This is a genomic window from Marinobacter sp. SS13-12, from assembly GCF_030227115.1.
GTDB lineage: Bacteria > Pseudomonadota > Gammaproteobacteria > Pseudomonadales > Oleiphilaceae > Marinobacter.
Window position 1 is genome coordinate 1 of sequence record NZ_JASSUA010000004.1, and the last position, 115343, is coordinate 115343.

The window sequence follows — 115343 nt, forward strand, 5'->3', positions numbered from 1 at the left end:
TCGAATCGCTGCCTTGTCAACCGCTTTCTGAAGAATTTAAAAACTTGAAATCTTCAGGTAATTCAAACGGTTGCCTTTCAATTTCTGACCCGCCCCAGGGGCGTGTCCCTCGAAAGAGATGCGTATTCTACAGAGCTCACTCGAGGTGTCAACGCGCTTTTGGATATTTTCTCAGAAACCCCGGATTCCGATCAATCCTTGACCAGAACACGGGCAATCTTCTTCTTACCTGCCTGGACAACACAGTCATCACCAGCGGCAAACAACCGTTCGTCCGTTACCTGCTCACCATTAATGTAGACAGCGCCGCGACCGAACACGTCCTTCGCAGCCTTGCCATTGCTCGCCAGGTTGGCCTCCTTGAGCAATGACACAATATGCAATTCACCGCGCCCGGCCAGGGAAACCTCCACTACTGGTACATTCTCAGGGATCTCGCCAAGGCCCACCCGATTACCGGCCGACTTGTGAGCCGTCGCAGCCGCTTCGGCGTCGTGGAAACGGGTAATGATCTCTTCCGCCAGGAGCTTCTTGTACTCCTGCGGGTTGGCGCCATTGTCTACGGCAGCGTGAAACTCCTCCACTTCGGCCAGCGGCCGGAAGCTCAACAATTCAAAGTAACGCCAAAGCAGATCGTCCGGCATGGACAGCAATTTGGTGTACATCTCACCGGGCGAGTCGTTGACTCCTACATAGTTGCCAAGGGACTTCGACATTTTCTGGACGCCGTCGAGCCCTTCGAGTATCGGCATGGTGAGAACGACCTGAGGCGACTGCCCATAATGTCTCTGCAGAATGCGCCCCATCAGAAGGTTGAATTTCTGGTCAGTTCCTCCCAGCTCGACATCGGCCTCGAGTGCCACTGAATCGTAGCCCTGAACAAGAGGATAAAGGAACTCGTGGATGGCAATGGGCTGTTCGGCGCGATAGCGCTTGGTGAAGTCGTCTCGCTCCAACATCCGTGCGACGGTGTACTGGCCGGCCAGGCGGATCATGTCTGCAGCGGAGAGCTTGCTCATCCAGTCGGAATTGAAAACGACCCGGGTCTTCCCGGGATCCAGGATTTTGAACACCTGCTCTTTATAGCTAATGGCATTTTCGGCCACCTGCGCCTCGGTGAGTGGAGGACGGGTAGCGCTCTTACCGGTTGGATCGCCAATCATTCCGGTAAAGTCACCAATAAGAAAAATAACCTCGTGCCCCAGATCCTGAAACTGGCGAAGCTTGTTGATCAGCACGGTATGCCCCAGGTGCAGATCAGGCGCCGTCGGATCAAACCCTGCCTTGATCCTGAGAGGGCGCCCCTCTCGAAGTTTTTCAACCAGCGCCTCTTCGGAAATCAACTCATCCATGCCGCGCTTGACTACGGCCAAGGCCTCATCAATAGATGCCATAAACCACACATCCTCAATTCTGATGGTTTGGGCGGAAGGACGGTTACAGACCACTACAAAAGAAATCTGTGCGTTACCGGCCTCCCTGCTACAGTATTCCTGCTCAGTTTTTAAACAGGGCCGCGTATTTAAGGCGGGGGATTATAGCAACCCTTACCCAGGAAATCCGGTCCGCGTACCACCAACGGTAATGTTTGAAGCTGTCCTGAGCGCATTTTATACGGTAATCTGTTGGTCTATACTTGAACAACAGCTTTAATTAGGTAGTACAACCTACCGGAATGCCGATCAAAACGGATGCGACACGTGCTGAAAATGTTTCCAAAAACACATATTACCATCGCCGCCGCGACCAGCGTGGTCATCGCCGCCGCGATTCTCATGAGCCCAAGTGCCAACGTTGAAGCCAACAGAATGGCCTACGCACTCGATCTCGATGAAGGCACCGTCAGCGAGTCAGGCAGTCGGCCCGCCAAACAGGCGAAGAGCAACGATAAACCGGCTCCTGATTCTGAAGTATCCACAGCCACAAAAGAACCCGAGCTGCCTGAGGCACTTGATACTGCAGCTGCCATCGCGGAGGCCAGCGAGCCTGAGCTGCAATGGCAAGAGTACAAGATCAAGTCCGGCGACACCCTGTCGTCCCTCTTCGGTAAAGCCGGATTCAACGACGGCATCATGCTGTCTGTTATTCATGGCGACGGCGAAGCGGACAAATTACAGCGGCTTTATGCCGGTGAAACCATCTCGTTCGCAACCGATGACGCCGGCGAACTGACAGCGGTTGACCTTCAGCGCAACCTTCTGGAAAGCCTTCGTGTCGAGAAAACCGAAGATGGCTTTAAAGGCGAAACGGTGGTTCGTGAACCCGATGTAAAACCCGCCTTTGCCTCCGGCATTATTGACGGTTCGCTTTATGTAGCCGCCCGGGAAGCCGGTATGTCAGACAGGCTGGCGATGGAAATGGCAGGCATCTTCGGCTGGAACATCGACTTCGTCTATGACGTGCGCAAGGGCGACCGGTTTGAAGTGGTTTATGAAGAGTTGTACCTGGATGGTGAAAAGTTCGACACCGGCAACATTATCTCCGCCCGCTTCGTTAACCAGGGCAAGGACGTCATCGCACTGCAGTACACCGACAGCAGCGGCGATACCGACTACTACAGCCCCGATGGCAGCAGCATGCGCAAGGCGTTCCTGAGAACACCGATCAGTGCGCGGGTTTCTTCATCCTTTAACCTGCAGCGTCGCCATCCGGTGCTGGATGTGGTTCGTCCTCACGAAGGCACAGACTACGCAGCACCTCCGGGAACACCGATCAAGGCAGCCGGTCACGGCCGGGTTCAGTTTGCAGGCTGGAAAGGGGGTTATGGGCGCACCGTTATTCTCAAGCACGGTGACAACATCACTACCCTTTATGCCCACATGAGCCGCCTCGGCAAAGGCATAAAGACTGGCACGCGCGTCAAACAGGGCGACACCATCGGCCACGTGGGTTCATCCGGCATGGTAACCGGCCCTCACCTTCATTATGAGTTCCGGGTGAATGGATCCCCGAGAAATTCCCGGACCGTGAAACTGCCGGATGCCAAGCCGGTACCACAGTCTGAAATGGCCCGCTTCAAAAAGCACGCCAATCAGCAGGTGGCCAAGTTTGAGCTGTTCCGTCAGGATTACCAGCAACTGGCCCTGGCCGCAGACGAATAAAACATGAAAGCCTGGATTGGATTGATGTCCGGCACCAGTATGGATGGCATCGACGCCATACTGGTGTCTTTCCGGGACCGAAACATTCAGATTCACGCCACTCACACCACCGATTATCCTGACGACATCCGCCAGCGACTTGCCAACCTCAGCCAGAACCGCGGCACCCCGGATGACCTTGGAGAGCTGGACCACGCAACCGGCTCCCTGTTTGCCCTTGCCGCAAGCAGTGTCATTGAAAAGTCCGGCTTCCCGTCGACGTCGATTGCAGCCATTGGCAGCCATGGGCAGACGATTCGACACCAGCCAGACGGTTCAGCACCCTTTTCCATTCAGGTTGGCGACCCTACCCTCATTGCAGAACGCACCGGCATAACAACCGTTGCCGACTTCCGACGTCGCGACCTGGCAGCCGGAGGGCAAGGCGCGCCACTGGTCCCGGCGTTCCACAAAGCGTTCTTCAGCGATGCCGCAGAGGACCGCTGCATTCTTAACCTTGGCGGCATTGCCAATATCACCCACCTGCCTGCCAGCGACAAAGCGCCTGTCACCGGCTTTGACACCGGACCATCGAATGCACTGATGGATGCATGGTGCCTGGATCAGACTGGCCGCGCCTATGACAAGGATGGCGCCTGGGCAGATGAAGGCATCGTGGACCAGAGCCTGCTGGGCGATATGCTTTCCGAGGCCTACTTCTCGCGACAGCCGCCCAAAAGCACCGGTACTGAAAAGTTCAACCTGGAATGGCTGAAGGTTCTGTTGAACCGGCACCCGGACCTTCCCGGGGCCGATGTCCAGAGGACTCTGCTGGAACTGACGGCCGTCACCGTGGCACAGCAGATACCCCCCTCACCGGGAATGACCATTTTTGTATGCGGCGGGGGAGCCAGAAACAAGGTGCTTATGCGGGAACTGAAACGAACCTGCAGCCCTTTACGAATTGCTTCTACAGCAGAGTTGGGCCTGGATCCACAATGGGTTGAGCCAGCAGCGTTTGCCTGGCTGGCCAGCCAGACACTGTCAGGAAAATCGGGAAACCTGCCGGAAGTGACAGGCGCAAGCGGGGAGAGAATTCTGGGCGCTGTCTATTACGCCTGAGCTGGTGCGCCAGACAGCGTCGCGTCAGATGGAAAAGGAACTGCCGCAACCACACGTGGAGCTCGCGTTGGGATTCTGCACCACAAACTGTGAACCCTGCAGCCCTTCCTGGTAATCCACGGTTGCCCCCACCAGGTACTGATAGCTCATGGGATCCACCAGTAACATCACACCATCCTTCTCAATAACGGTGTCTTCTTCGTCCTGAGCCTCGTCAAACGAGAACCCGTACTGGAAACCAGAGCAACCACCACCGGTCACAAACACGCGAAGCTTGAGGTCAGAGTTGCCCTCTTCCTCAACAAGATCACGCACTTTGGACACCGCACTGTCACTGAAAAATACCGGTGTCATTGCCTGTTGCTGAACTACACTCAAGTCCGCCTCCGGTTTGCCTGGATAAAATCTGACCTGATTATCGTATTCCTGACTAAAACAATCAACTATTCCTTGTCAGGTACCGCTGTATCACCGTGGTCTTCGGCTTTGGCTTCGTCGGCCACCCGGGCACTGGCCTGGTGCTTGTCGCGGCCAAGCAGCCCGACCGGTTCGTTCTGGTGAACCAGGCTGCCATTCACCGAGGCACCCATGGCCATTTCAATCAGGTTGTAATAGACATTGCCGTGAATCGACGCCTTTTCCGCCAGCTCAAGGTGCGTGGATGCATAGACGTCCCCATGCACTGTGCCATTGACGATCACGTGGGGTGCAACAATGTCCCCTTCCACAGAGCCGACTTCAGACACTCTGAGCACCGCGTCGCCGCCTTCTTCCGCGACCACCCGGCCGCGAATCGTGCCGTCAACGTGAAGCCCACCGGAGAAATGCACGTCCCCCTCCACCGTTGTGCGGGACGAGACGAGGGTATCAAAATGCCCACTGGGGCGGCGGGGTTTCTGTTTCTTCTTGCCAAGCATGTCAGTTCTCCGTTAATTCATCCCAGTCAAATGTACGCTCAGCCTGGGACGATTTATTACCTTCGGCACGTGCCACCACCTGAACCTCAAGGGGTTCAAAACCATCCGGTAGCCGCAACAGGCCCTCAATATCCTGGAAGTATCGATAGCGGAACCTGACGCCGAGGTCATCAATATCGTCGGACAGATCCCGCAGTGCGATTACTTCCTTTTCGTCGTTACGCATGCCGATTACGTTTACCGCAACCACGCCTGCGATATAGCTTTTGTTGTCGCCTACCTGAGTCAGTACCAGTTTGAAGTTGTAAGCTCCGTCCTGACGCGCACGTTGCATAGCCAGTCGGTCAACCTGCAAGCCTTTGCTGGTTTCCGAGGGTGCCATAATGTTTTTATAGAAAGTCAGATCCGCTTTCAGTGATGCGATCTGCGTTTCCAGAGCTACGATGGTTCTGCGGGCCTGATTCAGGGCCTGGGCATCGATGGTTCGCCCCCGCTCGAGATTAACCAGTTGCTGACTCGTTTCCCGGTTCTGCTCCCGCAGCTGTTCAACCTGCTCCTCAAGGCGATCGCGGGACTCCTCCGCGGTGGAAAACCGGAATCCGCCCTGGGCCATGCCCGTCGCGTACCCGAGCACCGCGGCGGTAATGGAGAATGTCAGCAGTATCAGGGTACGGCGAAGCCGGTAGCCCGGGCGATGGCGGATGACAACGTATTCTTCAGCGGGCTTTCTGGATTCACTCACCGGGAGAACCTATGGCAGCAACGCGGGCGCTTCCAGCCCCATGGTTTCCTGCAGGCCGAACATGATGTTCATGTTCTGGATGGCCTGTCCTGCCGCACCTTTCACCAGGTTATCAATAACCGATGAAATGATAACGATGTTGCTCTGTTCCTGCCGATGGAGCGCCATGCGGCACTGGTTGGCACCACGGACGCTGCGGGTTTCCGGGTGGCTGCCAAAGGGCATCACATCCACAAAAGGCTCGTCCCGGAATCGCTCTTCGTACAATGACTGCAAACGATCAAAGTCAGCAGGGTTACGCAGCTCCGCATAAAGCGTGGCTTCGATACCGCGCACCATCGGGATCAGGTGCGGCACGAAGGTGACACCCACTTCGCTGCCAGCGGCCAGGGTCAGCCCCTGGCGGATTTCGGGAAGATGCCGGTGACCGGAGGCACCATAAGCCTTGAAGCTCTCACCGACCTCGCCGTGCAGCATGCCGATCTTGCCCTGCCGCCCGGCGCCACTGGCACCAGACTTGGCATCGGCAATCAGTCGCGATGGATCAACCAGCCCGTTCTCCAGCAAGGGCAGAAAGCCCAGTTGAACTGCTGTCGGGTAACAACCCGGATTGGCCACCAGTTGCGCGGTGCGAATCTCGCCCCTGACCACTTCCGGCAGGCCATAAATGGCCTTTTCTGCCCACTCGGGGCTTTCGTGGGGCATGCCATACCACTTGGCCCAGACATCAAGGTCTTTCAGGCGGAAGTCTGCAGACAGGTCCACAACACGGGCACCCGCAGCCATCAGTTCCGGCATCATGCGCATTGCCACGCCATGGGGGGTTGCGAAAAAGACCAGGTCACAGGCTGCCAGGGTTTCCACATCAGGCTCTGAAAAAGCGAGGTCGTAATGGCCACGCAGGTTCGGATACATGTCGGCAACCGGCATGCCCGCCTCCGAGCGCGATGTAATACAACTCACCGTTACTTCAGGATGAACCGCCAGGATTCTCAGAAGCTCAACACCGGTATAACCGGTTCCACCTACAATGCCTACTTTTATCACCAGTTACTCCAGCTACAAATCAGGTTCCCGAAAGCCCTATAGTCTAACATGATAAACCAATGACTTATTGCAGCCCCATCAGCGCTGGTTACAATATCGTCAGGAAATCACTCACCACCGGAAACCCGGCGTTCATGCGTAGATTCTGGCATAAGATTACCGAGAACCTGATCCCTGTTTTCCGCCGCCGGCTATCCGGTGTGGATGCATTGCCCCAACTGGCGGTTCTCGGGCTGCTGTCCGGGTTGTTTACCGGTGGCGTTATCCTGGTTTTCCGCCTGGCCATAGAGTGGCCGCTGGAATATTTCCTACCCGGTGAAGGCTCTGAATCTTTTGAAGAACTGGACATTCTCACCCGGGCAATCCTTCCTCTGGCCGGCGCTGTCGGCCTCGGCCTGCTGATGCACAATCTCGCCACCCATGACCGCAAGGTGGGTATCGTGCACGTGATGGAACGCCTGAACTACCATCAGGGCTATATTTCAATTCGCAGCGCCCTGGTTCAGTTCGTGACAGGGGTCAGTACAGTGGTCACCGGCCAATCCGCCGGACGGGAGGGGCCCGCGGTGCATCTTGGTGCCGCTTTTTCAAGCCTCATGGGCCAGTGGATGCGACTGCCCAACAACAGCATTCGCACACTGGTTGCCTGCGGGTGCGCCGCTGCCATTTCCGCGTCATTCAACACCCCGATATCCGGCGTTATCTTCGCCATGGAAGTGGTGATGATGGAATACACCATTGCCGGCTTTACGCCTATCATCCTGGCGTCAGTGACCGCTGCTGTGGTGAGCCAGGCCATGTACGGTTCTGAGGTTGCCTTCAGCGTACCTCCGCTGACCATGAACTCATTGCTGGAAATCCCCTGGATTATCGCAATAGCGATCATTATCGGGGTTGCCGCGGCGGCGTTCATACAATTGGTGGACACAACCGGCCGCCACCACCACCGCCCGGTACTGCTACGGCTTACTATTGCGGGGCTTCTCATGGTGCCGTTTGCCATAGTGGTGCCAGAAGTCATGGGCATCGGCTACGATACGGTCCAGTTTACTCTCGACAACCAACTGCCATTCTGGCTTCTGCTCGGTGCCGGCGTTGCCAAACTGATCATCACTTCGGTCACGATCGGCCTTGGCATGCCCAGCGGGGTAATTGGACCCACGCTATTTATGGGGGCGACACTGGGTGGCGCCATGGGCCTGATTGCCGCTCAGGTTTTTCCGGATACCGCTTCCTCCGTCGGCTTCTATGCCATGCTGGGGATGGGCGCAATGATGGGTGCTGTGCTACAGGCTCCACTTGCAGCACTGATGGCTCTGATGGAACTTACCAGAAACCCGAACATCATCCTGCCGGGCATGCTGGTGATTACCACCGCCAGCCTGGTGACCAGTGAAGCCTTCGGCAAGAAGTCACTTTTCCTGACCATTCTCAAGAGCCAGGGGCTGAGTTATCAGAATTCTCCCGTGATCCAGGCGCTGAGGCGGGTGTCGGTGGGGGCCATCATGGACAGGAGCATTCTTCGCACCGAGCGCTTCCTGTCCCGGGAGGAGGCTGGCAAGATTCTGAAGTCCGAGCCCAAATGGCTGGTGGTTGAAGGCAGCAGCGGGCCCACCGCCCTCTTACCCGCCGTGGATCTGGCGCGTTATCTGGAAGACACCAAGCCATCAGCCAACAGCGAGCAGGAAGCGGAAGAAGAAACCCCTGAGCAGATCGACCTTATGGACATTCCCGCCAATCGCCGGGACATTGCCCCGGTCCAATACCAGGCCACACTGGAAGAGGCACTGAATGAGTTTGAGCACACCAGCGTAGAAGCCCTGTATGTTCAACGCCACGTTGCGCCGATGATTCAGCGGGTCTACGGCGTGGTACTGAAAACCGATATCGAAAGCTACTACCAATACCGACGGAGTTAACCAATGCTTTGGGTCAAAGCCCTGCATATTATTGCCATGGTGTGCTGGTTCGCCGGCATTTTTTACCTGCCCCGACTGTTTGTCTATCACGCTGCCTGCGAGGACAAAGCCGGACGGGAGCGCTTCAAGATCATGGAGCGCAAACTCTACCGGGGCATCACTACGCCATCGATGATTGCAACCGTCGTTTTTGGACTCTGGCTCATCAGTTACAATGTGCAGGGGTACATGAGCCAGGGCTGGCTGCATGCCAAGCTGTTGCTGGTGGTTCTGCTGATTGGCTACCACTTCTACTGCGGCCACCTGGTAAAAGTATTCCGTGACGACAGAAACACCCGCAGCCACGTATTCTATCGCTGGTTCAACGAAGTGCCAGTGCTGGTTCTGGTTGCCGTTGTCATCCTTGCTTCCGTTAAACCATTCTGAGGAGCCTGACCATCAAACTGCATAGCCGCCCTCACGTTCTGATTGTTTCCGGCCTTGATCCGTCGGGGGGCGCCGGTATCCAGGCCGACATCCAGGCCATTACCTCACTGGGTTGCCACCCCATGCCGGTGCTCTCATGCCTGACAGTCCAGGACACCCGGAATGTCTACAATGCCACCGCCACGGACCCGGAGATTATCCGCCAGCAACTGGAGTGCCTGGCGGCCGACTCCCCCATTCATGCGATAAAAACCGGTGCCCTGGGCAGTGCCGATGTAGTGGATGTGTTGGTGGATTTTCTGGCCGGGCATCCCGACATTCCGCTGATTACCGATCCGGTGATCAAGGCGGCGGGTGGCGGCGATCTGGCTGACGAGGCCCTGATTACCCGCATGAAGGAGCACCTGTTCCGGCATGCGGAGATCATTACGCCCAACGGTGTTGAGTTGGCCTTGCTCGGCGGCGATGAAGACGAGGCCCGTGCGGCCCACAACCTGCTGGAAGCCGGCTGTCAGTCAGTGCTGGCAACGGGAGGCCACGGTGAAGGCGAGAAAATCATCAACACGCTTTATTCTCACGATCAGGAGCCGTTGTACTTCTACATTGAGCGCATTGGCGGTGAATACCACGGCACCGGATGTACCCTGGCCGCTTCCATTGCTGCCGGCAGGGCGTCCGGGCTTTCGGCCCGGGCCTCCATAGCCCAGGCACAGAATTATGTGCTGCGCGCTATCCGGCACGCACTGAAAGTCGGCAACGGGCAACCGGTACCGGACCGGGGCATCCCATGGGAGAGCTAGACTCACCGGGCACTTTCAGTGCCAGCGCCACGGCCAAGGGGCTGCGACCAGGCCTTTATGCCATCACCGACAGCCAGCTTTTACCGGCAGACAAACTTCTGGCGGCCGTGGAAGCCGCCCTTCGTGGTGGCGCCGTGCTGGTCCAGTATCGGGAGAAGAATGCCCCGCAACCCGAACGTCTCCGGCAGGCCAGGGACCTGGCCGCGATTTGCAACAATGCCCGGGTACCACTGATCATCAACGATGATCCGGAGCTGGCCAAACGTTGCGGCGCCGCCGGCGTTCATCTGGGACAATCCGACGGTTCCCTCGTTGCCGCCAGACAGCAGCTCGGCGAACATGCGATCATAGGGGCAACGTGCCATGCCGATCTGGCCCTGGCGACCAGCGCCGACCGTGATAGCGCCGACTACCTGGCGTTCGGTCGGTTTTTCAATTCGAACACAAAGCCCGATGCACCCGCCGCCGACACCTCGGTACTGGCCCGGGCCCGACAATTCGGCAAGCCGGTTACGGCGATTGGCGGCATTACCACCGACAACGGCGAAGCCCTGATCCGTGCCGGCACCGACCTGCTGGCGGTGGTTGGCGGCCTTTTCGACGGTGACCCGGCATCCATTGAAGAGCGCGCACGCTGGTTTACCCGGCTTTTTGCTGACCATCACCCACTGTTTTCATTTTCCGACCATCAGGAGTCCTGAACCATGACCCAGTCCGAAACCCTATTCGCCGAGGCTCAGAAATACATTCCCGGAGGGGTCAACTCCCCGGTCAGGGCCTTCAAGGGAGTCGGCGGTACACCGCTGTTTTTCAAGCACGCTGAAGGCGCCTATCTTTACGACGAAGACGACCGCCGCTACATCGATTACATCGGATCCTGGGGGCCGATGATCCTTGGCCACGGCAACCAGACCATCAAGGATGCCCTGCACGCCCAGGTGGACCAGGGCATCGGCTATGGCGCCCCTACCGCGCTGGAAACGGAAATGGCGAAGAAGGTCTGTGAGCTGGTGCCGTCCATCGACCTGGTGCGAATGGTGAACTCCGGCACCGAAGCCACCATGAGCGCGGTACGCCTGGCGCGGGGTTATACCAGCCGCGACAAGATCGTGAAATTCGAAGGCTGCTACCACGGCCACGTGGATTCGCTGCTGGTGAAAGCCGGCTCTGGCGCCCTCACTCTGGGAGTACCCAATTCCCCGGGTATTCCCGCCAGCCTTGCGGAACACACGCTGACCCTGACCTTCAACGATATCGACAGCGTTCGGGAAACCTTCGCCAAAATGGGCGATGAAATTGCTGCCATCATCGTCGAACCAGTTGCTGGCAACATGAACTGTATCCCTCCGGTACCGGGTTTCCTGGAAGGCCTGCGGGAAGTATGTGACGAGCATGGCACCGTGCTCATTTTTGACGAAGTCATGACCGGGTTCCGGGTGTCCCTCGGTGGCGCCCAGGGCTTTTATGGCGTAACCCCGGACCTGACGGCACTGGGCAAGGTGATCGGTGGCGGCCTGCCGGTCGGTGCCTTCGGAGGCAAGCGGGAAATCATGGAACACATCTCGCCTCTGGGCCCGGTATACCAGGCTGGCACACTCAGTGGCAACCCGCTGGCGATGTGCGCCGGGCTGGCCACACTGAATGCCATTTCCGAACCGGGCTTTCACGATCGGCTGACAGAGAAAACCAATGCCGTGCGTGACGGGCTTAAAGAGGCCGCGGACAGCACCGGCATTCCCCTGGCCGTGCAAAGCGCTGGCGCCATGTTCGGGTTCTTCTTCACCGATGCGCCCAGCATTACACGCTTCGACCAGGTAATGGCCTGCGACGTGGAACGGTTCAAAAAATTCTTCCAGGGCATGCTGAAGGAAGGCGTCTACCTGGCGCCGTCTGCCTTTGAGGCAGGCTTCACCAGTGCAGCGCTGACTGACGACGACATCCACCAGACCATCGAAGCGGCACGCAGGGTCATGGCCACACTCTGACTCGCAAAGAAATACGACAAACCTCCGCCCCCAACCGCGGAGGTTTGTCGGCCCGAAAGACATGTCTTTCCGGGCCACTTGAGTGAAGCAGGTCACACTTCACCGGTAACAAACCCACCTCGGCCCTTCCTGCCGTTGACTTAGCCCTCCTCATGATCAAATTATGTGCATATCTCATGCAATGAGATGCACTGACTGCGACCATCTAACAATCAATAAAAGAAGTCAGCGCAGGGAAGCACCACACAATTGCCCCGGATCGCCTGCAAGACGGGTATCGGCAAAACCTGTTAGGTCGAGCCGCAGTTTGACAACAAATACAACAGCAAACTGTAGGTGCAACAATGAAACAATGGATCAAGGCATTCACCATGCTGCTTGTGCTGGCATGGTCAGCGCCAACAATGGCCTGGTGGTGGGATTCCACTCCTTCCAACTACACCGACACCCGCTATCCCGTGGTGCTGGTTCACGGCATGTTCGGCTTCGATTCGATCGCTGGCGTGGATTACTGGTATGGCATCGCCGAAGATCTGCGCAAATACGGCGCTGATGTTTACACCACCCAGGTCCCCGCCCTGGACAGCACCATTGCCAGAGGCGAGGCACTCCTTCCTCAGATTGCGTCAATCGCGGCCATTCACGGCAAGGTAAACCTGATTGGCCACAGCCATGGCGGGCCAACGGCACGTTATATCGCCAGGGTGCGGCCTGACCTGGTGGCCTCGGTCACATCGGTGGGCTCACCCCATAAGGGCTCGCCGGTTGCAGACCTGATCTACGGTTCCCCCGCCGAAAGTCTGGCGGCATCGCTGGGTAACGCGCTTGGCAATCTGATTGACCTGCTGTCTGGCGGTGGTTACAACCAGGACCTGAGCTCCAGCCTTTACTCACTAACCACCCACGGCAGCGCCGAATTCAATAATTTTGCGCCGGCGGGTGTTCCCAACACCTCTTGTGGTGAAGGATCCTATGCGGCCAACGGCGTGCGTTTCTATTCCTGGGGAGGTACCGGCGTTCTGACCAACGTGCTTGATCCGTCAGATGCGCTGCTGGGCACCACCAGCCTGGCGTTCGGCTTCAGTGCCAATGATGGCCTGGTCGGGCGTTGCAGCAACCATTTTGGCAAGGTCATCCGCGACAACTATTTCATGAACCATCTGGACGAGGTGAACCAGGCGCTGGGCCTGCATAGCCTGTTCGAGACAGACCCGAAAACAGTGTACCTGCAGCAGGCCAACCGGCTCAGAAACGCCGGCCTCTGAGTAAGATCTGGCCGGGAATGGACGCCCGGCCCTGCATCAGAACCCCATTTCCACACCGATCATCACTTCGCGACGGCTGTAATCGTATCGCTCAATGGTGCTGCGGTTATTGAGCATGCTCCACTCCGCCAGCACCAGCCACGGGCCAGTCAGCCGGTACTCTGCCAGCAGAACACCCCGAAGGCGGTTGTCTGTTCGACGCTCAGAGACCACAGCGTTACCGGAAACCAACTGGTGATTATCCCGGTAGCGGGAATGGCGGATATCGCCTCTGGCACCCAGAGACAGACGGCCTGATACATAATAACGGGCCTCCGCCGACACCAGATTGCGTAACGGCGATACACTGAAGAATTCCTGCCCGGTTGTCAGATCCTTGCGATCGTTGACCTCAAGCTGATACCGGCCACTGAACAGCCAGCTTCCTGCACTTTTCCAGGCACTGACGTCTACCCGCAACATTTCCCCATCGTAGGCGCTGAAACCACTCCCGCCCCGGATAGTGGAAAGCGACCCGCTTGCGCTGCAGTCAACCCCGGACAGGATGGACATGAAAAAACATTGATCGGGCCGATAAACAGCCGCCAAGCGGACTTCCCGCTCAAGAACCTCTCCTCCGAACCACGAGCCCGCGACACTGAGGGTGGACTTGAGCTCACCTGCACCGACACCTTTGAGCAAGGAGGCGCCGGTGCTGAGGTAAGTGTTGTCGAATTCTGTGTTACCGGGATACTGACGTGAGTAGGCGACACCATGCAGGCCAAAGCCGTCATCACCTATGCGAGCGTTGCCTGCCGCCAGGAGATCCGCAAAAACGCCCGCTTGATTACTTGAGGCGTCATCCGGTGTTCCGGCGATGTTGTCGTCATAGCCACCGGCAGCCCAGAGATACCCGCTGCCACTGATATCGCCGAATCGGTCAGCTTCAGGCTCATCAAGCTGACGAAGGGCCAGCACCCGGACCTTTTCCGGCGACTCGGCGCCAGAAGCTTGCTCAAACCATCGACGGGCAGCCTCTGGACGCCCACTCTCCTGCATAACAAGCCCGAGGTTATAGCGGGCCAGAGGCGCATGGGGCGTGTCCAGTAACTCGAGGAAAACGGCTTCGGCCGACTCATACTGCCCGAGACGGAAATAGACCACACCAAGATTGTAAAGCAGTGACGGGGTGCTCAGGCCCGCGTTCCTGGCCCGCTCGAAATGCGCCCTGGCAGCGGTCAGCTCACCCGCGCCAAATGCCGCCACGCCGGCTTCAAAGTCCGGGTTGCCGGCACCTTCTTCTGCCATTGAGAAAGGTGCCAGAATCATCAGGGCAATAAACAGAATGGCTAATGTTATGGGCCGCAAGCCTTACTCCGGAGATAGCGGTGTGATAACCGATACCCTGCACCCGAGAAGTCAGGTGCGAGGACAGCAAAACCGGGAGTATAGCAAGGGACGAAGTGCTTCGTCGCAGGGGAGGAACATTACGATTACGATGGGAATAGAAGCCCGGGTCAGGGTAACTCGGGCTTTTCAGGGCGCCTGGACGCACCTGGTGGCTCTGGCCGATCGGGGCGCTCGCGCTGTTCATTACGTTCGCGGACTTCCTTTGCCCTCTCTGTCGCGGTCCGTGCCGCTTCACGACCCCTGTCCCGAGCTTCACGTGCTTTTTCGACGCCTCGTGCCGCACCGGTTGTATCAGCGGGTTTGCCCGCGTCGCCATTACGGCGTTCAAGGGCAACCGGCTCGCGCAGTTCAATCTCACGGACAACAGACTCCGTCAGATCGTCATTGTCTCTGACCATTCGCATGGTTACATCCAGGTCGTCGTCGGCGACCACGACTACGGGGGTTGCCAGCAATAACCCGAGGCAACCGCGAACAGCCAGCCTGCGCCAAAAACCGGGTGTCATGATGAAGGCTCCTGATCGCCATTCCCTGAAGCGCCGTTCAGGCTGGTGCGGAATGTCTTTGTTCTGCGGCCATCGTCAAGGTGGGCAACCAGTTCGCCCTCACCTGAAAACAGTATGTTGAGTGGCAGATTCACAACATTTTCGCCTTTATCCAGATCCACTTTCCAACTCAGCTTTTGATGGCCGGGGTAACTGGCAACTTCAACGTGAGGGGGCAGTTCCACTGTCAGGGTAACCCCTTCCAGCGCCTCCCTGGAGCTGAATGCCAGCCGTACATTGCGGGCAACTGGGCGGGCAACTGGCTCAGCGGCCAGGGTCTTGTCACCGCCAGCCTGTTCTGCCCCGGAGATCGCCTGTTCGGCGCCAGGCTCCGGGTCAGCCTTCCAGCCAAACCCCAATGCAATACCGATGACCAGGGCCGCCGCGACGGCGCCACTGGCCACAGGCGTGCTCCAGCCATGGCCATGAGAACCTTTCCCGGCTTCTCCGCCTTTTCCAGTGGCCGCCCCCAGAACCCGCGCCTCAAAACCGAACGAAGGAGCTGGCACGGCCTGGCTGTCCTGCAGCGAGTCAAATATTGCCTGTTCGTTGTGCGCGGCGATGGAACAACCCTTACAATCGGCAATATGCTGCTCAATGCGGCTGGCATGCGCCGCAGAAAGCTCGTTCCTGACCCAGGAACGCAGATTGTTTTTGCACTCGTTACACAACATATCCATCACCTCATTGTTCCACACGCCCGACCTGCGGAAAAAGTTCCGGTCGCCCAAGTAATTTTTCCCTGAGCGATGCTCGGCAACGATGAACCCGAGACTTCACCGTACCCACCGGTATTTCCAGCACCCGTGCGATATCCTCCTGACTCCAGCCGTCCACGTCGTGCAACAGCATCAACGTGCGCATATCCGGCGACAGTTCCTGGATCACAGAGTCCATGATGGGCTTCAGGCGACCTGCACTGATCTGTTCGGTCAGCTCCGGCATATCCGCTGCGTAGGAGTCGAGAAACGTAGCCTGCTGCTCCGGCTCCGCCACATCGCTTACCGGCCTGTCCGCGCGGCGGCCCTTGCGCCGCACCTGGTCAATGAAATGCCGATACAGCACCCGGTTAAGCCATGGCCGCAGTTGCTCAATTGACTCCAGTTCTTCAAGACGGGGGTAGAGTTTGACCACCACATCCTGAACCAGGTCTTCGGCATCCTGCTGTTGCCCCGCCAACCGGAAGGCAAAACGGTACATCGCCTCCAGGTGGGGCTGGACCAGTCTTTCAAATCGTTTGGACCGGGAAAGTTTAAAGGGAAGTAGTGACAAATCCGGTACTCATCTGATTAGTCGCCAAAAAGGAGTGGCAGTTTATAACACAACCAACGGCGAAGTATTGATTCATCACGTCGCAAATCCGGACAGCCTTAAACATGAGTAAAGGTTAACAGAAGGAATGGAACTTTTGTTGAAACCCGAACGTTTGGCGGTTACGGCCATTAAACATTCTTTGACCCGGCCAGTATTTTACACATTGGAGGTTTTAATGAATCAGTCGCTGAAATACCTGACAGTCGTTGGTTTTACCGGTGCTCTAGCCGCCTGTGGCGGCGGTGGCAGTAGTAGCAGTACCGGGGAAACGGGCAGCGTAAGCGTTGGTCTCACGGATGCGCCGGTGGACAGCGCGCGGGAAGTAAACATCGAGGTAACGGCACTGGTGCTCCAGCCCTCCGATGGCGAACGCAGCAGGTTCGAACTGGAATTCCCGGAACCTATCAACCTTCTGGACCTTCAGGGTGGCGCGTTTGAAAGCCTGATTTCCGATGAGGAAGTTCCCGCAGGCGCCTATAACTGGATGCGACTGGAGCTCGGCGACGACAACACTGTAGTCATCGATAACGAGACCGGGACCGGTACATACCCGCTGACCACGCCGTCTGCCAGAGGTGTGCAGACGTCAGGATTTACCGTTCCCGCCGGGGGTGAAGTCAGCCTTACCATCGACTTCGATGTGCGCAAGTCGCTGGTTAAAGCTGTCGGGCAGGATGGCTATAAGCTCAAGCCGGTGCTCAGGTTGGTTGATAACGCCCAGGTAGGTACTATCAAGGGCACCATTGGGCAGACTCTATTGGCAACCTGCACAGACGCTAACGCTTATGCTGGGGGTGTTTATATCTTCGAGGAACTCGATGTGACGCCGAATGATCTTGGCAGCGAAAATGAGCCGTTGGTCGTTGCACCGGTAGACACCGAAACTGGCGAATATGATTATACCGCCGCCTTCCTTCCGGCAGGTGATTACACGGTTGCCTATACCTGCGACATGGATGAACGCCAGGATGCTGAAGGCAATATGATTGACGAGGAGCTTGATTTCACTCCCGGGGTCAACGCTGAAGTCATTGAAGGCGAAGTGACTACCGTCGACTTGACTGCCGCCGAATCATAAACAGATGTAATTTCAAGTCGATACCAAGCCCCCGCCATTGGCGGGGGCTTTTTTTAAAGGGCCCCGGCCCGCGCCTCAGCCTGATCCGCCCCCGCCACATTTCCCCTGGCACGACGAATGTCCGCCAGCAGCAACCAGCCTGCCCGCTGCAATGAAGAATCACTGCCCGCCAGCGACAGCCCTTTGAGGGTGAACTGCTCCGCCGAACCCAGCTGATCCAGCGCCACATAGGCCTCCGACAGCTTGAAGTAGACTTGTGCCGAACGCGGCGCAATGCGCTGGGCCCGCTCCAGTTGCGCGACCGCGACCTGGGTATCACCAGCGGCCATCAGGCTGTCTGCGCGCTGGATCAGGCTCCTTGCGGCAGGTGAGAGTGCATCGCCTTCGTCCTGATAGCTCGGCGAGCTGTACTCCGGCTCGCGCACCGGTTCCTCGGGCTGCTCACTCTTGCGCTCCACCCTTGGCTCCTCGCCCCTGTCACTGGTCTGCGGTGGCTCGGGGGCCTCATCACGGGAGGAGGAACCTCCCGCAGGGACATAAATGGAGCCACCACCTGGACCGGAGGCACAGCCGGCCATCGCAAGCGCCAAGGTCATTACACCCGCATATCTCAATGTATTCGCTTTCATTGGAAGAGTCCTTCAAACCAGCCCCGTATACGCCGTTCTATATTACCGCCGCAGGAAACCTCCACATCGGGTTCGCTGCCGGTTATGAACGGCACAAGGCGTGCATTTTCACAGTGTTCGTCAGTCAGGGCACCTTCCGCCGGGTTGACCCAGTGGTACTCCACCCCATCCGGCACAACCGGCGAGAATCCGTGCTGGGGTACCTGGCTCATAAACCGGGACCAGACCGGCAAGGCCCCGGTGGCACCGGTCAACGATGTGGGCCCGTTGTCGTCACGGCCGACCCAGCTAACCGCCAGCAGGTCGCCGCTGAAACCGGCAAACCAGGAATCGCGGCCATCATCGGTGGTTCCGGTCTTGCCTGCAAGGGAGAGCTCCCTGGGCACGGTGCGGTAGGCGGAACGCCCGGTGCCCTCCTGCATGGTTTCCTGCATCACGTACTGCACAAGGTGCACGGCTGCGGGGTCGGCCACCTGATCCACCTTCAGGCTGTAGCGGGACAACGCCTTACCTTCAGCGTCCGTAACCTGGCGAATGGTTCTCAGTGGCGTGTTGAAGCCGGACGTCGCCAAACCCTGGTAGATCTGGGCCACGGTGACCGGTGTCATGGCCACGGAACCCAGCAACATGGAAGGGTACTCGGATATACCACTGGTAACACCAAAGCTCTGGAGCGTGGACTTCACCGCATCGATTCCCACGTCGAGCCCCACCCGGACGGCCGGGAAGTTGTAAGAACGTGACAAGGCTTCGTGCAGGGGCACCAGCCCTCGCTCTTCACCGTCATAGTTCTTTGGCTCCCAGCGTCGGCCATCGTCGAACACCAGGGAAAAGCCCTTGTCTTCCACGGGGCTAATCAGGGTGTAGCGCTCTGGTTGCTGAAGTGCTGTCAGGTAGGTGAACGGCTTGATCAGCGAACCAATCGGGCGGCGGGCGTCCAGCGCGCGGTTAAAGCCAGCATATTGCGGGTCGCGGCCGCCGACAAGCGCCAGTACCTCACCGCTGTCACGGGAAGTAACAACCAGTGCAGACTCCAGCACCGTGTCGGAGCCTCCCTCCATGCGAGAAAGCATGTCCTTGACGGAAAACTCCGCCGCATGCTGAATGGCCGGGTCCAGGGTGGTGAAGATACGCAGGCCTTCACTTTGCAGGTCTTCCTGCTTGTAGTCCCTGGCCAGGTGGCGGCGCACCAGGTCGATGTAGGCCGGGTAACGGTTTTCTGAATAGGAGGCCTTGTCGGTGACGCCAAGTGGCTGGGCGCGTGCCCGTGCCGCCTGTTCTTCACCAATGAGGCCGGTTTCGGCCATAACGTCGATGACCAGATTGCGACGGGACAGCGCTCTCTTCGGGTGACGCCGGGGATTGTAGTAACTCGGCCCTTTGACCATGCCTACCAGTAACGCGACCTGGTGGGCGTCAATTTCACGGATGGACTCACCGAAGTAAAACTGGCTTGCCAGACCAAAACCGTGAATGGCACGGGTGCCTGCCTGCCCCAGATAAACCTCGTTGAGGTAGGTTTCCAGAATGTCGCCTTTCTCGTAATGCAGCTCCAGCAGAACCGACATCAATGCTTCGTTGCCCTTGCGCAGCAGCGTCTGGTCACGGGTCAGGAAGAAGTTTTTCACCAGTTGCTGGGTCAGTGTGCTGCCGCCCTGCACAATCCGGCCGGCGCGGATATTTGCCAGCATCGCCCGGCCAATGGACAGCGGAGCAATGCCGTAGTGATCCCGGAAGTTGCGGTCTTCCACCGCCAATAAGGTATCGGTGAAAAGTACCGGAACGTCTTCAAGCTGAACCAGTACCCGGTCCTCTTTGTGGGCCGGATAGATGCCTCCGATCTGTGCGGGCTCCAGGCGGACAATGGGTGAACTGTCACCCGACAGCACCCTGAAGTCCTGTACCCTGTCTCCGTAGATCGTCAGTGACAGTCGCCGGCGCGGCTCCAGTCCGTCCGTGAACAGAAAGCCACGGGTACTGATCACAAAGTGCCCGCCACTGCGACGATAAGTGCCCGCGTTACTGCCATCACCGGCGCGGTAGCCCGACAGCTCAAGTTCCCGCTGAAGGGCTCCGGAGCTGACACTGGCCCCATCGTAGAGTTCAAGCGGCCTGGCATAGACCCGGGACGGCACCTCAAAGCGGCGGCCCTCAAAACGGGAGGTCACTACGGCATCGAGATAGACCATCCAGCCAGCGAGTAACACCACGCCGATAAAAAAAACACGGAGAAACAGCCGCCAGAACCAGGGCTTGCGGGTGCTTTTGCCTTTGCGACTGTTCTTTTTCGGGGATTTTCTGGGGGGGGCAGATTTTTTCATGGCGGGATTATAACGAATCGGGGCATCGGTGAGGCAGGCCCTCCGTGTGTTATTTCTGTAATCTGCCCGTTATGATAGGCGCATTAAAAATCAACGAGTTCAAGGAACCCAAGGAGAGAGCCGTGAGCGATGCAACATCCGACAACCTGATTCTGGCACTGCAGGATCCGGCGCTGTATGACCACCCGGTGAAAGAGTTTCAGGTTCTCGAGACGCATATCTCCTGGGTAATCCTGACGGGCGACTTCGCCTACAAGATCAAGAAACCCATGGATTTCGGATTTCTGGATTTCTCGACCCTGGAACGTCGCAAACGCTTCTGCGAAGAAGAGCTTCGCCTGAACCGCCGCCTTGCCCAGAACCTTTACCTGGACGTTCTGCCCATTACCGGCTCGGCAGAAGCACCGGAACTGGGCGGCCAGGGCGAGGCGTTCGAGTACGCCATTCGCATGCGCCAGTTCGACCAGAACGACCTGTTCGACGTGCGGCAGGAAAACAGCAAACTCTCGGCCGACCTGCTCACCGGCCTGGCCCGTCAGGTGGCGGACTTCCACGACAAGCAGCCACCGGTCAGCCCCGGCAAGCCACTGGGTACGCCGGACGCGGTCTATGCCGGCATGCAGGAAAACTTTGACCAGATCCGTCCGATGATTGACGACGAAGCGCTGCTACGGCAACTGGACAATCTGGAGCAATGGACCCGTACTACCTTCGAACGCCAGTCTGCCCTGATTGCCCAGCGCTACGATGGTGGTTTTGTCCGCGAATGCCATGGCGACCTGCACCTGGCGAATATCACCGTGTACGAGGGTGAAGTCACGGTATTCGACTGCATCGAGTTCAGCGAGCCTTTTCGCTGGATCGACGTCATCAACGATCTGGCCTTCCTGTTGATGGACCTGGAATCCCGCCGCGAGCCGGAGCTGGCCAACCTGGTATTGAACACCTACCTGGAATATCGGGGCGATTTCGATGCCTTGCCCCTGTTACCACTGTACAAGGCCTATCGCGCCATGGTGCGGGCCAAGATTGCACTGTTTACCATGGGCAATCCGTCGCTGACCGAGGCTGACAAAGAAGGCCTGATGCAGAAGTACCGCGATTACGCCCAACTGGCGGAAGATTACAGCACCATTCCCAACCCTTACCTGCTGGCCACCACGGGGCTGTCCGCCAGCGGCAAATCCCTGGTCAGCAGCTCCATGGCTGCCGAACTGGGTTTGATCCGGTTGCGCTCCGATGTCGAGCGTAAGCGGCTTTTCGGGCTGGGGCCGCTGGATCAGAGCAAGTCGCCCACGGGGGAAAACCTGTATACCGAAGAGGCTAACCATCGCACCTACCAGCGCCTGGCGGAACTTGCCGGCGACCTGCTGGCAGGTGGCATGCCGGTCATCGTGGACGCAGCCTGCCTGAAACAGGCCGAACGGGAAATGCTGGCTGACGTCGCCGAAAGCCGGGGCATGCCATTCGCGCTGATTCACTGTGAGGCGCCACTGGAAAGCCGCCGGGAATGGATCCGCAACCGCGCCGGCGACGCGTCCGAGGCCACCGAAGAGCTGCTTGAGGTGCAGGAAACCTGGTTTGAGCCACTGACCACCGAAGAAAAGACTCACACCATCCACCTGCACACCGACCAGGAACACGTGGCCGAAGCCGTTGCAGACCGAATCCGACAGCATTTCGGCCTGCCCGGAGCATGAACACGAACCACCGGCAGACAGTCTGTCAACGCGGTGACCTTGCCGGAGGTCAGTTCGTAGAATTTTCCCTGAGTGATGGCACCGGCGGGCAGGATGAACAAACCGGCTTTGTCTTCGAGCGGGAAGGCCGGCTCTACGCCTACCTGAACCGCTGCCCTCACCTGGGCATCGGGCTGAACTGGATGCCCGGCCGGTTCATGGACCCGGACAATTGCTTTATCCAGTGCGCCAATCACGCAGCACTGTTCATTCCCGAGAATGGCCAGTGCATTGCCGGTCCCTGCCAGGGCGATACCCTGACCTCGCTGGCGGTAACGGAAGACAACGGCGCAGTTCTGGTCAGGCTTCCAGGATGACCGGCACTGATTCGACCAGCGATACGTCCCCGTCCGGCCCTTCCGGACCCGACAATGCTGCCCTATAGGCCAACAGTTCAACGCCCGCCGCATCTGCTTCACGCAACAGCTCACCGTAGGCCCGGTCGATATGATCCGCCGGCCGTACGCTGCTTATACCGGTATGGTTGACCACAAAAAACAGCACCGCCCTTTCTCCGGCACGGGCCTGAGCCATCAGTTCCCGTAAATGTTTCTGACCCCGCGTCGTTACAGCATCCGGAAAATAACCCCGGCCTTCCTCGCACAGGGTCACGTTCTTCACCTCCACCCAGGCGTCGGCAAGGCTCGGGTGGCCGGACAGGTGCAGATCAATCCGGCTTTTCTCGGCACCGTACCGCACCTCTGCCCGGCAATGCCCGTAACCCGACAATTCCGGCACCGTGCCCTGCTCGATCGCTTCCCGGGCCTGGTTATTGGGCCGTGCGGTATTGATACAGGCCACCTGGTCTGGTGAGGTTTCAACCAGCTCCCAGGTGTATTTCAGCTTGCGCTTCGGGTTGTCACTGGTGCTCAGCCAGACCCTCGCATCCGCCGGCTGACAACCCAGCATGGAGCCGGTGTTGGGACAGTGAGCGATTACTTCATTGCCATCCGGCAACAATACGTCGGCAAGGAAACGTTTATAGCGGCGAATCAGCCTGCCTTCGACCAGCGGAGCGGGTAACTTCATTGATGACTCCATGCTAAAGTTGTTGTTACAAGGCTGGCGCCCCTGAGACTAATCTGCTATTTTCCGCAAATTCCCGTTTCAGGGCGAGTGCTTTTCAGGATTATAAGAGGCCGTATTCAATGGCAAATACTGCAGCACAACCACGCGAACGTATTACCAACTTCACCCCCTATGAAACAAAAAAGGGTGAAGAGTACATGAGTGCTGACATGCTCGAGCACTTCAAGCAACTGCTTCTGCAATGGAAGCAGGAGCTGATGGAAGAAGTGGATCGCACAATGCACCATATGCAGGAAGACGCCGCAAATTACGCGGATCCCAGCGACCGCGCAACCCAGGAAGAGGAATTCAGCCTGGAGCTGCGCACCCGTGATCGCGAACGCAAACTGATCAAGAAGATTGACCAGACCATCGATCGCATCGACAAGGACGACTACGGCTTCTGCGACCAGTGTGGCGTTGAAATCGGTATCCGCCGCCTTGAGGCACGTCCCACGGCGACACTGTGCATCGACTGCAAGACCCTGGCCGAAATCCGCGAGCGCCAGACTGGCATCTAATGCCCGTGTCCTGAGTACGCTGGCCCCCGAACCGGGGCCAGTCGTCACCTATCATGACTGAATCCCGTTACCGGGGCCGCTTTGCGCCCTCTCCTACCGGCCCACTTCATTTCGGCTCGCTGGTTACCGCCGTGGCCAGTTTCCTGGAAGCCCGCAGTCGTGGTGGCACCTGGCTGGTCAGGATTGAGGACCTCGACCCCCTGCGGGAATCCCCGGAAGCCACACAGCAGATCCTGGCGAGCCTGGAGGCCCACGGCCTGCATTCCAATGAGCCAGTACGTTTTCAGTCTGAACGCCATCCTCACTACCAAAAACTGGTCGACCAGCTGCTGGCACAGAGGCTGGCCTACCGCTGCGCCTGTTCCCGCAAGCAACTCAGGGAGCATGGCGGCCGGCACCCCGAGCGCTGCCGTGAAGGCCATGCCGACCCTGGCGAACGTCCCTTTGCGGTGCGCTTTGCGCTTCACGACGAACACAGCGAGTGGCACGATCAATTGCTTGGCCCACAGACTCAACAGGTACAAGCCGAACTGGATGACCCGGTTATCCTCCGCAAGGAAGGATTTTATGCCTACCAACTGGCCGTGGTTGCCGACGATATTGACCAGGGCATCACCCATGTGGTCAGAGGGTCCGATTTGCTGGAGATGACGGCTCAGCAACAGCAGATTTATCATGCCCTGGGCGCTCGCCCACCCCACTGGATGCACATTCCGGTCATTCTCAATGCCGAGGGGCAGAAGCTCAGCAAACAGAACCACGCACCGGCACTGAATGACCGGATAGCGAAACAAAACCTTGAACAGGCCCTCGCTGCCCTGGGTCAGGACCTCAGTTCGTTGTCGGGAGCAGCAGACATCGATACCCTGCTTGACCGGGCTGCAGCCAACTGGGCTCCGGAGCGGATTCACCTGACAGTCCGGTGAACGACATGTTATAAAGCTTCTCACAAACGACAGTGCGGATATCATGCCTGATGTATATCTACCGTCTGGTCTTCCTTCTGGTTCTGGCCATCTACATATTCTCGCCCAACATTCTTGACTGGTGGACATCACCAGAGAATGCCTGGTACAGCCCATACGTCATCTGGGCTGGCCTGATTGCCATTGGCTTCTGGCTGGAATGGCGCCGGGATCCCAATGAGTTTTAGCGCTCCGGGCCTGTTACTGGCCAGCCTTCTGTATCTGATACTGCTGTTCGGTATCGCATGGATTACCGAAAAGGGCGTGCTGCCTCGCAGCTGGGTCCGGCATCCCCTGGTCTACACACTGAGCCTCGGGGTCTATGCCGGCATCTGGGCGGTCTACGCCGCAGTGGGCATGGCCGCGGAATCCGGCTTTGGTTTCCTGGCCTATTACCTGGGCATCAGCGGCGCCTTCCTGCTGGCACCGGTGCTGCTCAACCCGGTCATGAGGATTGGCCGCGCCTATCAGCTTACGTCCCTTGCCGACCTGTTTGCCTACCGCTATCGCAGCCAGTGGGCCGGCACCCTGGTCACCATCTGTTCCGGCGCTGCCATACTCTCCCTGCTGAGCATGCAGATTCAGGCGGTATCCACCTCCGCCAGCCTGTTGGCACCAGACACCTCACCCCGGCTGATCAGCATTCTGTTCAGCATTACCGTGGTGTTGTTCGCCATGCTGTTCGGCACACGGCGCAGCCAGGGTTCGGAAAACCACCAGGGCCTGGTGCTGGCGATCGCTTTCGACTCCCTGGTCAAACTGTTTGCCCTGCTGACCCTGGGCGGCGTAATCCTGTTTGGTGTATTTGGCGGCATGGGCGGGCTGGAGACCTGGCTGGCAGACCAGAGCACACCGGTCAGCTCGATGACCATGAGCATTGATGACGGCAGCTGGCGGGCATTGATGCTGATGTCCTTTGCCGGCGCCCTGGTACTTCCTCACATGTACCATATGACCTTCAGCGAGAACCCGTCGCCCAAGGCACTGGCCAAGGCAAGCTGGGGCCTCCCGCTTTACTTGTTGATGCTGGGCCTGCCGGTGCCACTGATCCTCTGGGGCGGCCAGGCTCTGGCTGCCACCACCGGCCCTGACTTCTACGCCATTGGCATCGCCCAGGCGCTCGGTAGCCCGGCACTGACACTGCTGATGTACATTGCAGGGCTGTCTGCCGCCAGTGGGCTGATGATTGTCAGCACCCTGGCACTGGCGGGCATGGTGCTGAACCATGCCGTACTGCCTCTTCGCACGCCGAAAGACCAGGGCGATATCTACCACTGGCTGAGATGGGTAAAACGCCTGCTGATTGCCGCCATCATCTTTGCGGCATTGCTGTTTCACGAAACCCTGGGCAAGAACCTGGACCTGTCCATTCTGGGCGCTATTTCATTATCGGGCATGCTACAGCTGTTACCGGGGGCCCTTGGCGTCATCTACTGGCCGGAAGGCAACCGCCGCGGGCTGATCGCCGGCCTGGTGTGCGGCCTGTTTATCTGGGTTGTCACCCTGGTGCTGCCGTTTTCCCACACGGCCAACCTGCTGGAATTTCTTGGCGCACCACTGGTTCCGGATTACAGCAACTGGCATATATTCACGTTTGTCAGCCTGACGGTAAACGTTGTCGTGTTTACTCTGATCTCGGTGTTGAGCACCAGCACCGCTGAGGAAGCCGGTGCTGCAGAAGCCTGCTCACTCGGGGCACTTTCCCGCCCCCAACGCCGGGAGTTGCTGGCCACATCCTCGGCCGATTTCGTGCGGCAACTGGCGGTTCCCCTGGGACTAGGCGTTGCCGGACGAGAAGTGGAACGGGCGCTGACCCAGCTCAAGCTGCCCAATGTCGAGTACCGCCCCTACCAGCTCAGGCGCCTTCGCGACCGGGTAGAGGTGAACCTTTCGGGCCTGCTGGGCCCTGCTGTTGCAAGGGATCTGGTCAAGCGGCACCTTGGTTACAAACCCATGGCGAGTGGCGGTACGGCCCAGGATATCCGCTACGTGGAGCGGGCTCTCGGCGACTACCAGAACCGCCTGACGGGGCTGGCGGGCGAACTGGACAACCTGCGCAGACATTACCGGCAAACCCTTCAAAACCTGCCTATCCCTGCCTGTTCCGTGGGTGAAGACGGTGAAATCCTGATGTGGAACAACGCCATGGAATCCCTCACCGGCATTACCGCTGACGACGTCGTGGGTGCACGCCTGATGGCATTGCCGGAGCACTGGCACCTGTTGCTGGACGATTTCAACAGTGGCGAGGACCTGCATCGATACAAGCACAGGCTGGACCTTAAAGGCCGGCCCCACTGGCTGAACCTTCACAAGGCCGCATTGAGCGGCCCTGACCACACCGAGGGCGGCAGCATCATCCTGGTGGAAGACCAGACCGAAACCCGCCTGCTGGAAGACGAGTTGATGCACAGCGAACGGCTGGCATCCGTGGGCCGGTTGGCGGCAGGTGTCGCCCATGAGATCGGCAACCCGGTCACTGGTATCTCGTCACTGGCCCAGAACCTGAAGCTGGAAACGGATGACCCCGACATCCTTTCCACCGCCGACCAGATTCAGCAACAGACCCGTCGCATTTCCACCATTCTCCAGTCGCTGATGAATTTTGCCCGCACCGGCAACCATGCCCATGCCAACCGCTATGAGCCGGTGGCCATTCGCCGCTGCGTGGACGAATCCATCAACCTGCTCTCACTCAGCGACAAGAGCATGGGAGTTCACTATGTGAACGACTGCCCCGAAAACCTGTTGATTCTTGGCGACGAGCAGAGACTGGTTCAGGTCTTTATCAACCTGCTGGCCAATGCCCGTGACGCCTCACCGGTCGGTGGAACGGTCCGCATCAGTGGAAACCTCGACGGCTACTCCGCTATTATCGAAGTCACCGATGAAGGGTCTGGCATCCCGACAGAACAGCTGGACCATATCTTCGAGCCTTTTTACACCACCAAGGCACCCAACAAGGGCACCGGCCTTGGGTTATCACTGGTGTACAGCATCATTGAAGAACACTACGGCAACATACAGGTGGACAGTCCGGTAAATACTGACCTGGGCAGGGGAACCCGTGTGCGCATGAGGTTACCCGCCTACGAACCGGACGCCGGAAACACCATCAGCCAGAACCAGGGGTCGTAAAACAGTTATGTCTCGTATTCTTATCGTAGAAGATGAAGAGATTATCCGTTCGGCGGTTCGCAAGCTGCTCACACACGCAGGCTACGAGGTCGCAGACGCGGGATCAGTAGAAGAAGCAGAAGACAACCACGACCTCACCCAGTTTGATCTGATCATTTCCGACCTGCGCCTGCCCGGCGCCCCGGGGACCGAACTGATCAGGCGCGCGCCGGACACTCCGGTACTGATCATGACCAGCTATGCCAGCCTGCGCTCCGCCGTGGACTCCATGAAAATGGGGGCCGTGGAATACATCGCCAAACCGTTCGACCACGACGAGATGCTGGAAGCGGTGGAAGGCATTCTTGCCAGGCAGCCACAAGCCGCCAGCACTGTTGATGAAAAACCCGGCCGCGGCACCGCCAGTGATCCTGACAGCGACCCGGCAAGCATCATGTTTGGCCATTGCGATGCCATGCAGAGGGTTTTCACCCTGATTCGCAAGGTGGCACCCACTGAAACCACAGTGCTGATTCAGGGTGAATCAGGCACTGGCAAAGAACTCGCGGCCAGGGCACTGCACCTGATGAGCCCCCGCGCATCCAACCCACTGATTTCCGTGAATTGCGCCGCTATCCCGGAAAGCCTTATCGAGTCAGAGTTGTTCGGCCATGAAAAAGGGTCGTTCACCGGTGCTGTTTCTGCCCGCACCGGTCTGATCGAAGCCGCAGACGGCGGCAGCCTTTTCCTCGATGAAATCGGCGAGTTGCCCGCTGAAGCCCAGGCCCGTCTGCTGCGGGTGCTTCAGGAAGGAGAGATACGCAAGGTAGGTTCCACCCAGAGCCGCCAGGTAGATGTACGCATGATTGCCGCCACCCACCGCAACCTCAAGGCCATGACCCGCACCGGCGAATTCCGGGAGGACCTGTTTTATCGGCTGAACGTCATGCAGGTTCGCATTCCGCCCCTGCGGGAACGCCAGGCAGACATCCTGGGCCTTGCCCAGCGCTTCCTGAAACGTCAGGGCGAGAAAATGGGGAAACCCGACCTGAACCTGACGCCAGAGGCCATGCGGGCACTGGAAAGGCATCGCTGGCCCGGAAATGTCAGGGAGCTGGAGAATGCCATCGAGCGTGCCACCATCCTCTGCGACAACGACCTGATCACCCCCTCGCTGCTGGACCTGGATGGCGAAGGTGGTGATGTAAACATCCCGGAATCCCTGGTGGACGGTAACAATGAACAAACTCTCTCGCGGGAGGCCGAATCAACCAGTGACCTGTCGCTTGAGGACTATTTCCAGCACTTTGTGCTGGAAAATCAGGACCGCATGAGTGAAACCGAACTGGCACAAAAGCTCGGCATCAGCCGAAAGTCCTTGTGGGAACGGCGGCAGCGCCTTGGCATTCCCCGCAAAAAGAGCTCAGGCAATTGATCGGAGAGCGCCGAAACTGTCATGTGTTACCGGAAAAGTGTGAACTGGCGCTCAGTTGTTACCCCGTGTTCCTCACGGTAACACCCGCGATCTAAAAAACGAGCGTTCAGTAACACTTCGGACTTATACGTACCCCTCTTGAAAGATTGCAAAATACTAACTCGCTGTTAATAAACAGTTTTCAAAAACTGGCACACGGACTGCACTCTATAGGGCGCACAACAACAAAAACAACAGTGACAACGCAGCGCCAACAACAAGAACAAAAAGCTGTAGAAGACGTTCGGTAACAAAAACAAAAACAGAACGTGAGCGAACTGAGTGTTTTGGGTACTTTGCTTTTTAGTGGTCCCACGGCACGTGCGGGTTGTAGATGTGGAGAAGAATCGTCGCTCAGACGGCACTGCATTTACCTTATAACCTGCCCGGTGTCTCTGACTGCTCTGTGTATTCAAAGCTTTCCGTTTGCACTACTGATGTCCCTGAACTTGGGGATTGACAGTGGGGTAGAAAAACGAAGAAAAATCCCGGTAAAAACAAAAACAATGCAGATCGTCAACGCTTTCAGGGCGGGTTCGTGAAAACGGACCCGCCTTTTGATTATCTGGCCCAGTGGTTTTCCAACCCGGCCAGATCTGCCCCCGACCAACCAGTTTTTGCCGGCTTATGGCGCCAGACATGTGCAAATCCCGCCCAAACCGTTAAACTCTCGCTTTTGCTCACCGCAATAACGGAATTCAATGCTTAAACGACTATTGTCATACGTATCAGGAAACGGGAAGAAAAAGCCCCGCACCTATCAGCGCCAGGAAATTCCCCGGGATCAGCACAACGTGTCCCGCTCGGCCATCAGCGAGCCGGCCAAGAAGGTGCTCAGCCGCCTGAACAACGCCGGCTATGAAGCCTACCTGGTGGGCGGCGGCGTTCGTGACATACTTCTAGGAGGCAAGCCCAAGGACTTCGACATCGCCACCAATGCCACCCCGGAAGAGGTGCACGAGCTGTTCCGCAATTCCAGGTTGATTGGCCGGCGCTTCCGCATCGTCCACGTACTGTTCGGGCGGGAAGTCATTGAAGTCACCACCTTCCGCGGTAACGCCGCGGACGCGGAAGAAGACAGTGACGAAGACGATGACCGCAGAACCAGCGAACACGGCCTGCTGCTGCGGGATAACGTCTACGGCAACCAGGAAGAAGATGCCCTGCGCCGGGACTTCACCGTCAACGCGCTTTATTACTGCATCCGGGACTTCACCGTGGTGGACTTCGCCAACGGCCTGGAAGACCTGAAGAACCGCCAGATGCGACTGATCGGTGACCCGGAAACCCGCTACCGGGAAGACCCTGTTCGCATGCTTCGCGCCATACGCTTCGCCGCCAAGCTGGGTTTCGATATCGAACCGGAAACCGAGGCCCCGATCCGGGAACTGGCGCCGCTGCTGACGCACATCCCGCCGGCGCGGTTGTTTGAAGAAGTACTCAAACTGTTCTCCGCGGGCTACGGTGAGGCCACCTACGACCTGCTCAGCGAGTACAACCTGCTGGCCCCGCTATTCCCGGAAACCGTTCAGGCCATCAACAACGGCCAACCGGACGAACTGATCCGCAAGGCGCTTCGCAATACCGATGCCCGCATTGCCCAGGGCAAGTCCGTTACCCCCTACTTCCTGTTTGCCGCCATGCTCTGGCCCGCCCTGCAGGCAGAGTGGCACAAACGCCAGGATAACGGCGAGCCGGTCCAGCCGGCCCTGCACCAGTCCATTGCCAAGGTTATTGGCCGCCAGGTTCAGGCGACCTCCATCCCTAAACGTTTCTCAGGCCCCATGAAGGAAATCTGGGAACTGCAGATGCGCCTGCCCCGGCGCCAGGGAAAACGGGCCTTTGTGACCATGTCTCACCCGCGCTTCCGGGCGGCCTATGACTTCCTGCTGGTGCGGGAAGAATCCGGTGAAATCGAGCCCGGACTGGGCGAGTGGTGGACCGAGTTCCAGGAATTGGACGAGCGCGGCCAGGAACGCATGCTGACTCAACTGGGCAGCGACAGCCCCAAGAAGCGTCGCCGCAAGAAGCCTGCAAAGAAGGCCTGACCATGGCAGCCACAGACGCCTTTATCGGGCTTGGCAGCAATATGGCGGATCCTTCCGCACAACTGGCCGGCGCTGTCGCCCGGCTGGCAGCGCTGCCAGACACCGAGCTGGTGGCGCAGTCGGCTTTCTATAGCAGCCGGCCGGTTGGCCCCCAGGACCAACCCGATTTCGTGAACGGCGCCGCCTGGCTGCGCACGGAGCTCACGCCGCTGGAACTGCTGGACCAGCTTCAGGCCATCGAGCGGGCCCATGGCCGCAAACGGATCCGGCACTGGGGTCCGCGAACGCTGGACCTGGACCTGCTCCTGTACGGCAACGAGACCATCAACAGCGAACGCCTGACAGTGCCCCATGCCGAGCTGGCGAACCGGGACTTTGTGCTCCAGCCGTTGCTGGACCTGGACCCCGAGCGGGTCCTGCCGGACGGCCGCAGCCTCGCGGACCTGAGACAACAATGCCCGGACAACAACCTGCAGAAACTCAATCCGGTGGCGCGGGCACCCTTCCCGTCCGGCTGATACCAATGGCTCGGTGTGCGGCTATTGCCTCAGACACACCCCCGGATTACCCTTAAGACCTGATTGCCGGCATACCCCGGCCCGGTTTTAGCCCATCCACCCACAAGGCAAGGATTCTATGGCTGTTACCATCAATACCCTGCGAGACTGCAAGCAGAAGGGCGAAGCCTTCTCCGTTCTGACATCCTACGACGCCACCTTTGCACAGATCGTCAGTGAAGCGGGCGTTGACGTTATCCTGATCGGCGATTCCCTCGGCATGGTGCTGCAGGGGCACGACAGCACGCTGCCGGTCACCATGGATCAGATGGTGTATCACGTAACATCCGTCGCCAAGGGCAACCGTGGCTCACTGATCATGGCAGACATGCCCTTCATGACCTATGGCACTGTCGAGGCTGCCCTGGAGAACGCCGCGGATCTGATGCGCGCGGGGGCACACATGGTCAAACTGGAAGGCACCGACTGGATGAAAGACACCATCCACGCCCTCAGCGAACGGGGAGTTCCGGTCTGTGCCCACCTGGGTCTGACCCCGCAATTCGTCAACAAGTTTGGCGGCTACAAGGTCCAGGGCCGGGATGAAAAGCACGCCGAGCTGATGATCGAACACGCCTGCGAACTGGTTGCAGCCGGTGCGGATGTGATCCTGCTGGAATGTGTTCCTGCGCCACTGGCCGCCCGCATTACCCAGGCAGTGCAGGCACCGGTGATCGGTATCGGTGCTGGCTCGGACACTGACGGCCAGGTGCTGGTTGTCCACGACATGCTGGGCATGACCACTGGCCGCAAGCCGCGCTTTGTGAAAGACTTTCTGGCAGAGTCCGGATCCGTAAAAGGCGCCATCGAAGCTTACGTGGCCGCTGTTCGCGACCGCTCATTCCCCGCCGAGGAGCATACGTTCAAGGCATGAGAACCGTACATACTCTGAAAGAACTCCGGGCCATGCTTCGCGGTTATCGCCAGCAGGGCAAACGCATCGGGCTGGTGCCCACCATGGGCAACCTGCATGAAGGCCATATCTCGCTGGTCAGAAAAGCACGGGAAGCCGCCGATATCGTGGTCACCACCATCTTCGTGAATCCCATGCAGTTTGGCGTCAGCGAAGATCTGGACACCTACCCACGCACATTGATTGAGGATCAGGAGCGGCTGGATGCCGCTGGCAGCACCCTGGTGTTCACCCCCTCCATTGAGGAAATCTACCCGGAGGGGCTGGCAAGGCACACTCGCGTTATCGTGCCGGAAGTCAGTGAAGGCCATTGCGGCGCCAGCAGGCCCGGTCATTTTGAAGGCGTGGCAACGGTGGTCACCATGCTGTTCAACATGGTCCAGCCGGACATCGCCGTTTTCGGAGAGAAGGATTACCAGCAGCTGGCCGTTATCCGCAAACTCACCCGGGACCTGATGATACCGGTAGAAGTCATTGGCAGCCCGACCATCCGCGATGACGACGGCCTGGCAAAGAGTTCCCGCAACGGCTTCCTGACGGAGGATGAACGTGCGATTGCACCCATCGTGTATCGAACCCTGAAAAACACAGCGGAACAGATCCACAACGGTCGCAGCGATTTTGTAGCACTGGAGCAGGAAGCCAGCGACGCGCTCAGCGAGGCCGGCCTGCGCCCGGATTACTTCAATATCGCCAACAGCCTGACCCTCAAACCGGCCAGCGCAGACGATACCGAACTGACACTGCTGGTGGCAGCGTTCCTTGGCACGACACGGCTTATCGACAACCTGTCTATCACCCGTTAACCACCCAGACTGACGAAAGGATTCCACTATGTCCCAGGGCTCTGCTCCACTCACCAGCCGGCCCGAGTGGCAGGCACTGACAAAGCATCAGGCGGAACTGGAAAACACCCACATGCGGGACATGTTCTATGACGACCCTGACCGGGCCAGCCGCTTCTTCATCCGCGGTGGCGGTCTGTCACTGGACTATTCCCGCAATCGCATGACCGATGACACCATGACACAGCTGATGGCTCTGGCCAGAAGCTGTGGTGTGCCGGAGCGCACCGAGGCGATGTTTCGCGGCGACCACATCAATGTGACGGAGAAACGCCCGGCATTACATGTTGCCCTGAGGGACAACAGCGGCGACCCCATTTATGTGGACGGCACCAACATCACGCCGGAAGTGGAAACCACACTGAACCGCATGGAACAGTTCGTGGACGATGTGCTCAGCAAGCGCTGGCAGGGCCACACCGGCAAGCCTTTCACTGACGTGGTCAGTATTGGTATTGGCGGCTCCTTCCTGGGCCCCAAACTGGTGTCTGAGGCCCTGCGTCCCTACTGGCACGGCCAGTTGCAGTGTCACTACGTGGCCAATATAGACGGCACCCAGATTGCCGAGGTACTGCGCCGGGTAAATCCGGAAACCACCCTGTTCCTGATCCAGTCCAAGTCCTTCCGCACCCAGGAAACCCTCGAGAACAGCAAGGTAGCCAGGGCCTGGTTCCTGGACAACGGCGGCAGCGAGAACCAGATCGCCAAGCACTTCGTGGCAGTCACCGCGAACACGCCGGAAGCGGTCAGCTTTGGCATGTCCGAAGACAATATCTTCCCCATGTGGGACTGGGTTGGCGGGCGCTACTCGCTGTGGTCCGCCATCGGCCTGCCGGTCGCGCTGACCATTGGCATGAAGAATTTCCGCGCGCTGCTGTCCGGTGCCAACGCCATGGACCAGCACTTCCGCACAACGCCGCTGGAGCAGAACCTGCCCGTGGTGATGGCCATGCTGGGGCTCTGGTACAACAACTTCTGGGGCGCTGAAACCTACTCCATCCTGCCCTACGACCACTATCTGCGCAGCCTGCCGGCGCACCTGCAGCAGCTGGACATGGAAAGCAACGGCAAGAGCGTTACCCAAAGCGGCGAGCCGCTGAACTATCAGAGCGGGCCGGTGATCTGGGGCGGGGTCGGCGCCAATGGTCAACATGCTTTCCACCAGTTGCTGCACCAGGGCACCCGGCTGATTCCGGCGGACTTCATTATCCCCCTGGAAACCCACAACCGGGTGGCGAGCCATCACGTCACCCTGTTCGCCAATTGCCTGAGCCAGTCACGGGCGCTGATGTCCGGCAAGAACCTGGACGAGGCGAAAGCGGAACTGCAAGCCGAAGGCATGAGTGCTGACGAGATCGACAAGCTGGCCCCCCACAAGGTGATCCCCGGCAACAAGCCCAGCAATACCCTGCTGATGGACAAATCAACTCCGCAAACCGTGGGTGCCCTGATTGCACTCTACGAGCATCGCACCTTTGTGCAGGGCATCATCTGGGATGTGGATTCATTCGATCAGTGGGGGGTGGAACTGGGCAAACAGATGGGCAAAGGCATTCTGGACCGTCTCACCGGGAACACTGCGGAAAGCTCCGCGCCCAGCGACAGCTCGACGGACAATCTGATCCGAATGTTCCGCTCACACCACTCGTCCTGAGGCAGGACAGCGGACTTACCTGGCAGTGGCCCGCGAAATCAACCGGCCCTGCCAGGCAAAATCTACCGGCCAGAGTTTCTGGTCACGATCGTAAGCCTGCCACAGCGCGTCGTAACGCTTGCCACAAACCGGATGAATATCGGCCGGCGCAATTTCCGCCAGTGGCATCAGCACAAACGCGTTCTTCAGAATTTCGCCACGGGGCAGCTCCACGCCATCGATCCGGCCCACCTCGTCGTCGTAGGTGAGGATGTCCAGGTCCAGGGTTCGGGCACTGAATTTGGGCACATCACGCCGCCGGCCATTATCCGCTTCCAGTTGCTTGAAACGGGCCGACAGTTCCGCCACGGTAAGCCCCGTATCGACACCCACCACCAGGTTGTAGAAGGGCGAGCCGTCAAAGCCGACGGATTCGCTTTCGTAAACCGAGGAGATCAGCAGTTGGTCAAACCAGCTATCCAGCGCATTCAGGGCCGCGGTGATATAGCGCTCGCGGTCGATGTTGCTGCCGATACTGATATACACCCGTGGCATCAGCAGCTACCCCGTTCGATCTTCACACCAACGGCCGCTGCCGCCGGCACCGCACCGGGTTTGCGCAGCGCCAGCTTTAACCAGCGCACGCCGAACTCGCTCTGCAATAAGTCAGCGATGCCTTCGGCGGCGGTTTCCAGCAAGCGCGGGCGGGCCTGGACCAGGTAGTCTGAAACCCGCTCACTGACCAGCGCATAGTCGAGCGCATCGCTGACGTTATCGGAGGCTGCAGGCACCCGGTTGTCCCAGGCCATCTCCAGATCCACCAGCAGCCGCTGGCTGACTTCCCGCTCCCAGTCGTAAACGCCGATGATTGCCTCAACGGCCAGACCTTCGATCAGTACACTATCGGTCAAGGATGGCGCTCCCGGGCTTACACTCTTTGCTGATTGAATAACAGGCAGGCAGCGGATACTGTGTAATTTCTGACCTGCACCGTCGTGGGGCCGGCATTTTCTCACAAATGACCAGCACGCGTCTTTGCGTCTTTACCACTTTGCCAGTGAACACCGCTGATGAGTTATCTGAGTGACCCGGTACTGACAGTTCTGCTCTGCGCCCTCGCCTATCTGGCGGGCTCAGTGCTGTTTGCGCTGCCGGTCTGCCGGGCATGGCACCTGCCTGACCCACGAGCCCTGGGCTCGGGTAACCCCGGCGCCACCAACGTCTACCGTGCTGGCGGCTGGCCACCGGCGGCAATGACACTGGTGCTGGACGCGGCCAAGGGATGGCTGCCGGTATGGCTGGCCCACCAGGCAGACCTGACCATTCTCTCCCAGGCCATAGTGGCGCTGTGCGCGGTAACCGGGCACATGATTCCGCTGTTCTATCGCTTCAAAGGCGGGAAAGGCGTGGCCACGGCGCTGGGGGCGGGCCTGGCACTGGCGCCGGTCACCACACTGATGCTGGCCGCCATCTGGGCGCTGGTGATGTGGCGCTGGAGAATTTCCGCGCTGGCTTCCATCATTGCCATTGTCAGCGGCCCGATTATCAGTGCGCTGATCGAGCCGGACACCCTGCCGTTGTTTGGCCTGCTGGCGATACTGATCGTGGTGCGCCACCGCAACAACCTGATTCGTATGGCCCAGGGCCGGGAACCGGGGTTCTAGTCCACGAGCCCGTTCGCCCGCGGCTCACCCACCGGCGGCAGGGTGTTCATGGGCCAGCGCGGCACCGCCACGATCCGGTCACCATCCTGCTGCCCCGCTTTCATGCGCTGACAACCGGCATAGGCAATCATGGCGCCGTTATCGGTGCAGAACTCGGGGCGGGCGTAGAATACACCGGCGCGAAGTTTGTCCGTCATTTTCTCCAGCCCTGCCCGCAGCCGCTTGTTGGCGCTTACACCACCGGCAATCACCAGGCGTTTGCTGCCGGTCTGTTCCAGGGCGCGGCGGCACTTGATGGTGAGGGTGTCCACCACTGCTGCCTCGAAAGCCAGAGCGATGTCTGCACGGGTCTGCTCATCCAGGCCACCGGCCTTTTCTGCGGCTGTCACGGTATTGAGAGTGAAGGTCTTCAGCCCGCTGAAACTGAAATCCAGCCCCGGCCGGTCGGTCATCGGGCGCGGGAAACGATAGCGCCCTGGCGTGCCCTTCTCTGCCAGCGCCGCCACCCTTGGCCCGCCAGGATAGTCCAGCCCCAGCATCTTGGCGGTTTTGTCGAACGCTTCACCAGCCGCGTCATCCACGGACTCACCCAGCATTTCGTACTCGCCAATGCCATTGACCAGAACCAACTGCGTATGCCCACCGGAAACCAGCAAGGCGACAAAGGGAAACGCCGGGGGATTCTCCTCCAGCATTGGCGCCAGCAGGTGGCCTTCCATATGATGAACTCCCAGCACCGGCACCCCGAGCGCAAACCCCAGGGCATGGGCCACGGACCCGCCTACCATTAGCGCACCCACCAGACCCGGGCCCGCCGTATAGGTAATGCCCTCGATATCGCTGCGAACCTTGCCGGCGTCTGCCAGCACCTGGTCGCACAACGGCAACAACTTGCGAACGTGGTCGCGGGACGCCAGTTCCGGCACCACACCGCCGTAGTCCGCATGCATGGCAATCTGACTGAACAGGGCATGTGCCAGCAGGCCCTGTTCACTGTCATACAGGGCAACACCGGTTTCATCACAGGAGGTTTCAATACCGAGAATCAGCATAAATAAGGGCCACAACTCCAGGCTGGTAGAATACAGCGAAGCATTTTAGCAGAAACCCGAAAGCCCCCGTCAGTTTCATCGAACAAACATTGACCTTGGCCATGGGCAAGCGCTATCATTGCCGGCCTTAAATAAGCACTGGTCGAGTTTTAGCCAATCTGGCCAGGTATCGAGTCGATTTGACAGACCGGTCGATCAGACAAAACAGAAACCGAATCAATCAGGTAGGTGATTTTCGAATGCCAGCTGTTAAAGTGAAAGAGAATGAACCGTTTGACGTAGCCCTTCGTCGCTTCAAGCGCTCCTGCGAAAAAGCAGGCGTGTTGTCGGAAGTACGTCGCCGTGAGCACTACGAGAAGCCGACAGCCGTGCGTAAGCGCAAGGCAGCTGCAGCCGTCAAGCGTCATCTCAAGAAGCTTCAGCGGGAACAGCGCAAGTTCGAGCGTCTGTACTAAGCTTTACCCGGACGCCGCTTGACTGCAAGCCTATAATCGCCTGTATAGCCGCAGGTTGCACAGAGCGATACCCAAATGCCGCCGAGGCCTGGCTTCGGCGGCATTTTTGGCTGTACTTGCAGGCCCGGCATTTTCCGCGCGACCGGAGACATCATGAGTGGACTGATCCCACAACGCTTTGTTGAAGACCTGCTCGACAGGATAGACCTGGCCGAGCTGATCGGATCACGTATCACCCTGAAAAAGGCCGGCGGCAACTACAAGGCCCGCTGCCCCTTCCATGATGAAAAAACGCCGTCTTTCAACGTTCGGCCGGACAAGGGCTTTTACCACTGCTTTGGCTGTGGCGCCCATGGTGATGCCATCAGCTTTGTTCGCGAGTTCGACGGCCTGGGGTTCACCGACGCGGTCGAGGAACTGGCCCGGCGAGCCGGCATGGAAGTGCCCTACGACCAGAGCGCGCGCCAGGAAATGCAACAGGCGCGAACACTGACAGATGCCCTGGATTATGCCAGCCGCTTCTACCAGGCCGCGCTCCGGGGCCAGCAAGGTGAATTCGCCCGGGACTACCTGAAACAACGGGGCCTGGACGACACCATTATCGAACAGTACATGCTGGGCTATGCCCCCGGCACCGGCACAGCACTTTTTGACAGCGCCAGCAAAGACCTTCAGGGGCCACTGATTGAAACCGGTACCGTCTCCGACCGTTACGGCCGGCCACGGGATTTGTTCCGCAACCGGGTGATGTTCCCGATCCGCAACAGCCGCGGCCGGACCATTGCCTTTGGCGGACGCACCCTGGGTGACGACAAGGCCAAGTACATCAACTCTCCGGAGTCTGATGTCTTTCATAAAAGCCGCGAGATTTACGGCCTTTACGAAGCCAAGCAGTCGATCCGCCAGCTGGACAAGCTGCTGGTGGTGGAAGGGTATATGGATGTCATTGCCCTGGCGCAGAACGGCATCCACTTCGCAGTGGCGACACTGGGCACGGCGACAAACCAGGACAGCCTGTCAGCCCTGCTGAAACAGGTGCGCCATCTGGTGTTCTGTTTCGACGGCGACCAGGCCGGTTACCGCGCGGCAGACAAGGCGATGGAAAACGCCCTGGAATTGCTGACCGACGGGCTGCATCTGCAGTTCCTGATGATGCCTGACGGTGAAGACCCGGACACGTTGGTACGCAAAGAAGGCGCGGACGCGTTCCAGAAGCGCATCGACGGTGCCACGCCCCTGTCGCGCTACCTGTTTAACCGGCAGAGCGAGGGGCTGGACCTGACGCTGCCGGAAGACCGGGGTGAGTTGAAGGCGCGGGTAGAGCCGCTGCTCAAGAAAATGCCCCGCAGCACCCTCAGGGATGCCATGTGGCATGAGATGCTGAGACTGTGCGGGACCAACCGCGGTGACTGGCAGAACCGCCGCCAACAGAACGGCAAGGGTGGATACGGCGAACGCCGGGTACAGGAACAACGGATTGACGTAAAACTCAGCAAGGATACCCAGCTTTGCCTGGCCCTGCTGGAAGCACCGGACATGGCCAGCGAAATTGCCGAACTGAGCAGGAGCAGCCGCCAGTACCGGCAGGCGGGCCAGTTTGCCGGCTGGATTCTGGAGAACGCCATCGCAAACCGGCGCTCCCTGACTCGCCAACTGGCCACGGACAAGCGGGCCAGGGAACAGTTCTACGGTCTGTTCGACGGCATTGAACACGTGCCGGCACGGGAGCAGACCCTGGCAGGTGCCCGGGAGATGCTGAATCCGAATCAGGAGGTGGCACGCAAGCAACGGCTGGCGTCCCTGCTGTCGGAAAAACGCAGCCTTGCCGACCTCACCGCCGAGGAGCGGCAGGAACTGAAAGCACTCAGCGGCCAGAACGACGACTGAGCTGCACCAGAAACAGGGCCGGCGGGCCGGAAAACGCAAAAACTGCAGCCGGAGACGGCACTGCACTTGAAACTTGCAGTGTTGATCACCATCTAACCATCCGGTGGCAGAGCAATAGCGTGACAGCTATAATGGCTGTTTAACTTTTTTACTTTTACCAGCGAGTCCACAGGGTGTCTATGTCAGGCAATTCGCAGAAATCACGTTTAAAAGATCTCATTGCACGAGGCAAAGAGCAAGGTTACCTGACTTACGCCGAGGTAAATGACCACCTCCCGGAAGACATAGCTGACCCGGACCAGGTCGAAGACATCATTCGCATGATCAACGACATGGGCATTCAGGTGTCGGAAGTTGCACCGGACGCAGACACGCTTCTGATGACCGACGGCGATTCCACCGCCGACGAAGCCGCTGCCGCAGAAGCCGCTGCCGCACTCGCTGCCGTAGAATCCGACGCCGGCCGCACCACCGACCCCGTCCGCATGTACATGCGGGAAATGGGCACCGTGGAACTGCTGACCCGTGAAGGCGAAATCGTCATTGCCAAGCGCATCGAGGAAGGTATCCGCGATGTGATGGCCGCCGTTGCACACTTCCCCGGCATCACCGGCACCGTTATCCAGGCCTACGACCGCATCATCGAGAACGAAGGCCGCCTCAGCGACATCGTATCCGGCTTCCTCGACCCGGACGGCGCCGAGCCGTTCATGGACGAAGACAACACCCCGGACACGTCCAGCAGCTCTGACGATTCATCCGACGACGATGACGATGACGACAGCGAAGAAGAAACCGAGAGCGGTCCGGATCCGGAAGAAACCCGCCTGCGCTTCGAGCTGCTGAAAGAAAAGCTCGACGCCGCCGACGAGTGCCTGGTCAAATACGGCCGTGGCCACAAGAAAACCCAGGAAGCCCTGAACGAGCTTGGTCAGGTATTCGCACCGTTCAAGTTGGGTAACAAGGCGTTTGATGAGCTGGTGAACGTGGTCCGCTCCACCAACGACCTGGTCCGTGAAAACGAGCGTGCGATCATGAAAATCTGCGTACGCGAGTGCAAGATGCCACGCAAGGATTTCATCAAGACGTTCCCGGGCAACGAAACCAGCCTTGACTGGGCCGAGAAGATTTCCAAGAGCAAGAAGCCCTACGCTCCGCTGATTGCCGAGCGCATCGACGAAATCGTCCGCCTGCAGAAGCGCATCGCCAACATCCAGACCGAAGTGGATCTGGACGTTTCCGATATCAAGGAAATCAACCGCCGCGTTTCCATCGGTGAAGCCAAGGCCCGCCGTGCCAAGAAAGAAATGGTGGAAGCCAACCTGCGTCTGGTTATTTCCATTGCCAAGAAGTACACCAACCGCGGCCTGCAGTTCCTGGACCTGATCCAGGAAGGCAACATCGGCCTGATGAAGGCCGTCGACAAGTTCGAGTACCGCCGTGGCTACAAGTTCTCCACTTACGCCACCTGGTGGATTCGTCAGGCCATCACCCGCTCTATTGCGGACCAGGCCCGCACCATCCGTATTCCGGTGCACATGATCGAAACCATCAACAAGCTCAACCGCATCTCCCGCCAGATGCTGCAGGAGATGGGCCGTGAGCCCACCCCGGAAGAGCTGGGCGAGCGCATGGAAATGCCCGAGGACAAGATCCGCAAGGTATTGAAGATCGCCAAAGAACCGATCTCCATGGAAACCCCGATCGGTGATGACGAAGACAGCCACCTGGGCGACTTCATCGAAGACATTCAGGCCCTGTCACCCGTCGACTCGGCTACCGCCGAAGGCCTGCGCGAAGCCACCCGCTCCGTGCTCTCCGGCCTGACCGCCCGCGAGTCCAAGGTGCTGCGCATGCGCTTCGGTATTGAAATGAATACCGACCACACCCTGGAAGAAGTGGGCAAACAGTTCGACGTGACCCGTGAGCGAATCCGCCAGATCGAAGCCAAGGCCCTGCGCAAACTGCGCCACCCTTCCCGCTCCGACCACCTGCGCGGCTTCATCGACGACCAGGGCAACGGATAACACCACAACAGTAGCGGGCGCCACCCCTCACCGGTATAATGGCGCCCGCTTTGTTGCTCCCGCCCGGGAGAAACACCCCGAAAAGCAAACCTTTAAGCAGCATTCGCTGACAAAAGGGCCTATAGCTCAGTTGGTTAGAGCAGAGGACTCATAATCCTTTGGTCCCTGGTTCGAGTCCAGGTGGGCCCACCATTTTTCAATGACTTACACCCCTCAAAACCGTCAACACCAGCTCAGATGTCAACGAAACGTCAACACCCGCCGTATTATTCGTAATGCTTTGACAAGACTTGCTCACGCTTTCGATCGTACCGATCATTCTCTTTGCGCAGCTTTTCCTCAAATTTCCTATACGCCTTGTCGACTTTCTTTTCTAGCTTCCTGCGCTTATCTGTGACTTTCCCTGGTTTATCTTCTTTCTCCGCCTCCCGGCGAAATTCTCACTCTGCCTTATCCAAGTCGCGCTCTAGCTCCCCTTCAAGCTTCGCAACTTTGCGATCATATTCATTATCCAAGCACCGGACTTCACCGATTGATTCATCTCGAAAATCAGAGGGTGCCGGGCGGTAGTTGTCCCTGTCTCCATAGCCACGATCTAGCGGGTCAATTCCCGTTTTACGGCGAACTTCTTCTCTCGCCGTTTCAGCAGTTCGATTGATGACATCGTAGATTATGTCCTCAATGAGACGCTCTCCCGCTGACTAAGCAAATGAGCCAAGTGATAACGAAAGCCCCAAGGTCAGCGAAATAACGAAAACAGACTTCTTCATTGGCTTTGAACTCCCACTACTTAGTTTTGAACACGGATAATTATGATCTCATGAACAGCACGAAATTTGGTTCGAACTTTCTAAAGGAAATCTGGAGCTAAATGAGCATACCGCATAGTGAGCTTGAGATCAGAGTGCCCCAAACTTTCTGCAAAGTCAGAATATGGCCACCGTTCATCACGAAGTAACTAGCGGAAGTGTGACGGATCACTGCGCACCCGAAGACAGCCCGAGCATTACCATGGAATAACCGATGGATTAGAGAATGCTTTGCATTCATCGAGTAGCCGGTTGATTTGTTATTGGTCTAGGAATGCCCGTTCTGCCTGGTCGATTTCCAAGCCGACTGAAAAAAACCACAGCCTGATAGTAGGTTGAGTCTGTATTGGCCGGATCGTGCCCGACAAAAAATCGGACTACTCCTATTTATCAGATTCTTGATCATCAAGTCGTCGCCCTAGAGCCAGAGAAAGCAACCGCATTTTCTTCTGCGCGTACCACAAGAGGTTCTGAGGTAATAACGGTTCCCAATAACCATATGGACTGAAGTGCACTATCCACGCTTTTCTTATCTCACCAGAGTGGTTGGGCAAGCTACTGTGAAGGGTCTGCGGAAGGTGGATGATTACATCGCCCAGACTAGCTGTAACCTGCACAGCGTCCTCACAGGCTCGGCCGTCTAATTTTGCAAAAAGAGTATGTGCTGTAGCTGACCGTTGATGCCTTAAATTACCAAGTCGATGTGAACCGGGCACGTATTGCATACATCCCATTGAAGGGACAGTATCTTGAAGCGGGATCCAGACATGCACACTCTGCATCTTTTTTACTTTATCTTTGTACGCTTGATCCTGATGCCAATGTACAGATCCGCTCATAGGCTGCTTGTAGATTGCATGATCAAAAGATGGCATTGTGCGCCGACTCAGAATTCGATTTACGAGATCATTACACTCGGCAAGTAATGGCGACCGCTTCAACGCCGGTAGGATCTTGAGTAGGTGATTCATTTCCTGTATCGCACCTAGGTGATCACCGGCTTCCCCATGCTCGAGAAGCGAATTGGTTCGGCCAGAACTAGCGTCAGAAAATGCATAATCCAGGGCGTGCCGAACCTCAATTAAAGCAGCCGTGCTCAGCACTTTTTTGAGATGAATAAATCCATAGCAAGCCAACTGTGTGTATTCCTGCGTGAAAGACTCTTCTGAATTCAATCGCATTAAGTTCATTTGTTTGAAGGCTTCCAAATCCGATACTGCTTACCTGTAAAAAGAGCGAAAACGGCGCCAAGGACGGCAGTTAGAGAAGCAGTTAAAAATCCTATACTACTCAACTTAGTTGTCCTCCTCGTCAGTAGGAATAAACCTAACACCAACACGACGGTAGCTACAGGATAAGAAGCCATAATAACTGCTTCAATGCCAACGTATATCGTGAGCCAAACCACACAAATTGCAGTGAACCAGCGAAGGATTTTATGGCTAAATAACTGCCACGAAAACCAGCCATGCTTGGACATAGCGAGCAGATCGAAGCTTGAAGATATGGTAGACATACCATGCACAATGGTCCGTTGTTTCCGTTCAAACTCATCAACGAACGTCTTTCCCGGAGAGTAGTACCCTTTAACTCTCTCATCGGTCAATGCTCGATACCCGCTTCTGACTGCAATCATCGCAATATCAAGGTCAGAACAGCCTCGCCCCTTAAGCTTCTTGCATAAGTGTTTTCTAGCCGCGAAGTAAGAGCCACTGACTCCTACGCACGAAGAAAGCTTACTCTCGTATCTTCGCAACATCATTTCGAATCGGATGAAAAATGCGCCCAAGGAATACCTGTCTCCCGCGACACAATCCACTGAGCCGACAACACCGACCTTCTTTTCCGAGAAGTTATTCAGGAGTGTGGAAACTGACCCTGGTTTGATTTTTGTGCCAAGGTCAGAAAATATAATGATCTCGCCAGCAGCTTCTTTAACCCCTGCGATAAGTGCAGCCTCTTTTCCTACACGATGCGGCAACTCTATCAATCTCACTCGCGTATCAGCAGCCACAAGCATAGCTGTATTATCAGTGCAACCGTCAGTAACAATGATTAGTTCATAAAATGCAATCGACGGCGCGGTCGCTAAAATATCTTCAATTTTTTCACTGACAGATTTGGCGCCATTAAACACAGCAACGATATGACTGACAGTATATGCACAACGCTCACAGTCAAAAGCTTCGCGGTTGGGCCTTCCAAAGCATTTGCCAAATAAAACCAAAAGCAAAGGGTAAACAAGACACGAATAGATAATGACGCAAAATGCAAAGAAATTAAGCTGGGCCATGGTCAACCTCTTGTTAGTTTTTTCCGAACTCAGCCATGCCTGGACAATCTCGGTCGCCTAACATGCGCCCAATCACGAAACCAATAACTGCTTATAATTTCGGGCAGCACACAATAACGTAGACACTTACAACATGTATTATCGTAGCACATGTTAATTCGATGGATAGCTCAAACAGAGCAGACGTACTTCAAGACTGACAACGCTTCGGAGGTCGCCGGCAAAGTCACCTACCGCTGGGCGCATGAGGGGAAGATTGAAATTGCTTTCTTACAACCGGGCAAGCCCACTGACAATGCGACGGTGGAATCCTTCAATGGGCGACTACGACAGGAGTGTCTGAACGCAAACTGTTTGTTGTCACTGGCGGCCGCCCGGGAGAAAGTCGAAGCGTGGCGGACGCCCTATTACCATGCCAGCCCCCTTTCCTCATTGGAGTGCTCCACGCCCTCTGACTACGCCAGGGAACATGAGGTTTATCCACGGAAACAGCAACCATCGGAGCCGGGTTTTTCCAACTCTGGCTCGACCTAACACAGGGTCAGTAGGCCAAAGCAAAAAAAATTGACGTAGCACGAGGGCAGAAGCTATTTATTTTGGGTATAAGCGCGGATATATTCACAACCACTAACTGCATACCTTGAATTTTCTTTATCTAACTGGGTTATATGGGTGAAAGGTTGGCCCACCACCTCCCATATTCAAATAAGCCGCTGTCCGTTGCTCACCTTGTGGTCGGTACTCACCAGCGTTATCGCACCTTCATCCGTCTTGATCCCCGTCACCAGGCATTCTGAAATAAAAGGCCCAATCTGTTTGGGCGGAAAGTTGGTCACAGCGAGTACCTGCTTACTCAGCAACTTTTCAGGATCGTAGAGATTCGTGATCTGGGCACTGGATTTGCGAATGCCTACCTCCGGGCCGAAATCGACTTTCAGCTTGTACGCTGGCTTGCGAGCTTCCGGGAACTCGCTCACTTCAATGATAGTGCCGATTCGCAGCTCTACGTTCTCAAAGTCTTCCCAACTGATCATGCCTGGGGTTTCCTCGGGCCGGTTAAGTAATGTGGTTATTGTCGGTGGTCTGCCAGCAGGGTTCCGACGGTGAACGCAATGCCCAGCTCCTTCATCAGGACCCAGGGCCGCAACGACCATGACGAATAATTCTTTTTGGCAATATGAAGGGTGTACATCCGTGTCTTCATCCTGCGGTGGAGTGTCTGTTGTTGCTGAATACTTTGGCTTCGTATACAACTAATGTAAGTCCGTTAAAAATAACACAAGGAAAGCATTATGCCCTTCTCTTCCCACCACATTGATGAACTCAACCTGCTTGCCATGTTTGACCTGTCTTCCGCGCAGGAAGGCATCAAGGTTCACCAGCACTCGGCTGCACCGGAGATGGTTGCGGCCGCTGAACGTCTTCATTCCAAGGGACTGATCACGCAGAAGGATGGCGGGTACCTGACGAGCCTGGGGAGTGAGACGGCGGAGCATGCGCAAAGGGTTCTGTCTGTACTGAGCAGTTAACGCTCTTTGAGGATGGACTGGCTTGACGTCGATTTAATTTACACCAGTGAAAAACTGGCCGCCAGGCGCCTCACCCATATGGCTGTTTAGAAGACGGTTTTCGGTAATGGCATTGTTCATGCTTCTTGTCGTCCGCAGAAGTAAGGAATATTAACCGGGAGCTAGGATGATGAACACGAAAGCAAAGCTTTGGTCGCTGATGACAGCCACGCTGGCGTCAGGGCTTATGATGTCAGGCACAGTTACGGCTGCGCCGATTATTTGCACCGACCCAACTATTAATCACATGTCAATGGATGACTCGCAGGCGTCTGCTTGTCTGGATTCCGGTCTGGGTAACATCCAGGGAGACAATGCTGTTCAGGACGATTTCCTGAATGGTGTTGGATCTGACTACCAGTTTATCGAGAAATCCGAAGGTGCCTCTAACCCGACGCCCATGTACGGCCTCACATACAGCGATGCGGGCGATGGAACAGGGACCTGGGCATTCGACAGCAGTGTTTGGGACATTTATGACACCATCGCCATTGGCTTCAAGTTTGGTGGTCAGAATCAGCCAGACACCTGGTTCGTCTATGAACTGGTATCGGATATTTCCTCAGGCGACTGGGTCTACAATGCCGGCGGCGGGCAAGGGCTTTCGCACGTGAACCTGTATGGCAAGGATTCCGTTCAGGTCCCTGAGCCCGGCACACTTGCACTGTTCGGCCTGGGCATTGTTGGCCTCACCCTGGCTCGCCGGAAAACCCGCGCAAGCTAACTTGTCAGCTTTTTATACAGCCAGCACAAGTACCTCAAGGCTCCCCGGCGGGGGAGCCTTTTTTATTCCCCCCAGAAAACCTGCAACAGTTCACAACTCCCCGTAACAGAAAAAAACACTTTCCGGCCTGATAAGACTCTGTATTTCGGTCATTTTTAAATCATCTTTCACTGGCAAGTGGTCATTGCGACATCAAAAGCTGTCAAGAAAGCCAACGTCCCGATAAGACAAGAACACTACACTGCTTTTCGAACAAACGTACCAACAATGGTTGTCAGCCCTGTCACCTCTCCGGTGCACGGCGAAGATCAATAACAAGACCAACGAATGGAGTGTGTTTCATGGTCCCGACCTCCCGCTTTTCTGTGCGCGCTTTGACGCTCGCCGTTGCAGCCGCCTCTGCCGGCTTATCATTCAGCGCCTCTGCCAGTATGGGCAACCTGGGCACTAGCTATGGCGTTATGCCCGTGGATGTTGCAACCGCTCAGTCACTGTCCATGTTCAACGATCAGGTATCGGCTACTTATTACAACCCGTCTTACCTGACTAGCGACGAGCGCGGTGAGCTCACTGGTGGCATTCTTCATGCGGAGCAGGAGTTGCGCTCCAGCCGGTCTGATGCAGACGGCGACATCGTCTCGAACTCACCGAGCCAACATGTGCTGATCGGGATGAAAACCAACCTTGCCTCGCTGACCCGTTTCAAGCACCCGATTTACCTGGGTTTTATTGCCGGTGTTGAGAAATATGGCAAAGAGATGCTGGCCTTCTCTTCCGAAACCTCTGAAACCGGCCAATATCTCCAGTACGGCAAGGAACCCCTGTTCCTGAATATCGGCGGTGCCACCCCGCTCTGGCGTGGCATTTCGGGCGGTTTTTCGGTACGCGTGACTCTGGAGGCGGCCGCACAACTGGACGCAGTGTCCACGCTTGGCGGGGAAACCAGCCGCGAGCGGCTTGCGGTTAACGCTGAGCCTTCCCTTAAATCCATCCTGGGCACCACCATCAAGTGGGGCGATACCTTCTGCCCTGACAGCAGTTGCTTCCTGGATGGCTGGGAGTCGGCGCTGACCTACCGCACCAAGTCCTCCGCTTCCACTTCGGTTGACTCCAACATCATCGTTACCCAGACCATTCCGGATCCGGGCCTGAGCCTCGCGGTTGCCACCATTGATTCCTTCCAGCCGGAAACCATCGCCATTGGCACCCAATACAAGGGTGACGGCTGGCGTGTCGGTGGCAGCATCGAGCAGCAGAACTGGTCGGAGCTGGAAGACGAATTCGCCGGCGACAGCATCAAGGACCAGGAGAATGTCAGTGCCGGCAACCGCATCGGCTTCGACGACACCCTGGTTCCCCGCATCGGCGCCGAATACCAGTTAAGCCGTAATTTTGCCCTTCGCGGCGGCCTGGCTTACGAAGAGTCGCCCCTGAAAACCACCCGCAACCCCGAGCTTAACTATCTGGATACCGACAAGATCGTGGCCGGGCTGGGTATCAGCGCCACCTACGAGCGCACCCGTCTGCTGGCTTATCCGGTGCGCCTGGATATTGGTTACCAGTACCAGCAGTTGCAGGATCGGGATTTCACCATCGTCGACTTTGACGGCAACGAACGCCAAACAACTGCCGACGGTGATATTCATGTAATCAGCGGCTCCATCACCCTGAAGTTCTGAGGAGAGGTTTGCCATGAAATACAATAAGACACTGGCACTGATACCCGCGATGCTGCTTGCGGCCTGCGGGGGTGATGAACAGACAGTCAACAAGCCCGCCAAACCGGGCTCCGTTGTCTATTCCTACCCCGCTGACGGACAGAGCGAGGTCAGCCCGAAAGCCGATCTGGTGTTGCGGTTTTCCAATGCGCTCAGCGACAACGACCTGAACGGCAAAATACGCATTACTGATGGCGATGCAGACATTGCGTTCTCGACGGAGAGCGTCGATCAGGGACGAAGCCTGAGGATCTCGCCGAACGAAACACTTCGTCCTGGCACCGAATACACCATCGAATTCAGCGAAGATCTTGAGGCGGAAGGCAACCGACGTATCGGCACACCCAACGCCAGTGGTGCCGAGGGCATCCAGTTCACCACACGCGGAGCCCTCAGTGGTATCGCCGCCCTGGATAACCTTGATTCCGGGTTCGCCGTAGCGGAGATGATTCCGTCCGCGGACAGCACGTTCAAACCAATGAATTTCTCCACATTCCGACTGCGCCTGACTCAGGCGGTACACCCCGAGTGGAAAGAGCAAGGTGGGGTCATTGAACTCAAGGACAACAATGGTGAGACAGTACCGGCAACGGTACTGGTCAATGGCCGCTACATCACCATCGACCCGTGCCTGGCCGACAGCCCGCAACTGTGTGGCCGTGAAGACGACGTTCTGAATTCCGGCGAGACCTATACCGTTTCTGTCCGGAATCTGCCAGGAATCCATGGTGATACCCTGGGCGAATTCACCGAAGAAGTAACCCCACGGGACACCAGCCCGACCGTTGTGCTTTTCCAGGAAGTTATCGATTCCGGACTGGGTGCCGGTGACGACGAGGCCAGCGCCCGCCGTTCCCGGCTCAATGGCCAGCTCATCAATGGCGTTACCCTGAACTCCGTATTGCAGGGCATCGCCGGGCCATCGCAGCAAACCGGAGGTCTGTTCGCGGAACTGGCCTATGCGCCCGCTTTCGAAGCCGATGAGCCCCTGCCCCTGCGGGTGCCAAAAGGCAGCGTGCTGAACAGCACCAGCCTGGATGTGAAGATTAACGGTAGTGTGCCTGTCATCGACCCGGCCACCGGCGAGATGCAGCAGACCGGCAACATCAAGGTCACCATGCTGTCGGATGCAACCGGTTATCTGATGCCCAACCCCTATACCGATGACATGAACGCCCCGCGCCACGTCAAACTGTTCATGGACGTCTCCATGAATACGGAAGAGGCACAGCCAAACGCCTCCCTGTCACAGGACCTGCTCGGCGTGGAGCTTACCGGTATTGCCATTGTCGAAGACGGCGTGCTGACCATCGACGCCATCGGCATGGTTGAACCCAACCTGCTGGGCCAGGAATTCACCGACTCCACCATCGCTTTCCGCATCGAGGCCGCGACCGATTCCACATCCGCCCTCAACGCCGCAGACCAGCGCGATGAGGAACTGGCGGACACCACTGGCCCGCAACTGGTGAGCTGGATGCCGGGGCCGGAAAATGCTGTGCCTCCTACCCGCCAGGACATGCAGCGTCCGGGTGATCCGGTAATTCTGAACTTCGATGAGCCGCTGGACGGCGCAACCATTGCCGACGGCATCGTTCTGGACGAAGGTGGCACCCCGCTGACCACGGGCGAGGGCACACTCAAAGCCAAACTGGACGGAACTGCCCTGGTGCTGAATCCGGAAGGTGGGCTGAAGCATGGCGTTACCTACACCGTGCAAATCAGCAACGCACTGACAGACTTGACAGGCAATGGTGCCATGTCTCAGGACCTGACCTTCGCGCTACCGGATTTGGAAGACGGCTCAGTCACCCAGCGGTCGCCGATTGCACTGACCACCCACCCTGGCTACCCCTGCGTAACAACCGGGGTAAATCTGAGCCAGGACAGCCATGGCCAGTGCGTGGATGCCGCACCTGACGGCCCTCGAGGCGACGAATTACCAATAACTACCATGCCGGAAGACCGACCTATTGTGGTGGTGTTTTCTCAGTCCATGAATCTGGACTCGATCCGTAACGGCGACACCTTTGTTGTTGAGAAAGTGGATGAAAGCGGTGCAGTGGTAGAGGCAGTTTCTGGTCGCCTGGAGAAAAACAACCAGCGCATTCGGTTTTACCCGGACGAGCCATGGGAGATCGACGGGTTTTACCGCTACACGATGGCTTCGACTGATCAGGGGCAATGTCAGACCGGCGCTACATCCAACTTTATCTGCGGTGAGAATGGCCTTGCACTTGAAACCGACCTACTGGTAGATCCGGAAAGGTCTGGTGGCCCGGACATGAGTATTTATTTCCGCGGTACCACGGCAGCCGAAACCGTATTTACTCCGCTGAGAAATCTTCCGATACGCGATACCAACTCGAACTATGTAGTCGATTGCGGAACGTTGGGAGGTGAGGACTGCCTCGAACCTTTCACCCACGAGGCCGACGGTAATGGTGAATTCCTGCCTTCTGCAAACGCGGCGAAACTGGCCGTCATCGGTAAGCAGGCAGATGCGCTGGGCATTGCAGTTGGAGCGAGTGTAGGCTGCCCGGCAGACGAAAGCTGCCCACGCAATAAATTCATCTATCAAACTTACGGTCTGAATACTGAAGTAATAGGTCCTGCGACAGATTCGGAAGGCAACAAGGCTGGAGTCCGCGTTCTGTTGTACCCGACCATGCTTGCGACCAGCTCTGCCAGCGTATTTCTGGAAGGTTTCGGCGAACAGGCAACCGGCCCGCAGATACTACGCATGCGTTACGGAACGCCTACTGAAGATAACCCGATGGGGCTAGTCGAAGGTAAAATCGTGGAAGGTGACGACGGCGGCCCCGTTTTCAAGACTACAGCTGAGCTCACCCTGGATGCGCCAAACCTGCATTTGCCGATCGACGATGGACTGGAACACAATTTGTACAGCAAGGAGTTCACCCTGGTACTGGAAGGACCGATCGTATTCTTTGATGACGGGCGCATGCAGATCACACAAATCAATAGCAATGCACCGCCAATCGATGTCAACGTTAATGTCACAATACCGGGCGTTAGCGAGTTCCTCTCATACTCCGCCTGCATCGATGAACGCGGATTCGCAGGTATATTCACCTGTCTTGTGGATTCATCCACCGAAACCGAGCGTGGTGATATAACCATCCCCCTGGAAATTCCTCCACAGGGCGTTTATCTGAACTTCCTCTCCAACCCCATAAAAGAAATCCCGGCAGAGTACTAACTTCAGGCTCCGCTACTTATGGCCAGCCTTCGGGCTGGCCTTTTTTATGGCCGGTTAAGCCAAGAACCCGTTTTCCCCTCGCTTGAATTTCCTGCTAATCTGGTTTTCTATTGAAACTAACTCCCAAGTTGGACTGGCAATCGGGCAGGGTATTCCGAAACCGTGCGGAGCCAGGGATGGCGGAGCCCGAGCGTACAGGGATGTATTCACAGCGTGTTTCGGAATACCCTGCCCGATTGCCGGAGCACATAGTTAATAAAAATACCGGAGAGAGAACCATGGAAAACGGCACCCACTTTCGTACCTGCCACCTGTGTGAGGCCATGTGTGGCGTTGCGATCGAGGTAAAGGATGGCCATATCGCCTCCATCAAGGGCGATGAGGACGACCCGTTAAGCCATGGCCATATCTGCCCCAAGGCCGTAGCGCTGCAGGACCTTCACGAAGACCCTGAACGGTTACGCAAACCGGTACGCAAAACGGCCGAAGGCTGGCAGGAAATGGAATGGGACGACGCCTTTGACCTGGTGGCAGACCGCCTGCACAGCGTGCGCAAGGAACACGGCCGCAACAGCATTGGCGCCTACCTGGGCAACCCCAACGTTCACAACCACGGTTCGCTGGTGGCAACCATGCCGTTCCTGCGGGCTTTGGGCACCCAGAACCGTTTCTCCGCCACTTCCAACGACCAGCTGCCTCACATGCTGGCCAGCCTGGAAATGTTCGGCCACCAGATCCTGTTTCCCATCCCGGATATAGACCGCACCGATCTGTTTATCTGCATCGGTGCCAATCCCATGGCCTCCAATGGCAGCCTGATGACGGTTCCGGACTTCCGCGGCCGGCTGAAAGCCTTGAAAAGCCGCGGTGGCAAAATGGTGGTGGTGGATCCGCGCCGCACTGAAACCGGCAAACTGGCCGACGGGTTTCATTTTATTCGCCCGGGCACCGACGCATTGCTACTGATGGCAATGGTGCACACCCTTTTTGAAGAAAACCTGGTGAACCTCGGCCACGCGGAACCCTTTACCAAGGATGTGGACCTGATCCGGCTTGCGTCTCTCGGGTTCACACCGGAAGCGGTGACAGAACAGACCGGTATGCCAGCCGCGGAGATCCGCAATCTGGCCCGCCAGCTTGCCACCACTCAACGAGCCGCTCTCTACACCCGCATGGGCACCAGCACCCAGGCCTTTGGCGGCGTCGCCACCTGGCTTGCCTATGTACTGAACATTCTCACGGGCAAACTCGACAGCACCGGGGGCGTAATGTTCACCCAGCCGGCGATCGATCTTGTTGCCCTCGGTGGCTTGGCCGGCCAGAGCGGGCATTTTGCCAAGCGGTTCAGCCGGGTGAAGAAGTTGCCCGAGTTTGGCGGTGAATACCCCTCCAGCACCATGGCCGACGAAATACTGACTCCCGGCGAGGGCCAGATCCGTGCGTTCGTAACCGTGGCTGGTAACCCGGTACTCTCCAGCCCTAACGGTGCCCGTCTTGATGAGGCCTTCAGCGGGCTGGATTTTATGGTATCGGTGGATTACTACCTCAACGAAACCACCCGCCATGCAGATGTCATACTGCCGCCAACCGCAGGTCTTGAACGCAGTCACTACGACCTGATTTTCAGCATGTTCGCCGTCCGTAACACCGCCAAGTACAGCCCTGCCCTGTTCGATGCCGGCAAGGATACCCGCCACGACTGGCAGATACTGCTGGAGCTTGCCCATCGCCTGGAGAAAAAGCGCAAAGGCGGGCAACTGCCGGTGCGGGCGGAAATGGGCTGGCGCGCCTTCAAACAAATCGGACCCGACCCGATACTCGACATGATGTTGCGGGCCGGACCCTACGGCGCCGACGTTGGCCGTGTCCGTGGCCTGGTACAACCGGCTATTGACCTGGTCATGGACATTCTCCCGGAGCGCCACCCTCTGCGCGGCCTTGCGAAACTCAGTCCGCTGAACCGGCACTGGCAGGATCTGCCCAAGGGGCTTTCAATCAATGCTCTGAAACAGCTGCCCAACGGGGTAGACCTGGGCCCCCTGCGCCCCTGTATGCCTGGCCGGCTGTTTACCCGTGATGGCAAGGTCAACCTGGCCCCGCGCCGCTACCTGCATGATCTGGACCGCTTGCATGCCCTGCTGTCTGCCCCGCCGGCAGACGGGCTGCTGCTGATCGGGCGCAGGCACGTTCGCAGCAACAATTCCTGGATGCACAATAGCCAGCGGTTGGTAAAAGGCAAAGAGCGCTGTACCCTGATGATGCACCCTCAGGACGCCTCCCGTTGCGGGCTTCAGGCCGGTGATTCGGCCGAGGTTGCTTCGCCTGCCGGCAAGATTGTATTGCCTGTGGAAATTACTGACGACATCATGGCAGGTGTGGTTTCCGTGCCCCATGGCTGGGGCCACCATCGTGAAGGTACCCGGCAGTCGGTCGCCGTTGCACACGCGGGGGCCAGCATTAATGACGTCATCAGCGACGAGCAAACAGATCCGCTGGTTGGTACATCCGTACTTAACGGACAGACGGTAAATGTGAAAGTATGGCGCTCGGAGCGCCCGCGCAAACTGGCCTGAACCCCTGAACGGAGAAATCTATGCCCCCGTGGCTTCAATGGACGCTGATTATTGCCGGCCTGCTGGCTATCGCTTTACTGGTGGCGTTTATCGCTCGCCAGTCCCGTACGCTGCAGGAGGGCAGGAAACGACAGGCCAAAACCGAAGCGTTTCAGAAGGAACGCCGGGAAAGCATGGTGGAAAGTATCCGGGTTCTGGCAATGGCAGTGGAAGAGGATCAGGTGGAATACTCTGAGGCTTGCCTGCGTATCAAGGGGCTGCTGGAGCACGTGGCCCCGGAACTGCTCGAGCAGCCGCCTTTCCGGGTTTTTCAGGAAGTGCATGACCTGATCCAGCACATGCCTACGCACCGGACGCGCCAGGAAACCGAAACCAGATTCGTAGAGAAGATGGACCGTGAAAGACTGGCTGTTGAAGAAAAGCACGCCGATGCCATTCGGCGCGCGGCTACGGCCATCCGCCGCCATCCTTTTTAGTTCAGGCCCACGCCGGCTTCCGACTCCTTGTGGGTCACCGCCGTATCCATTTTTGTAACGTTTTGTAAACGAATATTACCCCTGAAGATTTGATTAGCTTTACAAATCAATCTCTTCACGTGTTACAGGTACATGACACCTCGTTCACTCACCAAACCCGGTCCCGGCGGGCTTTTATTTCCCATCGGATTGGCTAAGTTTAAATCAGAGCGCTGCCTTCACTGACCCTGCAGTGTCTCTGATTGTTTTCTCCTGAACACGTTTGGTTTGATCTGCAACAAGCGGGTGAGCTTGCCGGCCTTCGGGCCGGCTTTTTTGTGGTTACTGGTTCATCATCCCGGCCATGGCCATGATGCTGTCCTTGTTATGGACAAGTTCGTCGAACTGATCCTCAACCTTCTGTGGATCCAGCCCCAGCGACTGGTAAAATTCCGCGGTCACTTCCTCCCCGGCGCCGAGTGCCACACCACGGCGGGTCAACAATTGTCGTCCCAGCCATAACAGTTTTCCGTAAACCGCATGGGGGCCCTCATAGCCAGGGTTTTTCTGGTTGCGAATCGCCAGGCAGACTTCGTCCGGCATTCCCCAGTTCTGCATCAGCTCGGCCGCAATCTGCTCCCGGGTAACACCCAGCAGATAATGCTCGATCAGCGATGAGTCCATATGGGGATTGGCTTCCAGGGCCCGGCACACCAGCTTGAAGTGTGGCGGGAATACCTGAGCCAGAACCAGGTAGCCAAAGTTATGCAGCAGCCCTGAAAGGTATGCCAGGCCAAACACCGGGCGCTCACCACGGGGCATCATGCTGGCCAGTACGCCGGCAGACTGGGCCTGCCAGATGGCCTGCTGCCAGTAGTCGACGTAACCTTCGGGATGATCCTGGGGCTGTTTCAGGGCGCGACCGAGGGAGAGGCCCATGGCCAGGTTCATCACCAGATCGAATCCCAGAATCCGTGACACTGCATCGTGTACCGATCGCACCTGTCCGGCTGCCGCGTAGAACGATGACGACGCCCAACTGACCACCTGGGCCGCCAGGCTGGGATCACTCTCCACAACATCCACCAGATCGCCCATGACGGCATTGGGATTGACCCGCAGATGAATGATCCGTTGTGCGGTTTCGGGCAGTGGAGGCAGCTCCAGGGTATCTTCAAGGCGCTGCTGGATGCGCAGAGTGGTAAATCGCCGGATGGCGGAATGCAACTGGTCCCGGTCACGTTCGGGGCTATCCAGGTTGACGGAAATGGAGTCCGGCGTCACCGAAAATGTCCTCCGCTCGGCAGCGGCGGTAATCGCCTTGAACTCATCGCCGGGCATCACCACGCACAGGTTCTGCTCACCCAACACCAGGGCAACATGAGCCTGCGCGTCAACCCTGGTATCCACCACGGTGGGCCAGCCCGTCAGGGACGGCAACGCCGGCAGTTCAGTGAGGCCGGAGCGTTCCCGTACCCGCACCTGTTCTCGCCGCTTCATCACCCTCAGGTCGCGGCCGAGCTCTTTATTCAGGGCATTGATATCAAGCATATCGCCCCGTCGGCAGATGGCCTGAAGGTTTCCCTGTTCGTCGCTGAGTAGCACCATACGCAACAATTCATCATCCCGGGCCTGACTCACATCACGCAGGGAAACACCGGCCGCTGAATCACCCAGTGCCTGCCGGACCACGACAGGTAGCTCCATAAGTCTCTCCAAAATGTTGACGGTACCGTTCAGGGCACACTGGTTATCGTCCAGTATAGGGTACAAACAACAACCCGACGTTGACTTCAGCCTAGTTTCTGCACGCCTTCGATGCGAATTCGCGCCTGTTATACGTCGCCGTAGCGAATTCGCTCACCCAGCCAGCGGCGAATCAGACCATTCACCAGGGCCGGCTGTTTCATCAGGCCCGGCGCCATTTCCCGCACGGGTTCAATCCAGCCCTTGTCGCGCTCAAAATCCGCCAGGCGGAACTGCATCATGCCGGTCTGGCGGGTACCCAGCACCTCGCCCGGGCCTCGTATTTCCAGGTCTTTCTCCGCGATGACGAAGCCATCCTGGCTTTCCCGAAGGGCCTGCAAACGTGCCTTGCCGTTCAGCGACAAGGGTGGATGGTACATCAGAACACAGAAGCTGGCCTCTTCGCCCCGGCCAACCCGGCCCCGTAGCTGATGCAGCTGGGCCAGCCCCAATCGCTCCGGGTTTTCGATAATAATCAACGAGGCGTTGGGCACATCGACACCCACCTCGATCACCGTGGTGGCGACCAGAAGATCCAGCTCACCGTTCTTGAACTGTTCCATCACCGCCGCCTTTTCCACGGCTTTCAGGCGCCCATGAACAAGCCCCAGCTTCAGGTCCGGCAGGCGTTCCGCCAGCTCCTGGGCAGTCACTTCCGCCGCCTGGCATTGCAACGCCTCGGATTCCTCGATCAATGTGCATACCCAATACGCCTGCCGGCCTTCCCGGCAGGCTTTGCGGACACGGTCGGTCACATCATCACGGCGGCTGTCGGGGATGGCGATGGTTTCGATGGGTTTGCGGCCAGGGGGCAGCTCGTCAATCACCGACGTATCCAGGTCCGCGTAGGCACTCATGGCCAGGGTACGCGGGATCGGGGTTGCCGTCATGATCAGTTGGTGTGGAGCCATGGTGCCACCAACCCCCTTCTCTCGCAAAGCCAGGCGCTGATGCACCCCGAAACGATGCTGCTCGTCTACAATGACTAACGCCAGCCGGCTGAAGGCAACGTCTTCCTGAAACAGGGCGTGGGTGCCAATAACCACTGAGGCATTGCCACTGCCGATGTCCTCCAGGGCTTCCTTGCGGGCCTTGCCCTTGATCTTCCCGGATAACCACGCCACGCGGATGCCCAGGGGCTCAAGCCAGCCGTGAAAGTTCTGATAATGCTGCTCTGCCAGTATTTCGGTAGGCGCCATCAGTGCCACCTGAGCGCCGGCGCCGATTGCCTGAAGCGCTGCCAGTGCAGCTACCACGGTTTTCCCGGAGCCCACATCCCCCTGGACCAGCCGCAACATGGGGACCGTCTGGCTCAGATCCTGACGGATTTCGCTCATGACATGGCGCTGGGCGCCGGTGAGACTGAAGGGCAGAAGGTCGAGAAACCGCTCGGGCAGATCACCTGCAGGAAGCAACGGCAGAGCTTCCCGAGCCTGAACCTGCTGGCGAACCTGCAGCAGGCTGAGCTGATGGGCCAGCAACTCCTCCATCACCAGCCGCTGCTGGGCCGGGTGTCGACCCTCCACCAGCAAATGAACCGGCGCACTGGCCGGCGGGGAGTGCACCAGTTCTACCGCCTCGGTTATACCGGGCAGCTGATAACTGGCCAGCAGCTGTGCCGGAAGCCACTCGCGGATCGGGTAGCGTTTCAGATAGCCCAGCGCCTGCTGGCAAAGGCTTCGTACCCGGGGTTGCTGAATACCTTCAGTGAGGGGATAGACCGGTGTCAGTGTTGCCTCGCCCCGGGCCGGCATGGGCGGTGGATTCACCTGGTACTCGGGGTGATAGAACTCGTAACCGGCCCTGCCCGGCCGCACCTCCCCGAAGCAGCGAACCCGCGCGCCCTCCGTAAGCTGGTTCTTCTGGGCGGCGTTGAAATGAAAAAACCGCATGACCAGGAAACCGCTGCTGTCTTTCAGGGTTATCTGCAGGCTGCGCCGCCGCCCCATCACCAGGTCGGCCTTCATCACCTCGCCTTCCACTACGCCAACATCGCCGATGCGAAGATTGCCCATGGGGATAATACGGGTGCGATCCTCGTATCGGTGCGGCAAATGGAACAGCAGGTCCTGAAGCGACTGGATGCCCAGTTTCGCCAGCTTTTCCGCCAGGGCGCCGCCGACGCCCTTCAGGGTGGTAACCGGGATGTCTTCCAGTGACGTCATATCCTGGCTCAGGCAGTTGCGGCAGCGGCCGGGGTTTCGATTTTCGCTTTTTCGATCACCCGGCACTGGCTGGCTGCCAGCGACAGAACATCAATCGCCTTGGGACGGGGGAACGTCACCCGCCAGGCCAGTGCGACCGTTCGGAAAGGCACCGGTGCTGCGAAAGGCCGAACCGCCAGAATGCTCTCGTCGTACTGCATCGCAGTCGCGGCGGAAAGCGGCAATACCGTGATACCAAGGCCGGAAGCCACCATGTGGCGAATGGTTTCCAGAGAACTGCCCTCGGTCACCAGTGACGGCGCCTTGGCATTGGGGTTGCGGGTAACCGCATCAACCAGCGGCGGGCAGGACTCCAGCACCTGGTCACGGAAACAGTGGCCCGGGCCGAGCAACAGCAACTGCTCCTGGGCCAGCTCCTCCGCCGTCAGGCTCTCCCGCTCGGTGAGCGGATGGCCACCCGGCAGAAGCACCACGAAAGGCTCGTCATAAAGCGGCAGGGTCACCACTTCAGGCTCTTCAAACGGCAGTGCGATGATAATGGCATCAAGTTCGGACTGGCGCAGTTTCTGGCGCAGGGTGGCGGTGTAGTTTTCCTCGATGTACAGGGGCATATCCGGCGCAGCGCGGCGCAGCTCGGGCAACAGATGCGGAAACAGATAGGGGCCGATGGTGTAGATGGCTCCGACCTTCAGCGGTGCATTGAGCTGGTTCTTGCCATCCTGCGCCATGTCGCGGATGACGCCCACCTGGTCCAGCACCCGCTGCGCCTGCTCGATGATGCGTTTGCCGGTTTCGGTGACACGGATACTGTTCTTGCTGCGCTCAAACAGCGGAATACCCAGTTCGTCTTCCAGCTTCTTGACCGCCACGCTCAGGGTAGGCTGGCTGACATGACAGCGCTCGGCGGCGCGGCCAAAATGCCTTTCCCGTGCGAGGGTAACAACGTATCTTAACTCGGTGAGAGTCATGGTGGGCTCCGGTCAGATGTCGTCCAGCCAGGGCGCGATTAACCGCCCTGTTAATTTATTAGCCAAAGCATAAGGATTGATATTGCCTATGGCAATCACTGAACACAAGCAAACGCCACGCATACTGGTCGCCGGCTGCGGCAAACTCGGTGGAGCGATTGCAGAAACGCTGTCCCGGCAGGCTGAGGTCTTCGGTTTGCGGCGCAATCCGGCCCGGATTCCACAGGGGGTTCATGCCCTCGGCGCCGACCTGCTGGAGCGGGAACAGGTTGAAGCGATACTGCCGGATGGTCTCGATATCGTGATCTATTGCCTGACGCCCTCCAGTTATGATGAAGAGGGCTACCGTAACGCCTACGTCCGTGGCCTTGAAAATCTTGTCGCCGCCCTCGGCTCACGGCGGCTGACGCGTCTCTTTTTCGTCAGCAGCAGCAGTGTCTATTCCCAGAATGACGATTCCTGGGTTGACGAGAACAGCCCCACAGACCCTGCCAGGTTCAGCGGCCAGATGGTCCTGGCAGGCGAGCAAACCGCCCTGAACAGCGGCAACCCTGCAACGGCTGTGCGGTTCAGCGGTATTTACGGCCCAACACGGCAACAATTTCTGGAGGCCGTCATGAACGGCCGCATGGACCCCGTGTCCCCTGCCCCGTTCAGTAACCGGATTCACGAAGCCGATGCCGTGGCCGCAGTCTGCCACCTGGTGAACCGGGCGTTGGAAGGAGAGCCTCTGGACCCGTGCTATCTCGCCAGTGACTGTGAACCGGTCAGGCTGGACGAGGTCGTGGCCTGGGTGCGGGAACAGGTGCCCTGTGCGGCCCCTGAGCCTGATGCTCGCAAGGGTGGGCGCGCGGGCAGCAAGCGTTGCAGTAACAAGCGTTTACTGGAATCCGGGTTCCGTTTCCGCTATCCGGATTTTCGGGCGGGTTACCGGGAAATGATCGCCCGGCAGAAATGAAAAAGGCGGCCTGCAGGAGGCCGCCTCATCAATGCACCGGGCTGATATCAGCTCAGCACCATCACCGCTTCCATTTCCACCGGAACGCCCTTGGGCAGGGCCGCCACGCCGACGGCGGCACGGGCCGGATAGGGCTCCTGGAAGTAGGTGGCCATAATCTCGTTCACCGTGGCGAAATTACTCAGATCTGTCATGTAGATATTAACCTTGACGATGTCCTTGAGCTCACCACCGCTGGCCTCACAAACAGCCTTCAGGTTTTCGAACACCTGGCGGGTCTTGGCGGCAAAGTCGCCTGCGGCCACCTCCATGGTCTCTGGCACCAGCGGGATCTGTCCGGAGATGTAGACAGTGTCTCCGGCCTTGACGGCCTGAGAATACGTACCGATAGCCTGCGGTGCATTTTCGGTCTGGATTACGGATTTATTGGTCATGACCTTGGGACCCTCTGTTTCAAAACGCCAATCCTCACCCCTGGACGGCCAGCCTGTCAACACGCCGAAAGTCGCGCCTCGGGCCTGTCGATCAGTGGCCGCCTTAGTGCCTCACCCGGTTTATATGGGTAACCGCGCGAATATTCCTGATCCGCCGCATTACCCTGGCCAGATGCCGGCGCCCGTTCACATGCACCACCAGACTGACAATGCCCAGCCTGGCGTTCTGCTCCTCCACGTTAATGCGCTCGATATTGCCGTCCGCCATGGCCACTGCGTTGGCAAGCTCGGCAATGACCCCGCGCTGGCGCTCCAGTTCCACCCGGAGCTCCACGGAGAACTCGTTGGCAATGTCCTTGGCCCACTTCAGGTGGGTCAGGCGCGATCGGCCCTCATCGTCTTCGGGTAACCTGGAGCAGGTATCCGAGTGGATGACCATGCCCTTTCCGGAATCCATGGCGCCCACCACCGGGTCCCCCGGGATGGGCTTGCAACAGCTGGCAAAGCGAACCAAAAGGCCTTCGGTTCCACGGATGGTGACGGGACTGTTGTCAGCATTATCCATAACCGGTGCCAGAGCAGAATCCGAAGCCTCACCTTCAGCGCTGCCGCTGACCAGTTGCCGGGCAACCAGGTAGGCCATGCGGTTCCCCAGGCCAATATCACTGACCAGATCGTCGAAGCTGTCTACCTGATTGTGACTGACCACAGCCTGAACCTGATGCTCACTGATCTTCGACAGGCTGGTTCCAAAGCCTTTCAGAGACTTCTTGAGCAGGGTTTTGCCCAGGTCCAGGGATTCAGCCCGCTTCTGGTTCTTGAGCACGTGGCGAATACTGCTGCGGGCCTTGCCAGTAACCACGAAACTGAGCCAGGCCGGATTCGGCCGTGCCCCCGGAGCGGTAATGATTTCCACGGTCTGGCCGCTTTGCAGCGGTTGGCTCAGTGAACCCAGAGTGCGATTGATACGGCAGGCTACGCAGGCATTGCCAATATCGGTATGGATGGCATAGGCAAAATCCACCGGTGTGGCGCCACTGGGCAGCTCCATGATCTTGCCCTTGGGTGTGAACACATAGATCTCATCCGGGAACAGATCCACCTTTACGTGCTCGATGAATTCCAGGGAATCGTCCGCCCGCTCACGCATTTCCATCAGGCCCTTCACCCAGCGATCCACCCGTGACTGGTTGACGCTGGTAACATTGGAAGGCTCATTCTTGTACATCCAGTGAGCCGCTATACCATTGTTGGCAATGTGCTCCATCTCCTCGGTGCGAATCTGGATTTCGATATTCACGTGCATGCCGAACAGGGTGGTATGCAGGGACTGGTAGCCATTGGCCTTGGGCATGGCAATGTAGTCCTTGAAACGGCCCGGCAGCGGCTTGTAGAGGCTGTGCACGGCGCCCAGGATGCGGTAACAGTCGTCCTCGGTATCAGTAATGATCCGGAAGGCGTAAACATCCATAATTTCATGGAAGGATTTCTGTTTGAACTTCATCTTGTTGTAGATGCTGTTCAGGTGTTTTTCCCGGCCCAGTATCCGCCCCGGCAAGCTGCGCTCTTCCAGTTTCTCCTGCAGTTTGCCCCGGATGTCATCAATAATTTCCCGGTGACTGCCCCGCAGTTTTGCGACCGCCTTGGAAATGTACTTCGAGCGCATCGGATACAGCGATGCAAATCCCAGGTCTTCCAGCTCGGTACAGATCGAATGCATGCCCAGGCGGTTGGCAATCGGCGCGTAGATATCGAGGGTTTCGTTGGCAATGCGCTGGCGTTTTTCATAGGGCATGGGGCCCAGCGTGCGCATGTTGTGCAGGCGGTCCGCCAGCTTGACCAGTATCACGCGGATGTCCCGCGCCATCGCCAGGGTCATTTTCTGGAAGTTCTCGGCCTGGGCCTCCGCGCGGGTACGAAATTCAATCTGGGTCAGTTTGCTGACACCGTCCACCAGTTCTGCCACGTCTTCGCCAAACTGCTCCGCCAGGGCATCCTTGGGGATGCCGGTGTCCTCGATGACATCGTGGAGCATGGCGGCCATCAGACTCTGGTGATCCAGCTTCAGGCCGGCAAGGATATGGGCAACCGCCAGGGGGTGGGTAATGTAGCGGTCACCGCTTTTGCGCATCTGCCCTTCATGGGCCTGTTCGGCATAATAGTAGGCTCTTCGCACCTGATTGATGCGATTGGTATCAAGATAGGTACTTAGCTCACTGGCCAGCACATCAACCGTTGCCTCTGCCGACACCGCGCCTCCGTGGGGATACTGAATTTCAGGGATAAAAAAACCCGAATGCATGCATTCGGGTCCTTCCGACGTACGTCCGGTAATGCCTATAGGTACACTATAAAACCGCAAGACCAGATTTCAATGCTTTCGACGGGTTAACAGAAAATATTCCCGTCTCGCACCTTACTCGTCATCATCCTCGGTGAGGAGATCACGGGAGATCATGCCAGCGGCGATTTCGCGCAGGGCAATAACCGTTGGCTTATCGTTCTCTTCAGGAACCATCGGCTCGAAGCCCTTGGTTGCGATCTGGCGGGCGCGCTTGGTGGCCAGCATAACCAGCTGGAACCGGTTATCAACGTGTTCAAGGCAATCTTCAACGGTAACTCGTGCCATAACTTCCCCGACAATAGCAATAATGACTGATTTCAGCAGACCGCGTAGTGTAATCTCGCGGGCCCAATTTGTATACAGCTAAAACCCATACTCAACGGCGCTCGGACAACCTGGTCAGCAATCCGGAATACCTGAGCTGCTGCGCCTGCATGCGCAGGCGGTGGCAGCGAACGATCGACAGCAGGTCGTCCAGCGCGACGTTGAACTCGTCGTTAACCACCAGGTATTCGAACTCCACCGCGTGGCTGCACTCGACCGCCGCTTCGTTCAGACGCCGCTCCACCACCTCCGACGTATCCGTTCCACGTCCGTTCAGACGCTTCCTCAGCGCCTCCGGTGACGGCGGCACGATAAAAATACTGACGCAGTCCGGCATCAGACGGCGTACCTGCTCTGCACCTTGCCAGTCAATTTCCAGGATTACATCCTTCCCTCCGGCCAGTGTCTGTTTTACCCAGACCTGGGATGTACCGTAGTAATTCCCGAAAACATCCGCGTGTTCCAGGAAATCGCCGCGGCCAATCATCGCCTCGAAGTCATCACGGCTGACAAAATGGTAGTTAATACCATTTTGCTCCCCGGGACGCATGGGGCGAGTGGTATGGGAGACGGACACGCACAGCTGCGCGTCCTGTTCGAGCATGGCCGCCACCAGGCTGGTTTTCCCCGCCCCTGACGGTGCGGAAATAACATACAGCGTACCCTGCTCAGCTGCCTGATTCATGGTGCAAAAACTCCAAAACCCCGACTGGTTTACAGCAGCAGCGTAGCGTCAAACACCACGACTGCAGCAACAAGGCCTGCGATTATACGGCGTTTGGCCGCCTATCGCACCCGTCCACGGGGGAAGGTACGTTGATCCGGCGTAGCTTCAGTCATGCCAGACACAGCGGTTGCGCCCCTGATCTTTTGCCAGGTACAGACGGTGGTCTGCAATTTCCAGCAAGCGGATCATATCCACCTCATTGTCGCCCGGCACGGCACCGGCGACACCCATACTGACGGTGACATAAGGCGCCGCTTCCGAATGGCTGTGGGGAATGGCCAGCGCATTGACGTCGTGGCGTATTCTCTGTGCGACTGCCCTCGCGCCGTCAAGATCCGTACCGGGAAGCACACAGACAAACTCCTCCCCGCCATAGCGCGCCACAATATCCGTGGGGCGGGTCAAAGCGCCGCTCAACGCGCGGGCCACCGAGCGCAGACAATCGTCCCCTACGGCATGGCCGTAGTTGTCGTTAAAGGGCTTGAAGTAGTCGATATCAATGAAAATCAGCGACAGGGGCTGGCTCAGGTCTGCCGCCTGGTACCAGCATTTTTCCAGGAAGTCATCGAAAAAACGCCGGTTTGGTATGCCCGTCAAGCCGTCAATGGTCGATATCTGATGCAGCGCGTCGCGCTGGTCCAGCCCCTTCTGGAAGGCCTGCATAAGATTGTCCAGCTCCCGCACCAGGCGCCCTAACTCATCACGGCGGGAGTGCGGAGTATTGGGTCTGGGCCATCGCCCTGGCTGTTTCAGGCTCACAGCGGCAATGGCACGATAAATACTGAGCAGGGGCCGGGTGATCAGGAAGTGGAAAACCAGCACCACCAGCACGGCAATGCTCAATGCTTCAACAATACCCAGCAGGAACAGGCGTCGCCCACGCTGCACATAAGACTCGCCAATCGAAGCGGCGGAGAGTACCAGCCGAAGTTGACCAACCGGCAGCGGCTCGGGGGTCCGGGACACGGAATAATCCAGTGACTTCTGATAGTGGGTGACGTCACCGAACAATGCCTGCAAGAGTACCCCGGCCTGCTCGCTGGACGCATCGCCCTTCTCCATCAACACCCGACCGAAGTCATCGCGCAGGGAAACATAACGGACACTGCGGTAATTGTAGAGGCCTTCAACCACCTGGTTGGCCAGATCCGGATTGAGCTGAAAGGCAGCTTCCGCGGCAGACCCTTCAACCAGGTTCAGCAACCGCTCCATATCTTCCCGGGTTTCCGCTCGCACCATCCGGGCGTCCGACACCAGCTGAAAGACCCCGGTGCCCGCACTCAGCAGCAGGGCAATGACGAACGTCACCAGAGCCTGCCGGGTGGTGATACTGTGCCAGCGGGTTACTTTTGCGCCTTTTTCTTCCGGTTTCATTCTCCGTTCCCCAGAACCTGCTGCCGTATCTGGTGGTAACGACCTTCCTCTTTCAGGTGTTCAACCCGGGTTTGCAGTTGTTTCAGGAAACGGGCTGGAACGGACTTGTGGCAAGCAAGATAGATCGCACTGCGCCGAAAGGTAAACAGCCTTTCAAGCCGAACCCCGGCGCTGCCTGCCACGACCTCGGCCACGTCTGGGCCGGTCACCCAAACATCAATAAGGCCGGACGTCAGTCGTTTGAGGTTTTCACTGTCCCGGGATGCATTGATAATCTCAACGCCCTGGTTTGCCACATGAATACTGATGGCATCCTCATGGAAACTACCAACCCTCAGGCCCTTCAATTCCTCCAGGCTGGTCGCCTCGATACTGCGCCCCGGCAGGGCGAAGGCCGCCCACTCTGTCTCTACCAGCGGCCCCACCCAGTGGAACATGGCCTCTCGCTCGGCGGTGCGAGCGGTGGAGTACACGCAGTTCCCGGGCCGCAGCCTCGCCTCGCTGAAGGCCCTCGCCCAGGGCACCAGCAGGAAGTTCACGGGGTGATCTATTGCAGTCAGCGCTTCCTGCAACAGCCTGGTGGAAATGCCGTCTATCTCGCCCTGGTCATTGATAAAATTATAAGGCGGGTATTCTTCTGTGTAGAAGGTGATGGGCTCAGCCGCCTGGGCATGTCCCCACACCCACAAGGCAAGGCATGGAAAAAGCAGGAACTTCAGTTCCTGTCGACAAATCAGGCGGTGCATGCCTCCCTCCTCATTCAATTGGCGGTATCTTGCCCCGGGCGCGAAGGTCGTCAAGTATCTGCTGCAACCGCTCAACAACGGCAGGATCGGTATCGCCGTTGACTGCAAAGTACAGTGGGTCCTCAGACAGGACATAGACAGTCTCGAAATCGTCCGGATCATGCCCATGCTTCCTCAACAGCCAATGCGCCACATCTTCACCATAGGCCCACAGGTTGACCCGGTTGGCGACCAGCATGTTCATCGCACTCTCGTTATTCACAGCCGTGTGCATGCGGGCGGTATTAACACCGGATTCCAGCAATTTCTGGGCACCTATGTCCTCCCCGATAACCACCATACTGAAGTTACCGTTTTGCAGGGCCTCCTGGTTCTGGATCGAGATATTGCTGTCTTTCCTGGCCAGCAACACCACGCGTCCGGCCGCCAGGGGGCCCACCCACTGAAACAGGTCCTCGCGGGCACTGGTACGGGTGGTGGAAAACAGCACGGTATCCGGCGTAAGCAGGGTGGTGTCATAGCCTCTGGCCCACGGCAGCACCCGGATATCCGTGGTTTTCGTAGTGCTTCCGGCGTGTTGCAGCATGGCCTTCAGGATTCCAACGGATGAACCCTTCAGCTCACCTTCGTCCAGGTAATTGTAGGGTGGGTAATGCTCCGTTATGAAGGTGAGCCGATCAAGCTCAGAGGCGGCCCCGTAAAGAGGGCCGAAGAAAAAAATCACCAGTAGGCAGCGACAAAGCTTTGTCATGGGCAGTTACTTCAGTACAGCACAACGCGTGGCCTGTTTTTTGTATGTACCTGGCTGCTACCAGGAACATGTCTTTGTTATCGTCAAGGTAGCACATGCCAGGCATCCTGTACGGATTACCTACAGGTGTGGCCAACAAACCGCTATTGGCCGCAGCCGCTCTACTCCAGGTTCTGTACCTGCTCCCGCATCTGCTCAATGAGCACCTTCAGATCAACGGCAGCCCTGGTCACCCGGGCATCGATACTTTTGCTACTGAGGGTGTTGGCCTCACGGTTCAGCTCCTGCATCAGAAAGTCCAGCCGACGGCCGATGGCATCATCGCCCTGAAGGGTCTCTGACACTTCGGTGATATGGGCGTCCAGCCGGTCAAGCTCTTCGGCCACGTCACTTTTCTGGGCCAGCATGACCATTTCCTGGGCAATTCGGTCAGGGTCAATGTCGACCTTTGCCTGCTCAAAGCGGTTTTTCAGGTGCTCTTCCTGGGCGCGAATCAGCTCCGGCATGCGCTCCCGCACCTCAGCGATCAGTTTGCCCATGGTGGCCAGCCGGTCTTCAAACAACGGGCGCAGACGTTCCCCTTCACGTTCCCTGACTGTCACCAATTCACTCACCGTACGCTCAAACAGCTCCCCCGCTGCCTTGCGGGCAGGACCGTAATCCTGCTCGGTGGAGGCCAGCACACCTGGCCACCTGAGGACATCCAGGGCACTGATGTGGGCCGGATTATCCAGCATCTTGTTGATGTGATTGGCCGCCTCATTCACCGCATGGGCCACATCCTCGTCGATCTCGAACCCCTGCGACGCAGCTTCCGTTGTCTGCAGGCGAATGGCCACATCCACCTTGCCCCGTCGCAGTTGTTTGCGCAGCTGTTCGCGAAAACTGTTTTCCAGTTCCCGAAGTGCCTCGGGTAGTCGGAAGGACGGCTCCAGGTAACGGTGATTGACCGTGCGAATCTCGCAGGTGAGCGTTCCCCAGTTCTCCTGGGTATCCTGGCGGGCAAAGGCCGTCATACTTCTGATCATGGTGACTCCGCGTTTGGAAAGAAGCAGTACCTTCAGTCTAGCAGGGTGACTGCCCGAACATCGAACAGACGTCTCTGGCTGCGTGTTATACTCCGTAATCTTTCGACATTGCAATCGACCAGGACTGATGTCCTGGACACTCACTACTGATACCAGGAACGACTATGAGACCGAGCGGAAGAACGCCGGAACAATCCCGAGATATTCGCATTACACGCCACTACACCCGCCACGCCGAAGGTTCCGTGCTGGTGGAATTCGGCGACACCAAGGTGATCTGCACCGCCTCTATCGAAAACAAGGTCCCACCGTTTCTGCGGGGCGAAGGCAAGGGCTGGATCACTGCCGAGTACGGCATGCTGCCCCGCTCTACCGGCAGCCGCATGGGCCGCGAAGCCGCCCGTGGCAAACAGGGTGGACGTACCGTGGAAATCCAGCGTCTCATCGGCCGCTCCCTGCGCGCCGCGGTTGACCTGAGCGCCCTGGGCGAACACTCGATTACTATCGACTGCGACGTTATCCAGGCTGACGGTGGCACCCGCACGGCTGCTATCACCGGGGGCTGTGTGGCACTTGTAGACGCGCTGAACCATCTGGTTAAAGAGGGCCGGCTGAAAAAGTCGCCTCTGAAGCAGATGATTGCGGCTTTCTCAGTCGGTGTTTACAAGGGTACGCCGGTGCTGGATCTGGATTACCCGGAAGACTCCGAAGCCGAGACCGACATGAATGTGATCATGACGGATCAGGGAGGTTTCATTGAGATTCAGGGGACGGCCGAGGGCGCGCCGTTTGAGCAGGAAGAGCTCGATGGCATGCTGAAGCTGGCCAAGCTGGGGATTTCTCAGTTGTTTGAGGCCCAGAAGGCGGCTTTGGAAGTTTAATTTTCTGGAAGCTGGTTTGTCGGATTACGCCTTCGGCTTTTATGCCCTTCACGGGTAAATCCGACCTACGGTTTGCGGTTAACTCTGGAGTCTGGGCGGTCTCGGGGAGATGGGCCTTCCCGGACCGTCTCCGGCCAGGGACGGCCGGAGTCGAGCGCACAGGGATGTGCTTGTAGCGTGTCCGGGAAGGGCCATCTCTCCGAGACCGTTTATTCCCTACCCTAAAGGCCAATCTCGATATCGTAATCCATGATCACCGGCGCGTGATCGGAGAAGCGGGTGCTGTCGTCAATCCAGCCATCGCGGATGGTCTTGCGGATTCCTGGCGTCAGTAGCTGATAATCCACGCGGATTCCGGCGTTCTTGCGGGAACCTTCGGCCTGCTCGGGCCACCAGGTGAACTGGTTGCTTTGTTTGTTGATATCGCGGAATGCATCAACACAGCCCATTTCATCAAACAGGCGATCCAACCATGCCCGTTCGTGGGGCAGAAAACCGGAGAAATCCAGCGTGTGGTACAGCGGGCTGGCGTCGGTCACGTGATGGGCGGTCTGCAGGTTGGCGCAGAAGATGAACTGACGGCGCTTGCGCAGGGTTTTCTGCATATGGAGGCCGAAGGCTTCCATGAAATCGTCCTTGTGATCCAGCACGGTCAGGTCGTCGTCGCCAATCAGCTCCTCTTCCCGGCCCAGGGCACAGGGGGAGAGCACACAGGCAACGGACACCTTGTCGAAATCGGCCTGGATAAAACGGCCCTCGCGGTCGGCCTGCTCATTGGCAAAACCGTACATGATGGCTTTGGGAAAGTGGCGGGTATAGATGCCAACACCGCCGTCCTCGTTGCGTTCGCCATCAATGAAGTAGGCCTCGTAGCCCTCCGGGATCAGGTTGTAGTCCTCGATCTCGTAGGCCCGCATGCGGTGGTCCTGAACGCAGACCACGTCAGCGTCCTGCCTGGCCAGCCATCCAAAGAAACCTTTTTCAACCGCCTGAGCCAGACCGTTGACGCTGATCGTTACTACCCGCATACGTGTTCCCTGATTCGGTTTGTGTGTATGATACCGGTTTTACGCGTTAATTAAAGATCCACACCCGCCAGAAGCCCTGTCATGCACGACTATCAGCAACAATTCATTGAATTTGCCATTCGCCGTAATGTTCTTCGTTTCGGCGAGTTTACGCTAAAATCCGGCCGCACCAGCCCCTACTTTTTCAATGCCGGGCTGTTCAATACCGGAGAGGACCTGCTTGAGTTAAGCAAGGCTTATGCCGCTGCACTGCAACGCAGCGGGCTGAATTATGACATTATTTTCGGGCCTGCCTATAAGGGCATACCGTTGGCAACAGTGACGGCCATGGCGCTGGCCTCGGAAGGAACCAACAAACCTTTTGCTTTCAACCGCAAGGAAAAAAAGGAGCACGGCGAAGGTGGAAACATCGTCGGCGCCCCCCTGCAGGGCAATGTACTGATTGTTGACGATGTTATCACCGCTGGCACCGCCATTCGCGAATCCATAGAGATTATTAACGGCGCTGGGGCAGAACCAGCCGGGGTTTTGATTGCACTTGATCGCGAGGAGCGAGGTGCGGGCGAACTTTCGGCCATACAGGAAGTCAAAAAGGAATTCGGCATCCCGGTTGTCAGCATTATCACGCTCGGCCAGGTACTTGATTACCTGAAGAACAGGCCGGGATTCGACGAGCACGCCCAAAGGGTTGCTGCATACCGGGATGAGTACGGCGTCTGAAACCGGGCATGGTTTATCGCCCAGCTTTTGTTATGCTTCACGACGACACAACTCGTTTTTACCGGAGCACCAGTCCTTCATCATGAACCGTCTGACCAGGTTTTCAATCGCTGTATCTGCCGTGGCAGCACTGACTGTTGCCACAATTGCAGAAGCCAGGATGTACCGTTACACGGATGAAAACGGCCAGGTTGTCATCAGCAATACCATCCCCCAGGAAGCCACCAAACGGGGCTATGATATTCTCAGCAAAAACGGTCGCGTTATTGAAACGATTGACCCCGAGCCCACGGAAGAGGACATTGCCGCCAGGGAAGCGGAAGAACAGCGCAAGGCCGAGGAGGCACGGCAGCGAGAGCTGGACCGCAAGCTTCTGGAGCGCTTCAGCCATCCGGATGAAGCTGTGCGTGCAATGCACAGAAAAATCCGCGAACTGCAGGGGCTGAACCAGCTCAAAAGAGGCAATATTTCCGTCATCGACAGCCAGCTGGACAATGAGCAGAGTCGGGCAGCAGACCTCGAACGCTCGGGCCGCGACATTCCGGAATCAACACTTGAAAAACTCCGGCGACTGGAGGCACAGATCCGGGATATCGAACGGGAAATCAGTTCACAAAACGCCGACATCAAGGCCTTGCGGGAACAGTTTGAGAAAGATATCGAACGGCTGGAGGAAATAACCGGAAAGGAAAGAACTGTACCGCTGGATCCTGACGAGGCAGAGAAATAGCCACCAGGCGACATAGTGGAACACGAACACAAAAAAGGTCACCTCAGCGGGTGACCTTTTTATTTACCAACCTTCCAGCTGCCAATCAGGCAGTAGCGGAAGTATCCTTGGCCGTGCTGGTGCTATTGCTCTTGCGGGCTGTGGTTTTGCGTGCAGCCGGCTTCTTGGCCTGGGCAGTGGCCTTGGTTGACTGGGCAACGCTGGTCACTTCGTCCGCTGCGTCGGCAACGGAATCTGCGCCTTCAGCCGCTTCTTTTTCCAGCTTGGCAACCAGATCGGCCGCGAAGCTGCCAACACGGCTGTTCAGGCTACGCAGCTGGTCAAACAGGCTTTCACTGTAGCCGTAGTAACGGGTACGCAGGTTCTTTACGCTGTACTCGCGCGCTTCTGACTCCAGCTTTTCAGCGTATTCGAAAGGCTTGGAAGACAGCTTCTTCTGCTGCTCTTCTGCGGCATTGATGCCCTTCTCTACGATATCCTGCAGTTGTTCCTGATAGCTCTTGAGTTTACCCATGATGAATCTCCTTAGATTGTGGATGCATAGTGTTAAAAAGTTGCATCATCGCGGCCAGAGAATCTGTGCCGACTTGTGATTACATGGGTAACACTACGGTTTAAAATTAGAATGTTCATACTAATCCCGAAGCCATTCGTTATTTCGATATGCCGACTGCTCCCTTGATGATTTTTTAAACTTGGGCATAATTTGCGCCGATAATCGAATCGCGAGAAACACCATGCAAGGAAAGACACTCACCCAAGGGACTGCTGGGCAGGTGCGGCCCTGGAAACTATTCGTTCTCTTACTCGTCCTCCTGGGACTGGCTGGCTGCCAGGAAGACTCCGGGGCGTCGCGGGCGGCATCCAGCCAGGCCAATGAGGTGTCGGCGAAACGCCTTGATAACGCCATCACCTCTTTTCGCGACACATTGGGGCAATCGGGAGAGGGTTCCCGAGCTACTGGCGAAACATCCCTGGCCACACCCCCCATTCTGCGCTGGGACGCGCCACTGACCAGGGAAGATGGCTCCCGCCTCTATTCGAGCGATATAAGCGGCTATCGCATTTACTACCGGCTGCGCCACGAAAAAGGGTTTGATGTGATTCGACTACCCGGCAGTGCTGATACTGAATACCCGCTGGAGGATTTTACTCCCGGTGCTTACGAGTTCAGTATCACCACACTTGATGACAACGGCCTCGAAAGCCGGCGCTCTGACACAGTCTTTGTTGACCTGATCTGAACCGTTACCAGCTGAAAATAACCCAACTGGGCACCAGCATGTCGGTTTCATTCTCGCGGATCCAACCACCACCGTCTGCAGGAACCAGGTAATACTCCGGCCCTGCCTCCGGCACGACCTTGATCTCCATCAGCTGGCCGTTCACCCGGTACTCATAGAACACTTCATTCTCACCCGGGCGGATAACAATCTGAGGGCCGTCGGAAGATGGCTGGTAATCAGACACCACCAGCGGTTCCCGAGGCGTCTGGACAACATCGCTGTCGTCCATGCTTTCCTGTGCCATCACAGGCCCCCATAACATACCCAACACAAGTCCCGAGCAGGCGATACGTTTCATTTTCATGTTACTCTTCCATTCTGTTTAAGGACGCCAAAAGCCGCCCTGACACTGCGAACCAATGCCTCCGTGCAGTCAGAGTTGCACAAGCCATTCAACGCTTCAATCAGAATCCGGATCCGTTTTGATATGACACAACAACAGACTCCGCCCGTGGTTCTCGTCGACGGGTCGTCGTACCTTTTCCGCGCCTATCACGCCCTGCCTCCCCTGATGACCAGCAAGGGGCACCCCACCGGAGCCATCAAGGGCGTCATCAGCATGATCCGGAAGCTGGAACAGGATTTTCCCGGCTCGAAAATGGTGGTGGTGTTCGACGCCAAGGGGAAAACCTTCCGCAACGACCTGTACGAAGACTACAAGGCCACCCGCCCGCCCATGCCTGACGACCTGGCCGTGCAGATCCAGCCTATCCACGATATGGTTCGCGCCATGGGTCTGCCGCTGCTGATAGTCAGTGGCGTCGAGGCCGATGACGTCATCGGCACCCTGGCAGACGAGGCCACCAGCAAAGGCATCGATGTTGTGGTTTCCACCGGCGACAAGGACATGGCACAACTGGTGAGCGACCACGTCACCCTGATCAACACCATGACGGATACCCGCATGGACCGGGAAGGCGTGGTGGAAAAGTTCGGCATTGCCCCGGAACAGATCGTGGATTACCTGGCGCTGGTGGGTGACAAGGTGGACAACATACCCGGCGTTAATAAATGCGGCCCGAAAACCGCCGTGAAATGGTTGCAGACCTGGGACAGCCTGGACGAAATCATCGAGCACGCGGACGAGGTCAAGGGCAAGATTGGCGAGTACCTGCGGGAAGCCAGGGAGACACTGCCCCTGAGCCGCGAACTGGCCACCATCAAAACCGATGTGGACCTGGAATTCGGGCTGGAAGACCTGAAGCTGAGAACCCAGGACGACGACAAGCTGCTTGAGCTGTTCCGTGAATACGAGCTCCGCTCCTGGATTGCGGAACTGGAAAATGGTGATAACGACTCCTCCGCCAACAAGGATACCGGCAACACCGCTGGCGGCAGCAACCAGACTGCCACGAGAGAAAAGAAGTACTCGGTCATCACTGACCAGGCAGAGTTGGACAACTGGATGGAGCGCCTCAACAAGGCTTCCCTGTTTGCATTCGACACGGAAACCACCAGCCTGCGCTACATGGACGCCGAAATCGTTGGTGTATCCTTTGCTATCGAGGCAGGCGAAGCTGCCTATGTTCCCCTGGGCCACGATTACATGGGCGCTCCGGAACAACTGGACCGTGACACCGTACTGGAGCAGCTGAAACCGCTGCTGGAAGACCCGAAAAAAGCCAAACTCGGCCAGAATCTCAAGTACGACAAGAACGTTCTGGCCAACCATGGCATCAGTCTGGAAGGTATTGCGGAAGACACCATGCTGGAGTCCTACGTGCTCAACTCGGTAGGTTCGCGCCATGACATGGACTCGCTGGCCATGCAATATCTGGGCGAGCAGACCATCACGTTCGAGTCCATTGCCGGCAAGGGTGCCAAACAGCTGACCTTCAACCAGATTGATCTGGAACAGGCAGGCCCTTACGCCGCCGAAGACGCCGACATCACCCTGCGCCTGCACCAGGTGTTGCGACCGCAACTGGAAAAAACCGGTCGCCTGCGGGAGGTGTATGAAAACATCGACCTGCCACTGGTGCCGGTGCTGTCGCGGATGGAGCAACGGGGCGCCATGATCAGCGCCAGCACCCTGCGCCAGCACAGCCAGGAACTGGCGGAACGCATGGCGGAGCTGGAGAAGGAAGCCCACGACGAAGCCGGCGAAACCTTCAACCTGGGCTCCCCCAAGCAACTGCAAACCATCTTCTACGACAAGATGGGGCTGCCGGTGGTGAAGAAAACTCCGAAAGGCGCGCCGTCCACAGCTGAACCGGTGCTTCAGGAACTGGCCCACGAACATGCCCTGCCCCGGCTGATCCTGGAGCATCGCAGCCTGAGCAAGCTCAAATCCACTTACACGGACACCCTGCCGGAGCTGATCCATCACCGTACCGGCCGGATCCATACCTCTTACCATCAGGCGGTGACGGCCACCGGCCGGTTATCATCGTCAGAGCCCAACCTGCAGAACATCCCGATCCGCAGTGAACAGGGGCGCCGTATTCGCCAGGCATTCGTAGCGCCGGACGGCTACAAACTGATGGCCGCGGACTACTCCCAGATTGAACTGCGGATCATGGCCCACCTGTCTGGCGACAAGGGCCTGCTGACGGCCTTCGAGAAGGGCGAGGACATTCACCGGGCAACCGCCGCGGAAGTGTTTGGCGTTGCCGTGGACGAGGTCTCCGCCGATCAGCGCCGCAGCGCCAAGGCCATCAATTTCGGGCTCATTTATGGCATGTCGGCCTTCGGCCTTGCCCGCCAGCTGGATGTGGGCCGCAACCAGGCCCAGGAATACATCGACAGGTACTTCGAGCGCTATCCCGGGGTACTCAGGTACATGGACAACATCCGCAAGCAGGCCCACGACGACGGCTTCGTCGAAACCCTCTACGGACGGCGCCTCTACCTGCCGGAGATCAACGCCCGCAACAAACAGATGCAACAGGCCGCAGAGCGTACTGCCATCAACGCTCCCATGCAGGGAACTGCTGCAGACATCATCAAGCGGGCAATGGTCAGCGTGGAAGACTGGCTGCTGGCCAATCACGGGGATGACGCACGGATGATCCTGCAGGTTCACGACGAACTGATTCTGGAAGTGCGAGAGTCGGCGGTGAACAAGATCCGCGAAGGCCTGGAAAAGCGTATGTCAGCTGCTGCCAGGCTGGATGTTCCCTTGCTGGTGGAAGCCGGCGTTGGCAATAACTGGGACGAAGCGCACTAGTTCATCCTTCCGGGGTCCGTTTTGGGGCAACAGCTCACCAAAACGCCCTGTTTGCGATCATCGCTTGTGCGCCGAATCGCGTAACCACGCCTTTTCATCAGACGGCATGGAATTCGCAAGGTATTGAGATTGTCGGCTTCTGCCTGATCGGGCAGGAGCCAGGTTGTGACACATCTTTCCCGAGGCCGTTACCATGACATTTCTGGCATCTCAAAGAAGCTGGCTACTGGACCCTGGCCTGCTGAAGCTGGTACACCAGTGCCGGCGCCTGATTCACACCGAATTCGGAGTCAAACTGCATCTCACGGAAGAGCATCTGGAACAGCAACTGGCAGACTACGCCCGTAAAACCCGCTCCAGCCAACTGACCCGCACCTGGGCCGCACTGACTGAGCAGGTTCCCCAGCTCAGAATGGCAGAACCTGAAGAGGATGAGGAAGGCGACAAGCGAACCTATCGTGGACAGGCCCCCGTGGAGGAAGAAACGCCTCGGCCACAGCGATCCAAGCGAATCTATCGCGGCCAGGTGGTCGGCTGACCAGTCTCGGTCAGCCACCTGAAGCTGTGATCAGAACGATTTGCTGACCTGGACGCCGGCACTCCAGGCGTCGAGTTCATAGGTGCCCTGATAGCGTGCTGCTCCGGGCATCGGCTCGTCATTAACGTCGTAATTCCGCTCATCGACGTCCTGATCGTCAAACAGCAACACACCGGCTGCAACGTCAACCGTCCAGCCAGAACGGGCGTCTGCATACTGCGCGCCCAGCGTCAGCCAGTCACGATCACCGGAAGGAATTCGCGCGGTGCGGAAATCGTCGTTCACCGGCGACTCATCCCAGGCATAGCCGGCCTTGAATGCCCATTCCGGAGTGGCCTGCCAGATAGCACCGACATTCGCCTGCCAGGTATCTTTCCAGTTCTCAGACACATGGGCAATCAGGCGATCATCGCCCAGCCCCGGCCCTGCCCGGGAAGAAACCGGGCCGTTATCCTCACGGCTGACGATGTCCAGAGCCTCAAAGCGGCTCCACTTTGCCCAGGTTGCACCGGCCAGGAATGTCACTGTGTCGGTAATGCGGTGGCGAGCGCCAAAGGTGATACTTTCCGGAATTTCCAGCGGAACCGTCGCCTTTTCAGTCACTGTGGACTGACTGAAGGTGAGACCACCAGATCCCAGACTGCCCTGCGGGAAATCGCGGATTTCCGCCTCGCCATCGAGATCCAGCTCGGCTCCGGTCTGTGCAGAGATGCCAAATTGGGTTCGCTCGGAAAGCTCCCAAAGCATCCCGAAGGCAAAGGTGAGCGCAACGTCGTCGCCCTCAACATCCGCATACCCATCATCCAGGGTTCCCGGTGGCAGCCCAAAACGGGCTTCCGTACCGCTGTAATCCTGAAACTTGGTCAGCTTGCCCTCGGCATAAATAATGTTGATGCCCGCTCCCAGGGACAAACCATTGCCATCATTGACGGCAATGGAAGGGCTGAATGCGATGGCGGTCAGCTCGGTCTCGTCAGCGAAAAAGCGGCCCTTGAAGTCATCCTCATAGTCAGCAGCAAGACCATAGGGTGCGTGCAGCCCAAAGCCCACGTCCAGCCAGTTGTTGACTTCGTGGGTCATATAAAAGTTCGGGAGGACGGCCGGATCGGCGATATCACCACCGTTTCCACCGGTAACAGGGCGACCATCGTCACGAACAGCACTGCCGGTGCCTTCTTTGAGTTCCGCGTCGATATCCAGCACGGCAGCGCCAAATGACATATTGGTACCAGACAGCTGGCTCATACCGGCGGGGTTAAAAAACACCGTGGTGGCATTCTCCGGGTTGGCGGCCGTTCCGGCGTTGGCAACGCCCATGGCACTGGCGCTTTGCTCATTCAGGGAAAAGCCGCCAGCCAGTACGCTGGCCGGAGCGGCAGCAGCGGCGATGGTGGCAAAACGGATAGCAGAGTAAAGGTTGGCTTTTTTGTTACGCATAAGTCCTCCGTGTAGCGTTACCACGGAGTATACGCAGGGTGATCTGATGGCCACAATTACCATCCCTACTGGTTCAGGGGCCTAATTGTTTCAGACTAAAGTCTAAATTGGCGATATATCGATCAATCGTCCTGAATCGACAGCTTGTCGACACTCGAGGCCAGCTTGTCCGCGCCCTGGGAATCCGTGCCAAGCTTGATCATCAGACGCAGGTCGTTCGCGGAGTCGGCATGAGCAAGCGCGTCTTCGTACGTAATGGAACCCTCTGCATAAAGCGTGTAAAGCGCCTGATCGAAGGTGCGCATGCCGGTTTCGTTGGACTTGGACATCAGTTCCTTGAGCTTGTGCACCTCGCCCTTACGGATCATGTCAGCAACCAGAGGCGTGTTGATCAACACCTCGATGACGGCTTTGCGGCCCTGTCCGTCCGGTGTCGGAATCAACTGCTGGGCGACAATGGCCTTGAGGTTCAGGGACAGGTCCATCCAGATCTGGTTGTGCTGCTCCGGCGGGAAAAACTGGATTATCCGGTCCAGCGCCTGGTTGGCGTTGTTGGCGTGCAGGGTGGCCAGGCACAGGTGACCGGTTTCAGCAAACTGCACCGAGTATTCCATGGTCTGGCGGGTTCGCACCTCACCAATCAGAATAACGTCCGGCGCCTGACGCAGGGTGTTTTTAAGCGCCACTTCAAAGCTTTCCGTATCGATGCCCACTTCGCGCTGGGTGACGATACAGCCCTGATGCTGGTGAACGAATTCAATCGGGTCCTCAATCGAAATGATATGGCCCCGGCTGTTGCGGTTACGGTGCCCCAGCATGGCTGCCAGCGAAGTGGACTTACCAGTACCGGTGGCGCCCACGAACATGATCAGGCCACGCTTGGTCATGGCCAGTTCCTTGATCACCTCCGGCAGCGCGAGGTCATCAATCTGCGGGATCTTCACCTCAATCCGCCGCAGCACCATGCCGCAGAGGTTACGCTGGAAGAAGGCGCTGACACGGAAGCGGCCGATACCCCGGGCACTGATGGCAAAGTTACATTCGTGACTTTCCTCGAACTCGGCCCGCTGTTTGTCGCTCATCGAACCGTAAACAAACTCACGGGTCTGCTCCGGCGTCAGGGCGTTCTTGGTAACAGGAAGCACCTTGCCGTTCACCTTCATGGAGGGCGGCACACCGGCTGTTATAAAAAGGTCAGAGCCACCCTTTTCCACCATTAAACGGAGCAGTTTTTCGAATTCCATGATCATCTACCTGTGTTTCTGACTTTCGGTGTCCGGGTGCCGGGCGGGGCCTGTTCCAGGGCACGCTGTAAATACGTCCATGTACGCTCGACAAAAACATCCCTGTTTTTGACGTCCCTGGAACAGGCCCCGCCCGGCACCCGCCGAACAATGTGCCAAGCCTTCTACCGCATTTAGAAGTTGTCCGGCATTTTCGCCTTCATTCGTGCCGCTTCGCGGGAAATGAGACCTTTCTTCAACAGTTTTTCCAGGCACTGGTCCAGGGTCGTCATGCCCAGGGAACCACCGGTCTGGATTGCCGAGTACATCTGCGCAATCTTGTCCTCGCGGATCAGGTTACGGATTGCAGAGGTACCAATCATGATCTCGTGGGCGGCAATCCGGCCGCCACCCATTTTCTTCATCAGGGTCTGGGAGATAACCGCCTGCAACGACTCCGACAGCATGGAACGGACCATGGACTTCTCTTCCGCCGGGAATACATCCACCACGCGGTCAATGGTTTTTGCCGCCGAGGTGGTGTGCAGGGTGCCGAATACCAGGTGGCCGGTTTCCGCCGCCGTCAATGCCAGACGAATGGTTTCCAGGTCCCGCAGCTCGCCCACCAGGATGATGTCGGGGTCTTCCCGCAGTGCCGAGCGCAGGGCTTCGTTGAAGCCCAGGGTGTCACGATGCACTTCCCGCTGGTTGAGCAGGCATTTCTTGGATTCGTGCACGAATTCGATGGGGTCCTCAATGGTGAGGATGTGCTCGTAGCGGCTGTCGTTGATGTAGTCGATCATCGCCGCCAGCGTGGTGGACTTACCGGAACCCGTAGGACCGGTAACCAGTACCAGACCACGGGGTACCGATGAGATGTCCTTGAACACCTGGCCCATGCCCAGGTCTTCCATGGTCAGCACTTTTGACGGGATGGTCCGGAAAACCGCGCCGGCCCCCCGGTTCTGGTTGAACGCGTTGACACGGAAGCGGGCAACCCCCGGAACCTCAAAGGAAAAGTCGGTTTCCAGAAATTCTTCGTAGTCCTTGCGCTGCTTGTCGTTCATGATGTCGTAGATCAGCCCGTGGACTTCTTTATGCTCCATGGGCGGAAGGTTGATACGGCGAACATCGCCATCAACACGGATCATCGGAGGAAGGCCGGCCGACAGGTGCAAATCTGATGCGCCCTGTTTGGCCGAAAAGGCAAGCAGTTCAGTAATATCCATAGGGGTCCTCGGAAGGCTTTTTGCTTTTATCCCGGTATGCGCCGGCATCAGTCAGCAGGCCCCGAACAGCTTCACTTGGCATTTCAGTGACCTGCGGGTAACGTGTCACCGTATCAGTGACTGACCGGAGTCGGCGGATTCGCACAATGAGCAGCATAGCAGACAACATCGGGACCGTAACCCGACGCATACAAAAAGCAACATTGAAGGCCGGCCGCAAGGCGAACTCGGTGCGCCTGCTGGCTGTGAGCAAAAAACGGCCTGCGGAGGACCTTCGAACCGCCTTCGAGGCTGGCCAACGTGCCTTTGGTGAAAGCTATGTCCAGGAAGCGCTGGACAAGATGGAGGCCCTGGCTGATCTGGACGCGATCGAGTGGCATTTCATAGGCCCGATCCAGTCCAACAAGACGCGCCAGATTGCGGAAGCCTTTGACTGGGCTCACAGCGTCGACCGGCTCAAGATTGCCCACCGGCTGGATGAGCAGCGCGACAGCGCCCTGCCGCCGCTGAATATCTGCCTGCAGGTGAACATCAATAACGAAGCGTCCAAATCCGGCTGTTCGCTGGAGGATCTCACGGAGCTGGCAGACGCCATTGAGGAGATGCCCAATCTCTCGCTCCGGGGCCTGATGGCGATTCCTGACCCGGACCAGCCCGAAGCGGAATTGCGATCCAGCTTCCGCAAACTGGCCAACGCACTGAAAAAACTCCGGCAGGAAGCACCGGGCTCCGGCCCTCTGGACACCCTTTCCATGGGCATGTCCGACGACCTGGAAATGGCCATTGAAGAGGGCTCTACCTGGGTGAGGGTTGGAACCGCCCTGTTCGGCCCCCGGTAAGCGGAGGCTGACAGGCCCGGTTCCTGTTATCATCACCAGCAGATCGACAATTGACCACTACTGATCCAAAGGCGGAGTGAACCTTGAGCACATCACCAACGATTTCGTTTATCGGCGCCGGCAACATGGCCAGTGCCATTATCGGTGGCATGCTGGACAGCGGCTTCCAGGCCGCCAATATCTGGGTCAGCGCCCCCGATGACAATCACCTTCAGTCCATCCGCAAGCAGTTTGGCGTCAGCGTGACTACCGACAACCGCTACTGCGCCCAGCAGGCGGACATGGTGGTTCTTGCGGTGAAGCCACAGGTCATGGCGGATGTCTGTTCAGATATCGCCCCGGTGGTCCAGAATACCCGCCCGCTGATGGTCTCCATCGCGGCCGGGCTGGAAGCATCCACTCTGGACGAATGGCTTGGCGGCGGTCTCCCGCTGGTGCGGGTGATGCCGAATACACCCTCGCTGGTGGGCAAGGGGGCTGCCGGCCTCTACGCCAATGACCAGGTAAAGGACAAGCAGAAAGCCATGGTCGAGTCGGTCTTCAGCAGCATAGGCTCCGCGCTATGGGTCGACGAGGAGTCGCTCCTCCATGCAGTGACCGCACTATCGGGAAGTGGCCCCGCCTACTTCTTCCTGATGCTGGAAGCCCTTGAAGAAGCAGCAACCGACGCGGGCATCGCCAGCGAAACCGCCCGTGCCTTGGCCATCCAGACCATGGCCGGTGCTGCCGAAATGGCCGGACGTAGCGAACTCGACCCCGGCCAGCTCAAGCGCAATGTCATGTCCCCCGGTGGCACCACGGAACAGGCCATCCATACCTTTGAAGAGGGCGGCCTCAGGGACCTGGTGAAAAAAGCCTATTCCGCAGCCTATAAGCGCTCCGGGGAAATGGCCAAAGAACTTGCCAAGAAACAGTAACCGATAACGGGAGACACGGCTTCATGCTGGCTGACATTCTGATCACCATTCTGCTCATTGCCTCAACGTTTTACCTGACGATTGTGCTGCTGCGTTTCCTGCTGCAACTGGCAAGGGCCGATTTCTACAACCCGATCACCCAGTTCGCGGTGAAGGCCACCAATCCGTTGCTGCGGCCCCTGCGCCGATTCATCCCCGGATGGGGAGGTATCGACGGTGCCTCCCTGGTACTGGCTGTCATCATCCAGGCCATCACCTTTTTCCTGATCCTGTTTGCCATCAACGGCAGCATTCCGGCCATCAACCCGCTGACACTGCTGAGCTGGTCGATACTCAATGTGCTGGACCTGATCGTGAAAATCTACTTCTGGTCCGTCATCGCCGTTGTGGTGGTGAGCTGGATCGCCCCGCAAAGCAACCACCCTGCCATCCAGCTGGTGGCACAGATCACCGAGCCAGTAATGCGGCCCGTGCGTAGCGTGATGCCCTCTCTTGGTGGGCTGGATCTGTCACCCATTATCGTCTTCCTGATCCTCAATGTGATTTCAGTCGTGATCGATCACATGAAAATTGCCGCCGGCATGGGATCCATTGTCGGAATGTAGACTGCCTCCCAAAAACACAATCCGTTACACATACGGACAATAAAGCAACCTTCCCGTGCAGCTGATCCATCTCACTGAATCAGCTGCATTTTTTATGTATAATCCGTCGTTCTGCTGTACATACCCGTGACCGGCCTCGCAGAATTGCCCGGCAGGTGCGGTAACATTAGCTATATTTTCAACGCAGCTTTACCCAACCAAAAGCCAACGCAGTCGCCCGGAAGTCGAGCAGAAGGATGGTCCGATGAACAAGCAAGGTACCCTGTCGCAGCAGGTCGAGGCCTACCACGGCTGGAAGAAAGAGCTGATCAGACAGATCGGCCGTTATCGTTTGTGGCTTCAGGACAACAATCTGTTTTCGGATGATGTCAGCAACCGCATCCGCCACGGGCTGGAATTACTGATCGAAGACGAGCTCACCATTGCCTTTGTGGGAGAGTATTCCCGCGGGAAAACCGAACTGATCAACGCCCTCTTCTTCTCGGAATACGGTCAGCGCATGCTGCCCTCCCAGGCCGGCCGCACCACCATGTGCCCGACCGAGCTGTTTTTCGATCGTACCTCCAACAGCAATTATCTGCTCCTGCTTCCCATCGAAACCCGCACCGGCGAACTTTCTCTGCAGCAACTGCGCAAACAGCCGGAACGCTGGGTCAAACATGACCTGGACGAGCGCGACCCGGAAATCATGCGGGAAGTACTGGCAGAAGTGGCGCGGGTCAAGAGCGTCAGCCCCCAGGAGGCTCGCGGCCTCGGTTTTGATGAAGACATGCTGGAGCATGACCGCAACCGGCCCGGGAACGTACTGGTTCCGGCCTGGCGCAATGCCCAGATCAGCATCCGCCATCCGTTGTTCGAGCGTGGGCTGAGAATCCTGGACACGCCGGGCCTCAACGCACTGGGCTCCGAGCCGGAACTGACCATCAGCATGCTGCCCCGAGCCCACGCCATCATCTTCCTGCTCAGTGCCGACACCGGCGTTACCGCCAGTGACATGACCATCTGGAAGGAGCACATCGATACCGAGCATGCAGATCACCGTGCCGGACGCTTTGCGGTGCTGAACAAAATTGACGTGCTCTGGGACGACCTCCAGGGTGAGAAGCATACCCACGAAGCCATTGAACGGGTGCGGGGGTACACGGCAGACCACCTCGGCATGCGCCAACAGGACGTCATTCCGCTTTCTGCCAAGCAAGGTCTGCTGGCACGGGTGAAAGGCAACGAAGAACTGCTAGAGCGTTCGAATCTTGGCCAGCTGGAGCAGCTGATTATCCAGCGCATCCTGATGCACAAGGAACAGCTGATCACCCAGAGCCTGATCAACGATCTGCTGGGCATGCTGCAGAACAGCCAGGCTGCCATGCAGACCCGGCTCGACGCACTTGAGGAAGAACTGGAGGCCTGCTCCGGTGTCACCATGGACAAGGACGCGCTACGCCGCCTGGCCGACCGCGCCCAGCGGGATTACGATTTCTATTACAAGAAGCTGATCACCCTGCGGTCAAGCCGGCGGCTGATGGACTCCCAGGGCGATATGCTCAAGGGTCTGGTCAGTGAGGACCGATTCGAGGCCCACGCTGACAAAGTCCGCCAGAAGATGTCGAAAAGCTGGACCACCGCTGGCATGAACCACAGCATGGACCATTTTTTCGAATTGCTGGAAAGTGACCTGGCCAATCTCCTCAGCGAAGGCCACCTGGCGGAAAAAATGGTGGGTGCCATCTATCGCCGCTACAACGAAGACACCCGGGCCCGCCACCTGGAGCCGATCCCCTTGCGGGCGGGGCGCCACGTGATTGCCGTACGGGAGTTACGCAAGAAGGCCAAACGGTTCCGAATCAGCCCGAAAAACCTGCTGACGGAACAGTCTCTGCTGGTGCGCCGTTTTTTCAATGTCATCGTCGAGGAAGCCCGCACCCTTCACCAACGGGTAAGAGCTGATGTAGAGCGCTGGCCCGCGGAAGCACTCTTGCCCATCATGCAGTATTCCATGGAGCAGAAACAGTTGCTGGAACACCAGATCCGACGGCTGCGGGACATGGTGCGCAGTGATCGCGACAGCCGCGCCGAACGGGAACGACTGCAGAACACCATTACCGATCTGAAACGGCAGCTGGAACTGGCCGACGCCATGCAACGGCAGATCCGCAAACCGGCACCAACGATGATCCAGCAGAAGGTGGTCAACATTTCCGGCGCTGTCTGAGCAGCGCCGGAAACGGCGGTTGCAGCCGCGCGGGCCGGCCTTTAAACTGCTTGGCTGGCAATCAGCCGGCCATTCCATCGAGCCCACCGTCTTCCCGGGCTCTCCTGTGCGGCCATTGCCTCAATCTTGTTGCAGATAAACCGGACCGAATCAGGAACCTGTCGCGCCAATGCCCGATCCCTTGCCAACGGATTCTGTAGGGATAGTCACCCCTCAGACACTGCACTTCGATACGCCGATTACCCTGGCGTGCAACCGGACACTGGAAAGTTACGACCTGGTGATCGAGACCTATGGCGAACTCAACGCCGATGCCAGTAACGCGGTGCTTATCTGTCATGCCCTCAGCGGCCATCACCACGCGGCCGGCTACCATAGCAAGGAAGATCGCAAGCCCGGCTGGTGGGACAGCTGCATAGGCCCCGGCAAGCCCATCGACACCAACCGTTTTTTCGTTGTCAGCCTGAACAACCTGGGCGGCTGCCATGGCAGTACCGGGCCCGGCAGCACCAATCCACAGACCGGTCAACCCTATGGGCCCGATTTTCCCGTTATCACCGTTCGCGACTGGGTGCACAGCCAGGCCCTGCTGGCCGACCGGCTCGGTATCGAGTGCTGGGCCGCGGTGGTTGGCGGATCCCTGGGGGGCATGCAGGCCCTGCAGTGGAGCCTGGATTATCCTGACCGGCTGCGACACGCCGTAGTCATTGCATCAACCCCGCGCCTCAGCGCCCAGAACATTGCCTTCAACGAGGTGGCGAGGCAGGCCATCACGTCAGACCGGGAATTTCACGACGGCCGCTACTACGAGTACAACACCCTGCCCCGGCGGGGGCTGATGCTGGCACGGATGGTGGGCCACATTACCTACCTGTCCGACGCCTCCATGGGGGAAAAATTCGGCCGTGAGTTGCGGGACCAGGCCTACAAATTCGGCTACGACGCCGAATTTCAGGTGGAAAGCTACCTGCGCTACCAGGGCGAGCGGTTCTCGGAGTCGTTCGACGCCAACACCTATCTGCTGATGACCAAGGCACTGGACTATTTCGACCCCGCCTACGAACACGACAACGATCTGGCAAAAGCCCTGCGCGGCGCCTGCTGCGAATTCCTGGTACTGTCGTTCAGCACCGACTGGCGATTTACCCCGGCAAGGTCGGAAGAACTGGTGAACGCCATGATCTCTGCCCGTTGCAAGGTCAGTTACGCGGAAATAGACGCACCCTGGGGCCATGATGCCTTCCTGATACCCACCCCAAGATACACCGCCATCTTCGAGGCGTACATGGACCGTGTAGCGAGGGAGGCAGGGGCATGAGACCAGACCTGAAAATTATCGAGCAATGGATCAAACCGGGAAGCCACGTGCTTGACCTGGGTTGCGGCGACGGCACCCTGCTGGACTACCTGCAGCGGGAGAAACGGGCCACCGGCTTCGGGCTGGAAATCAATCAGGACCACATCACCACCTGCATGGGCCGTGGTGTATCAGTCATCGAACAGAATCTGGATACCCAGGGGCTTGGAAACTTCGAGGATCACACCTTCGACACCGTGCTCATGACCCAGGCACTGCAGGCCGTTCGCCGCCCGGACATGGTGCTTGATGAGATGATGCGGGTCGGTCGCGAAGGCATTGTAACCTTCCCCAACTTCGCCTACTGGAGACTGCGCTGGTACCTGATGCGTCGGGGCCGTATGCCCGAATCCGAAACTCTGCCGTATAAATGGTATAACACCCCCAACATCCATTTGTGCACCTTCAAGGACTTCGAGGCCTTGTGTTACCGCAAAGGCTTCCGCATCCTGACCCGTACGGTGGTGGATGGTGAGCATCAGGATCGCTGGCTCAGCCGCCTGTGGCCCAACATGTTGGGACAGATTGCCATATACCGGATAACCCGGGAGGATTCATGAACAGAATAATTCACGCCCACTGGTTTGCCATACTGTCACTGGCATGCCTGCTCCTGCTCTCTACCCAGACCCACGCCGGTTCAAAGGATTTCGGTGAATTCCAGGTGCACTGGAGCGTTTTTCCCAGCACCTTCCTGGCACCCGAGGTCGCCAGGGAGAACAACCTGAACCGCAGCAAAAGCATTGGAATCGTTAACATTTCCATAATGCGGGAAACCGAAAATGGCGGCCTGGAGCCAGTGTCAGGGCAAGTGGAAGGCAAGGTACTGAACGACGTGCAGCAGGTGAAATTTCTGGGGTTTCGCCGCATACAGGAAGGTAATGCCGTCTACTTCATCGCGGAATACCAGTACAGCAACGCTGAATTGATGACTTTTCAGATAACCGCAAGGCCCACTGGCAGTAAAGAGGATCTTCCCATTCGTTTCGCCCATACGCTGTTCAATGACTGATGACTGAGACCACAGACCGACTGGTTATAGCCAGCAATAACAAAGGCAAGATTGCCGAACTGGCGGAGCTGCTCAAACCCCTGGGACTAACGCCTGTCGCCCAGGGGACGCTGGGGGTCGGCGAGGCGGAAGAGCCGGCCGTCACCTTTGTGGAAAATGCCATCCTCAAAGCAAGGCATGCGGCCCGCGTCACCGGCTTACCCGCCCTGGCGGACGATTCCGGGCTTGCGGTTGACGCACTCGGTGGCCAGCCGGGTGTTCGCTCGGCGCGCTATGCGGGCGAGTCTGCCAGTGACGACGATAACGTTCGTGCCCTGTTGTCGGCCCTGGAAGGAATCCCTGAAGAGCAACGAACCGCCCAGTTCCACTGCGTACTGGTCTACCTGCGCCATGCCGATGATCCAACGCCGGTCATCTGCCATGGCCGCTGGCCAGGGAAGATACTGGATCAACCCAGAGGGGAAGGCGGTTTTGGTTATGACCCGGTATTTCTGGTACCGGAAACAGGAACCAGTGCCGCGGAACTGTCCCGTGAAGACAAAGGCCGGATAAGTCACCGTGGACGGGCACTGGCCCAGCTCCTGGAACAGCTGGGCGCCGGGGCAGAGTGACCATGGAGCTGCCGGATGACTGGCGGAACAGCGCACTACCCCCACTAAGCCTGTACATTCACGTTCCCTGGTGCGTGAAAAAGTGCCCCTATTGTGATTTCAACTCTCACGCGCTGACCGGCGACATCCCTGAGGACCGCTACCTGAAAGCCATCATGGAGGATCTCGCCAGCGACCTGGCACTGGTTCAGGGCCGCAGCATCCAGACGGTGTTCATCGGCGGTGGCACGCCGTCACTGATGTCATCGAACTTCTATGAAAGCCTGTTCCGCCAGCTACGCGAACACCTCCGCTTCGACGATGATGTCGAAATTACCCTGGAGGCCAACCCGGGAACGGTTGAGCAACGCCGGTTCCATGGCTTTCGGGCAGCAGGAATCAACCGCCTGTCCATCGGCATTCAGAGTTTCAATGCGCAGCGCCTGAAAGACCTGGGGCGCATCCACGATGACAAGGCCGCGCACAAAGCCATTGAGGCGGCCCGTAACGCCGGCTTCGACAATTTCAACCTCGACCTGATGCATGGATTGCCAGGCCAGACACCGGAGCAGGCCATTACCGACCTGGAAACGGCCCTGGCGTGGGAGCCTCCGCACCTGTCCTGGTACCAGTTGACCCTGGAGCCCAATACTGAATTCTTCAGCCGCCCCCCGCCACTGCCGGACGAGGACCACCTGTGGGAGATCTATCGCCAGGGCTCGGAATACCTGCACCAACAGGGTTTCGCAGATTATGAGGTGTCAGCCTGGAGTCGGGCGGGGATGGCATCCCGCCATAACCTGAATTACTGGATGTTTGGGGACTACCTGGCCCTTGGTGCCGGAGCTCACGGCAAAATCACCCTGCGCAACGGTGAAATAAGGCGATTCTGGAAAACACGGCAACCCGAGGCCTACCTGAAGCGGATTGGCAGCCGAACCGCCGGCAACCAGGTGGTCGAGCCTGACGAGCGGCCTCTGGAATTTCTGATGAACGCCTTGCGCCTGACGTCCGGAGTACCGGAAAACCTGTTCACAGAACGTACAGGTTTACCATTGAGCACAGTTGCGGTAAAACTTCAGGAATTAAGAACGGAAAATCTGCTGAAACCGGGACGAATTCAGACGACAGAACTCGGACAGCGATACCTGAACAGCGTGCTGGAGCGCTTTCTCTGATGTCATTGCCGCGTCTTCTGACCCTGCTTCCCCAAAGGCTCAACCTGAGCCTGTTGGCAACAGCGGCCCTGCTGCTTATTCTGGTACTCGTCAACCAGCCGCTGCGGACTGGCTCGGCGCCCCAGGGCATCGTCAGCTTCCAGATGGCAGCGACGGCAGACCAGTCCATGGCCATCATCCGGAGCTGGCGCGAGGGTGGCCTGGTATGGGCCCATGTTTCCCTGTGGCTGGATTTCCTGTTCGTCCCGGCTTACCTGTTCACACTGATTCTTCTGACCAACCACCTGACCCGGGACCGACCGGGCGTTCGGGAGCGCAACGTGGCGCGCTGGGTCAAAGCGCTGTTCGTGGCTGCCGGCACCGGTGATATGGCGGAAAACATCCTGCTGCTGAACAACATGGACCCGCCTACGGATATGCTCAGTCTGTCGGCAACCGTGTGCGCGCTGATCAAGTTTACCGGGCTCATGCTGGGCGCGGCAGGACTGGTGATCATCCGGGCTGCCAGGCGCCACCCGCTGGCCCACGGATAACGCCGCCGGAATCAGACGCCTAGTTTGTGCGGTAGAACACCAGGTCACAGACCCCGTGTCCCAGGTTTTCACCGCGCTTCTCGAACTTGGTCACCGGACGATCCTCGGGACGCGGGGAATACTGGCCCGGCTCCTGAGTGTTGGCGAAGCCTTCCGACTCACTCATGATTTCCATCATGTATTCCGCGTAGTTCTCCCAGTCCGTCGCCAGGTGCAGGATACCGCCCACCCGGAGCTTGTGGCGCAGGCGTTGAACGAAATCATGCTGGATCAGCCGGCGCTTGTGATGCCGCTTCTTGTGCCAGGGATCCGGGAAAAACACCATCACCCGGTCCAGGGCGGCATCGGGCAGGCACAGGTCAATCACGTCGTTGGCATCGATAGCGTAGATCCGGACGTTCTCCAGCCCCCTGTCTTCAATCTCCTTCAACAGGGCACCCACACCCGGAAGATGCACCTCGACACCGATAAAGTCCTGCTCCGGCGCCGCTTCCGCCATATCGGCGAGGGATTTGCCCATGCCAAATCCGATCTCAAGATTCAGCATATTGTCCCGGCCGAACACCTGGCGCGGGTCGATCATGCCCTGCTCACGGGTCAGGCCGTACTTGGGCCAGCTGCGCTCGTAGGCCTTCTTCTGGCCTTCGGTCATTCGCCCCTGACGCAACACGAAACTGCGCACGCCACGGCGTGTGGTAACAGGTGAATCGCCGGAAACATCATCGTGATCGGTCATCTGACGTCCTCAACCGCCCTTTCGCGGTGCCTCTTCAATGGGTTATATCGACAGTTTACCAGAGTGACTTGCTGCAGACGCCACTATACAGCCAGGTATTTGTGCCCGTCAGCCCCTGTTAAGCCCGACCCTCTATACCGAGACCTGCGCATTCCTGGTCTGCTGCCGGTCCAGCTTGCGATAGCCCAGAGCCTCCACCAGGTGACCATTGCCGATACGCTCCTGACCTTCCAGGTCAGCGAGGGTTCGCGCCACCCGAAGAATGCGGTGCAAGGCCCGGGCAGACAGGCCCAGGCGCTCCATCGCCGCGGACAACATGGTTTCACCAGCCTGGTCCACCCGGCAGTAGTGGTGTAGCTCACTGCCGCCCAGGGCGCTATTGACCGCACCCCGTTGAACCTGCCGCTGCCGGGCCTGATTGACACGCTCACGCACCACGGCGCTCGACTCCCCCTCCCCTTCGCGCTGCATCAGCACCTCACCACTTTGCACCGGCACTTCCACATGCAGATCGAAGCGGTCCAGCAACGGCCCGGAAATCTTTGCCCGATAGCGGAGCACCTGTTGTGGCGTACACTGGCACTCGATCGAGGGATGCCCCAGGTAACCGCAGGGGCACGGGTTCATGGCCGCCACCACCTGAAACCGGGCGGGAAAAGTCACCTGCCTCGCGGCACGGCTGATGGCAATCTCGCCGGACTCCATGGGCTCCCGCAGCACTTCCAGCACCCGGCGCCCAAACTCCGGCAGTTCGTCCAGAAACAATACGCCACGGTGCGCCAGTGAGATTTCACCAGGCCGCGGACTACTGCCCCCACCCACCATGGCAACGGATGAGGCGGTGTGATGCGGTGACCGGTAAGGTGGCCGGCACCAGTCCTCGTCCTGAACCGGCAACCCGGCCACCGAGTGGATACTGGCCACCTCCAGGGCGGACTCCGTGGTCAAGGGGGGCAGAATGCCGGGCAGACGGCTGGCGAGCATGCTCTTCCCGGTACCCGGGGGGCCAAACATCAGCAGGTTATGCCCGCCCGCCGCCGCTATCTCCAGCGCCCTGCGCGGAACGTTCTGGCCCCGGACATCGGCCAGGTCCGGACCGGGCCTGGCACTCTGCTCTGCCACTGCAGCCGGAACCGGAGAAATACGGGCCCGATCACACAGGTGCTCACACACTGTCAGCAGATGGGCTGCTGGCAACACGTCGTCCTGGCTGGCAAGCGCGGCTTCGGCGGCATTGGCCTGGGGAATCAGCAACTGGCGTCCTTCTTTACGGGCCGCCAACACGGCAGGGAGCACCCCCTTCAGGGGGCGCAGCGCACCATCAAGGGACAACTCGCCCACACACTCGTATGTCGCAAGGCTTTCCGCCGGAATCTGTCCGGAAGCGGCGAGGATGCCCAGGGCAATGGGGAGGTCGAAGCGGCCACCCTCCTTGGGCAAATCAGCGGGAGCCAGGTTGATTGTGATTCTGCGGGCGGGAAAGTCGAAGCCGGCATTGAGCAACGCGCTACGGACACGCTCCCTGCTTTCACGAACGCCGGTTTCCGGCAGCCCGACAATGGAAAGTGCCGGCAGGCCGCCGGACAGGTGGACTTCAACAGTAACGGATGGCGCGGATACGCCAATGCTGGCGCGGGTATGGACGACGGCAAACATGACAACCTTCCATGGTTATGGGTATTGGCGGCTCAGCCGCCTGACGGGCTTCCTGCCTGTCAGCTGTTCGGGGGCTGCTGCTCCAGCTCGGCCACACGCTTTTCCAGCGCCTCGACCTTTTCACGGGTTTTCATCAGGACCGCCTGCTGGGCATCAAATTCGTCACGGGTTACCAGCTCAAGGCGCGACAGCACGGTCATTACCGTCGCCCGGGCCTGGGCTTCGAAGTCCTCACGGGCGGCACGGGCCATATCGGGAACAAACTGGCCGAACTGACCCTGAAGCTGGGTAAAGAAATCCTGTGGACCTTTCACAAATCACCTCGCTGGCTTGAACACTTATAAGCTCTGTTGAACTCTCCAGAACCCGTCCGGAACTGGCACCGGTACGAAGGTCGGAAGTGTAACACATTGCCTGCCCTGCCATACTGTACCCTATCGGCAGTATAATGCCGCTGAGGCAGCTTTTAATGATTGCACCTGACTTGTGCATCATTATGGTTCGCTTCCGACAGGCCAGCCCCGAAATGGTGCAGCCTGACGGTCCATTTTGGATCAGCATATACTCAAGATACTGATATTATTGTTATTTTTTGCGTTGGCACACACGATGCTAAAAGCCTTGTACGCAATCCGCACAATTGGTGTGCGAGGTGGCAGCATCCCGACCTCAACAACGGACCGAAGAGTTCCAGGCGTTGAGACGGCTTTACCAAGGAGAAAGCAATGAAACTTGTGACAGCGATCATCAAGCCTTTCAAGTTGGATGATGTCCGTGAGGCACTATCCGAGATTGGCGTACAAGGCGTAACGGTCACTGAAGTCAAAGGCTTCGGTCGCCAGAAGGGTCATACCGAACTCTACCGTGGCGCAGAATACGTGGTGGACTTTCTGCCCAAGGTCAAGGTTGAAGTTGCTATCGGCGACAACCTGCTGGACCAGGTCATCGAATCCATCACCAAGGCCGCCAACACCGGAAAAATCGGCGACGGCAAAATTTTCGTGACCGAACTGGAACAGGCTATCCGGATACGGACCGGGGAAACCGGCGAAGAAGCGGTCTGATTACAGCCTGATCAACCAGACAGCCAACGCAAAAAACTTATAACCTGAAAAGCCTCGTGCGGAGGGCTTCACATGGAAAGCAATCTTAATTATATCTTTGAACTCCAGTATGCGCTGGATACCTTTTACTTCCTGATTTGCGGTGCCCTGGTCATGTGGATGGCCGCGGGTTTCTCGATGCTCGAGGCAGGCCTGGTGCGTGCCAAGAACACCACTGAAATCCTGACCAAGAACGTCTCCCTGTTTGCAGTAGCCTGTACCATGTATCTGATCGTCGGCTACGACATCATGTACGATGGCGGACTCTTCCTCAGTGGCGTTACCACTGTCGCGCAAATGGACGACGCGGCCATTGCCGGAGTCCTTGCAGCTTCCAATGAAGCCGGTTTCGGCGAGATGGGTGAATACGCAGGCGCTTCGGACTTCTTCTTCCAGGTGGTTTTTGTTGCCACAGCCATGTCCATTGTTTCCGGTGCCGTCGCTGAGCGCATGAAGCTCTGGGCCTTCCTGGCATTCGCCGTGGTTATGTGCGGCTTTATCTACCCGATGCAGGGTTCCTGGACCTGGAACGGCGATGCTGTTTTCGGCATCTACGAGCTCAGCTACAGCGATTACGCCGGCTCCGGTATCGTGCACATGGCTGGTGCTGCTGCTGCCCTGGCTGGTGTTCTGCTGCTGGGCCCCCGTCAAGGCAAATACGGCTCAAAGGGCCAGATCAATGCCTTCCCGGGCGCAAACCTGCCGCTGGCAACTCTCGGTACCTTTATCCTGTGGATGGGCTGGTTCGGCTTTAACGGCGGCTCTACCCTGAAGCTGGGTGGTATCGGTGTGGCCAACGAGGTTGCCAACGTGTTCCTGAACACCAACGCAGCGGCAGCCGGCGGCCTGATCGGCGCACTGATCGTCGCCCGCATCATGTTCGGCAAGGCTGACCTGACCATGGCCCTGAACGGTGCCCTGGCCGGTCTGGTAGCCATCACGGCTGAGCCTGCTGATCCTTCGCCCCTGCTGGCGACCATCATCGGCGCTATCGGCGGCATCGTTGTGGTGTTCTCGATTGTCACACTCGACAAGATGCGTATTGATGATCCGGTCGGTGCTATCTCGGTGCACGGTGTGGTTGGCATCTGGGGTATCTTCGCGGTGCTGTTGTCCGACGCGGATGCGACCTTTATGGGTCAGCTGGTCGGACTGCTCACCATCTTCGTCTGGGTCTTCGGCACCAGCCTGATTGTCTGGGGCATCCTCAAGGCGGTCATGGGTATCCGGGTTACCGAAGAGGAAGAGTACGAAGGCGTGGATCTGTCCGAGTGCGGCATGGAAGCCTATCCGGAGTTTGTCAGCAGCAAGTAATATTGGCTGACACTGGATCAAAAGAGGGGCGCCTGCGGGCGCCCCTCTTTTTGGTTCGGAGTTAACGGTTCTTGGAGGTGACGGAAGCGGGCAGGGCCTTCCGGGATACGCGGTGAATACGTCCCTGTACGCTCGACAAAAACATCCATGTTTTTGACGATCCCGGAAGGCCCTGCCCGCTTCCTCGCCAACCTCGGAGTTTACCTCCCGTAGTTGGTCCTCGTAGGTCGGATTAGGCGAAGCCGTAATCCGACAACCCCACTCCCAGCTAACGCTTACCTTTCGCTCGACATAACCTCATCTTCCAACACATCCACCATAAACTGGGGCAAAGCCAACGCCCCCCGATGGATATCAGCGTTGTAATAACGAGTCACAAACGGCCGCTGATCGGCATCTTCTTCACGGAAGTACACAACAGGCTTCTCCTTCCCCGCCATGGTGCAACTCCACCACCCGGTGGGATACACCGGCTGCGGGAACGGCAGGGTACGCACATGGTCGAACCCGGCCTTTTTCATGTCATCGTGGATGGTCTTGATGATGGTGTTGGTATGCAGCAGCGGCGACTCGCTCTGTTGGACGATGATGCCACCCTCACGCAGCGCAATCATGCAGTCGCGGTAGAAATCCAGCGCGAACAGGCCCTCGGCAGGGCCTACCGGGTCGGTGCTGTCGATGATAATGACATCGAGGCTTTCAGGCACCGCGTCACGAATCCACTGGATGCCGTCACCGAAGAAGAAGTTGGCGCGGGGGTCGGTGTTGGATTCGCACAGTTCGGGGAAGTACTGTTCCGAAAGGCGGGTGACGCGCTCGTCGATTTCCACCTGCCAGGCTTCTTCCACACCCGGGTGTTTAAGGACTTCTTTAAGAGTGCCGCAGTCACCACCGCCGACGATAACGACCTTCTTCGGGTCCTTGTGGGTGAACAGGGCCGGATGGGTCATCATTTCGTGGTACAGAAAGTTGTCACGGCTGGTCAGCATCACGCAGCCGTCCAGCACCATCAGGTTGCCGAAGGTTTCGGTTTCCCAGATTTCCAGCTTCTGGAATTCGGTCTGTTCTTCGTGCAGCTTCTTCTTTACCTGCAGGGAAAATGCGGTTCCCTGGTCCTGGAATACCTCGGTAAACCAGCCGTCGTTCAGTGCAGTCATTTCGTGTCTCCGGAGTTACTTGTCGAGCCTGTTCGTATTGAGGGTATTGTAGGTGGGGAGTTGCCACACCTAAAGGACTATCATCGCGTCGGGCCATGGTTTTTCCCGCGCGGTTCTTTCAGCAGGCCGGTGGAATCCATACAATGACGGCCATAAGCCGGCACCGTGCCGGCTCCGGATTCAGCACAGGACAGCTCCATGAGTGAACCGACCGGCAGTGCCGCCCACGAGGTGTACAACATCGCCCACTGGAGTGATGGTTATATCGATGTGAATGCCCGCGGTGAGGTGCTGATCCGGCCGGACCGGGGCCAAAGTGGTGAGGACATCAACCTGCCCGACCTGACCCGCTCACTGGTCAGCAACGGGGTGCAATTGCCGGTGCTGATCCGTTTCACCGACATCCTCCACGACCGGGTCAACAAGCTGTGTGGTGCCTTCAACAAAGTGGCGCAGGAACAGGGCTACCAGGGCGCTTACACGGCCGTCTATCCCATCAAGGTGAACCAGCAGCGGCGAGTGGTCGAGGAACTGCTATGTGCAGAGCCGGCTGCCAGGGATAACCAGATCGGTCTTGAAGCGGGCAGCAAGCCGGAACTGATGGCGGTTCTGGCGTTATCTCAGCAGCCCGGGTCGGTCATCGTCTGCAACGGGTACAAGGACCGGGAATACATCCGTCTGGCACTGATCGGACAAAAGCTGGGACACCGGGTGTTTATCGTGGTGGAGAAACAGTCCGAGCTGCCGCTGATTCTGGAGCAGGCCCGCCGTCTCGGAGTGACACCGTTGATTGGTGTTCGTGCACGACTGGCCACCATCGGAAAGGGGAACTGGCAGAATACCGGCGGGGAAAAGTCGAAATTCGGTCTTTCCGCCAGCCAGGTGCTGGATGTGGTTGAAACACTGCGCGGAGCCGGAGCTTTGGGATCCCTGCAGTTGCTGCATTTCCACCTGGGTTCGCAGATTGCCAACATCCGCGACATCCAGACCGGGCTGCGGGAATGTGCGCGCTTCTACAGCGAATTGCGCCAGATGGGTGCGCCGGTTGGCACGGTGGATATCGGCGGGGGCCTTGGTGTGGATTATGAAGGCACCCGGTCCCGCAGCAGTTGCTCCATGAACTACAGCGTGCAGGAGTATGCCTACAACGTGATCCATATACTGCAGTCGGAGTGCGACCGGGCTGGCATCCCCCATCCCAACCTGATCAGCGAATCGGGCCGGGCGTTGACGGCTCACCATTCGGTGCTGGTCACCAACGTGATTGACCGCGAGGTGCCCGACAAGCGCAGGCCGGAGCAACCGGTCAGTGATGCTCCGGCGCCGCTTCAGGACCTGTGGCGGGATCTGGAGAGCCTTCAGGATGCACGCTCCCCCCGCTCGCTGGCGGAGATTTACCACGACGTACTCCATGCCATGGCGGACGTCCACACGCAGTTTGCTCATGGTCTGTTGTCGTTGGCCGATCGCGCCAGGGCAGAAACGCTCTACACCACCTGTTGCCGGGCACTCCGGAACCAGCTGAACTCCGATAATCGCGCGCACCGGGAGATTATTGATGAGCTCAATGAGAAATTGGCGGAGAAGCTGTTTGTGAACTTCTCACTGTTCCAGTCGCTGCCGGATGTCTGGGGCATCGACCAGATTTTCCCGATCATGCCCATCAACGGGCTCAATCGCCCCCTGACCCGGCGTGCGGTTATCCAGGACATTACCTGTGACTCCGACGGGCGCATCGACCGCTACGTGGACGGCCAGGGTATTGAAACTACCTTCCCGCTACCGGAAGAGACGCCGGAGGAACCCATGCTGATGGGCTTTTTCATGACCGGTGCCTACCAGGAAATCCTCGGCGACATGCACAACCTGTTCGGCGACACCCACTCGGTGGATGTGCGACGCAACGCCGGCGGCGGCCACACCGTGAGCGAGCCGATCCACGGCGATACCGTGGCCAGGGTACTGCAGTACGTTAACTTTGAACCCGCTGCCCTGCTGCGGGCCTATCAGCAGAAGTTTGCCGCCAGCGGGCTGCCGGATGACGAACAGGCCAGCCTGCTGGAAGAGCTTGGCAGCGGTCTTGAGGGCTACACCTACCTGGAGGAATAACGGACTCCCGCCAACGAAAAATAATTCACGAAAAACAGACCCGGGCTGATCCGGCTGTCTGCCCGCCCCGTACATATCGTGACTGACAAACCCGGGGCGAGTGCATAGAATGATGAACAGAACAATTTCTAATCATGCGACAGTCAAGGAGCGTCCGGTGACCACACTGGATCAGAAGCCGGCACGGGCCGAGGGCCGCAAGGACCCCTGGAGCCAGATGCTGGAGAAGGTGGGCAAGAACCAGGACCGTCAGGCCTATCATGCCCTGTTCGAGCATTTTGGCCCGCAGATCAAGTACTACGCCATGGCTAACGGCCTGGCGAGTCATGCCGAAGAGCTGGTCCAGGAAGTGTTCGTGTCCATCTGGCGTCGTTCGTGTCTCTATGACTGGCGCAAGGCTGCCGCATCCACCTGGATCTTCACCATCGCACGTAATCAGCGCATCGACATGCTGCGCAAGATGAAGCGCACCAGCGCAGAGATGCCGGTCGAGACCGAAGATCTGTGGCAGATTCCCGGCGAAAACGATGATGAGCCGGTTACATCACTGCATCGCCTGATGTCCGAGCGTCGGGTGAGAGAATCTCTCAGCCAACTCCCGGAAGAACAGATCACCGTTATTGCCAAGGTTTACATGGAAAGCAAGTCACACCAGATGGTGGCCGACGAGCTTAATATACCGTTGGGTACCGTAAAAAGCCGGGTTCGCCTGGCATTGAACAAACTGAAAGTGATATTGCAGGACCAGAACGTATGACACGGCATCACCCAGACACGTTAACTCTGATGGAATACAGCGCGGGCAACCTCAGTGAGCCCCACGCGTTGTGCATTCGCCTTCATCTGGATCAGTGCCCTCACTGCCGCAGCCGCGTTGATACGCTCGACAGCCTGGGTGCGGTGATGATGGAAAGTCAGCCCCAGGTGGGTGTGTCATCGGACATGTTTGACTCCATCCTGTCGCGTATCGACAGCGAGCCGGACATGACCGAAAAGTACATCCAGACCCAGGCCAAACGCATGAGCCCGCTCCAGAAACTGTTGGGCGATAACCTGAACGACCTGCCCTGGAAGCGTCAACTGGGCGATGTCAGCGTACTGGACATCAGCGAACGGTTCCCGGGCCAGAGCGAGCAGGTTGTATTGCAGAAGCTGGCCGCTGGCGGCAAGGCCCCGGTTCACACCCACCGCGGCGACGAAACCACCATCGTGCTCCAGGGAGCCTTTGCAGACCAGAAAGGTGTGTTCAATCAGTGGGACTTTGTCGTTCTCAACCAGGAAGATGAACACAAGCCTGTCGCCGTTGGCTGTGAAGATTGCATTACGCTGTCGGTATTGAGTGCGCCGGTCAAACTCACCGGCACTTTCACCCGGTTGCTGAACCCCTTTATACGGTGAGACGGTTCGCCGTCTCAACGCTTTCCCCGTCACCATGGAATAGCGGAACCATCCCAACTCAGGAAGGTTCCGCTGTCGTTCTCTGTTAAACCCTCTGCCACATCCAGGATGTTTTCCGCCGTTTCTCCCGGCTCGTAAACCTGTAGCTGCGCCAGTGAACGGGCAAAAGGCCTGCTCAGTGGCGACAATGTGGTTCCCGGATGCACGGCTACACAGGCCAGCGGACGGTATTTCCTGGGCAATTCAATGGACAGGTTGCGCACCAACATATTGAGCGCTGCCTTGGAGCTTCGGTAGGCATACCAGCCACCAAACCCATTATCGGTTATGGAACCAACCTTGGCAGATACCGCCACTATACGTTTGAAGCGCCGATGACGAAGCCAGGGAGAGATGGCCTGAACCAGCATGGCAAAACCGGTGGCGTTCACCGAAAAAGCATGGGCGAAGGCCTCTGCATCCAGATCCTCCAGTCGCTTTTCCGGAGTCATTCCCGGACCATGCAGTATCCCCGCGGCATAGATCAAGGTGTCCAGTCCCGCCTCTTCCGGCACAACCTCCTTGAGCTTTTCTGCTGCTGTCCGGGCGCTGTCTTTTTCAGCTGCGTCCCACGGAATCAGTGAGACCCGGCCTGACTGCCCGTCGCTGAAAGCAACCGATGATGGATTGCGGCACAGCCCCACCACCGAAACCCGGGAATCCCGTTCCAACAGTCGTTCGGCCAGGGCGTGGCCAATAGCGCCGGATATTCCGGCAATCAACACCTGCTTCATGGCAACTCCCAGCCAGCATTCCGTCTATCAAGTGAAACTATGGGATAAATACGAATATTTACGGCTTCAGACCGGTCGCTGCAGTGAACCGAAGATTAAAACGGGCGTATGAATACAGGCGTTGACACCACTTGCTGCATTGAGGAGAGACTTCCATGCAATACCAGGCCCCGGCGAATGACCTTCGCTTTTTGCTGTTTGATGTCCTTGGCGCTGACAAGCTCCATGAACTGGAAAAGTACGCAGACGCCACCCCTGACCTGATTTCGGCAGTCATCGACGAGGCCGGAAAACTGGCAGCGGAAGTGATCCAGCCCACCAATCAGGTCGGTGACCGCCAGGGCTGCCAGTACAACCCGGAAACCCATGACGTTACTACTCCGGATGGCTTCCGCGAGGCCTACACCAAATTCGTCGAGGGCGGCTGGACGGCACTGGACGCACCACTGCAATACGGCGGTCAGGGTCTGCCCCATACCCTGAAGTTCGTGGTGGATGAGATGGTGTGTTCCACCAACCTGTCCCTGGGTATGTACCCGGGCCTGACCCACGGGGCCATCAGCGCCCTTTTTGCCCATGGTTCCGACGAACTGAAAGACACCTACCTGGAAAAGCTCATCTCCGGCCAGTGGACCGGCACCATGTGCCTGACCGAACCCCAGTGCGGTACCGACCTGGGACTGATCCGTACCCGCGCCACTCCCAATGATGATGGCTCCTATTCGATCGAAGGCACCAAGATCTGGATCACCGGTGGCGAACATGACCTGGTGGACAACATTGTGCACCTGGTACTGGCCAAGCTCCCCGGCGCGCCGGACACCACCAAGGGTATATCCCTGTTCGTGGTGCCCAAGGTGCTGCCGGATTCCGGCGAGCGCAACCCCGCCTTCTGCGGTGGCCTGGAACACAAGATGGGCATCAAGGGATCTGCCACCTGCGTGATGAACTTCGAGGGTGCCAAAGGCTGGCTGGTAGGCGAGCCCAATGACGGCATGCGCGCCATGTTCACCATGATGAACGAAGCCCGCCTGATGGTGGGCATGCAGGGCCTGGGACTGGCTGAGATGGCCTACCAGGAAAGCCTGGGCTTTGCCCGCGAGCGTCTGCAGAGCCGCTCCCTGAGTGGTCCCAGGAACCCGGACGGCCCGGCGGACCCGATCATCGTGCACCCGGACGTGCGCCGCATGCTGATGCGCCAGAAGGTGCTCAATGAAGGCATGCGGGCCCTGGCCCTGTTTACTGGCCTCAAGCTGGACCTGTCGGTAGCCCACGGTGACGAGGCGGTTCGCGAATCGGCGGATGACCTTGTTCAGCTGTTGACCCCGGTGGTGAAATCCTTCCTCACCGACGAAGGCTTCAACAACGCCAACACCGGCCTGCAGGTGCTGGGCGGCTCCGGCTTCACCACTGACTGGCCGCTGGAGCAGCTGGTACGGGATGGCCGTATCGCCCGCATCTATGAAGGCACCAATGGCATCCAGGCGATGGACCTTGTGGGCCGCAAGCTCAGCCTCAAGGGCGGTCAGCTGGTACGCACCCTGTTTGCGGAACTGACCGGCTACCTCACGGAAAACCCGGAAGCGCCGCACCGGGAGGAGCTGAAGGGTGCCATAAAGTCGCTGGAGTCGGCCACGATGTGGATCGCCAGCCATGCTCCCAAGGATCCGGAGCAGGCCGGAGCGGCCGCAACGCCTTACCTGCGCCTGATGGCGCTGACCGTCATCGCCTACCTCTGGTCCCGCATGGCAGGCGTGGCGCGGGCGCAGCTGGATGCCGGCGAAGGCAACAAACCGCTCCTGGAAGGCAAACTGGTCTCGGCCCGCTTTTACTTCGAGAAGCTACTGCCGGAGATCCAGTGGCTACCGCAGGACATCGAGAGCGGAAAGGGGTCGCTCATGGCCTTCGAGGACGATCACTGGGCGGCGTGAGCGGCTTTTCAGGCCAACCCAGAAACTATGGCCGGAAATGACTGATATTTGTCAAGCACTGACCTTCCGGACAGCACGCTTATAAACGATACTGAATACGTTGATTAGTGTCTCTGAACTAGTCCGGCCCACCCCCCGTCGGGTTGGGCACATACTTACAGGCCACGCTCTTGCGTGGCCTTTTTTTTATGCCCGGCAATCGCCGTTTCCCGACACCCTGACTTACCCCGATTAGAGACAGCCGGCAGGGCTGGGTTACAATCGTGGCTTTTGGGCGGAGATGCAGTATGACGGGTGACGATTTCCACTTCCGCTTCGGCGGCATTGAGCGACTGTATGGTCGCAGGGCCCTGGAGCGCTTCCGTCACGCCCACATTGCCATAGTCGGCCTCGGCGGTGTCGGTTCCTGGGCAGCCGAGGCCCTGGCCCGCTCCGGTATCGGCACGCTGACACTGATCGACATGGACGACATTTGCGTTTCCAATACCAACCGTCAGCTCCACGCTCTGACAGGCCAGTATGGCCGTACCAAAACCGACGCCATGGCGGAACGCCTGCGGGGGATCAATCCGGAAGCCGATATCCGGGTCCACTTCGGGTTCCTGAATACCAAAAACGTCAGTGAACTGATCACCCCCGAGATGTCAGGGGTGGTTGACGCCATCGACAGCGTCAAAGCCAAGGCTGCGCTGATTGCCCACTGCCAGCGGCGGAAGATTGCGCTGATTTGTGCTGGCGGTGCCGGCGGCCAGATGGACCCGACCCAGATCCGCGTCAGTGACCTCAGCAAGACCACGCAGGATCCACTTCTGGCCAAGGTTCGTAATCTGCTGCGACGGGAGTATGGTTTCTCTCACAATCCCAAGCGCCGTTTCGGAATCGAAGCCGTGTACTCCCTTGAACAGCTCACGTATCCTGCTGGGGACGGTGAGGTTTGCCTCCAGAAACCGGCCACCGAAGGCCCGGTGAGGCTGGATTGCGCCTCAGGATTTGGCGCCGCCAGCCCGGTGACCGCCAGTTTCGGTTTTTTTGCAGCAGCCCGGCTACTTGCCAGGCTCGCACGCAAGGCGGAATCCGACACCTCAGTAACCTCCCCTGCCGAACAACAGAACTAACCCATGACTCAATGGAACTGAAGCCATTATGACCGTCAGCACCGTTTTTCTACTTGCCTGCATTGGTGTGCTTTCCCTGTTCTGCCAGTGGCTCGCCTGGCGGGTTCGCATGCCGGCCATCCTGTTCCTGCTGGCCGGCGGTATTGCGGCAGGCCCGCTGCTGGGCTTTCTGAATCCGGAGCAGGTGTTCGGAGACCTGCTGTTCCCGGTCATTTCCCTGGCAGTGGCCATCATCCTGTTCGAGGGCAGCCTGACGCTCCGGTACGAAGAAATCCGTGGCCACGGCAAGATGGTTCGCAATCTGATTCCCGTCGGCTCCGTTGTCACCTGTGTTATCGGCACCCTGGCCGCACGCTGGATCCTGGATGTGTCCTGGGAGGTGGCGCTGCTGTTCGGTGCCATTTCCATCGTCACCGGACCAACGGTTATCGCTCCTCTGCTGCGATCCGTGCGGCCGAACGCCAAGCTCGCCAACATCCTGCGCTGGGAAGGCATTATCATCGACCCGGTGGGCGCCCTGCTGGCGGTTCTGGTATTCGAGGGCATCGTGTCCTGGGGCCAGGGCAATGTTTTCGGCCATTCCATGTACATCTTCGGCAAAACCCTGGCGGTGGGCTTCCTGCTTGGCGCCGCGGCGGGCTGGCTCAACGGCATTGCCCTGCGCAAGCACCTGTTGCCCCAATACCTGCATAACGCCGGCACCCTGACCTTCATGCTCGGCGCCTATGCCCTGTCCAATGAAATGGCTCACGAATCGGGCCTGCTGACGGTCACCGTCATGGGCATCTGGATGGCCAACATGAAGCAGGTGCCCATCGACGCGATTCTGGAATTCAAGGAATCCCTGAGTGTGCTGCTGATCTCGGCCCTGTTCATCATCCTCGCCGCACGGGTCGAGTTTGCAGCCATTGCCCAACTGGGCTGGGGCCTGGTGGTCGTGCTTGCGCTGCTGATGCTGGTGGCGCGCCCGGTGAGCATTTTTCTGTCGGCTATCGGCACCAGTCTCAACTGGCGCGACAAGCTGTTTCTGAGCTGGATTGCTCCCAGGGGCATCGTGGCCGCGGCGGTATCCGCCCTGTTCGCGTTCCAGTTACAGGAGCTGGGCTACGAGAGTGCCGGTGCCCTGGTACCCCTGATCTTCATGCTGATCATTGCCACCGTCACCCTGCAGAGCCTCACCGCGCGGCCGCTGGCCAAGCTGCTGGGGGTGGCCGAACCAGCCGCCTACGGCTTCCTGATCCTGGGCGCCAACCCGGTGGCACGGAAAATCGGCCTGGCACTGAAAAAACTGGAGGTGCCGGTCACCCTGGCCGATACCAACTGGGAAAACGTCAAGCAGGCACGGATGGAAGACCTGCAGGTGTACTTCGGTAACCCGGTCTCCGAGCATGCGTCTACCCATCTTGACCTGACCGGCATTGGCAACCTGCTGGTGATCTCCCCTTACAAGCACATGAACTCGCTGGCCACCTATCACTTCCTGGACTGGTTCGGAAAGAACTCGGTGCTGACACTGGCCGAAGGCGACCAGGACCAGAAAGCCAGGCACCAGACCGCCGAGAAAATCCAGATGACCCGGGGGCTGTTTGGCGGAGTGAGCTACGCCAAGCTAGCCAGCCTGGCCAGCCAGGGGTATTCGGTGAAAACAACCCAGCTCAGTGACGAGTTCACGTTTGACGACTTTCTGGAGAAATACGACCGCCAGGCCATGGTGCTGTTTGTTCTGGACACCCGCGGGCACATCACGCCCGTAAAAAGCATGGATAGCATCAAGCCGGAGAAAGACTGGACGCTGGTCAGCCTGGTACCGCCCCAGGCAAGAAAGGAGCGCAAGGAGCGGGATACCGGAGAAGCCCCCGAACCGGCTCCGGCCTGAGGGGCTTGGCCTGGGTTGGCGTGAGGGAGTCAGCGGCTACGGCAGTCGAGCACCAGTTTGCCCCTGACGTGTCCGCCCTCCAGCATGCGATGAGCATCGGCCACCTGATCCAGCGTGAAGGTCTCGTCAATGTGAACCCGCACGTCGCCGTCCTCGATCAGTTCGGCGATCTCATCAAGATGAAAGACATCAGGGCGGACCGTCATGCCGTGGGCCCTTAGCCCCAGCGCTTCCGCTGCCGTGATGATCTCGTCGGCCGTTACCGTGGGAATGGTCACCAGCACGCCATGCTCGCTAAGGGTATGCAGGGAACGCTTGCCGGCCTCGCCACCCACCAGGTCCAGCACCACGTCCAGGCCGTAGCATTCGTCCACCACATCGGTGGTGTGGTAATCAATCACCTCATGCACACCGAAGGCGGCCAGAAAATCGCGGTTGCTTGCTGATGCAGTCGCGATGACATGGGCACCCCGCTCCAGTGCAAACTGGACCGCAAAATGCCCCACTCCGCCGGCGCCGGCGTGAATCAGTACTTTCTGGCCCGCTTCCAGTTCCGCCACTTCGAACAGCGCCTGCCAGGCGGTCAGCGCGGCCAGGGGCAAGGCGCCTGCCGTTACCAGGTCCAGTTCTTCCGGCACAACGGCCAGCTCGTCGGCGCGGGCAACGGCATACTCAGAGTAGCCCCCGCCGCCGGCAGGAAACCCTACCATGCCCATTACCCGGTCACCGGGCACCAGGGTGGTGACATCCTGGCCCACGGCAATCACTTCGCCGGCGGCGTCAAAGCCCGGGGTCCAGGGCAGGCGGTCTTCAATCTGCCGGGCGACGAATCCCAGCCCTTTGCGGGTTTTCCAGTCGATGGGATTCAGCCCGGCACCGGCCACCCTGAACAGCACTTCCTCGGCACCCGGCTCCGGGATTGCGGAGGATTCAACCCGGAGGACGTCGGCATCACCAAAGCGGTCATAGACGACTCGGCGCATGGCGTTGCCAGCATTGGGATCAACGGTGTTTTCCATGATGTTCTCCAGACAGCTTCAGGGACAGGACAGAATCATTTGTTCAGACTAGCAGAAACTTCACGGTGTGGAATTAAAGCTGGCATCAAAGCCGCGACCACCCGGCACCATGGCGCCACCGAGAATGTCAGCGTATTCAGCAGGCATGCGCGAGGGCCGCTGGCTCTTCAGATTGACGCAGGCGTGGGTAGATACCGCCCGTACCAGGGTCTTGCCGTCAGATTCCCGGACCAGTTGGAACTGGCGCGCTGAGCGAAAGCGACCGTCAAACCCGGTCAGCCAGGTACCCAGTACCAGACGATCGCCGGCGTTGGCGGCCGCCAGGTAATCAATTTCCGTACGGGTAATGGCCATGGCCTTGCCGGTCTTTTCGTGCAATTCCCAGGTCATTCCCAGGCTCTCGATATGCTGCCAGCTGATCTCCTCGAGCCAGCGCACGTACACCACGTTATTGGCGTGGCCCAACCTGTCGGTATCCTCATCACGCACGACAATGGTCATGGTGAAGGGTTCGGGAAGATCCCAACTCACCGGATTGCCATCACTCATCGTTGCTGTCTCCCAGGCCCGGAATGGCCGATAACGCTAACCGGCCAATGCGGTCATTGTGAAGTGAACCAAAGTAGAGGTAACCATCGTGAGGGTTAACCGAGGTTATCTCTTGCAGATGGGTACCGCGGGTGTCGTGAAGGCTGGTAATCACCCCGCCCTGTTCGTCCATTGCCACAACCAGCCCGTACTCCTGGGGCTCTGGCAAAAAATAGTCGGGCAGCTTGGCCAACAGGTCCTTGAGCCAGGGCTGCCGGTGCATGGCGTCAACCTGCGGGTTTCTCAGGGTGGGAAAGGCTACCCAGTAGCGGCCTTCACTGTCGACCGCCAGGTTGTCGGGAAAACCCGGCAGATTATCGGCGAACACCTCGGCCTGGCCGGGGTCGCGGCCGCCTATCCAGTACTTGAGGATGCGGTACTTCCAGGTTTCGTTGACCAGCACGTACTCACCATCCGGCGACACCGCCACCCCGTTGGCAAAATGCAGGTTGCTCAGCAGCACCTCGGTTTTTTGCGTGCGCGGGTCATAGCGAAGAAGACGCCCGTGAGGACGCATTTCCAGCAGGTCCAGCACGTAATCCGGCTGACGGAAACGGGAGCTGGCGTCGGTGAAATAGATCCTGCCGTCCGGGGCAATATCCACATCGTCGGTAAAGCGGAAGGGCAGGCCCTCCGCTTCCCGCGTCAGCAGGGTGACGGACTTGTCCGGGGCGATGGACAACAGCCCCTTCCAGGAATCCGCCACTATGAGATTGCCCTGGCGGTCAAACACCATTCCCAGCGGCCGTCCCCCGGTTTCGAGCCATTTCTCGACCCGTCCGTCCGGCCAGACCCGGACAATCCATCCGTCCTGAGTGCCGGTGTAGAGCACACCCTCTTCATCCACGGTAGTATCTTCCGGGCCATAGACTTCTCCCCTGGCCAGAAGATCTGCCAACCTCAGGCGTTCGTTCGGGGCCAGCTCACCGGTCAGTGGCTGTGGGGACGGAGCTTTCCAGGACTGGCTGTTTATGGGCGAAGGCGACAACAGAAAACTGCCCAACACCAGAAAACCGATCAGCAACGCTCCCAGAAGCCACTTCATAGATGATGCCTGTTCCTGTCAGATGCAATTTCGTCACCTTACCAGACCCCCGCCACCGGCTAAACTGGCAACCACGCCGCAGGCAAGGCCATAAGGCCTAGTCGGCAAGAAAACGACGACACAGTGCGGCAAAGCTGTCCGGCTTTTCTGCGTGCAGCCAGTGCCCGGTACCAGAGATAATGCGCAGATCGGCATTGGGGAAAAGCCGGCGAATCTCATCGCGGTGCTTCTCCTGAATGTAGGCAGAGTCAGCGCCCTTGATAAACAATACCGGGCCTTCGAACGGGCCATCACCTTCCGGTGCCTGGGCGAGCTTCGAATAGCTCTGTTCGATCACTGGCAGGTTAAGGCGCCAGCGATAAGGCCCGGGATAGTCGTTACGCTCATCGTCCGCTACCCGCACCAGGTTTTTCAGCAGAAACTGCCGGACACCGGGTTCTTCCACGTAGTCAGCCAGCACCTTGTCGGCATCCTGCCGCGAGCGGATGGCGCCCAGATCCACGGCATTCAGCCCCTCCAGAACGGCATCATGGCGGGGGTGGTAAGTCACCGGCGCGATATCCGCCACAATAATCCGCTCAACGCGCTCCGGAGCCTGGAGTGCCACCTGCATTGCGATCTTGCCGCCCATGGAGTGACCGAGGATGGCGGCTTTGTCCAGCCCCCGGGCATCCATGTAGGCCAGCACATCGTCCGCCATTGAGGGATAATCCATGGTATCCGTATGAGGAGAGCTGCCGTGATTGCGCTGGTCCAGAGCATGGATCTGCCACTGGTCCTGCAACCGGCGGCTGATGCCACCCAGGTTATCCTGCGAACCGAACAGGCCGTGCAGCAGAATCAGTGGCGGTCCATCGCCGGTAATGCGGTAGTTGAGTTCAACACTCATGGACAGGGTCTCCTGTGATGCCGGTAAACGAACTACATTACCATCGGTGGCTACAGGCACAAGGGGAAGCGGTCAAAGGGGCGGGCGGAACAGATTCTGCAGACGAAAAAAAGCCGGAGTTTCCCCCGGCATCAGGTCATAAACGTTGGTGTCTTTCGATCAGCTTCAGAGCGAGCTGATCAGCAGTAGTACATGCTGTTCAGGTATTCAGCCAGTGCGACAATGTTGGAACGCTCAAGCTCGTTATGGGGTACAAAAATTTCCAGATCCATGAAAACACCTCCTGTCTCAATTCGCTTGGGTAAGAATCCTCAGTGACTTAATGCTATCGTTGTTACAGGGACAACCCATTGACACGCTGTCCCACAGGCTTGACATTTTGTATCAGCACGGATGAATTCCTGTTAACCATTAAACAAAGGTGACCGTGAACGCTCCCCAGGCAGAAGCCACCACATCGCCGCTGGTTGCAGCTTCAAGTACGCTGGCACTGGTTCACTATCTGGACCTGCAAGGGGTACTCGACCTCCCCACCGTGGAGAGAATCACCGGGTTCAGCCGTAATGAGCTGACCGATCCGGATCTTCGCATCCCCGCTGAAAACCACTACCGCCTCTGGGAGCATGCAGAGCTGGCCACCGGCGATCCGGCCGTCGGACTTCATGCCGGCCAGGTGATCGATCCTGACCGCATGGGACTGGTTGGCCATGTGTTCTTCAACTGCGACACCCTGGGCGAGGCCGTTACCCAGTATGTTCGCCTGCACCGGCTGATCAATGAATCGGTTACCCTGAGTTTTGAGCAGGCCGGCGACCAGGCCATTCTTACCTGGCAAGCAGATTCGCCGGGGCACTATTGCCGTCAGGACATGGACCGGACCCTGGCGGCCGCCCTGTGCCGGACCCGGCACTTTATTCACTCCTCTATCGTTGCCGAGTGGGCCGAGATTGCGCATCCGGAACCGTCCTACAGCAACGAATACCGGCGCCTGCTGGGGGGACGGATCTATTTCGGCTCCGGCACCACCCGCCTTGCCTTTGACAGCCGGCACCTGGGCCATCCGATTCCCCACCGCAATCCCTACGTCTATTCCGCGGTGCTCAAGCAGGTCAACTCGCTGCTGGCCCGTCTTCAGGGCCGGCGCACCTTTGGCCGCAAGATCCGGCGACTGATATCCCGCCAGATGGCCACCGAACGCATCGATGCCGACACTCTGGCAAAACAGTGCCATATGAGCCGACAGACCCTGTATCGGCGTCTGAAGAAAGAAGGACTGGGGTTTCACGAACTGGTGGAAGAGGTGCGCAAGGACAAGGCCCTGCGCTACGTAGCGGCGGACCATTACGCGCTTGGCGAAATCGCCTTCCTGCTGGGCTTTTCCGAGCTCAGTGCCTTCAGCCGCGCCTTCAAACGCTGGACCGGGATGGCGCCGGCCCAGTACCGGGCCCGCCACCAGTCCAATGAAAGCGGGGAAATATCGGAATGAGCCTGCCCGACGTCTCCTGGCTCGCTGCTGCCATCGGGCTGCTCTATCTGACTGCAGCCGTCTGCATTTACCGGATTCTGATGACCTACCGCACGGCCCAGGGCGCCCTTGCCTGGGTTCTGGCACTGATAGGCCTGCCCTATATCGCCGTCCCTCTGTTCCTGCTGTTCGGACGCAACCGTTTTGGGGGCTACCTGAACGCACGGCGCACCGGCGATGCCGCCCTTACCGAGCTGCTGAATCACTATGAGCAACAGTCTGCGTCCATCAGCCAGCGGGACCACGAGCATTTTGATGATGAACTCCGGGTGCTCTGCAAGCTGGGCCGGCAACCCTTCACCAAAGGCAACCAATGTGATTTGTTGAAGGACGGGGAAGCCACCTTCGACGCCCTGTTTGACGCTATGGAAAGTGCCCGCCGCTATATCCTCCTGGAGTTCTATATCGTTCGCTCCGACAAGATCGGCCAGCGCATCAAGTCGATTCTGAAGCGCAAACTCGCCCAGGGTGTGGAGGTGTGGTTTCTCTATGACGATATCGGCAGTGTCTGGTTACCCCGGAAATATCTCAGGGAACTGGCCGCCGCTGGCGCCAACATTGCTTCCTTCGGGGACGGTAATTTTCGCCGTATGCGGTTACAGGTGAATTTCCGCAATCACCGCAAACTTCTGGTCTGCGACGGGGAGGTGGGCTTTGTCGGCGGTATCAACCTGGGTGATGAGTACCTGGGTACCGCCATGGACGAGGAACCCTGGCGCGACAGCCACTGCCGCATTACCGGGCCGGCGGTGACCGGCCTGCAACTGGCCTGGCTGGAAGACTGGAACTGGGCGAGCGGGGAATTTCCCACGCTCAACTGGACACCCTCCATGCCGGCACGGGGTGATCAGGAAGTGCTGATTCTGCCCACCGGGCCGGCCGACACTTACGAAACCTGCACGCTGTTTTTCCTGAACTGCATCAACAATGCCCGCGATCGCCTCTGGATTGCCTCACCCTATTTCGTGCCCGATTTCCAGATCATGAATGCCCTGCAGCTGGCGGCGCTACGGGGGGTGGATGTGCGCATCATCATTCCGGAAAAGTCCGACAGCTGGCTGATCGGGCTTGCGGCGTACTCATACCTGGTCCAGGCATGCCGGGCCGGTATCGGCATCTACCAGTACCAGCCTGGTTTCATGCACCAGAAGATGGTGCTGGTGGATAATCGCTACGCCGCCCTGGGTACGGCCAATCTGGACAACCGGTCCATGCGGTTGAACTTCGAGATCACCGCGATCTGTACCGCTGGCGACTTTGTTGAAGGTATCGAGCACATGCTGGAACAGGACCTGGCGAGCTGCCGCCTGATGAGCGAAAGGGACTACCGTGAGCGCTCGATCCCTTTCCGCCTGGCCTGCAGAACCATCCGGCTGGCAGCGCCCTTGCTCTGAAACGGGGCGCACCAGCGGTGCCGGTTTCGGTGTGACCATTTTCCGGACGGAGAGAATGTGAGAGTATTCCAGAACCATTGAGCCAGCACGCTGTAACGAAGCAGGACCATGACCACATTCAAGCCCCGCGAGACCCTGACCGAACAGGTCGCACGCCACATTGAAAACCTCATCGCCTTTGGCCAACTTCGTTCCGGCGAGCGAATATATGAAAGCGCCATGGCGAAACAGATGGACGTCAGCCACGGCTCGATCCGCGAAGGTTTACTGTTGCTGGAAAAACGCCACCTGGTGCAGAACGTTCCCCGCAAGGGGGCCTTCGTCACGCCGCTGGATGAGTTTTTCGTGCGGAGTCTTTACGAGGTGCTGCAACTGTACCTGACCCATACTGGTCGCAAGCTGGTGCGGCAGTGGCAACCCGCTGACATGGACAAGCTCGAATCCCTGTATCAGCGAATGAAAGCCTGCCACGACAACAATGATCTGCTGGTGTTCCTGGAGCTCGGCATCGAATACACCCAGGCATCGCTGGCCTATGCGGACAATTATTTCATTGTGTCGGCCATCGAGGATCTCTGGCCGTCAGCCAAGCGCTGTGCCTTTGTCGCTTTTCAGCGTGGGGGGAATCGTGTGCTGGAGGACAACCTGCAACACGTGCGTGAATCCATCGACGCTATCCGCGACCACGATGAGGAACGTATGGCGGACATCCTGGCAAAGTACGCCGAACAGCAATGCCAGCAGGTTCTTGAAGCCATTGGCACTACCCCTGCCACCGCCTGACCCTTGCCTGTGTCCGGCTGGTCAGTCAAACAGGCGGGTAAACGAAAACCCCAGGCTCAGGTAGGCGCTCCAATCGTCCTCATTGTTGTAGGCCGTGGCAATCTGAAGGGGCCCCAGAAAGGATTCAACCCCGGCAAACACACTGGCTGAGTGCAGCAGATTGTTCCAGCGGGCATCCCCCAGCGAGGACCAGGCATTCCCGGATTCAAAACCCACCCCGGCAAACCAGGGTACGAAGGGCCCCCCAAACTCCTGTCGGGCAAAGACACTGGCAAGGACAGCATCCTCACCGGCGACCTCGCCCTGACTGTAAGCCGACAAGCGACGAAACCCGCCCAGCAACACCGAGTTCTCAATCCCGGCCACACCCCGGGTCACGGTATTGGCGAACAGTAAACCGGTGAGGCTTGTCTTGTGCCAGCTTGCCGTGCCCAGAGCCATGACCCTGACCGAATCAAAGTTACGGTCAGACCCGAGGCCCGGGCGCTCAAAACGGCCGCGGATACCCGCAAAACCACCGGATTCGGGAAGAAAGGTGTCGTCCAGGGAGTCGTGGACCAGCCGCAGGCTGAAGCTGCCACTCTGGATTGAGTCGGACGGCGCCACCGGTTGTCCGACCTGCTCGTCGACAGTGGCATCCCCCCGCTGGTACTCAAGGCGGATTTCACCGTTGACCCCCAGCTCGGTTCCCAGGGAAAGGTCGACCTGGCGGCTGGTAATATCCACCTCGGTAATACGCTCGCCGTCGCCATCGAACGCACTCAGGCTCTCCCGGGAGTACTCCCCTCCCACCGTCAGGAACCGCTTGAACCCGTAATCCAGGGGCTGGAACCATTCGGTCCGGACCCATGGCTGGGTACCCAACTGAACCCCGGTTGCCCACTCGCCACCCAGGGAGTTGAGGCCGGTCATACGCAACGACGCCGCCAGATTGAAGCGGGTTTCGTTCTCGAAGTTGTCTTCGTAGTTCAGGCCGAAGGCGAGGTAATTCGGCCCCCAGCTTTTTTCCCGGACCTGGATTACAAGATCGGTTCCGCCCGTCTCCGATGGCACCAGGGAATAGGAGACAGTCTCGTAGTAGCCGAGGCCATAGATGCGCTTGAGATCTTCCTCAAGCGCATTCATATCCAGTGGCTCGCCAGTTTCCTGACGTATACGCTGGCGCAGGAAACTTCCCCCCAGACGGGAATGATCATCAAAGCGCACGCCAGTGATCAGCCCCGGACTGAAGGAATGTCCCAACACCCGGCTGCGGTAGCGATTCCACTGTTCGTCACTCACGCTCAGATGGCGAAGCTCGCCGGCATGTTTGCGGGCACCGCTGGCACCAAGTTCGAACAGCGCCAGCGCTTCGTAGAAATCCGACGATGACAGGCCTTCCAGGTCCGGCCGGATCAGTATGTCCCGGTCAGTCAGCAACTTCAGCTGCCGTTCGGTATTCTGCCGCGTCATCATGGTGGTGAGCTGACCAACCACCGAAAAGGCTTCCCGAATCTCGTCCCGTTCCAGCAACGGATCGGTAATGTCCACAGCGATGATGATCTCGGCGCCAAGATCCCTGGCCACACTGACCGGCAGGTTATTGGCCACACCGCCGTCCACCAGCAGCCGCCCGTCCAGCGTGACCGGGGCATAGACACCGGGAACGCTCATGCTGGCACGAATCGCCTCGGACAGATTGCCCTTGCCGATGACCACCTGCTCTCCGGTCTCCAGATCCGTGGCAACCGCACGAAATGGAATCGCCAGCTTGTCAAAATCTTCCACCAGGGAGGCGCTGCGGGTGAGTTCGTTGAGAATGAAGCCGAGGTTCTGGCCGGCAATGAGGCCGCCACCCAGATGAAGCCCATCCGTGCGAACACCCAGGCCCGGTGCCACAGGAAAGCGCCAGTCCTGGCTCTTGCGCCTGACGGGTTTGTAGGCGCGGCCGGGGTCATCGCGAAAGCTCGACACCCAGTCCATATCGATAAAACGTTCTT

The 115343-nt window shown here is 58.2% G+C and carries 105 protein-coding genes, 1 tRNA gene and 2 pseudogenes (1 of these 108 running past the window's edge); 61 read left to right on the forward strand and 47 right to left on the reverse strand.

Translation table 11 applies throughout. The features are described 5' to 3' along the window. Window positions 1-191: 191 nt before the first annotated feature. Window positions 192-1394, reverse strand: a complete 1203-nt coding sequence (tyrS, locus tag QPL94_RS18105; protein WP_285359344.1) for a tyrosine--tRNA ligase — start codon at window positions 1392-1394, stop codon at window positions 192-194. A 306-nt stretch (window positions 1395-1700) separates the two neighbouring features. Here tyrS and QPL94_RS18110 point away from each other — a divergent pair, with 306 nt between their 5' ends. Both QPL94_RS18110 and QPL94_RS18115 read left to right on the forward strand, forming a co-directional pair. Next, window positions 1701-3101, forward strand: a complete 1401-nt coding sequence (locus tag QPL94_RS18110; RefSeq protein ID WP_285359345.1) for an OapA family protein — start codon at window positions 1701-1703, stop codon at window positions 3099-3101. 3 nt (window positions 3102-3104) lie between these two features. Then, window positions 3105-4202 carry an anhydro-N-acetylmuramic acid kinase gene (locus QPL94_RS18115; RefSeq protein ID WP_285359346.1) on the forward strand — a complete coding sequence of 366 codons (1098 nt, stop codon included), beginning with the start codon at window positions 3105-3107 and terminating at the stop codon, window positions 4200-4202. Window positions 4203-4226: 24 nt separating this feature from the next. On the opposite strand, the gene erpA is transcribed toward QPL94_RS18115, so the two are convergent. From erpA to argC, 4 genes are all read right to left on the reverse strand, one after another. Then, a complete protein-coding gene (erpA, locus tag QPL94_RS18120; RefSeq protein ID WP_199491044.1) occupies window positions 4227-4556 on the reverse strand; it encodes an iron-sulfur cluster insertion protein ErpA in 330 nt (109 codons plus the stop codon). An 89-nt stretch (window positions 4557-4645) separates the two neighbouring features. Further along, window positions 4646-5119, reverse strand: coding sequence for a bactofilin family protein (locus QPL94_RS18125; RefSeq protein WP_285359347.1), 474 nt, complete (start codon window positions 5117-5119; stop codon window positions 4646-4648). A gap of 1 nt (window position 5120) precedes the next feature. Beyond that, window positions 5121-5861 carry a DUF6776 family protein gene (locus QPL94_RS18130; protein ID WP_285359348.1) on the reverse strand — a complete coding sequence of 247 codons (741 nt, stop codon included), beginning with the start codon at window positions 5859-5861 and terminating at the stop codon, window positions 5121-5123. Window positions 5862-5870: 9 nt separating this feature from the next. Continuing rightward, on the reverse strand, window positions 5871-6908 hold the full coding sequence (argC, locus tag QPL94_RS18135; RefSeq protein WP_285359349.1) for an N-acetyl-gamma-glutamyl-phosphate reductase: 1038 nt from the start codon (window positions 6906-6908) through the stop codon (window positions 5871-5873). 134 nt (window positions 6909-7042) lie between these two features. Here argC and QPL94_RS18140 point away from each other — a divergent pair, with 134 nt between their 5' ends. The 6 genes from QPL94_RS18140 (at window position 7043) to QPL94_RS18165 (ending at window position 13303) form a co-directional block, all read left to right on the forward strand. After that, window positions 7043-8827, forward strand: coding sequence for a chloride channel protein (locus QPL94_RS18140; protein WP_285359350.1), 1785 nt, complete (start codon window positions 7043-7045; stop codon window positions 8825-8827). 3 nt (window positions 8828-8830) lie between these two features. Next, the gene (hemJ, locus tag QPL94_RS18145; RefSeq protein WP_285359351.1) at window positions 8831-9253 is read left to right on the forward strand and encodes a protoporphyrinogen oxidase HemJ; all 423 of its coding nucleotides are present in this window, start codon (window positions 8831-8833) and stop codon (window positions 9251-9253) included. Window positions 9254-9291: 38 nt separating this feature from the next. Beyond that, window positions 9292-10053 carry a bifunctional hydroxymethylpyrimidine kinase/phosphomethylpyrimidine kinase gene (thiD, locus tag QPL94_RS18150; RefSeq protein WP_285359572.1) on the forward strand — a complete coding sequence of 254 codons (762 nt, stop codon included), beginning with the start codon at window positions 9292-9294 and terminating at the stop codon, window positions 10051-10053. Further along, window positions 10041-10754, forward strand: a complete 714-nt coding sequence (gene thiE / locus QPL94_RS18155) for a thiamine phosphate synthase (protein WP_285359352.1) — start codon at window positions 10041-10043, stop codon at window positions 10752-10754. The genes thiD and thiE overlap by 13 nt, the downstream gene beginning before the upstream one ends. A gap of 3 nt (window positions 10755-10757) precedes the next feature. Beyond that, complete coding sequence (hemL, locus tag QPL94_RS18160; protein WP_285359353.1) at window positions 10758-12038, forward strand: glutamate-1-semialdehyde 2,1-aminomutase; 1281 nt, start codon at window positions 10758-10760, stop codon at window positions 12036-12038. 344 nt (window positions 12039-12382) lie between these two features. Further along, window positions 12383-13303: a lipase family alpha/beta hydrolase gene (locus QPL94_RS18165; RefSeq protein WP_502881560.1), complete on the forward strand. Its 921-nt coding sequence runs from the start codon at window positions 12383-12385 to the stop codon at window positions 13301-13303. Window positions 13304-13339: 36 nt separating this feature from the next. Here the strand turns inward: QPL94_RS18165 and QPL94_RS18170 are convergent, their stop codons facing one another. The 4 genes from QPL94_RS18170 to QPL94_RS18185 all read right to left on the reverse strand — a co-directional run bounded on the left by QPL94_RS18170 (window position 13340) and on the right by QPL94_RS18185 (window position 16509). Further along, window positions 13340-14650, reverse strand: a complete 1311-nt coding sequence (locus QPL94_RS18170) for a tetratricopeptide repeat protein (RefSeq protein WP_285359354.1) — start codon at window positions 14648-14650, stop codon at window positions 13340-13342. A gap of 149 nt (window positions 14651-14799) precedes the next feature. Beyond that, window positions 14800-15198, reverse strand: a complete 399-nt coding sequence (locus QPL94_RS18175) for a hypothetical protein (RefSeq protein ID WP_285359355.1) — start codon at window positions 15196-15198, stop codon at window positions 14800-14802. Beyond that, entirely contained in the window at window positions 15195-15911 is a 717-nt protein-coding gene (locus QPL94_RS18180; protein ID WP_285359356.1) for an anti-sigma factor family protein, read from the reverse strand. The genes QPL94_RS18175 and QPL94_RS18180 overlap by 4 nt, the downstream gene beginning before the upstream one ends. A 10-nt stretch (window positions 15912-15921) precedes the next feature. Continuing rightward, entirely contained in the window at window positions 15922-16509 is a 588-nt protein-coding gene (locus QPL94_RS18185; protein WP_285359357.1) for an RNA polymerase sigma factor, read from the reverse strand. 217 nt (window positions 16510-16726) lie between these two features. On the opposite strand from QPL94_RS18185, the gene QPL94_RS18190 reads away from it, so the two are divergent. After that, on the forward strand, window positions 16727-17629 hold the full coding sequence (locus tag QPL94_RS18190; protein ID WP_285359358.1) for a DUF4382 domain-containing protein: 903 nt from the start codon (window positions 16727-16729) through the stop codon (window positions 17627-17629). A gap of 53 nt (window positions 17630-17682) precedes the next feature. On the opposite strand, the gene QPL94_RS18195 is transcribed toward QPL94_RS18190, so the two are convergent. After that, window positions 17683-18258, reverse strand: a complete 576-nt coding sequence (locus QPL94_RS18195; RefSeq protein ID WP_285359359.1) for a tetratricopeptide repeat protein — start codon at window positions 18256-18258, stop codon at window positions 17683-17685. Then, window positions 18255-20579 carry a penicillin-binding protein 1B gene (gene mrcB / locus QPL94_RS18200; RefSeq protein ID WP_285359360.1) on the reverse strand — a complete coding sequence of 775 codons (2325 nt, stop codon included), beginning with the start codon at window positions 20577-20579 and terminating at the stop codon, window positions 18255-18257. The genes QPL94_RS18195 and mrcB overlap by 4 nt, the downstream gene beginning before the upstream one ends. A 71-nt stretch (window positions 20580-20650) precedes the next feature. On the opposite strand from mrcB, the gene QPL94_RS18205 reads away from it, so the two are divergent. Together QPL94_RS18205 and QPL94_RS18210 are read left to right on the forward strand one after the other, a co-directional pair. Continuing rightward, a complete protein-coding gene (locus QPL94_RS18205; protein WP_502881561.1) occupies window positions 20651-22279 on the forward strand; it encodes a bifunctional aminoglycoside phosphotransferase/ATP-binding protein in 1629 nt (542 codons plus the stop codon). Next, complete coding sequence (locus QPL94_RS18210; protein WP_285359362.1) at window positions 22276-22635, forward strand: Rieske (2Fe-2S) protein; 360 nt, start codon at window positions 22276-22278, stop codon at window positions 22633-22635. Before QPL94_RS18205 ends, QPL94_RS18210 begins: the two co-directional genes overlap by 4 nt. Here QPL94_RS18210 and sfsA read toward each other — a convergent pair. Further along, a complete protein-coding gene (sfsA, locus tag QPL94_RS18215) occupies window positions 22619-23347 on the reverse strand; it encodes a DNA/RNA nuclease SfsA (RefSeq protein WP_285359363.1) in 729 nt (242 codons plus the stop codon). The two genes, QPL94_RS18210 and sfsA, sit on opposite strands and share 17 nt — an antisense overlap. A 119-nt stretch (window positions 23348-23466) precedes the next feature. Between sfsA and dksA the strand changes: the two genes are divergently transcribed. From dksA to pgi, 10 genes are all read left to right on the forward strand, one after another. Next, on the forward strand, window positions 23467-23907 hold the full coding sequence (gene dksA / locus QPL94_RS18220; RefSeq protein ID WP_137437145.1) for an RNA polymerase-binding protein DksA: 441 nt from the start codon (window positions 23467-23469) through the stop codon (window positions 23905-23907). Between the two features lie 53 nt (window positions 23908-23960). Next, window positions 23961-24833 carry a tRNA glutamyl-Q(34) synthetase GluQRS gene (gene gluQRS, locus QPL94_RS18225; RefSeq protein WP_285359364.1) on the forward strand — a complete coding sequence of 291 codons (873 nt, stop codon included), beginning with the start codon at window positions 23961-23963 and terminating at the stop codon, window positions 24831-24833. Between the two features lie 50 nt (window positions 24834-24883). Beyond that, complete coding sequence (locus QPL94_RS18230) at window positions 24884-25060, forward strand: hypothetical protein (protein WP_191966977.1); 177 nt, start codon at window positions 24884-24886, stop codon at window positions 25058-25060. Further along, window positions 25050-28010 (forward strand): ATP-binding protein, encoded by a 2961-nt coding sequence (locus tag QPL94_RS18235; RefSeq protein ID WP_285359365.1) that lies wholly within the window; start codon window positions 25050-25052, stop codon window positions 28008-28010. The genes QPL94_RS18230 and QPL94_RS18235 overlap by 11 nt, the downstream gene beginning before the upstream one ends. A 7-nt stretch (window positions 28011-28017) precedes the next feature. Further along, window positions 28018-29424, forward strand: coding sequence for a sigma-54-dependent transcriptional regulator (locus QPL94_RS18240; RefSeq protein ID WP_285359366.1), 1407 nt, complete (start codon window positions 28018-28020; stop codon window positions 29422-29424). A 740-nt stretch (window positions 29425-30164) separates the two neighbouring features. Then, window positions 30165-31511, forward strand: coding sequence for a polynucleotide adenylyltransferase PcnB (pcnB, locus tag QPL94_RS18245; RefSeq protein ID WP_285359367.1), 1347 nt, complete (start codon window positions 30165-30167; stop codon window positions 31509-31511). Between the two features lie 2 nt (window positions 31512-31513). Continuing rightward, a complete protein-coding gene (gene folK, locus QPL94_RS18250; RefSeq protein ID WP_285359368.1) occupies window positions 31514-32029 on the forward strand; it encodes a 2-amino-4-hydroxy-6-hydroxymethyldihydropteridine diphosphokinase in 516 nt (171 codons plus the stop codon). Window positions 32030-32147: 118 nt separating this feature from the next. Beyond that, window positions 32148-32942 (forward strand): 3-methyl-2-oxobutanoate hydroxymethyltransferase, encoded by a 795-nt coding sequence (gene panB, locus QPL94_RS18255; RefSeq protein ID WP_285359369.1) that lies wholly within the window; start codon window positions 32148-32150, stop codon window positions 32940-32942. Continuing rightward, window positions 32939-33787, forward strand: coding sequence for a pantoate--beta-alanine ligase (gene panC / locus QPL94_RS18260; RefSeq protein ID WP_285359370.1), 849 nt, complete (start codon window positions 32939-32941; stop codon window positions 33785-33787). Before panB ends, panC begins: the two co-directional genes overlap by 4 nt. A gap of 28 nt (window positions 33788-33815) precedes the next feature. Beyond that, window positions 33816-35480, forward strand: a complete 1665-nt coding sequence (gene pgi, locus QPL94_RS18265; RefSeq protein WP_285359371.1) for a glucose-6-phosphate isomerase — start codon at window positions 33816-33818, stop codon at window positions 35478-35480. 15 nt (window positions 35481-35495) lie between these two features. Here the strand turns inward: pgi and folK (QPL94_RS18270) are convergent, their stop codons facing one another. Next, complete coding sequence (folK, locus tag QPL94_RS18270) at window positions 35496-36014, reverse strand: 2-amino-4-hydroxy-6-hydroxymethyldihydropteridine diphosphokinase (RefSeq protein ID WP_285359372.1); 519 nt, start codon at window positions 36012-36014, stop codon at window positions 35496-35498. Then, a complete protein-coding gene (gene folB / locus QPL94_RS18275; RefSeq protein ID WP_285359373.1) occupies window positions 36014-36370 on the reverse strand; it encodes a dihydroneopterin aldolase in 357 nt (118 codons plus the stop codon). Before folB ends, folK (QPL94_RS18270) begins: the two co-directional genes overlap by 1 nt. A 159-nt stretch (window positions 36371-36529) precedes the next feature. On the opposite strand from folB, the gene plsY reads away from it, so the two are divergent. Next, complete coding sequence (plsY, locus tag QPL94_RS18280) at window positions 36530-37123, forward strand: glycerol-3-phosphate 1-O-acyltransferase PlsY (RefSeq protein ID WP_285359374.1); 594 nt, start codon at window positions 36530-36532, stop codon at window positions 37121-37123. Here the strand turns inward: plsY and tsaD are convergent. Then, a complete protein-coding gene (tsaD, locus tag QPL94_RS18285) occupies window positions 37120-38175 on the reverse strand; it encodes a tRNA (adenosine(37)-N6)-threonylcarbamoyltransferase complex transferase subunit TsaD (RefSeq protein ID WP_285359375.1) in 1056 nt (351 codons plus the stop codon). The two genes, plsY and tsaD, sit on opposite strands and share 4 nt — an antisense overlap. 239 nt (window positions 38176-38414) lie before the next feature. On the opposite strand from tsaD, the gene rpsU reads away from it, so the two are divergent. The 4 genes from rpsU to QPL94_RS18305 all read left to right on the forward strand — a co-directional run bounded on the left by rpsU (window position 38415) and on the right by QPL94_RS18305 (window position 42736). Further along, window positions 38415-38630: a 30S ribosomal protein S21 gene (gene rpsU / locus QPL94_RS18290; RefSeq protein ID WP_007153483.1), complete on the forward strand. Its 216-nt coding sequence runs from the start codon at window positions 38415-38417 to the stop codon at window positions 38628-38630. A 153-nt stretch (window positions 38631-38783) separates the two neighbouring features. Beyond that, window positions 38784-40517: a DNA primase gene (gene dnaG / locus QPL94_RS18295; protein ID WP_285359376.1), complete on the forward strand. Its 1734-nt coding sequence runs from the start codon at window positions 38784-38786 to the stop codon at window positions 40515-40517. A gap of 179 nt (window positions 40518-40696) precedes the next feature. Beyond that, on the forward strand, window positions 40697-42544 hold the full coding sequence (rpoD, locus tag QPL94_RS18300; protein ID WP_285359377.1) for an RNA polymerase sigma factor RpoD: 1848 nt from the start codon (window positions 40697-40699) through the stop codon (window positions 42542-42544). A 115-nt stretch (window positions 42545-42659) separates the two neighbouring features. Further along, window positions 42660-42736, forward strand: a tRNA-Ile gene (locus QPL94_RS18305). A gap of 658 nt (window positions 42737-43394) precedes the next feature. Here the strand turns inward: QPL94_RS18305 and QPL94_RS18310 are convergent. The 3 genes and pseudogenes from QPL94_RS18310 to QPL94_RS18320 all read right to left on the reverse strand — a co-directional run. Then, a pseudogene (locus QPL94_RS18310) lies at window positions 43395-43525 on the reverse strand (tyrosine-type recombinase/integrase); the annotation flags it as partial. Window positions 43526-43736: 211 nt separating this feature from the next. Next, entirely contained in the window at window positions 43737-44561 is an 825-nt protein-coding gene (locus QPL94_RS18315; RefSeq protein ID WP_285359378.1) for a phytanoyl-CoA dioxygenase family protein, read from the reverse strand. Beyond that, the gene (locus QPL94_RS18320; protein ID WP_285359379.1) at window positions 44540-45646 is read right to left on the reverse strand and encodes a glycosyltransferase; all 1107 of its coding nucleotides are present in this window, start codon (window positions 45644-45646) and stop codon (window positions 44540-44542) included. The genes QPL94_RS18315 and QPL94_RS18320 overlap by 22 nt, the downstream gene beginning before the upstream one ends. Before the next feature lie 150 nt (window positions 45647-45796). Here QPL94_RS18320 and QPL94_RS21440 point away from each other — a divergent pair, with 150 nt between their 5' ends. After that, window positions 45797-46180 (forward strand): integrase core domain-containing protein, encoded by a 384-nt coding sequence (locus QPL94_RS21440; RefSeq protein ID WP_350310653.1) that lies wholly within the window; start codon window positions 45797-45799, stop codon window positions 46178-46180. Window positions 46181-46347: 167 nt separating this feature from the next. On the opposite strand, the gene QPL94_RS18325 is transcribed toward QPL94_RS21440, so the two are convergent. Both QPL94_RS18325 and QPL94_RS18330 read right to left on the reverse strand, forming a co-directional pair. After that, window positions 46348-46680 carry a tRNA-binding protein gene (locus QPL94_RS18325; protein WP_285359380.1) on the reverse strand — a complete coding sequence of 111 codons (333 nt, stop codon included), beginning with the start codon at window positions 46678-46680 and terminating at the stop codon, window positions 46348-46350. Window positions 46681-46715: 35 nt separating this feature from the next. Beyond that, window positions 46716-46838: a thioredoxin domain-containing protein gene (locus tag QPL94_RS18330; protein ID WP_285359381.1), complete on the reverse strand. Its 123-nt coding sequence runs from the start codon at window positions 46836-46838 to the stop codon at window positions 46716-46718. Between the two features lie 100 nt (window positions 46839-46938). On the opposite strand from QPL94_RS18330, the gene QPL94_RS18335 reads away from it, so the two are divergent. The 6 genes from QPL94_RS18335 to QPL94_RS18360 all read left to right on the forward strand — a co-directional run bounded on the left by QPL94_RS18335 (window position 46939) and on the right by QPL94_RS18360 (window position 55928). Next, the gene (locus tag QPL94_RS18335; RefSeq protein WP_285359382.1) at window positions 46939-47175 is read left to right on the forward strand and encodes a TIGR02647 family protein; all 237 of its coding nucleotides are present in this window, start codon (window positions 46939-46941) and stop codon (window positions 47173-47175) included. Between the two features lie 292 nt (window positions 47176-47467). Then, window positions 47468-47938, forward strand: coding sequence for a PEP-CTERM sorting domain-containing protein (locus tag QPL94_RS18340; RefSeq protein ID WP_285359383.1), 471 nt, complete (start codon window positions 47468-47470; stop codon window positions 47936-47938). Between the two features lie 341 nt (window positions 47939-48279). Beyond that, window positions 48280-49617, forward strand: coding sequence for an alkane uptake protein AupA (aupA, locus tag QPL94_RS18345; RefSeq protein ID WP_285359384.1), 1338 nt, complete (start codon window positions 48280-48282; stop codon window positions 49615-49617). A gap of 13 nt (window positions 49618-49630) precedes the next feature. Next, the gene (locus QPL94_RS18350) at window positions 49631-52879 is read left to right on the forward strand and encodes an Ig-like domain-containing domain (RefSeq protein ID WP_285359385.1); all 3249 of its coding nucleotides are present in this window, start codon (window positions 49631-49633) and stop codon (window positions 52877-52879) included. A 278-nt stretch (window positions 52880-53157) separates the two neighbouring features. Further along, a complete protein-coding gene (locus tag QPL94_RS18355; RefSeq protein WP_285359386.1) occupies window positions 53158-55452 on the forward strand; it encodes a molybdopterin-dependent oxidoreductase in 2295 nt (764 codons plus the stop codon). Between the two features lie 20 nt (window positions 55453-55472). Then, window positions 55473-55928: a DUF2489 domain-containing protein gene (locus QPL94_RS18360; protein ID WP_285359387.1), complete on the forward strand. Its 456-nt coding sequence runs from the start codon at window positions 55473-55475 to the stop codon at window positions 55926-55928. A gap of 321 nt (window positions 55929-56249) precedes the next feature. Here the strand turns inward: QPL94_RS18360 and QPL94_RS18365 are convergent, their stop codons facing one another. The 3 genes from QPL94_RS18365 to QPL94_RS18375 all read right to left on the reverse strand — a co-directional run bounded on the left by QPL94_RS18365 (window position 56250) and on the right by QPL94_RS18375 (window position 60786). Beyond that, a complete protein-coding gene (locus tag QPL94_RS18365) occupies window positions 56250-57614 on the reverse strand; it encodes an HDOD domain-containing protein (RefSeq protein WP_285359388.1) in 1365 nt (454 codons plus the stop codon). Window positions 57615-57742: 128 nt separating this feature from the next. Beyond that, a complete protein-coding gene (recG, locus tag QPL94_RS18370) occupies window positions 57743-59818 on the reverse strand; it encodes an ATP-dependent DNA helicase RecG (RefSeq protein ID WP_285359389.1) in 2076 nt (691 codons plus the stop codon). A gap of 8 nt (window positions 59819-59826) precedes the next feature. Beyond that, a complete protein-coding gene (locus QPL94_RS18375) occupies window positions 59827-60786 on the reverse strand; it encodes a hydrogen peroxide-inducible genes activator (RefSeq protein ID WP_285359390.1) in 960 nt (319 codons plus the stop codon). A gap of 88 nt (window positions 60787-60874) precedes the next feature. Here QPL94_RS18375 and QPL94_RS18380 point away from each other — a divergent pair, with 88 nt between their 5' ends. Next, the gene (locus QPL94_RS18380; RefSeq protein WP_285359391.1) at window positions 60875-61744 is read left to right on the forward strand and encodes an NAD-dependent epimerase/dehydratase family protein; all 870 of its coding nucleotides are present in this window, start codon (window positions 60875-60877) and stop codon (window positions 61742-61744) included. Window positions 61745-61791: 47 nt separating this feature from the next. On the opposite strand, the gene ridA is transcribed toward QPL94_RS18380, so the two are convergent. The 8 genes from ridA to QPL94_RS18420 form a co-directional block, all read right to left on the reverse strand. After that, on the reverse strand, window positions 61792-62178 hold the full coding sequence (gene ridA / locus QPL94_RS18385) for a deaminase RidA (RefSeq protein ID WP_137437119.1): 387 nt from the start codon (window positions 62176-62178) through the stop codon (window positions 61792-61794). Between the two features lie 103 nt (window positions 62179-62281). Continuing rightward, window positions 62282-64429, reverse strand: coding sequence for a RelA/SpoT family protein (locus QPL94_RS18390; RefSeq protein ID WP_285359574.1), 2148 nt, complete (start codon window positions 64427-64429; stop codon window positions 62282-62284). Between the two features lie 165 nt (window positions 64430-64594). Continuing rightward, on the reverse strand, window positions 64595-64807 hold the full coding sequence (gene rpoZ / locus QPL94_RS18395) for a DNA-directed RNA polymerase subunit omega (protein WP_285359392.1): 213 nt from the start codon (window positions 64805-64807) through the stop codon (window positions 64595-64597). Window positions 64808-64898: 91 nt separating this feature from the next. Continuing rightward, window positions 64899-65531: a guanylate kinase gene (gmk, locus tag QPL94_RS18400; protein WP_285359393.1), complete on the reverse strand. Its 633-nt coding sequence runs from the start codon at window positions 65529-65531 to the stop codon at window positions 64899-64901. A gap of 147 nt (window positions 65532-65678) precedes the next feature. Next, window positions 65679-66947: a GGDEF domain-containing protein gene (locus tag QPL94_RS18405; protein WP_285359394.1), complete on the reverse strand. Its 1269-nt coding sequence runs from the start codon at window positions 66945-66947 to the stop codon at window positions 65679-65681. Continuing rightward, window positions 66944-67693: a substrate-binding periplasmic protein gene (locus tag QPL94_RS18410; protein WP_285359395.1), complete on the reverse strand. Its 750-nt coding sequence runs from the start codon at window positions 67691-67693 to the stop codon at window positions 66944-66946. Before QPL94_RS18410 ends, QPL94_RS18405 begins: the two co-directional genes overlap by 4 nt. A 10-nt stretch (window positions 67694-67703) precedes the next feature. Continuing rightward, entirely contained in the window at window positions 67704-68444 is a 741-nt protein-coding gene (locus tag QPL94_RS18415) for a substrate-binding periplasmic protein (RefSeq protein WP_285359396.1), read from the reverse strand. Window positions 68445-68605: 161 nt separating this feature from the next. Next, a complete protein-coding gene (locus QPL94_RS18420; RefSeq protein ID WP_285359397.1) occupies window positions 68606-69472 on the reverse strand; it encodes a YicC/YloC family endoribonuclease in 867 nt (288 codons plus the stop codon). A 164-nt stretch (window positions 69473-69636) separates the two neighbouring features. Between QPL94_RS18420 and rph the strand changes: the two genes are divergently transcribed. After that, complete coding sequence (gene rph, locus QPL94_RS18425; RefSeq protein ID WP_285359398.1) at window positions 69637-70353, forward strand: ribonuclease PH; 717 nt, start codon at window positions 69637-69639, stop codon at window positions 70351-70353. A 221-nt stretch (window positions 70354-70574) separates the two neighbouring features. Here rph and QPL94_RS18430 read toward each other — a convergent pair whose 3' ends face one another. Next, entirely contained in the window at window positions 70575-71381 is an 807-nt protein-coding gene (locus tag QPL94_RS18430) for an exodeoxyribonuclease III (RefSeq protein ID WP_285359399.1), read from the reverse strand. An 81-nt stretch (window positions 71382-71462) separates the two neighbouring features. Between QPL94_RS18430 and pyrE the strand changes: the two genes are divergently transcribed. Together pyrE and QPL94_RS18440 are read left to right on the forward strand one after the other, a co-directional pair. Beyond that, window positions 71463-72101: an orotate phosphoribosyltransferase gene (pyrE, locus tag QPL94_RS18435; protein WP_285359400.1), complete on the forward strand. Its 639-nt coding sequence runs from the start codon at window positions 71463-71465 to the stop codon at window positions 72099-72101. An 82-nt stretch (window positions 72102-72183) separates the two neighbouring features. After that, a complete protein-coding gene (locus QPL94_RS18440) occupies window positions 72184-72831 on the forward strand; it encodes a DUF4124 domain-containing protein (protein WP_285359401.1) in 648 nt (215 codons plus the stop codon). An 85-nt stretch (window positions 72832-72916) separates the two neighbouring features. On the opposite strand, the gene QPL94_RS18445 is transcribed toward QPL94_RS18440, so the two are convergent. After that, complete coding sequence (locus QPL94_RS18445) at window positions 72917-73345, reverse strand: hypothetical protein (RefSeq protein ID WP_285359402.1); 429 nt, start codon at window positions 73343-73345, stop codon at window positions 72917-72919. A 223-nt stretch (window positions 73346-73568) separates the two neighbouring features. On the opposite strand from QPL94_RS18445, the gene QPL94_RS18450 reads away from it, so the two are divergent. After that, on the forward strand, window positions 73569-74075 hold the full coding sequence (locus QPL94_RS18450) for a fibronectin type III domain-containing protein (protein ID WP_285359403.1): 507 nt from the start codon (window positions 73569-73571) through the stop codon (window positions 74073-74075). 4 nt (window positions 74076-74079) lie between these two features. Here QPL94_RS18450 and QPL94_RS18455 read toward each other — a convergent pair whose 3' ends face one another. Then, a complete protein-coding gene (locus QPL94_RS18455; protein ID WP_285359575.1) occupies window positions 74080-74415 on the reverse strand; it encodes a DUF2782 domain-containing protein in 336 nt (111 codons plus the stop codon). Between the two features lie 129 nt (window positions 74416-74544). On the opposite strand from QPL94_RS18455, the gene polA reads away from it, so the two are divergent. Both polA and QPL94_RS18465 read left to right on the forward strand, forming a co-directional pair. After that, window positions 74545-77286 (forward strand): DNA polymerase I, encoded by a 2742-nt coding sequence (gene polA / locus QPL94_RS18460; protein WP_285359404.1) that lies wholly within the window; start codon window positions 74545-74547, stop codon window positions 77284-77286. Window positions 77287-77479: 193 nt separating this feature from the next. Beyond that, window positions 77480-77824: a hypothetical protein gene (locus tag QPL94_RS18465; RefSeq protein ID WP_285359405.1), complete on the forward strand. Its 345-nt coding sequence runs from the start codon at window positions 77480-77482 to the stop codon at window positions 77822-77824. 30 nt (window positions 77825-77854) lie between these two features. Here QPL94_RS18465 and QPL94_RS18470 read toward each other — a convergent pair whose 3' ends face one another. From QPL94_RS18470 to QPL94_RS18480, 3 genes are all read right to left on the reverse strand, one after another. Continuing rightward, the gene (locus tag QPL94_RS18470; protein WP_285359406.1) at window positions 77855-79261 is read right to left on the reverse strand and encodes an OmpP1/FadL family transporter; all 1407 of its coding nucleotides are present in this window, start codon (window positions 79259-79261) and stop codon (window positions 77855-77857) included. 122 nt (window positions 79262-79383) lie between these two features. After that, complete coding sequence (locus QPL94_RS18475; protein WP_137437104.1) at window positions 79384-80505, reverse strand: PilT/PilU family type 4a pilus ATPase; 1122 nt, start codon at window positions 80503-80505, stop codon at window positions 79384-79386. A 173-nt stretch (window positions 80506-80678) separates the two neighbouring features. Beyond that, entirely contained in the window at window positions 80679-81713 is a 1035-nt protein-coding gene (locus tag QPL94_RS18480) for a type IV pilus twitching motility protein PilT (RefSeq protein ID WP_137437103.1), read from the reverse strand. 146 nt (window positions 81714-81859) lie between these two features. Between QPL94_RS18480 and QPL94_RS18485 the strand changes: the two genes are divergently transcribed. From QPL94_RS18485 to QPL94_RS18530, 10 genes and pseudogenes are all read left to right on the forward strand, one after another. Beyond that, window positions 81860-82552, forward strand: coding sequence for a YggS family pyridoxal phosphate-dependent enzyme (locus tag QPL94_RS18485; protein ID WP_285359407.1), 693 nt, complete (start codon window positions 81860-81862; stop codon window positions 82550-82552). An 83-nt stretch (window positions 82553-82635) separates the two neighbouring features. Then, window positions 82636-83469, forward strand: coding sequence for a pyrroline-5-carboxylate reductase (gene proC, locus QPL94_RS18490; RefSeq protein ID WP_285359408.1), 834 nt, complete (start codon window positions 82636-82638; stop codon window positions 83467-83469). Window positions 83470-83492: 23 nt separating this feature from the next. Beyond that, window positions 83493-84074, forward strand: coding sequence for a YggT family protein (locus QPL94_RS18495; protein WP_285359409.1), 582 nt, complete (start codon window positions 83493-83495; stop codon window positions 84072-84074). A gap of 244 nt (window positions 84075-84318) precedes the next feature. Then, a pseudogene (locus QPL94_RS21490) lies at window positions 84319-85128 on the forward strand (dynamin family protein); the annotation flags it as partial. Window positions 85129-86452: 1324 nt separating this feature from the next. Further along, window positions 86453-87601, forward strand: coding sequence for a homoserine O-succinyltransferase MetX (metX, locus tag QPL94_RS18505; protein WP_285359411.1), 1149 nt, complete (start codon window positions 86453-86455; stop codon window positions 87599-87601). Next, entirely contained in the window at window positions 87598-88200 is a 603-nt protein-coding gene (metW, locus tag QPL94_RS18510; RefSeq protein WP_137437097.1) for a methionine biosynthesis protein MetW, read from the forward strand. The genes metX and metW overlap by 4 nt, the downstream gene beginning before the upstream one ends. Beyond that, complete coding sequence (locus tag QPL94_RS18515) at window positions 88197-88652, forward strand: DUF4426 domain-containing protein (RefSeq protein ID WP_285359412.1); 456 nt, start codon at window positions 88197-88199, stop codon at window positions 88650-88652. Before metW ends, QPL94_RS18515 begins: the two co-directional genes overlap by 4 nt. After that, window positions 88652-89263 (forward strand): RdgB/HAM1 family non-canonical purine NTP pyrophosphatase, encoded by a 612-nt coding sequence (gene rdgB / locus QPL94_RS18520; protein WP_285359413.1) that lies wholly within the window; start codon window positions 88652-88654, stop codon window positions 89261-89263. Before QPL94_RS18515 ends, rdgB begins: the two co-directional genes overlap by 1 nt. 2 nt (window positions 89264-89265) lie before the next feature. Beyond that, complete coding sequence (gene hemW, locus QPL94_RS18525; RefSeq protein ID WP_285359414.1) at window positions 89266-90420, forward strand: radical SAM family heme chaperone HemW; 1155 nt, start codon at window positions 89266-89268, stop codon at window positions 90418-90420. Continuing rightward, window positions 90420-90953: a hypothetical protein gene (locus tag QPL94_RS18530; protein WP_285359415.1), complete on the forward strand. Its 534-nt coding sequence runs from the start codon at window positions 90420-90422 to the stop codon at window positions 90951-90953. The genes hemW and QPL94_RS18530 overlap by 1 nt, the downstream gene beginning before the upstream one ends. Before the next feature lie 19 nt (window positions 90954-90972). Here QPL94_RS18530 and trmB read toward each other — a convergent pair whose 3' ends face one another. From trmB to QPL94_RS18545, 3 genes are all read right to left on the reverse strand, one after another. Next, window positions 90973-91689, reverse strand: a complete 717-nt coding sequence (gene trmB / locus QPL94_RS18535) for a tRNA (guanosine(46)-N7)-methyltransferase TrmB (RefSeq protein WP_285359416.1) — start codon at window positions 91687-91689, stop codon at window positions 90973-90975. Between the two features lie 132 nt (window positions 91690-91821). Next, window positions 91822-93345, reverse strand: a complete 1524-nt coding sequence (locus tag QPL94_RS18540; RefSeq protein ID WP_285359417.1) for a YifB family Mg chelatase-like AAA ATPase — start codon at window positions 93343-93345, stop codon at window positions 91822-91824. A gap of 59 nt (window positions 93346-93404) precedes the next feature. Then, window positions 93405-93659 (reverse strand): accessory factor UbiK family protein, encoded by a 255-nt coding sequence (locus QPL94_RS18545; RefSeq protein ID WP_285359418.1) that lies wholly within the window; start codon window positions 93657-93659, stop codon window positions 93405-93407. 411 nt (window positions 93660-94070) lie between these two features. Between QPL94_RS18545 and glnK the strand changes: the two genes are divergently transcribed. Both glnK and QPL94_RS18555 read left to right on the forward strand, forming a co-directional pair. After that, entirely contained in the window at window positions 94071-94409 is a 339-nt protein-coding gene (gene glnK / locus QPL94_RS18550) for a P-II family nitrogen regulator (RefSeq protein WP_004578958.1), read from the forward strand. A 72-nt stretch (window positions 94410-94481) separates the two neighbouring features. Further along, window positions 94482-95762: an ammonium transporter AmtB gene (locus QPL94_RS18555; RefSeq protein ID WP_285359419.1), complete on the forward strand. Its 1281-nt coding sequence runs from the start codon at window positions 94482-94484 to the stop codon at window positions 95760-95762. A 275-nt stretch (window positions 95763-96037) separates the two neighbouring features. On the opposite strand, the gene speE is transcribed toward QPL94_RS18555, so the two are convergent. Continuing rightward, a complete protein-coding gene (gene speE, locus QPL94_RS18560; protein ID WP_285359420.1) occupies window positions 96038-96919 on the reverse strand; it encodes a polyamine aminopropyltransferase in 882 nt (293 codons plus the stop codon). 198 nt (window positions 96920-97117) lie between these two features. On the opposite strand from speE, the gene speA reads away from it, so the two are divergent. From speA to QPL94_RS18575, 3 genes are all read left to right on the forward strand, one after another. Next, window positions 97118-99028, forward strand: a complete 1911-nt coding sequence (gene speA / locus QPL94_RS18565; protein WP_285359421.1) for a biosynthetic arginine decarboxylase — start codon at window positions 97118-97120, stop codon at window positions 99026-99028. A 157-nt stretch (window positions 99029-99185) separates the two neighbouring features. Beyond that, a complete protein-coding gene (locus QPL94_RS18570) occupies window positions 99186-99785 on the forward strand; it encodes a sigma-70 family RNA polymerase sigma factor (RefSeq protein ID WP_137437086.1) in 600 nt (199 codons plus the stop codon). Continuing rightward, entirely contained in the window at window positions 99782-100426 is a 645-nt protein-coding gene (locus QPL94_RS18575) for a ChrR family anti-sigma-E factor (RefSeq protein WP_285359422.1), read from the forward strand. The genes QPL94_RS18570 and QPL94_RS18575 overlap by 4 nt, the downstream gene beginning before the upstream one ends. Window positions 100427-100455: 29 nt before the next feature. Here QPL94_RS18575 and QPL94_RS18580 read toward each other — a convergent pair whose 3' ends face one another. Next, window positions 100456-101199, reverse strand: coding sequence for an SDR family oxidoreductase (locus QPL94_RS18580; RefSeq protein WP_285359423.1), 744 nt, complete (start codon window positions 101197-101199; stop codon window positions 100456-100458). 155 nt (window positions 101200-101354) lie between these two features. Between QPL94_RS18580 and QPL94_RS18585 the strand changes: the two genes are divergently transcribed. From QPL94_RS18585 to QPL94_RS18595, 3 genes are all read left to right on the forward strand, one after another. Next, window positions 101355-103130 carry an acyl-CoA dehydrogenase C-terminal domain-containing protein gene (locus tag QPL94_RS18585; protein ID WP_285359424.1) on the forward strand — a complete coding sequence of 592 codons (1776 nt, stop codon included), beginning with the start codon at window positions 101355-101357 and terminating at the stop codon, window positions 103128-103130. A gap of 287 nt (window positions 103131-103417) precedes the next feature. After that, complete coding sequence (gene tcdA / locus QPL94_RS18590; RefSeq protein ID WP_285359425.1) at window positions 103418-104245, forward strand: tRNA cyclic N6-threonylcarbamoyladenosine(37) synthase TcdA; 828 nt, start codon at window positions 103418-103420, stop codon at window positions 104243-104245. 28 nt (window positions 104246-104273) lie between these two features. Next, window positions 104274-106121 carry a cation:proton antiporter gene (locus QPL94_RS18595; protein ID WP_285359426.1) on the forward strand — a complete coding sequence of 616 codons (1848 nt, stop codon included), beginning with the start codon at window positions 104274-104276 and terminating at the stop codon, window positions 106119-106121. A 29-nt stretch (window positions 106122-106150) separates the two neighbouring features. Here QPL94_RS18595 and QPL94_RS18600 read toward each other — a convergent pair whose 3' ends face one another. From QPL94_RS18600 to QPL94_RS18615, 4 genes are all read right to left on the reverse strand, one after another. Next, window positions 106151-107140 carry an NADP-dependent oxidoreductase gene (locus QPL94_RS18600; protein WP_285359427.1) on the reverse strand — a complete coding sequence of 330 codons (990 nt, stop codon included), beginning with the start codon at window positions 107138-107140 and terminating at the stop codon, window positions 106151-106153. Between the two features lie 60 nt (window positions 107141-107200). Beyond that, window positions 107201-107689, reverse strand: coding sequence for an acyl-CoA thioesterase (locus QPL94_RS18605; protein WP_285359428.1), 489 nt, complete (start codon window positions 107687-107689; stop codon window positions 107201-107203). Next, a complete protein-coding gene (locus QPL94_RS18610; RefSeq protein WP_285359429.1) occupies window positions 107682-108773 on the reverse strand; it encodes an SMP-30/gluconolactonase/LRE family protein in 1092 nt (363 codons plus the stop codon). The genes QPL94_RS18605 and QPL94_RS18610 overlap by 8 nt, the downstream gene beginning before the upstream one ends. Window positions 108774-108870: 97 nt before the next feature. Next, on the reverse strand, window positions 108871-109662 hold the full coding sequence (locus tag QPL94_RS18615; protein ID WP_285359430.1) for an alpha/beta fold hydrolase: 792 nt from the start codon (window positions 109660-109662) through the stop codon (window positions 108871-108873). Window positions 109663-110083: 421 nt separating this feature from the next. Between QPL94_RS18615 and QPL94_RS18620 the strand changes: the two genes are divergently transcribed. From QPL94_RS18620 to QPL94_RS18630, 3 genes are all read left to right on the forward strand, one after another. Further along, window positions 110084-111148 (forward strand): AraC family transcriptional regulator, encoded by a 1065-nt coding sequence (locus QPL94_RS18620; protein ID WP_502881562.1) that lies wholly within the window; start codon window positions 110084-110086, stop codon window positions 111146-111148. Beyond that, window positions 111145-112581: a cardiolipin synthase gene (gene cls / locus QPL94_RS18625; protein ID WP_502881563.1), complete on the forward strand. Its 1437-nt coding sequence runs from the start codon at window positions 111145-111147 to the stop codon at window positions 112579-112581. Before QPL94_RS18620 ends, cls begins: the two co-directional genes overlap by 4 nt. 108 nt (window positions 112582-112689) lie before the next feature. Further along, window positions 112690-113364, forward strand: coding sequence for a GntR family transcriptional regulator (locus tag QPL94_RS18630; RefSeq protein ID WP_137437075.1), 675 nt, complete (start codon window positions 112690-112692; stop codon window positions 113362-113364). 21 nt (window positions 113365-113385) lie between these two features. Here the strand turns inward: QPL94_RS18630 and QPL94_RS18635 are convergent, their stop codons facing one another. Beyond that, on the reverse strand, window positions 113386-115343 hold the 3' portion of the coding sequence (locus QPL94_RS18635; RefSeq protein WP_285359432.1) for a patatin-like phospholipase family protein. It continues 244 nt past the right edge of the window; the window shows 1958 of its 2202 coding nt (coding positions 245-2202); its start codon lies beyond the right edge, outside the window; the stop codon is at window positions 113386-113388.

What these genes read in the sequence shown, in the direction of transcription:
- tyrS (WP_285359344.1), bottom strand. Translation starts at nt 1,394, where the DNA reads ATGGCATCTATTGATGAGGCCTTGGCCGTAGTCAAGCGCGGCATGGAT.
- QPL94_RS18115 (WP_285359346.1), top strand. Translation starts at nt 3,105, where the DNA reads ATGAAAGCCTGGATTGGATTGATGTCCGGCACCAGTATGGATGGCATC.
- erpA (WP_199491044.1), bottom strand. Translation starts at nt 4,556, where the DNA reads ATGACACCGGTATTTTTCAGTGACAGTGCGGTGTCCAAAGTGCGTGAT.
- QPL94_RS18125 (WP_285359347.1), bottom strand. Translation starts at nt 5,119, where the DNA reads ATGCTTGGCAAGAAGAAACAGAAACCCCGCCGCCCCAGTGGGCATTTT.
- QPL94_RS18140 (WP_285359350.1), top strand. Translation starts at nt 7,043, where the DNA reads ATGCGTAGATTCTGGCATAAGATTACCGAGAACCTGATCCCTGTTTTC.
- hemJ (WP_285359351.1), top strand. Translation starts at nt 8,831, where the DNA reads ATGCTTTGGGTCAAAGCCCTGCATATTATTGCCATGGTGTGCTGGTTC.
- thiE (WP_285359352.1), top strand. Translation starts at nt 10,041, where the DNA reads ATGGGAGAGCTAGACTCACCGGGCACTTTCAGTGCCAGCGCCACGGCC.
- hemL (WP_285359353.1), top strand. Translation starts at nt 10,758, where the DNA reads ATGACCCAGTCCGAAACCCTATTCGCCGAGGCTCAGAAATACATTCCC.
- QPL94_RS18165 (WP_502881560.1), top strand. Translation starts at nt 12,383, where the DNA reads ATGAAACAATGGATCAAGGCATTCACCATGCTGCTTGTGCTGGCATGG.
- QPL94_RS18175 (WP_285359355.1), bottom strand. Translation starts at nt 15,198, where the DNA reads ATGACACCCGGTTTTTGGCGCAGGCTGGCTGTTCGCGGTTGCCTCGGG.
- QPL94_RS18180 (WP_285359356.1), bottom strand. Translation starts at nt 15,911, where the DNA reads ATGTTGTGTAACGAGTGCAAAAACAATCTGCGTTCCTGGGTCAGGAAC.
- QPL94_RS18190 (WP_285359358.1), top strand. Translation starts at nt 16,727, where the DNA reads ATGAATCAGTCGCTGAAATACCTGACAGTCGTTGGTTTTACCGGTGCT.
- QPL94_RS18195 (WP_285359359.1), bottom strand. Translation starts at nt 18,258, where the DNA reads ATGAAAGCGAATACATTGAGATATGCGGGTGTAATGACCTTGGCGCTT.
- mrcB (WP_285359360.1), bottom strand. Translation starts at nt 20,579, where the DNA reads ATGAAAAAATCTGCCCCCCCCAGAAAATCCCCGAAAAAGAACAGTCGC.
- QPL94_RS18205 (WP_502881561.1), top strand. Translation starts at nt 20,651, where the DNA reads ATGATAGGCGCATTAAAAATCAACGAGTTCAAGGAACCCAAGGAGAGA.
- QPL94_RS18210 (WP_285359362.1), top strand. Translation starts at nt 22,276, where the DNA reads ATGAACACGAACCACCGGCAGACAGTCTGTCAACGCGGTGACCTTGCC.
- sfsA (WP_285359363.1), bottom strand. Translation starts at nt 23,347, where the DNA reads ATGAAGTTACCCGCTCCGCTGGTCGAAGGCAGGCTGATTCGCCGCTAT.
- dksA (WP_137437145.1), top strand. Translation starts at nt 23,467, where the DNA reads ATGGCAAATACTGCAGCACAACCACGCGAACGTATTACCAACTTCACC.
- gluQRS (WP_285359364.1), top strand. Translation starts at nt 23,961, where the DNA reads ATGACTGAATCCCGTTACCGGGGCCGCTTTGCGCCCTCTCCTACCGGC.
- QPL94_RS18230 (WP_191966977.1), top strand. Translation starts at nt 24,884, where the DNA reads ATGTATATCTACCGTCTGGTCTTCCTTCTGGTTCTGGCCATCTACATA.
- QPL94_RS18235 (WP_285359365.1), top strand. Translation starts at nt 25,050, where the DNA reads ATGAGTTTTAGCGCTCCGGGCCTGTTACTGGCCAGCCTTCTGTATCTG.
- QPL94_RS18240 (WP_285359366.1), top strand. Translation starts at nt 28,018, where the DNA reads ATGTCTCGTATTCTTATCGTAGAAGATGAAGAGATTATCCGTTCGGCG.
- pcnB (WP_285359367.1), top strand. Translation starts at nt 30,165, where the DNA reads ATGCTTAAACGACTATTGTCATACGTATCAGGAAACGGGAAGAAAAAG.
- folK (WP_285359368.1), top strand. Translation starts at nt 31,514, where the DNA reads ATGGCAGCCACAGACGCCTTTATCGGGCTTGGCAGCAATATGGCGGAT.
- panB (WP_285359369.1), top strand. Translation starts at nt 32,148, where the DNA reads ATGGCTGTTACCATCAATACCCTGCGAGACTGCAAGCAGAAGGGCGAA.
- panC (WP_285359370.1), top strand. Translation starts at nt 32,939, where the DNA reads ATGAGAACCGTACATACTCTGAAAGAACTCCGGGCCATGCTTCGCGGT.
- pgi (WP_285359371.1), top strand. Translation starts at nt 33,816, where the DNA reads ATGTCCCAGGGCTCTGCTCCACTCACCAGCCGGCCCGAGTGGCAGGCA.
- folK (WP_285359372.1), bottom strand. Translation starts at nt 36,014, where the DNA reads ATGCCACGGGTGTATATCAGTATCGGCAGCAACATCGACCGCGAGCGC.
- plsY (WP_285359374.1), top strand. Translation starts at nt 36,530, where the DNA reads ATGAGTTATCTGAGTGACCCGGTACTGACAGTTCTGCTCTGCGCCCTC.
- tsaD (WP_285359375.1), bottom strand. Translation starts at nt 38,175, where the DNA reads ATGCTGATTCTCGGTATTGAAACCTCCTGTGATGAAACCGGTGTTGCC.
- rpsU (WP_007153483.1), top strand. Translation starts at nt 38,415, where the DNA reads ATGCCAGCTGTTAAAGTGAAAGAGAATGAACCGTTTGACGTAGCCCTT.
- dnaG (WP_285359376.1), top strand. Translation starts at nt 38,784, where the DNA reads ATGAGTGGACTGATCCCACAACGCTTTGTTGAAGACCTGCTCGACAGG.
- rpoD (WP_285359377.1), top strand. Translation starts at nt 40,697, where the DNA reads ATGTCAGGCAATTCGCAGAAATCACGTTTAAAAGATCTCATTGCACGA.
- QPL94_RS18320 (WP_285359379.1), bottom strand. Translation starts at nt 45,646, where the DNA reads ATGGCCCAGCTTAATTTCTTTGCATTTTGCGTCATTATCTATTCGTGT.
- QPL94_RS21440 (WP_350310653.1), top strand. Translation starts at nt 45,797, where the DNA reads ATGTTAATTCGATGGATAGCTCAAACAGAGCAGACGTACTTCAAGACT.
- QPL94_RS18325 (WP_285359380.1), bottom strand. Translation starts at nt 46,680, where the DNA reads ATGATCAGTTGGGAAGACTTTGAGAACGTAGAGCTGCGAATCGGCACT.
- QPL94_RS18330 (WP_285359381.1), bottom strand. Translation starts at nt 46,838, where the DNA reads ATGTACACCCTTCATATTGCCAAAAAGAATTATTCGTCATGGTCGTTG.
- QPL94_RS18335 (WP_285359382.1), top strand. Translation starts at nt 46,939, where the DNA reads ATGCCCTTCTCTTCCCACCACATTGATGAACTCAACCTGCTTGCCATG.
- QPL94_RS18340 (WP_285359383.1), top strand. Translation starts at nt 47,468, where the DNA reads ATGGATGACTCGCAGGCGTCTGCTTGTCTGGATTCCGGTCTGGGTAAC.
- aupA (WP_285359384.1), top strand. Translation starts at nt 48,280, where the DNA reads ATGGTCCCGACCTCCCGCTTTTCTGTGCGCGCTTTGACGCTCGCCGTT.
- QPL94_RS18350 (WP_285359385.1), top strand. Translation starts at nt 49,631, where the DNA reads ATGAAATACAATAAGACACTGGCACTGATACCCGCGATGCTGCTTGCG.
- QPL94_RS18355 (WP_285359386.1), top strand. Translation starts at nt 53,158, where the DNA reads ATGGAAAACGGCACCCACTTTCGTACCTGCCACCTGTGTGAGGCCATG.
- QPL94_RS18360 (WP_285359387.1), top strand. Translation starts at nt 55,473, where the DNA reads ATGCCCCCGTGGCTTCAATGGACGCTGATTATTGCCGGCCTGCTGGCT.
- QPL94_RS18365 (WP_285359388.1), bottom strand. Translation starts at nt 57,614, where the DNA reads ATGGAGCTACCTGTCGTGGTCCGGCAGGCACTGGGTGATTCAGCGGCC.
- recG (WP_285359389.1), bottom strand. Translation starts at nt 59,818, where the DNA reads ATGACGTCACTGGAAGACATCCCGGTTACCACCCTGAAGGGCGTCGGC.
- QPL94_RS18375 (WP_285359390.1), bottom strand. Translation starts at nt 60,786, where the DNA reads ATGACTCTCACCGAGTTAAGATACGTTGTTACCCTCGCACGGGAAAGG.
- QPL94_RS18380 (WP_285359391.1), top strand. Translation starts at nt 60,875, where the DNA reads ATGGCAATCACTGAACACAAGCAAACGCCACGCATACTGGTCGCCGGC.
- ridA (WP_137437119.1), bottom strand. Translation starts at nt 62,178, where the DNA reads ATGACCAATAAATCCGTAATCCAGACCGAAAATGCACCGCAGGCTATC.
- rpoZ (WP_285359392.1), bottom strand. Translation starts at nt 64,807, where the DNA reads ATGGCACGAGTTACCGTTGAAGATTGCCTTGAACACGTTGATAACCGG.
- gmk (WP_285359393.1), bottom strand. Translation starts at nt 65,531, where the DNA reads ATGAATCAGGCAGCTGAGCAGGGTACGCTGTATGTTATTTCCGCACCG.
- QPL94_RS18405 (WP_285359394.1), bottom strand. Translation starts at nt 66,947, where the DNA reads ATGAAACCGGAAGAAAAAGGCGCAAAAGTAACCCGCTGGCACAGTATC.
- QPL94_RS18410 (WP_285359395.1), bottom strand. Translation starts at nt 67,693, where the DNA reads ATGCACCGCCTGATTTGTCGACAGGAACTGAAGTTCCTGCTTTTTCCA.
- QPL94_RS18415 (WP_285359396.1), bottom strand. Translation starts at nt 68,444, where the DNA reads ATGACAAAGCTTTGTCGCTGCCTACTGGTGATTTTTTTCTTCGGCCCT.
- QPL94_RS18420 (WP_285359397.1), bottom strand. Translation starts at nt 69,472, where the DNA reads ATGATCAGAAGTATGACGGCCTTTGCCCGCCAGGATACCCAGGAGAAC.
- rph (WP_285359398.1), top strand. Translation starts at nt 69,637, where the DNA reads ATGAGACCGAGCGGAAGAACGCCGGAACAATCCCGAGATATTCGCATT.
- QPL94_RS18430 (WP_285359399.1), bottom strand. Translation starts at nt 71,381, where the DNA reads ATGCGGGTAGTAACGATCAGCGTCAACGGTCTGGCTCAGGCGGTTGAA.
- pyrE (WP_285359400.1), top strand. Translation starts at nt 71,463, where the DNA reads ATGCACGACTATCAGCAACAATTCATTGAATTTGCCATTCGCCGTAAT.
- QPL94_RS18440 (WP_285359401.1), top strand. Translation starts at nt 72,184, where the DNA reads ATGAACCGTCTGACCAGGTTTTCAATCGCTGTATCTGCCGTGGCAGCA.
- QPL94_RS18445 (WP_285359402.1), bottom strand. Translation starts at nt 73,345, where the DNA reads ATGGGTAAACTCAAGAGCTATCAGGAACAACTGCAGGATATCGTAGAG.
- QPL94_RS18450 (WP_285359403.1), top strand. Translation starts at nt 73,569, where the DNA reads ATGCAAGGAAAGACACTCACCCAAGGGACTGCTGGGCAGGTGCGGCCC.
- QPL94_RS18455 (WP_285359575.1), bottom strand. Translation starts at nt 74,415, where the DNA reads ATGAAACGTATCGCCTGCTCGGGACTTGTGTTGGGTATGTTATGGGGG.
- polA (WP_285359404.1), top strand. Translation starts at nt 74,545, where the DNA reads ATGACACAACAACAGACTCCGCCCGTGGTTCTCGTCGACGGGTCGTCG.
- QPL94_RS18465 (WP_285359405.1), top strand. Translation starts at nt 77,480, where the DNA reads ATGACATTTCTGGCATCTCAAAGAAGCTGGCTACTGGACCCTGGCCTG.
- QPL94_RS18470 (WP_285359406.1), bottom strand. Translation starts at nt 79,261, where the DNA reads ATGCGTAACAAAAAAGCCAACCTTTACTCTGCTATCCGTTTTGCCACC.
- QPL94_RS18475 (WP_137437104.1), bottom strand. Translation starts at nt 80,505, where the DNA reads ATGGAATTCGAAAAACTGCTCCGTTTAATGGTGGAAAAGGGTGGCTCT.
- QPL94_RS18480 (WP_137437103.1), bottom strand. Translation starts at nt 81,713, where the DNA reads ATGGATATTACTGAACTGCTTGCCTTTTCGGCCAAACAGGGCGCATCA.
- QPL94_RS18485 (WP_285359407.1), top strand. Translation starts at nt 81,860, where the DNA reads ATGAGCAGCATAGCAGACAACATCGGGACCGTAACCCGACGCATACAA.
- QPL94_RS18495 (WP_285359409.1), top strand. Translation starts at nt 83,493, where the DNA reads ATGCTGGCTGACATTCTGATCACCATTCTGCTCATTGCCTCAACGTTT.
- metX (WP_285359411.1), top strand. Translation starts at nt 86,453, where the DNA reads ATGCCCGATCCCTTGCCAACGGATTCTGTAGGGATAGTCACCCCTCAG.
- metW (WP_137437097.1), top strand. Translation starts at nt 87,598, where the DNA reads ATGAGACCAGACCTGAAAATTATCGAGCAATGGATCAAACCGGGAAGC.
- QPL94_RS18515 (WP_285359412.1), top strand. Translation starts at nt 88,197, where the DNA reads ATGAACAGAATAATTCACGCCCACTGGTTTGCCATACTGTCACTGGCA.
- rdgB (WP_285359413.1), top strand. Translation starts at nt 88,652, where the DNA reads ATGACTGAGACCACAGACCGACTGGTTATAGCCAGCAATAACAAAGGC.
- hemW (WP_285359414.1), top strand. Translation starts at nt 89,266, where the DNA reads ATGGAGCTGCCGGATGACTGGCGGAACAGCGCACTACCCCCACTAAGC.
- QPL94_RS18530 (WP_285359415.1), top strand. Translation starts at nt 90,420, where the DNA reads ATGTCATTGCCGCGTCTTCTGACCCTGCTTCCCCAAAGGCTCAACCTG.
- trmB (WP_285359416.1), bottom strand. Translation starts at nt 91,689, where the DNA reads ATGACCGATCACGATGATGTTTCCGGCGATTCACCTGTTACCACACGC.
- QPL94_RS18540 (WP_285359417.1), bottom strand. Translation starts at nt 93,345, where the DNA reads ATGTTTGCCGTCGTCCATACCCGCGCCAGCATTGGCGTATCCGCGCCA.
- glnK (WP_004578958.1), top strand. Translation starts at nt 94,071, where the DNA reads ATGAAACTTGTGACAGCGATCATCAAGCCTTTCAAGTTGGATGATGTC.
- QPL94_RS18555 (WP_285359419.1), top strand. Translation starts at nt 94,482, where the DNA reads ATGGAAAGCAATCTTAATTATATCTTTGAACTCCAGTATGCGCTGGAT.
- speE (WP_285359420.1), bottom strand. Translation starts at nt 96,919, where the DNA reads ATGACTGCACTGAACGACGGCTGGTTTACCGAGGTATTCCAGGACCAG.
- speA (WP_285359421.1), top strand. Translation starts at nt 97,118, where the DNA reads ATGAGTGAACCGACCGGCAGTGCCGCCCACGAGGTGTACAACATCGCC.
- QPL94_RS18575 (WP_285359422.1), top strand. Translation starts at nt 99,782, where the DNA reads ATGACACGGCATCACCCAGACACGTTAACTCTGATGGAATACAGCGCG.
- QPL94_RS18580 (WP_285359423.1), bottom strand. Translation starts at nt 101,199, where the DNA reads ATGAAGCAGGTGTTGATTGCCGGAATATCCGGCGCTATTGGCCACGCC.
- QPL94_RS18585 (WP_285359424.1), top strand. Translation starts at nt 101,355, where the DNA reads ATGCAATACCAGGCCCCGGCGAATGACCTTCGCTTTTTGCTGTTTGAT.
- tcdA (WP_285359425.1), top strand. Translation starts at nt 103,418, where the DNA reads ATGACGGGTGACGATTTCCACTTCCGCTTCGGCGGCATTGAGCGACTG.
- QPL94_RS18595 (WP_285359426.1), top strand. Translation starts at nt 104,274, where the DNA reads ATGACCGTCAGCACCGTTTTTCTACTTGCCTGCATTGGTGTGCTTTCC.
- QPL94_RS18600 (WP_285359427.1), bottom strand. Translation starts at nt 107,140, where the DNA reads ATGGAAAACACCGTTGATCCCAATGCTGGCAACGCCATGCGCCGAGTC.
- QPL94_RS18605 (WP_285359428.1), bottom strand. Translation starts at nt 107,689, where the DNA reads ATGAGTGATGGCAATCCGGTGAGTTGGGATCTTCCCGAACCCTTCACC.
- QPL94_RS18610 (WP_285359429.1), bottom strand. Translation starts at nt 108,773, where the DNA reads ATGAAGTGGCTTCTGGGAGCGTTGCTGATCGGTTTTCTGGTGTTGGGC.
- QPL94_RS18615 (WP_285359430.1), bottom strand. Translation starts at nt 109,662, where the DNA reads ATGAGTGTTGAACTCAACTACCGCATTACCGGCGATGGACCGCCACTG.
- cls (WP_502881563.1), top strand. Translation starts at nt 111,145, where the DNA reads ATGAGCCTGCCCGACGTCTCCTGGCTCGCTGCTGCCATCGGGCTGCTC.
- QPL94_RS18630 (WP_137437075.1), top strand. Translation starts at nt 112,690, where the DNA reads ATGACCACATTCAAGCCCCGCGAGACCCTGACCGAACAGGTCGCACGC.